At 44.2% G+C, this 107,043-nt stretch carries 86 protein-coding genes, 3 tRNA genes and 2 pseudogenes (1 of these 91 cut by a window edge); 36 read left to right on the forward strand and 55 right to left on the reverse strand.

Annotated elements, in window-relative coordinates:
- Positions 1–2,200: the 3' portion of a DNA mismatch repair protein MutS gene (gene mutS / locus NJD71_RS06610; protein ID WP_319051149.1), read on the forward strand. 899 nt of this gene lie to the left of the window's left edge; only the last 2,200 of its 3,099 coding nucleotides appear in the window; its start codon lies off the left edge, out of view; the stop codon is at positions 2,198–2,200.
- A 97-nt stretch (positions 2,201–2,297) separates the two neighbouring features.
- Positions 2,298–2,621: a ferredoxin FdxA gene (gene fdxA / locus NJD71_RS06615; RefSeq protein WP_290178016.1), complete on the forward strand. Its 324-nt coding sequence runs from the start codon at positions 2,298–2,300 to the stop codon at positions 2,619–2,621.
- A gap of 153 nt (positions 2,622–2,774) precedes the next feature.
- On the opposite strand, the gene NJD71_RS06620 is transcribed toward fdxA, so the two are convergent.
- From NJD71_RS06620 to NJD71_RS06725, 22 genes and pseudogenes are all read right to left on the reverse strand, one after another.
- Complete coding sequence (locus NJD71_RS06620; RefSeq protein WP_319051151.1) at positions 2,775–4,181, reverse strand: sulfatase-like hydrolase/transferase; 1,407 nt, start codon at positions 4,179–4,181, stop codon at positions 2,775–2,777.
- 133 nt (positions 4,182–4,314) lie between these two features.
- A complete protein-coding gene (locus NJD71_RS06625) occupies positions 4,315–4,839 on the reverse strand; it encodes a pilin (RefSeq protein ID WP_319051152.1) in 525 nt (174 codons plus the stop codon).
- A gap of 425 nt (positions 4,840–5,264) precedes the next feature.
- Positions 5,265–5,777, reverse strand: a complete 513-nt coding sequence (locus tag NJD71_RS06630; RefSeq protein ID WP_319051153.1) for a type IV pilin protein — start codon at positions 5,775–5,777, stop codon at positions 5,265–5,267.
- The gene (locus NJD71_RS06635; RefSeq protein ID WP_319051154.1) at positions 5,771–6,316 is read right to left on the reverse strand and encodes a type IV pilin protein; all 546 of its coding nucleotides are present in this window, start codon (positions 6,314–6,316) and stop codon (positions 5,771–5,773) included. The genes NJD71_RS06630 and NJD71_RS06635 overlap by 7 nt, the downstream gene beginning before the upstream one ends.
- Before the next feature lie 3,820 nt (positions 6,317–10,136).
- A pseudogene (locus NJD71_RS13990) lies at positions 10,137–10,373 on the reverse strand (hypothetical protein); the annotation flags it as partial.
- Between the two features lie 95 nt (positions 10,374–10,468).
- A complete protein-coding gene (locus NJD71_RS06645) occupies positions 10,469–11,284 on the reverse strand; it encodes a PilX N-terminal domain-containing pilus assembly protein (RefSeq protein ID WP_319051156.1) in 816 nt (271 codons plus the stop codon).
- Positions 11,284–12,375 (reverse strand): PilW family protein, encoded by a 1,092-nt coding sequence (locus tag NJD71_RS06650; RefSeq protein WP_319051157.1) that lies wholly within the window; start codon positions 12,373–12,375, stop codon positions 11,284–11,286. Before NJD71_RS06650 ends, NJD71_RS06645 begins: the two co-directional genes overlap by 1 nt.
- A 1-nt stretch (position 12,376) precedes the next feature.
- Positions 12,377–12,967 (reverse strand): type IV pilus modification protein PilV, encoded by a 591-nt coding sequence (gene pilV / locus NJD71_RS06655; protein WP_319051158.1) that lies wholly within the window; start codon positions 12,965–12,967, stop codon positions 12,377–12,379.
- Entirely contained in the window at positions 12,967–13,482 is a 516-nt protein-coding gene (locus NJD71_RS06660) for a pilus assembly FimT family protein (protein WP_057758199.1), read from the reverse strand. The genes pilV and NJD71_RS06660 overlap by 1 nt, the downstream gene beginning before the upstream one ends.
- Before the next feature lie 272 nt (positions 13,483–13,754).
- Entirely contained in the window at positions 13,755–14,603 is an 849-nt protein-coding gene (locus NJD71_RS06665) for a ComF family protein (RefSeq protein ID WP_319051159.1), read from the reverse strand.
- Between the two features lie 41 nt (positions 14,604–14,644).
- Positions 14,645–16,096: a phospholipase A gene (locus NJD71_RS06670; protein ID WP_319051160.1), complete on the reverse strand. Its 1,452-nt coding sequence runs from the start codon at positions 16,094–16,096 to the stop codon at positions 14,645–14,647.
- Positions 16,097–16,489: 393 nt separating this feature from the next.
- Positions 16,490–18,634, reverse strand: coding sequence for a cytochrome c biogenesis protein CcdA (locus tag NJD71_RS06675; protein WP_442967658.1), 2,145 nt, complete (start codon positions 18,632–18,634; stop codon positions 16,490–16,492).
- A 47-nt stretch (positions 18,635–18,681) separates the two neighbouring features.
- Positions 18,682–19,248: a protein-disulfide reductase DsbD N-terminal domain-containing protein gene (locus NJD71_RS06680; RefSeq protein WP_319051162.1), complete on the reverse strand. Its 567-nt coding sequence runs from the start codon at positions 19,246–19,248 to the stop codon at positions 18,682–18,684.
- Positions 19,249–19,508: 260 nt separating this feature from the next.
- Positions 19,509–19,946, reverse strand: a complete 438-nt coding sequence (gene gspG / locus NJD71_RS06685; RefSeq protein WP_319051239.1) for a type II secretion system major pseudopilin GspG — start codon at positions 19,944–19,946, stop codon at positions 19,509–19,511.
- A 514-nt stretch (positions 19,947–20,460) separates the two neighbouring features.
- Entirely contained in the window at positions 20,461–21,663 is a 1,203-nt protein-coding gene (gene gspF / locus NJD71_RS06690) for a type II secretion system inner membrane protein GspF (protein ID WP_319051163.1), read from the reverse strand.
- 72 nt (positions 21,664–21,735) lie between these two features.
- Positions 21,736–22,782, reverse strand: coding sequence for a hypothetical protein (locus tag NJD71_RS06695; protein WP_319051164.1), 1,047 nt, complete (start codon positions 22,780–22,782; stop codon positions 21,736–21,738).
- 319 nt (positions 22,783–23,101) lie between these two features.
- Positions 23,102–24,037 (reverse strand): AraC family transcriptional regulator, encoded by a 936-nt coding sequence (locus NJD71_RS06700; RefSeq protein WP_319051165.1) that lies wholly within the window; start codon positions 24,035–24,037, stop codon positions 23,102–23,104.
- Positions 24,038–24,510: 473 nt separating this feature from the next.
- A tRNA-His gene (locus tag NJD71_RS06705) sits at positions 24,511–24,586 on the reverse strand.
- Positions 24,587–24,625: 39 nt separating this feature from the next.
- Positions 24,626–24,702: transfer RNA gene (locus NJD71_RS06710), tRNA-Arg, on the reverse strand.
- 107 nt (positions 24,703–24,809) lie between these two features.
- Positions 24,810–24,886, reverse strand: a tRNA-Pro gene (locus NJD71_RS06715).
- A gap of 287 nt (positions 24,887–25,173) precedes the next feature.
- Complete coding sequence (locus NJD71_RS06720) at positions 25,174–26,724, reverse strand: McrC family protein (protein WP_319051166.1); 1,551 nt, start codon at positions 26,722–26,724, stop codon at positions 25,174–25,176.
- Between the two features lie 15 nt (positions 26,725–26,739).
- A complete protein-coding gene (locus NJD71_RS06725) occupies positions 26,740–28,260 on the reverse strand; it encodes an McrB family protein (RefSeq protein ID WP_319051167.1) in 1,521 nt (506 codons plus the stop codon).
- A 212-nt stretch (positions 28,261–28,472) separates the two neighbouring features.
- Between NJD71_RS06725 and NJD71_RS06730 the strand changes: the two genes are divergently transcribed.
- Positions 28,473–29,144 (forward strand): DUF4442 domain-containing protein, encoded by a 672-nt coding sequence (locus NJD71_RS06730; RefSeq protein ID WP_319051168.1) that lies wholly within the window; start codon positions 28,473–28,475, stop codon positions 29,142–29,144.
- 226 nt (positions 29,145–29,370) lie between these two features.
- On the opposite strand, the gene gspE is transcribed toward NJD71_RS06730, so the two are convergent.
- Entirely contained in the window at positions 29,371–30,924 is a 1,554-nt protein-coding gene (gspE, locus tag NJD71_RS06735; RefSeq protein WP_319051169.1) for a type II secretion system ATPase GspE, read from the reverse strand.
- Between the two features lie 463 nt (positions 30,925–31,387).
- Here gspE and NJD71_RS06740 point away from each other — a divergent pair, with 463 nt between their 5' ends.
- Both NJD71_RS06740 and NJD71_RS06745 read left to right on the forward strand, forming a co-directional pair.
- On the forward strand, positions 31,388–32,170 hold the full coding sequence (locus tag NJD71_RS06740; protein WP_319051240.1) for a thiazole synthase: 783 nt from the start codon (positions 31,388–31,390) through the stop codon (positions 32,168–32,170).
- Positions 32,171–32,286: 116 nt separating this feature from the next.
- The gene (locus NJD71_RS06745; RefSeq protein WP_319051170.1) at positions 32,287–33,726 is read left to right on the forward strand and encodes a WS/DGAT/MGAT family O-acyltransferase; all 1,440 of its coding nucleotides are present in this window, start codon (positions 32,287–32,289) and stop codon (positions 33,724–33,726) included.
- A 98-nt stretch (positions 33,727–33,824) separates the two neighbouring features.
- Here NJD71_RS06745 and NJD71_RS06750 read toward each other — a convergent pair whose 3' ends face one another.
- Together NJD71_RS06750 and dxs are read right to left on the reverse strand one after the other, a co-directional pair.
- Positions 33,825–34,652 (reverse strand): inositol monophosphatase family protein, encoded by an 828-nt coding sequence (locus NJD71_RS06750; protein ID WP_319051171.1) that lies wholly within the window; start codon positions 34,650–34,652, stop codon positions 33,825–33,827.
- A gap of 351 nt (positions 34,653–35,003) precedes the next feature.
- Positions 35,004–37,058 (reverse strand): 1-deoxy-D-xylulose-5-phosphate synthase, encoded by a 2,055-nt coding sequence (dxs, locus tag NJD71_RS06755; RefSeq protein WP_319051172.1) that lies wholly within the window; start codon positions 37,056–37,058, stop codon positions 35,004–35,006.
- Positions 37,059–37,648: 590 nt separating this feature from the next.
- Between dxs and ribA the strand changes: the two genes are divergently transcribed.
- The 3 genes from ribA to NJD71_RS06770 all read left to right on the forward strand — a co-directional run bounded on the left by ribA (position 37,649) and on the right by NJD71_RS06770 (position 40,228).
- Entirely contained in the window at positions 37,649–38,338 is a 690-nt protein-coding gene (gene ribA, locus NJD71_RS06760) for a GTP cyclohydrolase II (protein ID WP_319051173.1), read from the forward strand.
- A gap of 31 nt (positions 38,339–38,369) precedes the next feature.
- Positions 38,370–39,356: an oxygen-dependent coproporphyrinogen oxidase gene (gene hemF / locus NJD71_RS06765; protein ID WP_442967659.1), complete on the forward strand. Its 987-nt coding sequence runs from the start codon at positions 38,370–38,372 to the stop codon at positions 39,354–39,356.
- Positions 39,357–39,754: 398 nt separating this feature from the next.
- Positions 39,755–40,228, forward strand: coding sequence for a c-type cytochrome (locus NJD71_RS06770; protein WP_319051174.1), 474 nt, complete (start codon positions 39,755–39,757; stop codon positions 40,226–40,228).
- A gap of 246 nt (positions 40,229–40,474) precedes the next feature.
- On the opposite strand, the gene NJD71_RS06775 is transcribed toward NJD71_RS06770, so the two are convergent.
- From NJD71_RS06775 to NJD71_RS06790, 4 genes are all read right to left on the reverse strand, one after another.
- Positions 40,475–41,605, reverse strand: a complete 1,131-nt coding sequence (locus NJD71_RS06775; RefSeq protein WP_319051175.1) for a hypothetical protein — start codon at positions 41,603–41,605, stop codon at positions 40,475–40,477.
- A gap of 84 nt (positions 41,606–41,689) precedes the next feature.
- Positions 41,690–42,664 carry a mechanosensitive ion channel family protein gene (locus tag NJD71_RS06780; protein WP_319051176.1) on the reverse strand — a complete coding sequence of 325 codons (975 nt, stop codon included), beginning with the start codon at positions 42,662–42,664 and terminating at the stop codon, positions 41,690–41,692.
- A gap of 93 nt (positions 42,665–42,757) precedes the next feature.
- A complete protein-coding gene (gene gloA / locus NJD71_RS06785) occupies positions 42,758–43,321 on the reverse strand; it encodes a lactoylglutathione lyase (protein WP_319051177.1) in 564 nt (187 codons plus the stop codon).
- A gap of 154 nt (positions 43,322–43,475) precedes the next feature.
- Complete coding sequence (locus tag NJD71_RS06790; protein WP_319051178.1) at positions 43,476–44,114, reverse strand: carbonic anhydrase; 639 nt, start codon at positions 44,112–44,114, stop codon at positions 43,476–43,478.
- Positions 44,115–44,527: 413 nt separating this feature from the next.
- Between NJD71_RS06790 and potA the strand changes: the two genes are divergently transcribed.
- The 5 genes from potA (at position 44,528) to NJD71_RS06815 (ending at position 49,801) form a co-directional block, all read left to right on the forward strand.
- Complete coding sequence (gene potA, locus NJD71_RS06795; protein WP_319051179.1) at positions 44,528–45,769, forward strand: spermidine/putrescine ABC transporter ATP-binding protein PotA; 1,242 nt, start codon at positions 44,528–44,530, stop codon at positions 45,767–45,769.
- Entirely contained in the window at positions 45,769–46,647 is an 879-nt protein-coding gene (potB, locus tag NJD71_RS06800) for a spermidine/putrescine ABC transporter permease PotB (RefSeq protein WP_319051180.1), read from the forward strand. Before potA ends, potB begins: the two co-directional genes overlap by 1 nt.
- Positions 46,647–47,453, forward strand: coding sequence for a spermidine/putrescine ABC transporter permease PotC (potC, locus tag NJD71_RS06805; protein ID WP_319051181.1), 807 nt, complete (start codon positions 46,647–46,649; stop codon positions 47,451–47,453). The genes potB and potC overlap by 1 nt, the downstream gene beginning before the upstream one ends.
- 115 nt (positions 47,454–47,568) lie before the next feature.
- Positions 47,569–48,459 (forward strand): LysR family transcriptional regulator, encoded by an 891-nt coding sequence (locus NJD71_RS06810; protein ID WP_319051182.1) that lies wholly within the window; start codon positions 47,569–47,571, stop codon positions 48,457–48,459.
- Between the two features lie 199 nt (positions 48,460–48,658).
- Complete coding sequence (locus NJD71_RS06815) at positions 48,659–49,801, forward strand: hypothetical protein (protein ID WP_319051183.1); 1,143 nt, start codon at positions 48,659–48,661, stop codon at positions 49,799–49,801.
- 68 nt (positions 49,802–49,869) lie between these two features.
- Here the strand turns inward: NJD71_RS06815 and crcB are convergent, their stop codons facing one another.
- From crcB to NJD71_RS06835, 4 genes are all read right to left on the reverse strand, one after another.
- On the reverse strand, positions 49,870–50,241 hold the full coding sequence (crcB, locus tag NJD71_RS06820; RefSeq protein WP_319051184.1) for a fluoride efflux transporter CrcB: 372 nt from the start codon (positions 50,239–50,241) through the stop codon (positions 49,870–49,872).
- A 44-nt stretch (positions 50,242–50,285) separates the two neighbouring features.
- A complete protein-coding gene (tsaD, locus tag NJD71_RS06825) occupies positions 50,286–51,323 on the reverse strand; it encodes a tRNA (adenosine(37)-N6)-threonylcarbamoyltransferase complex transferase subunit TsaD (protein WP_319051186.1) in 1,038 nt (345 codons plus the stop codon).
- Between the two features lie 236 nt (positions 51,324–51,559).
- A complete protein-coding gene (locus NJD71_RS06830; RefSeq protein ID WP_319051187.1) occupies positions 51,560–52,042 on the reverse strand; it encodes a c-type cytochrome in 483 nt (160 codons plus the stop codon).
- Between the two features lie 20 nt (positions 52,043–52,062).
- Positions 52,063–52,422 carry a hypothetical protein gene (locus tag NJD71_RS06835; protein ID WP_319051188.1) on the reverse strand — a complete coding sequence of 120 codons (360 nt, stop codon included), beginning with the start codon at positions 52,420–52,422 and terminating at the stop codon, positions 52,063–52,065.
- A 392-nt stretch (positions 52,423–52,814) separates the two neighbouring features.
- On the opposite strand from NJD71_RS06835, the gene rpsU reads away from it, so the two are divergent.
- Both rpsU and NJD71_RS06845 read left to right on the forward strand, forming a co-directional pair.
- Positions 52,815–53,030, forward strand: coding sequence for a 30S ribosomal protein S21 (rpsU, locus tag NJD71_RS06840; RefSeq protein WP_010195908.1), 216 nt, complete (start codon positions 52,815–52,817; stop codon positions 53,028–53,030).
- A gap of 222 nt (positions 53,031–53,252) precedes the next feature.
- Positions 53,253–53,702, forward strand: a complete 450-nt coding sequence (locus NJD71_RS06845) for a GatB/YqeY domain-containing protein (protein WP_319051190.1) — start codon at positions 53,253–53,255, stop codon at positions 53,700–53,702.
- An 81-nt stretch (positions 53,703–53,783) separates the two neighbouring features.
- On the opposite strand, the gene NJD71_RS06850 is transcribed toward NJD71_RS06845, so the two are convergent.
- On the reverse strand, positions 53,784–55,313 hold the full coding sequence (locus tag NJD71_RS06850; protein WP_319051191.1) for a M48 family metallopeptidase: 1,530 nt from the start codon (positions 55,311–55,313) through the stop codon (positions 53,784–53,786).
- Between the two features lie 414 nt (positions 55,314–55,727).
- Between NJD71_RS06850 and NJD71_RS06855 the strand changes: the two genes are divergently transcribed.
- From NJD71_RS06855 to thiS, 4 genes are all read left to right on the forward strand, one after another.
- The gene (locus tag NJD71_RS06855) at positions 55,728–56,192 is read left to right on the forward strand and encodes a sulfurtransferase TusA family protein (protein ID WP_319051192.1); all 465 of its coding nucleotides are present in this window, start codon (positions 55,728–55,730) and stop codon (positions 56,190–56,192) included.
- 214 nt (positions 56,193–56,406) lie between these two features.
- A complete protein-coding gene (gene rpoH, locus NJD71_RS06860; RefSeq protein WP_319051242.1) occupies positions 56,407–57,297 on the forward strand; it encodes an RNA polymerase sigma factor RpoH in 891 nt (296 codons plus the stop codon).
- Between the two features lie 24 nt (positions 57,298–57,321).
- On the forward strand, positions 57,322–57,696 hold the full coding sequence (locus NJD71_RS06865; RefSeq protein ID WP_319051193.1) for a DUF423 domain-containing protein: 375 nt from the start codon (positions 57,322–57,324) through the stop codon (positions 57,694–57,696).
- A gap of 136 nt (positions 57,697–57,832) precedes the next feature.
- Positions 57,833–58,033, forward strand: a complete 201-nt coding sequence (gene thiS, locus NJD71_RS06870) for a sulfur carrier protein ThiS (RefSeq protein ID WP_319051194.1) — start codon at positions 57,833–57,835, stop codon at positions 58,031–58,033.
- 295 nt (positions 58,034–58,328) lie between these two features.
- Here thiS and hpf read toward each other — a convergent pair whose 3' ends face one another.
- A complete protein-coding gene (gene hpf, locus NJD71_RS06875; RefSeq protein ID WP_319051195.1) occupies positions 58,329–58,709 on the reverse strand; it encodes a ribosome hibernation-promoting factor, HPF/YfiA family in 381 nt (126 codons plus the stop codon).
- A 514-nt stretch (positions 58,710–59,223) separates the two neighbouring features.
- Between hpf and NJD71_RS06880 the strand changes: the two genes are divergently transcribed.
- Entirely contained in the window at positions 59,224–59,985 is a 762-nt protein-coding gene (locus NJD71_RS06880; RefSeq protein ID WP_319051196.1) for a LemA family protein, read from the forward strand.
- A gap of 71 nt (positions 59,986–60,056) precedes the next feature.
- On the opposite strand, the gene NJD71_RS06885 is transcribed toward NJD71_RS06880, so the two are convergent.
- Positions 60,057–61,670 (reverse strand): RNA polymerase factor sigma-54, encoded by a 1,614-nt coding sequence (locus NJD71_RS06885; protein ID WP_319051197.1) that lies wholly within the window; start codon positions 61,668–61,670, stop codon positions 60,057–60,059.
- 287 nt (positions 61,671–61,957) lie between these two features.
- On the opposite strand from NJD71_RS06885, the gene NJD71_RS06890 reads away from it, so the two are divergent.
- On the forward strand, positions 61,958–62,857 hold the full coding sequence (locus NJD71_RS06890; RefSeq protein ID WP_319051198.1) for a nitrilase-related carbon-nitrogen hydrolase: 900 nt from the start codon (positions 61,958–61,960) through the stop codon (positions 62,855–62,857).
- 29 nt (positions 62,858–62,886) lie between these two features.
- On the opposite strand, the gene NJD71_RS06895 is transcribed toward NJD71_RS06890, so the two are convergent.
- The 4 genes from NJD71_RS06895 to lptM all read right to left on the reverse strand — a co-directional run bounded on the left by NJD71_RS06895 (position 62,887) and on the right by lptM (position 66,904).
- Positions 62,887–63,918, reverse strand: a complete 1,032-nt coding sequence (locus tag NJD71_RS06895) for a tyrosine recombinase XerC (protein WP_319051199.1) — start codon at positions 63,916–63,918, stop codon at positions 62,887–62,889.
- An 83-nt stretch (positions 63,919–64,001) separates the two neighbouring features.
- Positions 64,002–64,889, reverse strand: a complete 888-nt coding sequence (dapF, locus tag NJD71_RS06900; protein WP_319051200.1) for a diaminopimelate epimerase — start codon at positions 64,887–64,889, stop codon at positions 64,002–64,004.
- A gap of 218 nt (positions 64,890–65,107) precedes the next feature.
- Complete coding sequence (lysA, locus tag NJD71_RS06905; protein ID WP_319051243.1) at positions 65,108–66,337, reverse strand: diaminopimelate decarboxylase; 1,230 nt, start codon at positions 66,335–66,337, stop codon at positions 65,108–65,110.
- A gap of 255 nt (positions 66,338–66,592) precedes the next feature.
- The gene (lptM, locus tag NJD71_RS06910; protein ID WP_319051201.1) at positions 66,593–66,904 is read right to left on the reverse strand and encodes an LPS translocon maturation chaperone LptM; all 312 of its coding nucleotides are present in this window, start codon (positions 66,902–66,904) and stop codon (positions 66,593–66,595) included.
- Between the two features lie 731 nt (positions 66,905–67,635).
- Here lptM and NJD71_RS06915 point away from each other — a divergent pair.
- The 11 genes from NJD71_RS06915 (at position 67,636) to tdh (ending at position 79,411) form a co-directional block, all read left to right on the forward strand.
- Complete coding sequence (locus tag NJD71_RS06915) at positions 67,636–68,868, forward strand: acetate/propionate family kinase (RefSeq protein ID WP_319051202.1); 1,233 nt, start codon at positions 67,636–67,638, stop codon at positions 68,866–68,868.
- Between the two features lie 70 nt (positions 68,869–68,938).
- Positions 68,939–71,086, forward strand: a complete 2,148-nt coding sequence (gene pta, locus NJD71_RS06920) for a phosphate acetyltransferase (protein WP_319051203.1) — start codon at positions 68,939–68,941, stop codon at positions 71,084–71,086.
- Between the two features lie 231 nt (positions 71,087–71,317).
- Complete coding sequence (locus NJD71_RS06925; protein ID WP_319051204.1) at positions 71,318–72,256, forward strand: nicotinate-nicotinamide nucleotide adenylyltransferase; 939 nt, start codon at positions 71,318–71,320, stop codon at positions 72,254–72,256.
- Positions 72,257–72,387: 131 nt separating this feature from the next.
- A complete protein-coding gene (gene rsfS, locus NJD71_RS06930; protein ID WP_319051206.1) occupies positions 72,388–72,801 on the forward strand; it encodes a ribosome silencing factor in 414 nt (137 codons plus the stop codon).
- 213 nt (positions 72,802–73,014) lie between these two features.
- Positions 73,015–73,779: an MOSC domain-containing protein gene (locus tag NJD71_RS06935; protein WP_319051207.1), complete on the forward strand. Its 765-nt coding sequence runs from the start codon at positions 73,015–73,017 to the stop codon at positions 73,777–73,779.
- A gap of 142 nt (positions 73,780–73,921) precedes the next feature.
- The gene (locus tag NJD71_RS06940) at positions 73,922–75,277 is read left to right on the forward strand and encodes an APC family permease (RefSeq protein WP_319051208.1); all 1,356 of its coding nucleotides are present in this window, start codon (positions 73,922–73,924) and stop codon (positions 75,275–75,277) included.
- Between the two features lie 43 nt (positions 75,278–75,320).
- Positions 75,321–76,217 carry an N-acetylmuramoyl-L-alanine amidase gene (locus NJD71_RS06945; protein WP_319051209.1) on the forward strand — a complete coding sequence of 299 codons (897 nt, stop codon included), beginning with the start codon at positions 75,321–75,323 and terminating at the stop codon, positions 76,215–76,217.
- 75 nt (positions 76,218–76,292) lie between these two features.
- Positions 76,293–77,039 carry a pyridoxine 5'-phosphate synthase gene (locus tag NJD71_RS06950; RefSeq protein WP_319051210.1) on the forward strand — a complete coding sequence of 249 codons (747 nt, stop codon included), beginning with the start codon at positions 76,293–76,295 and terminating at the stop codon, positions 77,037–77,039.
- 102 nt (positions 77,040–77,141) lie between these two features.
- Positions 77,142–77,351 (forward strand): hypothetical protein, encoded by a 210-nt coding sequence (locus NJD71_RS06955; RefSeq protein ID WP_319051211.1) that lies wholly within the window; start codon positions 77,142–77,144, stop codon positions 77,349–77,351.
- 15 nt (positions 77,352–77,366) lie between these two features.
- On the forward strand, positions 77,367–78,332 hold the full coding sequence (kbl, locus tag NJD71_RS06960) for a glycine C-acetyltransferase (protein ID WP_319051212.1): 966 nt from the start codon (positions 77,367–77,369) through the stop codon (positions 78,330–78,332).
- A 53-nt stretch (positions 78,333–78,385) separates the two neighbouring features.
- Complete coding sequence (gene tdh, locus NJD71_RS06965) at positions 78,386–79,411, forward strand: L-threonine 3-dehydrogenase (RefSeq protein WP_319051213.1); 1,026 nt, start codon at positions 78,386–78,388, stop codon at positions 79,409–79,411.
- Between the two features lie 165 nt (positions 79,412–79,576).
- On the opposite strand, the gene NJD71_RS06970 is transcribed toward tdh, so the two are convergent.
- The 3 genes from NJD71_RS06970 to purL all read right to left on the reverse strand — a co-directional run bounded on the left by NJD71_RS06970 (position 79,577) and on the right by purL (position 85,903).
- The gene (locus tag NJD71_RS06970) at positions 79,577–80,542 is read right to left on the reverse strand and encodes a restriction endonuclease (protein WP_319051214.1); all 966 of its coding nucleotides are present in this window, start codon (positions 80,540–80,542) and stop codon (positions 79,577–79,579) included.
- A gap of 4 nt (positions 80,543–80,546) precedes the next feature.
- A complete protein-coding gene (locus NJD71_RS06975) occupies positions 80,547–81,530 on the reverse strand; it encodes a hypothetical protein (RefSeq protein WP_319051215.1) in 984 nt (327 codons plus the stop codon).
- 362 nt (positions 81,531–81,892) lie between these two features.
- Entirely contained in the window at positions 81,893–85,903 is a 4,011-nt protein-coding gene (gene purL / locus NJD71_RS06980) for a phosphoribosylformylglycinamidine synthase (protein ID WP_319051216.1), read from the reverse strand.
- Between the two features lie 386 nt (positions 85,904–86,289).
- On the opposite strand from purL, the gene NJD71_RS06985 reads away from it, so the two are divergent.
- The gene (locus tag NJD71_RS06985; protein ID WP_319051217.1) at positions 86,290–86,784 is read left to right on the forward strand and encodes a pyridoxamine 5'-phosphate oxidase family protein; all 495 of its coding nucleotides are present in this window, start codon (positions 86,290–86,292) and stop codon (positions 86,782–86,784) included.
- Positions 86,785–87,173: 389 nt separating this feature from the next.
- Positions 87,174–87,668, forward strand: a pseudogene (locus tag NJD71_RS06990) (pyridoxamine 5'-phosphate oxidase family protein).
- A 96-nt stretch (positions 87,669–87,764) separates the two neighbouring features.
- Here the strand turns inward: NJD71_RS06990 and pgsA are convergent.
- From pgsA to NJD71_RS07035, 9 genes are all read right to left on the reverse strand, one after another.
- Positions 87,765–88,445 (reverse strand): CDP-diacylglycerol--glycerol-3-phosphate 3-phosphatidyltransferase, encoded by a 681-nt coding sequence (pgsA, locus tag NJD71_RS06995; RefSeq protein ID WP_319051218.1) that lies wholly within the window; start codon positions 88,443–88,445, stop codon positions 87,765–87,767.
- A 697-nt stretch (positions 88,446–89,142) separates the two neighbouring features.
- The gene (locus NJD71_RS07000; protein WP_319051219.1) at positions 89,143–90,387 is read right to left on the reverse strand and encodes an NAD(P)/FAD-dependent oxidoreductase; all 1,245 of its coding nucleotides are present in this window, start codon (positions 90,385–90,387) and stop codon (positions 89,143–89,145) included.
- Between the two features lie 224 nt (positions 90,388–90,611).
- Positions 90,612–92,573 carry an acetate--CoA ligase gene (gene acs / locus NJD71_RS07005; RefSeq protein ID WP_319051220.1) on the reverse strand — a complete coding sequence of 654 codons (1,962 nt, stop codon included), beginning with the start codon at positions 92,571–92,573 and terminating at the stop codon, positions 90,612–90,614.
- Positions 92,574–92,997: 424 nt separating this feature from the next.
- Positions 92,998–94,230 (reverse strand): ABC transporter substrate-binding protein, encoded by a 1,233-nt coding sequence (locus NJD71_RS07010; RefSeq protein ID WP_319051221.1) that lies wholly within the window; start codon positions 94,228–94,230, stop codon positions 92,998–93,000.
- A gap of 87 nt (positions 94,231–94,317) precedes the next feature.
- On the reverse strand, positions 94,318–96,303 hold the full coding sequence (locus NJD71_RS07015) for an AMP-dependent synthetase/ligase (protein WP_319051222.1): 1,986 nt from the start codon (positions 96,301–96,303) through the stop codon (positions 94,318–94,320).
- Between the two features lie 5 nt (positions 96,304–96,308).
- Positions 96,309–97,151 carry an ABC transporter ATP-binding protein gene (locus NJD71_RS07020; protein WP_319051223.1) on the reverse strand — a complete coding sequence of 281 codons (843 nt, stop codon included), beginning with the start codon at positions 97,149–97,151 and terminating at the stop codon, positions 96,309–96,311.
- Positions 97,151–97,918 carry an ABC transporter ATP-binding protein gene (locus NJD71_RS07025; protein ID WP_319051224.1) on the reverse strand — a complete coding sequence of 256 codons (768 nt, stop codon included), beginning with the start codon at positions 97,916–97,918 and terminating at the stop codon, positions 97,151–97,153. Before NJD71_RS07025 ends, NJD71_RS07020 begins: the two co-directional genes overlap by 1 nt.
- Positions 97,915–99,012 carry a branched-chain amino acid ABC transporter permease gene (locus tag NJD71_RS07030; protein ID WP_319051225.1) on the reverse strand — a complete coding sequence of 366 codons (1,098 nt, stop codon included), beginning with the start codon at positions 99,010–99,012 and terminating at the stop codon, positions 97,915–97,917. Before NJD71_RS07030 ends, NJD71_RS07025 begins: the two co-directional genes overlap by 4 nt.
- 76 nt (positions 99,013–99,088) lie before the next feature.
- Positions 99,089–99,967 carry a branched-chain amino acid ABC transporter permease gene (locus NJD71_RS07035; RefSeq protein ID WP_319051226.1) on the reverse strand — a complete coding sequence of 293 codons (879 nt, stop codon included), beginning with the start codon at positions 99,965–99,967 and terminating at the stop codon, positions 99,089–99,091.
- Between the two features lie 347 nt (positions 99,968–100,314).
- Between NJD71_RS07035 and NJD71_RS07040 the strand changes: the two genes are divergently transcribed.
- Positions 100,315–101,655 carry an NAD(P)/FAD-dependent oxidoreductase gene (locus NJD71_RS07040; RefSeq protein WP_319051227.1) on the forward strand — a complete coding sequence of 447 codons (1,341 nt, stop codon included), beginning with the start codon at positions 100,315–100,317 and terminating at the stop codon, positions 101,653–101,655.
- 121 nt (positions 101,656–101,776) lie between these two features.
- Complete coding sequence (locus tag NJD71_RS07045) at positions 101,777–102,781, forward strand: pirin family protein (RefSeq protein WP_319051228.1); 1,005 nt, start codon at positions 101,777–101,779, stop codon at positions 102,779–102,781.
- 99 nt (positions 102,782–102,880) lie between these two features.
- Here the strand turns inward: NJD71_RS07045 and NJD71_RS07050 are convergent, their stop codons facing one another.
- From NJD71_RS07050 to NJD71_RS07060, 3 genes are all read right to left on the reverse strand, one after another.
- On the reverse strand, positions 102,881–103,984 hold the full coding sequence (locus tag NJD71_RS07050; protein WP_319051229.1) for an alkene reductase: 1,104 nt from the start codon (positions 103,982–103,984) through the stop codon (positions 102,881–102,883).
- A 241-nt stretch (positions 103,985–104,225) separates the two neighbouring features.
- Positions 104,226–105,155 (reverse strand): DMT family transporter, encoded by a 930-nt coding sequence (locus NJD71_RS07055; RefSeq protein ID WP_319051230.1) that lies wholly within the window; start codon positions 105,153–105,155, stop codon positions 104,226–104,228.
- 275 nt (positions 105,156–105,430) lie between these two features.
- Positions 105,431–106,903 carry a DUF4209 domain-containing protein gene (locus NJD71_RS07060; protein ID WP_319051231.1) on the reverse strand — a complete coding sequence of 491 codons (1,473 nt, stop codon included), beginning with the start codon at positions 106,901–106,903 and terminating at the stop codon, positions 105,431–105,433.
- Positions 106,904–107,043 lie beyond the last annotated feature (140 nt).

A 107,043-nucleotide genomic window follows, 5' to 3' on the forward strand; every position in this document is an offset into this window, starting at 1 on the left:
TGACACGCTTTGTCAGCAGTTTGAAGTACAGCGTCTCGATGGTTTGGGTATCGCAGACAATGTACTGGCGCAATCTAGTTGTGCTGCCCTGATTCACTATGCACGGCAGACTCAGCAGCGGCATGTACCACAGATCAATCAGCTTATCGTTGAGCATAGTGATGACTACCTGATTATCGATGCTAATAGTCAGCAAAACCTTGAGCTATTTGCTCCTGTTAGTAGCAGCGGCACGTCTTTGATATCGGTCCTCAACCACTGCCAGACACCAATGGGCAAGCGACTGCTCATGCAGCAGATGAAGCGTCCACTTCGTCAACATTCGCATATTAATATGCGTCTTGATGCAATAGACGCCTTATTAAATACCGATAGCAACTCCGCTCAAACTATCCAAAATTCAAAAAATGGTTCATTGGTAACTAGCCTACGTGACACACTCAATACCATCGGTGATATCGAGCGCATTAGTAGCCGTATCGGGCTAATGAGCGCAAAACCTCGCGATTTGCGCAAGCTTGCCGACAGTATCGCGAGTAGCGCTCACCTTACAACTTTACTCGTGAATGCGGGTATCAGCCATGAAGACGCTGGCCTGTTACCGATGTTGATGCAGCAAATGCCCGCTCAACTCCCTGCTGTTCAGGCTGTCTCTGAAGTGATCGAGCGTGCCATCATCACAGAGCCACCTGCACATATACGTGATGGTGGCATGCTGGCAGCGGGTTATGACGATAAGTTCGATCGTCTGACTCATCTTCATGACAATATCCAAGCCACACTAGATAAAATGGTAGAGCAGGCTCGTCAAGACAATCAATTGCCCAGTCTAAAAGTGGGCTTTAATAAAGTCAGTGGCTTTTACTTTGAACTACCTAAAATGCAAGCGAAGAACGCTCCGGCTCATTTTGTCCGTCGGCAAACCCTCAAGAGTAGCGAGCGTTTTATCACCGATGAACTAAAAGAAGTCGAGACAGAATATCTGAGCGCGCAATCTTTGGCACTAGCTCGTGAAAAACAATTATATCAAGAGCTACTAAATCGATTAAATGAGAGTCTGGCCGATCTACAACAGCTGAGTGCTGCTATCGCTCAAATAGACGTGCTGAGTAACTGGGCACAGCTTGCGACCACTTATCATTGGCAACGCCCAATTATGGGACATTATCCAAAAGGCCAAGGCAAATCCACAACTAAAAACCAAACCCATATTGATATTCGCCAAGGTCGTCACGTTGTGGTCGAAGCTGCATTGAGTCAAAATAACGCCAACCACAAAAATAATCATTCATTAAGCACCAAACACTTCGTCGCCAATGACTGTACGCTAGGTAGCGATAATACTGATAGTGCTGAAAAAGGACATCCTGAAAGACTGCTCCTGATTACTGGTCCTAATATGGGCGGTAAATCTACTTATATGCGTCAAACTGCGCTGATTGTCTTGCTCGCTCATTGCGGGAGCTTTGTGCCCGCTGAGCACGCTCATATTGGTGATATTGACCGTATCTTTACCCGCATTGGTTCAGCTGATGATTTGGCAGGTGGCAAGTCGACATTTATGGTAGAGATGATAGAGACGGCTAATATATTAAATCAAGCAACCAATAAATCGCTCGTATTAATGGACGAAGTCGGACGCGGTACGGCGACCACTGATGGCTTAGCCATTGCTCACGCTTGTGTCAATCGCCTAGTAGAGATTGGCTGCCTGACACTATTTGCCACCCATTATTTTGAACTGACGCAATTGGTACAGACAAGTGACGAGATTCGTAACGTCCACGTCGCCGCCAGTGAAATCGACGGTCAGTTACTTCTCCTTCATCAGATCTGTGAGGGCGCTGCAAGCTCTAGTTTTGGATTACATGTCGCCAAAATGGCAGGGATTCCCACTCAAGTATTAAATGATGCCAAACGTTACTTAATAGACAATCTAAAAGCAGAAAATGAAAAAACTATTGATGATAAAAATGACTTAGCTAAGTCAGTAACGGATAAACAGCCGGAATCTGACAATAACGCTGTTCTAGAACCGCAGACTAGTTACATAGTACAATCACCAAATATAGCGGATAATCTAAAGCAAAATCAGTTATTTAGCATAGAAGACGAACTGAGCGCCATTGATCCTGATAGCCTGACCCCAAAACAAGCGCATGATTTGATCTATCATCTAAAGAAAATCATTGGTCATTAAAGGGAATTGTCAAATCGTAGTAAAGGCGCTAAAATACGCTTTATTTTCGACTATTCTATTTAGCCAAAAGCCAAATCAATAACAGGTAGACATTACTATGACCTTTGTCGTTACAGATAACTGCATTCTTTGCAAATACACCGACTGTGTAGAAGTCTGTCCTGTGGACTGCTTTTATGAAGGTCCAAACTTCCTCGTCATCGATCCTGATGAGTGCATCGACTGTGCATTATGCGAGCCTGAATGTCCGGCCAATGCCATCTTTTCAGAAGATGAAGTTCCGAAAGATCAAGAGATGTTTACTCAGCTAAATGAAGAGCTGGCGCAGAAATGGCCAAACATCACTGAGATGAAAGATCAGTTGCCAGAAGCAGCAAAGTGGGATGGTGTAGAAGGTAAGATTCAGTATCTAGAGAAGTAGATTTTAAAGTTGCATGACCGAAACAAGCTGGGCATATTGCCCAGCTTTTTATTATCTGATGCTTGTCTCTATATTGATAATTTGCAAAAAGTGCTCCAAAAAACACTTATTGACTATTGACATGTTATTAGTGGATTAAAAGCATCTTACACTCTATTTAATTTTATAGTGTATCCAAGGTACAGTCTTGTACTCATACTCCCCAAACCTAGTGTTACCATTTATAATAGGTGGTTGATGATCTCCAATAAGTATAACTTCAACACCTTGCATTTCAGGCTGATTATTCAACTTTGCAAGACCTTCAAAGAACTGTGCTTGTAGCATCATATTTCTACAAGCTTCATCATTATCTATCTCATAATATTTACAATCTAAACGCTGGCTATAAATATCTTTTTTAGCATAAGGTGTATGTGAGGTAAGTGTCATCCAATGAAAAAACGAAGGCTTATCTTCTTTAAAGTAGTTCTTGATAATTGGGAACACTTCATCATCACAAATACCATTAAATGCTTTACATTTCTCAGCATCAAAAAAATTTTCAGCAAATAAATAGTTATTAAACCCTGCTTTTTTATACCAGCTAAATCGATCATATAGCTTACCGTTTGCACCATGAAAGGCCGTCGTCTGATAGCCTTTACTAGCTAATATCTTAGGAAGACAAAGCGGAAAACTAGTATCAGGAACCAGCCTTAATCCATATCCTTCAATATCTTGGGCGCATAACTCTTTTATCTCAGCTTGGATAGTAGCATCAGGAGCTTTATATTGCCCCACATCATAATACTCAAACAAGTTTTGTTGTTGTGACATCGGCTCTATAATCTTATTTTGCAGTTTTTTATTAGAAGATACTCCTAGTGATTCCACAAGAACAAACAATATTTTTTGATTAAAAGGTTGTGCTAGTTTTGAGAGCCCACGCTCGTATTTGGTAGGTGAAAATCTAGCTTCTATTTGATTAGCTTTCACAAAATCCATATCATTAATGGACAAAAACAACTTAGTTTGACTTGCTATCACATAGCTATAATGTGAAGCAGAATTTTTACTGAAGCTATTTTTGTAGCGAATGTCATGGTCAGAAATAAAGAAACTTATGATTAAAACAAATGTACCAATTAGCAGAGTATGAAAGCTATCGGTATACTTAGAAGAACTACTTATTATAAGTGGTAATAATAAAGTATAGATAATTGTCGCTAATATAAATAATATATAATTTGTCGGGCCATTCCATATAAAAGGCGCTAAATATAACGCACCTTCAAGATCCATAAATGGAAACATTTGAAAGACAAACATAGTCACATCGGGGATAATCAATACAGATAAGGAAAGATATCCTAACCACTTACATAGTCTGTTGTTCAATAAGACTAGTACTACAGGTAGTATATAATCTATATTGATCAACGGTCTAGCAGTTTCGGTAATGATACTTATAATTAGTAATACAAGGTTTGGAAGAAACAAAAGTATAAGCGTATATATAAGCTTATCAAGTTTTATAGAGGGAACGCTATACTCTTTATTCCATATGGAGTCTGTCATATAAAAATAGCCCTTGTACTTCATCTCTATTTTACGTTTTATTTTGTCGACAATTTACAAGCAAATACTCTTACTTTAGGATAAAAAAAAGCCAAACATAAAGTTTGGCTTTTTGTCTAATTAAACTATTTAATTAGTTACCGCGACAAGTTGCTGGTAAGAATTTAGCAGCAATAGGGGTCGCACCACCTGGTCCACATTTCCATGTATTAACCGTGTCACCTAAATTATTAGCCGCTGTCATATTAGCACCACCAGCAGTTTGCGGTATTAATGTGAACGTTTTACCTTCTGCATCACCTAAACCTGATCCTGTAGTCGTTGTTACCGTAATCCAGCCATCTGCAGTAGTTGATACTGTTTCGGTATATTTAGTCGATGGATTTGCATCCACTCCATCACCTGCACCCGAAGAAGTTTCCGCAACTGCTGCTTCACCTACTTCACAGCCAAAAGCATTAGCACCTGGTAAAGGTGAACCTGTTTGATAGGCTTCTGTCACTGCTGTACGGCAAGTAGATGCTGCGAGGATAGGCTCAGAAATCTTTGCTCGTGTACTATAGTCTTGATAAGCAGGTAGAGCGATCGCAGCTAGGATACCGATAATAGCGATAACGATCATTAGTTCGATTAAAGTGAAACCTTTTTGAGCGTTCATAGACATGTCCTTTAGGGCAAAGTGATAACAAATTAATTGATACGTTATTTGGTATCATTATCTGCTATCTATCATAAATATAGGGTTTGTTAGATTGAGTAGTTATTGAACTTACAAATCTAACCTTCTTATTATTAATGTTGCAGATAGCATGCCAACTTTTTATGATCGATTAAAATATTTGTTTATGTCTTCAAACTAGTATAACCACTAATGCTTGTCACAAATTAATACTTAGTTTATGACATATCTTAGCTATTAGACATGCTTACTCAGCGCTTTTGATAAGTAACGTAGCGGATAATATAGGAACCATTAAATATTATTACCAGTTTATTGCTTAAAATTGTCAGTTTATATAAATTGCCGGAGATTAACGTAATTACAGCTGACATTTTTTGTCAGGCAGTTTGTATAATGATCGATTACTGCCACTCGTCGTCTACACCACATACAGTACCCCTACATTTTTCTCCAGTACTATCTAGAGTTAGGTTACCATCACTTGCCATACGCTGACCTGTCACTGGTGTGGCTATAATCGTCCAGTCACGGCCTCCTAATGTACCCGTGCTTGTAGTCCAGTCTGCCTCTCCCCATGACCCTGTACCTACTGTCACTGTATATAACGCAGCTCCCGAAACAGGAAAATTTGTACTACCATCAGTAGCAACAGTAGATGAAAATATAGAGGAAAGTGGCACTCTATCATAACGCTTATAGTTGATCTTATTTGACTCGATGCGACTGGCTATTTGATGCATTTCACTCATCATATCCGCACGATTGGTTCGCTCAATGTATCCTTGATAACTCGGGTAAGCAATAGCTGCCAAAACACCGATGATAGCTACGACTATCATCAGCTCTATCAGTGTAAATCCTTTCTGACTAACAGGCTCAACTGATACATTCTCTAATGATGCCGCATTTACCATGTTGTCGCTCCTGTACAATCTGCATCTGTAACATCGAAACTGCTACTACTTGCACAGCGTAACCCTTGACTTGAGAGCAAAAAATTATCCGCCCCTGTCAAATCTACTGGTGTGGCCACCATTATCCAATTGGTAGCGCGCCCACTTCCCTCATGCAGAGTACTGAATGTCGGGGTATCACCTGTAATGTGTCCAAGTGTAATAGTATAACGTGGATTATTATTAGGCTGATTGATTGCTCCCGTACTATTTGCGATAGCATCTGACTGAGGCTTAAAACCCTTGTAAGTCAAAGCTTTGGCACGCCATTGCTCAAGCTCATTTGAAAGAGAGAGCATTTTTCGCTGTACGTCTGCTTCCGCATTGCGAATAACAAAGGCGCGATAGCTTGGTATAGCAACAGCGGCTAATATAGCAACGATAGCGACGGTAACCATCAGCTCTATAAGCGTAAAGCCTGCCTCTCTGGTCGAGTGGCTACTCTTAAACAGCATATCAATGTTCCATCCAGCTAAGTGGATTGATTCGCTGGTCGACATTGACACCCGCATCCGCGTCACAGTTAGGACCTACGCACTGATTAACGTCACTACAGTCATCCCCTGTACAGATAACTTCTGGTTCGCAGTCATCACCTTCACAATAATTTTTTAACGAGGTAAAGGTAGAGGTATCATTGTACTGACTAACGATATTATCAACGATACCCAAACCAGCACTATACGATGAGCGTGATGTCAGTATTTCAGACTTTGTATTGTCAAGGCAAACACCATAAGGCAAACAGGTACGCTCACGTTGTGTTTCTCCGATCACACCCGCACTACAAGTATTGGCTGCTTGACCTTCATCTGGATTAAAAGAAGAAGATATTAATACCCCAGCGATAGCATCTGGTTCATTGAACATTTTAAGCTTGTATTTGCCACCTATTTTTGCATCTTCATCTAGCCAATGTGTTAGAGGCATATACCAGCCTTGAATAGTATTGTTTTGCATACCAGCCCTAATACCATTCGTACCTAGATCTGCATCTGTAAAGGTGAGCTCTTTCAGCTTGTCGTTTCTGGTACTGGTTCCTGCAACCTTGATGACTGGTGTACGTAAGTTCAGCGTTGGCGCGGTTTCTGTACCGTAATAAAACAACTCATTACGACTGACGTCTTTATCTATCACGCTATAGATTGCATTAGGTGTACTTCTTGTTGCAGATACTGGGCTACTACGATCTCCTGTGCCTACTGTCACGATCGCTTGTACGCCTGAGTACTGTCCTGTTTGATTGTCATCGTCTATATAAGCGTGTGTACCATTATGGAAGGTAATCAATGGGCGCTCATAGATGCGAGGAGGTGCATCTCCGTCTGATGCTTGGTCACTAACGTCTAATACTTTTACCACACGGTCTACTTTAAAGTTTGCAGTATCTGCATTGTTGTTGATATCAGCGCGCCAAACCTGCCCACCTAAGTCAGCAAAGTAGATATGATCTATCAAACCGTCATAGTTACGATCCAAAGCTCTGACCTGCGTCACTACACTGTGCTTAAGATCATCAGCTTGTGAGTACTGTAATGAGGGACTAGTAGCCGTAGATGCAGCCGTGATGTTACTATCGCTATTACTTGCCCACCAAAGTAAATTGCCATTGTTGGTAGAAGTTTTTACGGTTTCTTCTTTACTTGTCGCATCTATTTCGACTTCACCCACTTGTACCATATACATGGCATTACCTTGAGCACTCGCCTTATTACTACAAGCAAGATTGGCGGTATTGACCGTAGATAGCTTAAAGTTTGGGTTTTCATAACAGTCATCATAACCACCCGGCAAAAAGCTGACCATGACTTTTTTGCCGCCACTTTTGACATAACCAAGCGTCGGCTTGCCCCACGACTGTCCCATGCGAGCATAGGCTTTCTGGTCAGCTGTTGCTGTTGCCGCAGTCGTAATGGCACTGATACCATTTGCTACACCTCTTACATCTGTAGTAAGTCCTTTTTGGCGATTGGCATAGTTTGATCCCACACTATAGATCATTTTGGGTGATTTAGGGTTTGAGACATCTAGGGCATAATACATTGACCCGCCCATACGTAGTCCACCTAATGCAAAGCTCTGAGACGCTTCGTAACTATTTGTGGTCTGCGCACTTTCACCTTCTCCCTCAGTAGTTGCTTTTACGGTATAGGATGCATAGGTTAGCCAAGGTGCATCCACACCATAAGGATAGCTACCATTTACTGCACTACCCTCGCCACTGATGGCATCAGGCTGCAGCTCTAGTATCTGTTTTGGAATAAAGGTAAAAGTTTCCTCACCAGTACTGTCGTCCAACATGTGTAGTGCACCATCCATAGAACCGTAGAGCACATAATCCTTACGACTGCTCACATCGAACTTACCTGCCCCATCAATATTAACCTTTTGAGTAATCAGCTGCGGTATAGAGTGTAAAACACCACCGATATTCTTTAATGATTTATTTTTTGTTGCATCGAGCGCGACGCCATCTGTGACACCAATGTCTGATACCGGATAACCCATAAAGTTTAGCAAAGCGCGCTTTTTATCATTTTTCTCACTGTCATTGCCAGATAGAGAGGTTAGTGCGTCAAAATTGTTAGGTACATTGGCTACATCGACTGTCAAGTTAACAAGCGCGCTTCCACTATCAACAAATAGATTGCGATCACCAGTAGTAGGCGGAGTCGCGTTTTCAAACACTTTTTGATAGGCACCGCCCACTTGCGGCCTGCTTTGATCGGGTCTGAGTGTATCTATACGTGAACTATCTGTAATAGTGTTCCATAAATCATGGGTGTTTTTGGCAAACTCCCCATCTGTATTGGAAAAAACAGGGTTGTTATCCGCGCCGAAAAGGGTTGCATCTTTTACTTTATATTTTTTGAGGTTGCCATTCCAGAGTCGTGGTGATCTCGGTACTGGCTCTAGTATCGGTAAGTAGGCAAAGCCACGTGACTTTAATCCACTTAAGCTATCTAGCGGTACTGACATCGTCCCTGTCGATATGGGCTGGATGACATTGTCACCTAAAGATTTTGCAAAACTTTTTACACTGTCAGAGATATCCTTGCTCTCTTTGGTATAGTAAAACCCGCCTTCACCGAACTCATAGCCCTTTTCACCCAGTTTGCATAAGTTTTTGGCGTCCCTATCCGACACACCGTCACAGTTATACACTTCTCGTGCTTCCACTGTGCCGTTATCAAGCCTCACATTTTTGGTTACTTTCGGTATTTCAGATAATGTCTGATAAACGCTACCAAAGCCGACGGTCGCCGTCTTTATCGCTGTCTTTTTAGAATTACTGATACTGTTTAATAGTGGGCCATACTCACCAATACACTGCCAACCTGAGGCATTGCCAAACCTAGCGCCTGAGTTTGCTAGATCGGAATTGCATGAGTTCCCCATAGTTAGCGTACTATTTGACAAACTATTGTTCATTAAATTAATTGTTTCGTCAGATGCTACGTTTGGTTCACCATCAGTCAAAAAGTAAATACCGTAGCCGTTGCATTGATTGTCTGACCCATCAATGGGGGAGTTATACGTTGTCGCATTTTTGGTACTATCTTCTGATCGCGAAAAACCACTCTCAGAATTGGCTCCTGAATCTCTTTCTACTTCTCTATAATAGTGATATCTCGTTCCAACGTTACGGACTGAAACTTGTTTAATCTTACTTGGATCAGTTTCGTAGTCTCCCAATAAACTAAAGTTAATCTGGCTACGAGAGCTAGTGTTTCCATCTATATAATCGTAACGGTTAGATTTACAGTCAGAGTATGTATCACCGTTATATGTATACGTGTCTGAGCTCACACTTTCACACTTATATAAGTAGTACTTTCGATTGTTTGCACTGCGATACTCTAAATAACCTACTTCCTCATATACTGTTTCAGTCTCTGTTACCTGAGTATTAGTCCCGAGCATGTAAGCTCCTGCCTCGGCGTAAGCATTGGCGATCGGTGTAAATGTCTCTGGTTGTAGATCAACCAACTTTCCAAGCAGTTCTTTTCTATTTGCAAGCGTTAGAGGCATGGCTGGCGCATCTATTTTACCGCCACCTTCTCGGCTATCCCCAAAAAAGCTACCAAAGCCAATCATATATTTATCAAGGTTCGTCTCAGCACCAAATCCTTCATCACTTTTGGGGTTGGCAAACATAGGAATCAATGCCATCTTTAAACGTGATATGCGATCGAAATACAGCTTATCGTTGCTCACACGATAATACACTCTGTAACTCACAGAAGAGCCATTGATTTCTATACCATTGTTATCATAAATAGGTTGTGTAATATCATACTGATAAGTATTTCCTGTTATACCATAGTCATTATTGATGCTGTCAGACTGCCTTGTATAACTCATACTGATTGAGTTATCCAGCATCATGGTGATGACAACCTTGCCGCCCTCTGGTGCTTGGTATATCTCAAGATCACTGGCATGATTGACGCTACTGGTTGCTGATGCCAGTATGGCAAGCGACAGTAATTTTATAGACCGTTTTTTTGTCATGGTGTAGGACGCATTAATTTTTTTACCGCGTGAGATTTTCATAATAACCACCTGTATGATTTGATTTCGGTCTATAAAACCTACCGCTTTTACTTAATCTATTTTAAAAAAATCATCTGCAATGCGTTAACTGATCTTTAGCTGCCAGAGAGACACTCTACGCCTACAGGCTGATTGATATACTGCTGCTGATGTGTCTGAAAAGGCACACCTAATGCAGCAAGACAGGTATCAACAGTGGATGCTCCTGTACGTGGTTGCTTAAAACAACCCGCAATAGTCGCTGTTCCTGTACTACTTGCATCGCCTAATGTTACATCAGAAAAAGCAGGTATGACTGATGTTGCATAACCTTCAAACTTAGTACAACTGATAGTAGCATTCCCACCTGTTTCTGGTTTTGCAAAATCACCAGAATAAGTGCCTGACACCTCTCTGCCGAATGCCCCTTCTGAGCTTGAGTCATCTGCTCTGACAAATGACAACTGTGTAATCACTCGACCTTCGCTCACATAGTCATTGCTGTCACTAGGGTCACAATATCCATTATTTCGATTTGTCAGTAAATCGCCATTTTCATTACGCTCACTGATCTCGAGAATACTGAATAATCGAGTACTACGTGGTCGCACACATAAACTCACTTCATGACCACCTCGTTCTATATTTGACATATAACCTTTGAGTACATCGATATCCTCTCGACTATTACTTAGAATTCGATCTTCTTTTTCTACTTTCATAAATGCGGCATCGTTTGCTTGGAACAAAAGCTGATTAACTTGGCCTGCTGTTGCCACTCTAAGGTCTGTGGTACTTTGCCGAACGGCTACTGCCCCTACGATCAATATCAATATCAATACCAGTAGTACCACGATGAGTACGGCACCAGACTCCCTATGCATAGTGGTTGCAATTATTTTCTGTCGGTCTGTTCTGATCTGATTGTTCATTACAACCCACCTCTCGCGTTGCGAATCAGTACAGTGCTTTCGTACACATTACGCAGATTTTTTGGTCCAGATACCGTTGCAGCGTTTAAGCTTTGATTACTTTTATCAAGTATGGTAAATCTCAGAGCATTGTTGTCTTGTGCTGTTGCAGTGGGATTGTCTGAGCGTGCCAATATACCGAACTGTATACCAAAAATACGCTGGTTATTGAGTGTGCTAACAGTTGCTGGTATCGGTATATAAGCAATACGTGCACTAGCAGGATCAGTCGCAAAATCCGTACTTGTCGATACACCAAGCATCACTCTAAAATAATCTACATTAGGAATAATGATCGTACCTTCACCTGTTAAGTTATTGGTCGTTGCACTTGTCTCACCTGGGACAGTATAATTTTTTATATCAATCCCTGTACTACTTCCAGCTATCAGCTGATCATAACTATAAATAGCCGATGCGCATGCCAGTCCTGCGTCTCGAACAAAATAGCGCTCAATCACATAAAACCCTTCCGGTATCGCCGTGCCTTCACAATCAAACATACTTGCAGAACCTGCCTGATACTGAATAGTTAGCTGGTCACTATTGTCTATACCATTCAGATTACTTTTGCTTTTTGTTGACTGATTCTGAGTTAGCCATTCTGATGAAATTGCAGCTCCATCTAGTACTAAACCCGATAGGTTGTCTGTTAACCAATTTTTAGGGGCACCACTTACAACAGGTATTCCAGTAGGCGCAGTCAGTACGACGCCCCCTTGCGGTGTTCTATGATTCATAAAATATTCATCGAACGTCGCTGTTGGCTTGGCACCATAATTGGCACGCCTGATATGCTTTTGCATTTGGGCCAAGCCAAAAGTTGCATTGTCTTGAATTTGTGAGCTTGCTTCTTGCCTGCGGCTGTTAACAGAACTGGTATAAAATATCTGGAGCGCAGCAGCTGAGATTAGTAAGCCTAGTACTAGTGCTATCATCAACTCAATCAATGTAAAGCCATTATGACGAACAGGAGATATATTAAATGTATGTAAGTTATCACTTGAACACTGTGTATTAGGCTTGATAGAGCTATGAGTGTTTATTTTCACATTATATCTCCATCATCATACACGTTGATTTGACATGATAGTTGCCACCAGCAGCCTCTACAACATCATTATCATCGACCACTCTTTCAGTTAAACAGTCAGTCTCGTCATCTGCACCAATGGTAGGTGTTGTTTCTCCCCACGCAGAAATAAGGCAATAAGAGAACATGATATTGGTTGCTGCGTCTGTACCTGTGCCACCTGTGTTTGGGCAAGGGTGCATTTGAATCTGAAAATCATAGTTCGCCAGTTCTGTTTTGAATGAATAGCTCTCAGCTTCTGCAGTTTCTGCTGGTGTACAAAGTGTTGTTACTGTTTGACCATTTAGGCCACATTTTTTGCTTGGAGCACTGTTAGCAGTAGCAGCATTTATCTTACTTTCATAAGTTGCTATACCAGAAGGATTGGCTCTTATTTTTTCTGCTATGTTTCGCATCATTACCAATGACTGAGAACGCTCAAATGACTCATTCGTCGAATTAATAGCCTGACCCTGCAAAGCCGTATAGCCTAGCACGGCTACCGTTAGTAACAATAGCGCGACCATCACCTCAATTAGCCCTACACCTTTCTGCGTAAATCTCGCTACCATCAGCAGCCCCCAGTGTTTGTAGTATTGATATTAGCAATTTTATTCACACGTACCTGACCAAGTGTTTCGTTGGTAGAGCCACTATCGCATATGGAATACAATATTTCGTCGTCACCTGCAATTAATTTATTTGGCTGAAAGACAACAGTAGTTACTGTTGCAGGTGTGATACTTACGACACTCTGTTCACTAATATTATGGCTAGAGATATTGGTACTAGATGTATTGGTAATACCGGTGTGCAAGTCAATCTTCTTACTAGTACCGGAAGTCTCGTATCGTACGGTTATATTCTGACGACGAATAATACTTTCAGCTTTGGCTTCTTTTAGAGCACTCTCTATTATAGAAGCCGTTGACTTAACCCGCTGGTTGGCAAGCTGTGTACTGATACTTGGTGCAGCAATACTTACAATGATAGCCAGTACCGCAATCGTCACCATGAGCTCAATTAAGGTAAAACCTGAATGAGCTACCCGTATGTTGGGTTGTCGATTATTCACAGATGCATTCACATCAAATCCCTATTTAGCACTGCTAATGTCTGTCTCTTATCAGTCTTTGTTTTAAAGCAACTAAAATCCGGTATCGGTTTTGCTGATAATTTTATAGTTAATCTAACTAATAACATGCAATTTTTGTTCCACAATATTCTGTTGAGTTTATATACAAAACGACAAAAATCCCTATTCAGTGTGTCAACAACTATATACGTATTTAATAATATATCGTGAAGGTAAAGAATTAGCAATATATTAATGATTTCAAATAGATAGCTTAATTAACACTATTGACTACCATGCGCTAAAGCATATGCTGAAATGTGGTAGTTACTATAGCGTTGAGCATTTATCGTATTTGGATGCTCAGGTCCGATAAATGCTCGCGCTAAAGCCTGTAAGCTTGCACCTGTCGTTGAGACATCATCGAACAGCAATAAGCGTTTTACAGGAGGGCTCTGTGAGAGCGCGAAAGCATTATCTAGGTTGCTTAGACGTTCAGCACGTGTCAGGCCCTGCTGACTCATCGTATCGTCAATACGCTGAACACCGTGCCACAATGGAATATTCCAGTGTTTTGATAGTTGCGCGGATAGAATACTGACAGGATCAAAACCTCGTTTGGCTAGGCGTTGATCGGTGGTCGGCATAGCGACAATCACACTATTATGCCGATGACAGCCATGCGGGCGTGGCAGCTGGCGTATGACATGTAGTAATAAAGGTAGCTTGGTCATGTCTTCGTGATGCTTGAATGCCCAAATTGCTTGGCGTATTGGATAGTCATAATAAGTAGACGCTTGTATAGATAGCGATTTACCAAAAGCGATATCAACGTCAAAAGGTTCTGGGAGCCACGCGATACTATGATGACAGTGAGTACAAAGTAAGCCACTACTCAGGCGAAGTCTGATCTGATGATGGATACGAGTAAGCAAAGCGTCGCTATTCACCAGTGCGAGCTTGGGTTTTGCACTCTCAGATGTTGTGCTTAGCGAGTGACCAGCGTTAGATAGGGCGTGATGCTGTATTAGCTGAGGTGCTAATGTACTACGGTAAATACGGCATAGCTGGCAGCGTATATCTATATACTCTGCCAGCCACAGTCCAGTTTGATACGGTGCTAAGTTGTGCATAGATTATTTATTATCATAATGCATGATAAGGCTCTGCTATATTAGAGCCCTTTCCAATCGTTAAGCACAATACCAAAGCCGATAGAGGTATTTTCATGATTATAATCAACAATAGACTCGCCATACCCTTGGAATAACTGCACCATACCATTGACGTTTTCTGACAATGGATAGATATAATCGATTTGTGCAGCACCTTTATTGGTGCTTGGGTTATAGCGCAAAGTACCGCTGACACTCTGCTGGTCTGGCAAATCATATAAGAATTTGATATCGCCATAACCCATGTAATCTTCGATATCTGGGTTGTCATCATCGCTGCTACTGTCACTATTCACGCGAGCCCAGAGACGCGGTATGACGGATAGCTTACCCCACTCTGCCCCTGCCATCAGATAAGCACGGTTCCATGAACGTGATAATGGATCATCCTGACCATTTGAGTGATGCACAGCACCAGCCCCTAACATACGTAAACGTCCACCGAAGGGAAGGTCCGCTGTCACAGGTTGGGTCAAGAATATCTCTGGTTGATAGTCGGTGGCACGAAACGGTCGTGAGTTGTCTTCGTTATAAACCTGCCAATGCGACTCCTGAGTATAGCCAAACCATAAATCTGCACTGGTATCGAATAAATCTTCTGCCACTTTACTCTTCAGTGATAACTGAAACTTCAGCTCAGTTTCACGTATGTCATTAGAGTCAAAAGGCTCAATGTCTTGAGAAGGTGTGCTTGGGTTTAAGTTGGGATCAAAAGTATAAAACAACGGTAGCAAATACGTCGGTCGGTATGGTCTTACTGTCCAAGTACCGCGCTCGCTATTTTGATCCAGATCATAAGCTAGGCTCAGCGGTGTGTACTTTTCGATATCTGTTTGAGTGACGCCTACGCTATCCAAAACCTGAATCTCTTGCTCACTATCTGCATCTGTATCCATACGCTTAGCAGCAGTCTGTTGAGTGGCGGCTAGACCTGTAGTTGTGCTGTTGCCATTGAAAGTATTGGTTGATTTTTCTTCTACAAAGACAACCTGCGGGTTACCTGAAATGGTCGTTTTAAACGTCTTTGCCAAATCAACGGGCTGTTTGGTCGTGGTATAGCTTGGGGTTTTTCCTTGCTCAGCCACCTTATCAAAACATGCCAAACGGGCAGCACTACTCTGAACTTGCGTACAGTCAGAAAACAGCTTTGCTTGTTGAGCAATAAACTCTTTACTAATCACGTTGCCACTTTGGGCAGTGACGCTCGTGTATGTCTCATTATTGCTAGTATTCTGAACCGTCTCCACGCTGCCGTACTCAAATGCTGCTTCTGGTACTGGCAGCTCATTATAAGTCTGACTATTGTCAGCTGCTTGTACTTGTACCGCTGTACAACTCAAAGCGATAGCAACGGCAACACTCAAATGAGTATGCCTGGTTTGGCTACTGGCGTTACGACTGATTACATTGGTACGTTGTAATTGACGCTGAGTGGTGATGTGGGCAAACATAAATGTCCTTTATCTAACCAGCATTATCGCTAGCAGAGTATGTGAATTAATTGGTATAACCGTTAGCGTCACCGCTAAAAAACAAGAAGAAATCAATAGTACATAAACACCAAAGACAGTCTTGACGGACTGATCTATCCCTGCACTATTATTACTTTATTGTAATGAAAATATAAAGACTATACTAGCGTTATCGGCATATTAAATACGATCAGAAAATCCTAATCTCTATCCAAATAGATATCGGTATAAGATATTACAAGCATGAATTAATGACACTAAAAAGCCGATGTACGGTTATTACGGTACACCGGCTGCTCTTTTATTATTAATCCTGAATAAGAATTCTACTCAAATGATTAAATCTACTTATTGATTAAAAGTTATTCATTATCAGTTATTCAGCGTTGTTAGAGTTTGCTCAAACTCCAAGCGACCGATTTCGCCCACTTGCTGATCAACCAATTGACCATTTTGATAGTAAAGCAACGCTGGTGGACCAAATAATTTATAGCGTGATAAAACAGCTTTGGAATCTTCAGTCGTTTCTGTAATATCGAGCTTGACCAGTTGCCAGTCTTGCATTTGTGCTGGACGATTGTGAAATAAATTTTTATCCATAATACGGCACTCAACGCACCAGTCGGCAGTTAAATCAATGATTACTTTTGGGTTGGAGGCAACAATAGTATCTAGCTCGGCAAGCGTCGTAATCCTCTCATCTTTTGCGCTATTGCTACCTACTGGATAAGTAGCATTCGACGGTGCCATCATTGGCGCGGCGCTCAATGACGCTAATGGATGTAAGCTATCATCATTTCCTAGTGCTGCACCTACGATCAAACAAGTGGCCCAAATACCCACAATAAAACTCAACGCTTGAGTCAGCATGCGACCTTTACCCAGCCAACTCCACGCCCATATCGCTACCACCATAAACCATAATGCCCATACCATCAGCATGATTGGTGATATAAACACACGCTCGATGAGTAGCAGTGCCACAGCGAATAGCAATAAGGCAAACCCTTGTTTGACCCAGTTCATCCACGCGCCTGCCTTTGGTATGATCTTGCCTTGGGTAGCACCTATCAAGATAAGCGGCGCTGACAAACCAAACCCCAGCATAAATAAAGCAGCAAAGCCCAACAACGGACTGCCAATGGTCGAAACGGCGAGTAACGCACCGAACAGTGGCGCAGAGACACAGGGAGATACTACCAATGCTGACAAGAAACCAGCAATCAAACTGCCCCCCGTACTACCCAGCTTACTGTCACCTGCTTGGCTTATATTTTGCATTTTTCTACTTAGCACATGTGGCAAGCGTACGGTGAACGCATCCAACATATATAGCGCTAGTAATACAAAAACCACGGCAAAGCTGATAAGAATAATCGGGTTTTGCAACCACCCAATAATGCCTAGTGACTCCCCAAACACCGCAATAACTGCACCCAAAACACCATAGGCAGTAGCCACACCAATCGCATAACTGGTGGTTAAGATAATGCCACGTTTGACGGTTGGGTTTTGTTCACGGGCTACAATATTGGCGACAATGGGTAGCATTGGCAGTACGCAAGGCGTCAATGCCAAACCCAGACCTGCTAAGAATAGCAACACCAATGCAAGCCAAGGATGAGAGGCCAGCCCAAAAGGATCACCATCGACCAGTGTATTGCCAACGACGTTTTCGCTACTGGTCGCGCTGCCTGAGATGTTCGTATCTGTCCCAGAAATCGTGGTCGTCGACGTACTGCCATCTAAAGAGTCATATTCTAAAGTGCTGTCATCAATGAGATCATAGTCAATAACGTCGTCATCTATCAATGCTTGATCGTCATCAGACTGAGTTGTATTGGCTATACCAGCCTCTATCGATGTCGTCTCATTGTCATTCGTTGATGCTGTCACATCAGTTAGATTACTCGCAGCAGCGCTATCAGTACTAGCGTTACTTGATCTCATTTGCGGCGACGTCGCTGCGATATTAACTGTGGTTTTGATTTTTTCGGGTGGATAGCACAGCCCTGCTTTTGCACAGCCTTGCCAGCCAATGACAATCGCTGCGTCATTTATGCTTGTGCCATTGTTGCTGATCAATGTGGTCGTTGCGACCATATTGATTTGATCAAAGACCAGCACCTTACCAAAGGTCGGATCATCGATTGAGTATGGCTTTTGATTAAAGGTAAAAGGGGCTGCAGTCACGCCAGCTGGTAACGTGAGTTTTATTTGATCTTTATAAACATAATGTTCGGGCGTGATATCAAAATTGATAGACAGGCGCGTACCTGTTTGGGTAGGTGTACTACTGCTAATGACCTGAAAAGCCTCATCCACTGGCAAGAATTTCGATTGTGTATCGCTTTGACTATTGCCAAATAAATCACTCAATCCTGCAGCTTGCGCTGTTATTGGTGCCAAACCAGTTAACAGCGAACTGCTCGCAATAGCAAACGCTAATACGTACGATTTTTTTGGAGACGTTTTAGCAGTTCGTGAGAAAGGTTGTGATGACGCCTTGATGGACATGAATAGCTACCTGTTATGACTGATATGTGAATCGACCTGCGCGATACTTATCTGCGCGTTGCAGCAATATTTATCTTGGTTTTGATTTTTTCTGGTGGATAGCATAATCCAGCTTTTGCACAGCCCTGCCAGCCAATCATAATGGGGACATTTTTTGCTCCTTTACCATTACTGGTCGTCAGCGTTGTGGTTGCAACGATACTTCTTTGCGTGAATACAGGAACCTGACCAAAGGTCGGATCATCAATTGATACGGGTGCCTGATTAAAAATAAATGGGGCTGCAATCACACCTTTAGGAAAGCTTACAGTCAGCTTATCTTTATAGACATAGTGCCCTGGCGTGATATCAAAGATAATAGATAATTGTGTACCCTTAGATGTTGCCTTGGCACTACTGAGGACTTGAAAAGCCTCATCCACCGGCAAAAACTTTGATTGCGATGAGCTACTGCTATTAAATAAATCGCTCAATCCTGCAGCCTGTACACTTATTGATGTCATTGATAACGCGGCTATCAGTGAGGTGCTGGTGACAGTAAGTGCAAGCGCGCAGCATTTGGAAATGCGTCTATTAAGTGCAGTTATTTGGGGTGCTGGCATTTTAATGGGCATAAATCGTTACCTCTGATAATGGTTAGCAGTAAAAGCCTGGCAGTAAAAGCATAAACTCAGCATAAACATGCTGATAAAAATATCAGCGCTCAATACATCACTCATATCAAACGATGAGCACTTTATAAGCTGATAAAAAATATCAACCAATAAGGAATTATTGGTTGATATTTAGAGGGTAGTAAATATGAGCAAGTGACCAAATACGTTCATAAACACTATAGTGCTATGGGTTTTATAAGCGTTTGTACAACTAAATGTTATAGCTGAGCGTAAAGATCAGCATCCTGACCCTCGCCACCTTGCTGCCCATCTGCACCCAATGAAAATAAATCATAAGGGCGACCTTCACTACCTGGGGCTACGTATTGCATCTCGTTTTCCCAACCATCTGTCGGATAGCCACCCTTTATATAACCACCTTCAGGGTAATTCTTCGCATCAGCAGGCGGTGTTGTCAGTGCCTCTAATCCTTGAGCTGTCGTTGGATAGCGTGAATTATCGACTTTGTACATATCTAATGCATTTGAAACAGTAGCCAGCGCGGTTTCAGTCGTTTTGACACGGGCTTTATCGCTTTGTCCGACGACTTTAGGTACGACCAAACCCGCTAAGATAGCCAAGATCACGATGACGACCATGATTTCAATCAGAGTAAACCCTGACTGCCTAGATATATGTGCTGAACTGTACGGCATCGTTGAAGAGAGCCTCTGATGAACACTTACAGTAGCTGAGTCATCTAATATACTGTTACTAATTTTGGCGTTATTATTGTTTTTAGCACTGTTTGTAGTATGGGCACTTTTTGGAATCGTATTCACTTGAAAATTGTCAGTCATAGTCATCGCTTTGGTCATCACAGTTATGTCAGTGGTAACAGTAGCATTCTAGTGGCGCTTACTACTGTCAGATCTTATCGGTAATATCCTACATCATTATCACTATAAACCATGGTTTTATTTTTATCCAGTGCGGTGCTCAGATTGTCATTATGGTCAGTATTGAATAAACAGTGAGGTCTATAACTGTCGCTTCACCTTACTTTCACTATAGCGTGGTGCTCAGATTTACCCTAATAAAACTATAGCCTAGACAATAATATACAACAGTAAGCAAATCTTAAGAAAGCTTGCTCAGAGTTTAGCAAGATGTGCCGTATAGGTAAGATAGAGATATCGGATTCGTGTCAAACATTCAAATGACTGCTCGCTAGCCTGCTAAGTCATTCATATTAACGATAGGCAGCATAACCGCCATAACGATAATCATCACGACCACACCCATCAATACCAGCATCAAAGGCTCAAGCAACGACAGCAAAGTACTGATAAAGTTGGTTGCCTCTGCCTCCTGCATGTTGGCGGCACGGCTTAGCATATTTTCTAGCTCACCTGAATTTTCACCACTTTTGATCATCTGTACCATCATCGGTGGAAAATAAGTAGATTTCTCTAACTGACTAGATAAGCTTGAGCCTTCTGTAACTCTATCGGCAGCAGTGATAATCGTTTTTTGAATGTGTAAGTTGGTCGTGACCGCAGCCCCAATATGCAGCGCCTCAATCAGTGGCACGCCTGAGCGTACTAATATCGCAAGGGTGCTAGCAAATCGCGCGGCATTTAACCCTTTGGACAATCTGGCCAGTATCGGTAATCTAAGTACCATACTATCAATGGTTAATTTCCCCGCCTGCGTTTGGGCAAAACGGTAGAATAAAAACGCAGCCCCTGCCAATACCAGAAGCATTAGCCACCACCACTGAGTAATGATATTCGATAAGGTCAGAACAACTTGGGTAATCAATGGTAGGGCTTGCTCGGACTGCTCAAAAACTTTGACAATTTTGGGCACCACAAAACTCATCAAACCCATAATCACCGCGATCGCCATAACCATCAGTACAATCGGATAGACCATGGCGCCTTGGATTTTCTTTTGGAGGGCAAAACGGTTTTCAGTATAGTCTGCTAACTGGTTCAGAATGAGATCAAGATGACCTGATTTTTCGCCTGCTGCAATTGTGGCAATATACAGTGGCGGAAAGCTAGCGGCTTGTTGTAGTGCTCGTGCTAAGCTCAACCCTTCTAGGACGTGTGAGCGTACAGCGAGCATCAAAGATTTGATATGCGTCTTGGGTGACTGTTTGGCGACCGCAGCCAAGGTCTCTTCGAGTGGAATACCAGCCGCCAGCAAGACAGACAATTGGCGTGTGAGCAGCGCCAGCTCATAGGCAGATGGTTTTTTGTAACGGTTTTTACTTTGGCTTTTTCGGTCATTGACAGCGCTGACTTCGACTGGTGTCCATTGCTTATCACGCAGCTGCTGACGAACTTGCCGCGCAGAGTCCCCTTCTAGCAAGCCCTTTTGGACACTGCCGTGATCATCGAGCGCTTTGAAATGATAAGCGGGCATAGCAGCAGATATCCTAAATGGGTCATAGGTAAATGGTTATAGCATACGATTTAACGAAAAACGTCATACCTATCAAAGCGGCGTTGAGTCATTACTATCAGGCATCAAGCCTTGTAATAATAAAACATCCAAGTGCTGCTGCTGTAACTTTTTATCAAAATCATTGACCTCAGCGATCAGCATACGCTCAATACGTTTGTCACTAGCAAAAACACTCAAACGCGCACAAATAACCGCCAATTGATAAATACGTTTTTTACAATAGCCATCTAAGCCTTGTAGCAGTCTAACCATATGCGGGGTCTCAAGACTAGCATAGTCATAATCGGCGACCACTTGCTGACCAAGCGCCGTTACGCCATAACTGACCGATAAGTGCGCGCAAAAATAACAGCTGAATAGATACCCCACCACATGACCGATATAGTATCCTCGATCATAGGTAAAACTACTTACCCCAAAGTGACCAAGTACGTAGCTGTTGAGACTGCCTTGATCGCGAACGGGCTTGCCATGTTTTAGCTTACCGACCGTGGCAAAACACAATGGGTTACGTCCATCCTGAGTAGTGAGCTGCCAACCTGCTGGCTGCTGCGCAGGCATATGACGCACGATATCTGCGATGATATCATCGACCACATGTAGCTGTTGCCAGAGTCGTTCAAGCATATCCGTATCCATCAGACCACGCTTATCAAGCTGCTGAGCAAGCAAGTATTGCTGATATTCTATAAATTGTGATTTGAGGGTTTGTACCAAATATGTGGGGCGCGTATTGGCAGATGCCATATATAGTAGCCGGGTACGTTCATGCTGGGTATGATAAAGCGCGACTCGCTGTGCTGCGACAGATGTCTCACTGGCAGTAGACTGACTGGTTGAGGTATGCGTATTGGACTGCTCTGTAGCGCCCAACTCGTACGCTTCTTCTTTGGCATCTGATAAAGTAAATAAGGTCAATAGCGCCGCCTTATCAGGAACTTGTCTCACATCCTCTGTCTGCGCTGATTGTGTGCTACTCAAATTATCTTTATCAGTATTATTTTCTTTTTTAGCAGTTGCAGTAGCGCCTTGTTGGCTATTGGCTTCTGTACTTGGCTTTGCGGTCGGTTCAGTCATAACATACCATCAGCAGCAAAAATAAACATCGTCTAGATCCTTTTGTATGACTGGCATTCAGCCATACATCGTGCGCTAAACGCACACTCTAATATCTCGACGACTCATTACCTCATAGTACCTGAACACGCACGCCTTGTCAGCTTTGTATAACCGAAATAGCACGGTCTAACTATCAGATGCTTTATTCCTATATCTGCTCGGTATATAGAAGGTCACGGATAAAACTAAAATAGTTAATCGAAGCAAAAAGCGCTAAAGCAATGTTGGTCACTTTAGCGCTTCTATAGATAGATACTGCCGATATAGCAAAACTGACCTAGGCGAGTTTTTGTTGTTGATACTGCTGTCGGTACGCTTTTGGTGAGACCCCATAGACACGCTTGAATGCCTGACTAAAGGTAGAGTCGGATGCATAGCCCACCATATCACTGATACGGCTGATACTGTTCTGCTGTAATCGTAAATATCGCGCTGCCAAACGCAAACGGTAATCGATCAGATACGTGAGCGGCGGCATGCCGACCGTGTCTTTGAAACGCTGAGCAAAGCTAGATCGTGACATTCCTGCTACTTCTGCAAGCTTATGAATGGTCCAGCTTTGGCTTGGTGCTTCGTGCATCGCGGCTAGCGCCTTGGTCAAAAACGGATCTTTCATTGCTTTGAGCCAGTTTTCGGTGGCTTCAGGCAAGCTCTCAATATAGACACGTAAGCACTCAATCATCATAATACTCGCCCAATGATTGATGACAGCGGTTTTACCCATACGCTCACGCTCAGCCTCCAAGGTTAGCAGCTTAATCTCTACATCAATGACCTCAAAACGACCATCGGCGGCATCGTTGAGCTCGGGTAATATCGGTGGTAGTACAGACAATAGAGGATTGATCATCTCTTTGTCGTATTTGCATTCGATAAGTATCAAAGACGAATTAGGGTCACCATCACCATCGATGTCAAGCGTACGATCTTTACTGTTAATCAATAACTCATCAAGCGGTTCGGCGACATCACCATTATGATTGAGCGCATAGCTCACATGCTTGTGTGCATTGGGGATCATAATCATATCACCAGCGCGGGCTTCTCTTAGACCATTACCAACATCAATACAAAAACCGCCAGACATCACCAAATAAAACAAAATAGTGTCTTTTCTCGTAATAGAGTAAGACCAATTGCCAGCACCGTTCAAACGATAATACTTGGTCTCAAATAAGTGCACGTTTTGTAGCAATACGCTCAATGCGTCCATTAATCAGTTCCTCAATCATACAGGGTCAATAATAAAGCTTAAAGATGTAGATATATTTAAAATACTTTTGAACGCTAACGTAATCAATAGGATATTTTGATTCGCTATTTTATGCCAGTGCCTAACACCTCAGTTGACGACACGATTAGTGTGATGAATAAATCGAAACATAAGCATAATGCCCGATTTGAAACTTCGTGTCCATTCACTCATAAGTATTACTAATTAATAATAAAGCAGACACAGTGAATCTAGGCTTTTGGAAAAAACCTACAACGATATGAATATCAAAAAATAAAGGACGTAAACCAGCAAAGTATGGGTACTTCAAACGGTTCAATATTGTAGGAGTCTACGGAGGAATGAAAAACAAACAGACATAAAAAAACGCCAACAGTGGCGAATGGTATTGCTTATAGGCTTTGGTACAAATATAGGATATCTATACGGGTAGATACGGATAATACAAAAAATGGGGCGACTGATGGGACTCGAACCCACGACAACCGAGATCACAACCCGGGGCTCTACCAACTGAGCTACAACCGCCATAACTATTGCCTGATAAGGCAAGATTTGCAGGCTAAATGGCGCGCCTGGCAGGATTCGAACCTGCGGCCACCTCCTTAGAAGGGAGATGCTCTATCCAGCTGAGCTACAGGCGCTCTTAGAGGACTTTTATATACCACATTCAGTCAAAAATACAGTTTTTACTATATCAGAAACTAAACCATTATACATAAAAAAAAGCCTGTAAGGCTCTTAAAATAGATGGTCGGAGTGATAGGATTCGAACCTACGACCCTCTGGTCCCAAACCAGATGCGCTACCAAACTGCGCCACACTCCGAAATTCTCTATTATCACGATAGTTTGTTGAGTAACTCGTTGTTGGCAATGCCGCTAACTTGTTAATGTTCCTCGCTATCGAGGTGCACATATTAAGGGGTAAAGGCGATTGTGTCAACACCTATTTTCAATTAATTTAAAATAATCTCTAAATTCTTTAAAAAAGCAGATTGTCACAAAAACATCGCGACGACTTCTAATGGACAATCTCTAATCGGTAGCCTTTAAATAGTAATCTTAATCATCCAATCTGCCTATTAGCTATAGCCTGTATTACTATTAGCGTGATTAAGCTCTACTCAAATGTGGTCGCCCATTACCGTTTACTGTCCCTGTCAATACATCAAACGGTATCAACCACAAATGCGCATCACTTGAGCCATCACCATTATCGGTATCAAGAGCTTGATGAATTTGCTGCTTGAGTGCCACTGGCTGCCTCTCATTTCCTAATACGGGATAAACCATCCAAACCTGCCCTGCTTGATAAGCCTGTGCATAGCTGGTCAATTGATAAGCATCGCTCGCGCTAATAGCATTGCTATGAGGTAAGTATTTCCATTTGATATCGATAACATGGCTGTAGTGACCTTTAGTCTTAGTCATTGTAGTCTTAGTCACTGTAGTCCTAGTCACTGCCCTATCATCCTGATCAGTATCACTCTGACCCTGGTAGTGATTATCAGACATTTGATATATCAGTAGGTCAGGTCTTATAGATAGACATGCCCGCCCTTCTGCATCGTTTAGCCAAACACTTTGAGTTTGATACAGGGGACGACAGTGATTACTTAATCGTTGGAACATCGATACGATACGCTGACTTGCCCACTGCTCAAATGCTTGATTCATATCAATCAACAAACACAAGCGCAGTTGGGGTTGATTTGGTTTGGTTGAGTCAACACCATAGCCTGCTGCAGCAGTTGACTGCCGTAATAACCAATAAGCCAAATCTACCAGTTGATGAGCAGCTTGCAGTTTTTGCCTTTGTAGTGGCAGAGTGTCTAGTTGCTTTGTTGCCTGAGTATATATTGACGCTAAGCGCTGCATCTCACGTTGGTCGAGCGTAGGCAAGTGCTGCCACTGCTGCAAGAGCGTCGAATATCCAGATTGTAGAAATAAAGGCATCAAGTAGACTAATGCGCTTTTTATCAATCGATTGGCTAGCATATCATGACTCAGCATACTACTTTCACAGACAAATCGATGCGGCTGTGTGCTATTGCGCCTTAGCTGCTCTTTGATGAGCAATCGCCCTTGTACTGAAGACTGATTTTGGACACGCTCCTGATAATGTTGGGTTGGTTGATAGTGCACTAGACGCTGTAAAAATTGTGCGATCAGCCAATCCGACAATGGTGGTGCTTCTATGGGTAGTCGTACTGATGGATGAGCGAATTGACCGAGATTTTTCATGTTGGGCAGCTTACAACTCTTTGGTCTATCAAGATGAGTCAAGTCGGATAGCATGCCTTGTACCCAGCGACGCGTTTGGGCGATATCATCGTCCTGAATGGATGTATTCAGCTTTGGTAGTAGCTCAAGCGTCATGCCACTAGGCAGTAAAATAATGCCTATATAGTGTCCGACCTTGAGCTGCCACTGTCCTTGCTTACGCTTTATGGTAAATACAGCAAACTCCTGCGCCATCAACCATTGGAAATCAGACACATGCAAAAAATCATGCGCGGTCAGGCGTTGATGCTCGAACACGGTGATGATATTGGTTTTGACGTTTTTTGCTTTAGCGTTCTTACGAGGCGTATAAGCACGAATGATATTTTCATCGTAGCTTTTATTGTAGCCTTTTTGGTGGTATACGCTGTTGTTTATCATAAGTCAGCCACCTTGCTAGTACAGACGCTGATAGATAGAAGGCTGGTTGAATTTACCAGTCTTTGCAATAAGGTCTGCATTGATTATGTAGCTGCTCATGTTCATAGATTGACTAAGAAAGCTGTCTTGCCCGGTGAACATGTGGTTTTGGTTGGCCATGATCTGCTGATGACTCACCGAATCCTGTGATTTATTATTGACCAGCACATGACTGTCATGAATGAACTGCGCGCTTATTGGCTGCTGCTCATCCTGAAAAATATACTGTAATACCGCAACTTGACCACCGGCAGCTTGTGCCAGTTGCGGTATGATCTGTTCGACTAAAATAGTTTGTAATTGAGTCAAACTCTCAACTGATAATAAAAATGCATGCCCGAGATAAGCGTCTACTCCTAGCGTCTGTGTAATACGTGTATTGAGCCCCATTAGTAATTTACTCAAGTCAATCGTGTCAGCCTCTGCGCTATCAGCTGCGTTACGCTTACTACTAATTATAGGTAATAATTCAGGCTGCGGCGGACAATCGATAAAGCGAAAGCGTCGACGTAGTGCCATGTCGAGAGGCGTAAGCGAATGATCTTGAGTATTCATAGTGGCATAGATATCGACGTTATCAGGCACACTAAAAGCACGTCCTGAATATGCGAGATTCACTGTCATCGCATTTGGTTTGCCTGCACGCTTATCTGACTCAATCAAACTGAGCAGCTCGCCAAATACTCGTGAGACATTGGCGCGGTTGATCTCATCGATTAGCATCGCGTAACGCTGCTGAGGATCACGCGCCGCACGCTGACACAACTTTAAAAATGCCCCGTCTTGTACTGCGTAACTCATCTGCGTATGATTAGCGTGGCTATTGTGTACTTGGTTATTATTTACCTGGTTATTGTGTGCTTGGTTAGAGCCCGCCATAACAGGGCGAATCCCTTCCACGAACTCTTCATAACCATAGGCTTGATGGAAGCTCACCATACTAAACCGCTGCTGACCGATGTTTTGATTGTGCTTGGCTTGGTGGTCATGCTGTGCCTGCTGGAACTCTGCTAAGTGCTGTGCCAGCTCATTCAGTAGCGTCATACTCTTAGGCAGTAAATACCATGCGCCGCTGTTGTCTTTATCAAAATAAGCTTGGCTGGCACGATTGTCGAAACTGACTGTTTTAGAGTCTACAGGACTATGTCTGCGCAGCTCTAGCCAAGCGGTACTCTCTAGGTTTTTCTCGCGAGCGTTTTGTGCAGCTTTAGTAATAAAAAATGGATGATCAACGAGCTCTCTGACCTTTACCAAATCCTGCTGCTCCGCGTGTAGGTCCAAAAACACCAAGCACAGCACCTCACGCCAGCTTAAGTCCTGTAACAACTGCCCGAGCAGCTCTTCCCCATTGGTCTCAGGCAGATAATCAGTGTATTGCTTGGCGATTTGGAGCAGTCGATATGTTTTCCCCGTACCTGAGACGCCAGTATAGATAATGTTGGTTGGCTCAGGGGTAGACATATCAGACATAGCGGCATCCAGCATTGAAGCATTCATAAAATAATCATATCGTGTCATTATAACGCGGGTAACAAGCGTGAAGGTATCTACGGGTTAGCTGACTGTCTTGCTGTTTTATAAGCGCAGCAGTTCATGCTAATAATAGTCGAAAGGTAGCGGTTAATGTACCATAGTGTTTATAGTGGTTTTACGCACAGTTGCCGTTATCAAAAAACATCATTCGATTTATCTACATTAAGGAATTTTGTATGTCAGGATTACTAAAAAACCTACCCGCCAAGCTAACTGGTAAGCGACCAGCCAAAGTCTCTGACAACAAAAAACCACCCACCGAAACACCCAGCAGTACGCTAAAACCTATTAACAATCAATTTACCAAACTGCTATCTGTCACCAAATACCTACCTGCTGGTGCACGCTCAAGCATTTTGTCTAAAGCCTTTGGTAAAGTCGTGCCTTACGTAGGGACGACAGGTGTGTACTACGAAACCGTCGAACCAAACCAAGTGGTCGTCAGCCTCAACAATGTCAAAGCGGTACAGAACCATATTGGCTCTATTCACGCAGTAGCCATTACCTTGCTGGCTGAAACAGCAACAGGATTCATTTTGGGTTTAAACCTACCTTCTGATCGTATACTACTGATCAAATCCTACTCGGTTAACTTTTATCGTCCAATCAAAAAAGGTCAAATTGCGGCGGTGGCTAGTCTCTCTGATGAGCAGCGCTTGGAGATTTTAAATACGCCAAAGGGTGAAATGGTTATTCCTTGCGTCATTGATGACCGTGAGTCTGACAGCGACCGCGACCCTATCGTAGTCGAGATGACTTGGGCCTGGATTCCAAAATCTGAGCTAGAAGCACGTCGCCAAGGCTCGGCGGACAAAACAGTAGAAAATGAGACCGTTGATAGTAAATAATGAGTTGGATTGAGGTAACCTGTGATATTTACTTCTTGTAATGCAGGTTACCTATTGGCAATCAATGAGATAAGTGCGCGATGTTCACATCGCACACTTATTTATCTACAGCCTCGCTGGTCGTCTTGTACTCACTACATCAGTCATCACTTCTCTATTTTTGCTTATTACCTATCTTGTTCAATCATTTGTATATCACCGAACTTAGACTAGAACTAGACCAGAATTAGACCAATATTTTGTCATCCGCCAATGCGCTCTCTTTTGTAACTCGCAGCACCTCTTCTAACGTCGTTCGCCCCTCTATCACTTTACGTAGACCATCGGCGCGAATCGATGGCGTTTGTAGGCGCGCATATTCTTCTAGCTCATACTCAGCAGTATTGCTATGGATCATACGGCGCAGCGTATCATCAACTGGCACGACTTCATATATCGCGGTACGACCTCTAAACCCTGATTGATTGCATTTATCACAGCCAACGGGTTTCGGTAAGCGAATGGACGTGTTGACTGCCTTTTCATTATTATCATCTGCATCTGACGCCATGCCAATTTCGGCAAAGAGCTTGGCTTGCTCCGTATCTGCTGCCTGCCAGTCATGACAATGTGGACACAAAGTACGCACCAAACGCTGCGCTACCACACCAATGAGCGAAGACGATAGCAAAAATGGCTCGACACCCATGTCTTGCAAGCGTGTCACTGCACCAATAGCCGTGTTGGTATGTAATGTCGACAAGACCAAATGCCCTGTCAAAGAAGCCTGTACAGCAATCTCCGCCGTCTCTAAGTCACGAATTTCACCTACCATCACGACATCGGGATCTTGGCGCAACATCGCTCGTAGACTCTTAGCAAAGGTCATATCTACTTTATTATTCACTTGCGTTTGTCCGATACCGTCCAACTGGAATTCAATCGGATCTTCGGCGGTCAAGATATTACGAGTTTGGTCATTCAGATCAGTCAATGCAGAATATAGCGTGGTGGTCTTACCCGAACCCGTCGGACCAGTCACCAAAATAATGCCATGTGGACGATGAATCAAACGTTTAAGCTCGGTATAGTCATTATCAGATAGCCCCAAATACGTCATATTTAGGCGACCTGCTTGTTTGTCTAGTAGTCGCATCACCACGCGCTCACCAAAGCTCGATGGCAGTGTCGATACGCGCACATCCACTTCGCGCCCTGCCAATCGCAAGCTGATACGGCCATCTTGCGGTACACGTTTTTCAGCGATATCTAACTTTGCCATGACTTTGATACGCGAGACTAATAATGGCGCCAACTGGCGTTTTGGGGTGATGATTTCTTTGAGCTCACCATCGACACGAAAGCGAACAACCAAGCGCTTCTCGAAGGTTTCTATATGGATATCGGACGCACTTAGACGAATGGCTTCGGACAGTAATGCATTGATCAGGCGGATAATAGGCGCGTCGTCTTGCTGATCCATCAGGTCTTCAGTTTCAGGGACGCTGTCTGCTAGGCTATCAAGGTCTGGATGATCTTCAAGACCAGCGGCGATATGCTGCGACTCTCCTGTATTACCAGCGTAAGCGGCGTTCATACGTTTTTCAAAGTCATCTGCGCTGATACTTTCGTAAGTAGGCACGCTGCGGCTACCTTGCTGCTGCAAAAACCGCACCGCTTCATTGATTGCAGATAATGGTGTGGCTTTTGTCAGTACTAACGTCGGCGGCAACTCAGGGTCAATCGCGAGTATCGCAAAAATCTGATGGCGTTTCGCAAAACTGTACGGTAACTGCATCATAAAGACGACCTAATAAAAATAGTATCAAAAACCAAATCATAGCCGAGCGTTGTAAACACCTTGTACGCCACTGACCAAACCAAAAAGAGTGCAAGTAAGATTGGATGAGTTTGTTATAATAGCATTTTGTTTTAGACGCGTATTATTTTATGCGGTGGGCAGTTTTGGCTATCACCACTCACTTAAAGTTACAGCATATATAGGCATCGATTTTTTATTTTGCTGATGGTGCGCTATTATTGTCTATCTCATTTTTTAATATTGCGAATACGGCTTATGATATTTCGCTATACTCAGTTTCATACCATGTAGGGACGTTGCTCGGCAATGACTTGAAGTACTTGCGCCTATGTCCCTTGTGTTTGAATTATCTTCAACCGATTATATCTACCTCGCCCGCTCGCCATTAGGATTTTTAGTTATGTCAGAGAACGTTAGCACTGCTACTCACCCGACACCACTTTTGCAAGATACTTTTACCGTTGGTAGTCGTACCTTTTCCTCCCGTCTATTGGTCGGTACAGGCAAATATAAAGACATGACTGAGACCGGAGAAGCCATTGCCGCTTCAGCAGCAGAGATCGTGACCGTTGCTATCCGTCGTGTCAACATTGGTCAAAATAGCAATGAGCCTAATTTGCTTGACGTCATCTTACCTGACAAATACACCATTTTACCCAACACTGCTGGTTGCTTCGATGCCGAAACAGCCATTCGTACGTGCAAGCTGGCTCGCGAGCTATTAGGTGGACATAACTTGGTTAAGCTTGAGGTATTGGGCGATGAAAAAACCCTTTATCCCAACATTACCGAGACACTAAAAGCAGCGCAGGTATTAGTCGATGATGGTTTTGAAGTCATGGTTTATAGCTCAGATGATCCTATCGTCGCGCAAGAGCTGGAGAGTATGGGCTGCGTCGCTATTATGCCACTTGGTAGCTTGATTGGTTCTGGACTCGGCTTACTGAATCGTCATACACTCAGTCTCATTATCGAAAATGCCAAAGTCCCTGTATTGGTCGACGCAGGGGTCGGTACAGCGTCTGATGCCGCAATTGCCATGGAGCTTGGCTGTGATGGTGTCCTGATGAACTCCGCCATTGCTAACGCGCAAAACCCAGTAATGATGGCACATGCCATGAAGCACGCTATATGGGCAGGTCGCGCTGCATTTATGGCAGGTCGTATGCCGATGCGTAAGATGGCGACTGCCAGCTCGCCGCAGACAGGGTACTTTTTTCAGTAATCATTTAAACTGAATTACATAAAGACCAATTATAAAATAATAAGACAGAAAGACTACTTGGTCAGCGCTCTGTCAGCTATCATTTTTTATTCATTATCGTCATAAAAGGATTTATTATGCGACTTCTCACAGCAGTCGACCAATTGTTTTTACTTCTTGAGTCGCGTAAACAACCTATGCATGTTGGGGGATTGTTTTTATTTGAACTACCAGAAGGTGCGGATAGCGATTTTGTCTATCAGCTGGTACAACAAATGCAGAACTCTGATGTGCCGCCAAGCTTCCCGTTTAATCAGGTGCTAGAGCATTTGGTGTTTTGGAAAAAAGACAAAGATTTTGATGTGGAGCACCATTTTCACCATGTAGCACTTCCAAGTCCCGGGCGTGTTCGTGAGCTGTTGATGTATGTGTCAAGAGAGCATGGACGACTGCTAGATCGGGCGATGCCTCTGTGGGAATGTCATATTATTGAAGGGATTGAGCCAGAGGTAGAAGGCGGTCCTGAACGGTTTGCTTGGTATTTTAAGATTCATCATTCACTCGTTGATGGTATCGCTGCGATGCGTTTGGTCAAAAAATCCCTGTCGCAGTCTCCTGCTGAGCCTGTCACGCTACCCGTGTGGTCATTGATGGCGCGCCACCGTAACCAAGTCAACGCTATATTGCCTGCCGAAAGATCTATCAAAAAGATCTTAAAAGAGCAGATATCGACCATCAAGCCGGTATTTACAGAGTTGGTAGACAACCTCAAGAACTACGGTGATGAAGGCTATGTCGGTACGTTTGATGCGCCGATGAGTATCTTAAATAAGCGTATATCAGCATCGCGCCGAATCGCGGCGCAGTCCTATGATATACAGCGCTTCAACATGATCGCCGATAGGCTCAAAATCAGTCGAAATGATGTGGTTCTAGCCGTCTGTGGTGGCGCTATACGTCGTTACCTGATATCCATGGATGCGTTGCCAAGCAAGCCTCTCATTGCTTTTGTGCCCATGTCACTACGCACTGACAACAGCATATCGGGCAATCAATTGTCATTTATATTGGCAAACTTGGGCACGCATTTAGACGATCCGATGCGTAGAGTAGAGCTAATCCACCGTAGTATGAATAATGGCAAGCGCCGCTTTCGCCGTATGAATCAAGCGCAAGTCATTAACTACAGTATCGTCTCATACGCTTGGGAAGGCATTAATCTAGCGACTGGACTGTTCCCTAAAAAACAAGCGTTCAACCTAATTATCTCTAACGTTCCTGGCTCTGAGAAACCCCTCTACTGGAACGGTGCACGTTTGCAGTCTTTGTACCCCGCTTCTATCGTATTTAATGGTCAAGCCATGAATATTACCTTAGCCAGTTATTTGGATAGGATTGAGTTTGGCATTACTGCATGTAGCAAAGCCTTGCCGCGTGTACAGGACATGCTGATGCTGATAGAGCAAGAGTTGCAACTGCTTGAGACCACCAGTAAAGAGATGGCGTTTAAAGGCATTACTGTTGAAGACAAAGGCGGCAATAAGGGTAATAATAAAACAAAAAAGCTGGCTCCATAACGGAACCAGCTTTTTGTTGTTTGGATAACAGCTATTTACTCTTCAGATAACCCAGTGCTATTAGCTATCTACTAGATAGCTCTGCATTTCGTCTGCGCTTAGATAGCGTCGCCCCAGATTGGCACGACTGTCTGCATCAATGGCTTAAGCAATTTCACATTACAAGCAAAGATAGAACCTGACGTCATAGAGTTGTGCGCACCAGTATGGTCAACTACAACGCCGCGTGCTTCAGTCACAATCAACTCACCTGCTGCGATATCCCAAGGCTTGATAGACATCTCAAAATAACCGTCAAAACGACCAGCAGCGACATAACATAGATCAAGCGCAGCTGAACCCATACGGCGTACCTGACCACCTGCCTCAGATACCTTCTGTAAGCTCTCAAAATGCTGTTTAGCAAAAGAGACCACTTCGCCATTACGCTTACGCTCAAGCGGATGACCGGTCGTAAAGAAACCACCATCAATGGTTTTGCGTTCGCTCACTTGCATACGGCGATTGTTCAGGCGCGCGCCTTTACCGCGGCTCGCTGAGAACATCTCATCACGAACAGGATCATAGACCACACCATGTTGGGTGACGCCTTTGTGCTGTACAGCGATAGATACACAGAACTGCGGTACACCATGTACAAAGTTTTTGGTGCCATCTAGTGGATCGATAATCCAGCACCAGTCAGCATCTTCACCGCGACCTTCTTGCATACCAAACTCTTCACCCAAAAACGAATGATCAGGGTAGCTGGCTTTTAGCGTCTCGATTGTAAGCTCTTCGCTAAAGCGATCGATACGCGTGACTAGACCATCAAGTCCTTTAGACTCAATATCTAACTCAATCTTGTGGCGGTTTTGATGCGCATATAAAATCTCTTTACCAACTTTTTCAGCAGTACGCGCTGCGATGACGACCATGGGTTCCATAAATAACCTATTTGCTTGATGAATGAATATAAAAAATAAGACCAACTCTGTGCCCACAACATGCCAAACAGCCGCCGCATCACACCACATCTATGCGATTTAAAAACGTGTCTCTTATAAATGAAAATTTATAAACGACAATCGCATTATACTAAAATTGTTCGATAAAAACGAAAAAACCATTACGCTGACGATACCAATGTTTTGATAGTCATAGACACTGCGCAAGTTGTAAAAAAGTTAGCACCTACGGCTAGCAGGTGTTTGCTCTGTTTAGAGAGCTAATATTTGTGTCATTCAATGTATATTTAAAGTATTGAGTGACACAATCATAGAATGAAATAATCCGTGCTATGACAAGAGCTGCTTGAGCTGCCCTATCACACCAGCGACGTCTAGACCACAGTCTGCCAATTGCTCTGCTTGTGAGCCGTGAGCGATAAAGCGATCAGAAATACCTATATTACTAACTGATGGACGCTGACGTTTGAAGGCTGTAGATTCATTGAGCAAATACTCATTTACCGCGCTACCTGCGCCGCCCATAATCATGTGCTCTTCTAGCGTTGCAATATGAGTCACCCCTTGCGCCAATAATCTTTCAATCATTGCCGTATCTAAAGGCTTTACCCAGCGCATATTGATCACATGTACCTGACACGCCAGCGTGGTATCAGTGGCTATGCTCTCAGCTGCTTGTTGTGCTGTTGCCACTATCGTACCGAATGCCAGTAACGCAAGCTTATGAGGCGCATCATCGCTGCCAACGACTGAATCGACAACCGCTTCACCAATTTTATAAATTTGTGCTGGTTGCTCGATAGCAGCGCCAGTACCAGTGCCGCGCGGATAACGCACAGCAGTGCAGCCTTGGTATTCATAGCAGGTATTGAGCAGATGGTAGCACTCGTTCTCATCTTTTGGTGCTGCAATGATGACATTAGGAATACCACGCAAAAACCCAAAATCAAACACGCCAGCGTGCGTAGCACCGTCTTCACCCACTAACCCTGCTCGATCGATGGCAAACATCACATCGAGATTTTGCAAAGCCACATCATGAATCAGCTGATCGTAACCGCGCTGCAAAAACGTCGAGTAAATCGCAACAATAGGTTTAACGCCTTGGGTTGCCATACCCGCGGCTAGCGTGACCGCATGTTGCTCAGCGATAGCCACATCGAAAAAACGCTCTGGGAAATGACGAGCAAAGTCAATCATCCCTGAGCCTTCTTCCATAGCAGGCGTGATTGCCAACAGCTTATCGTCCTCGTCCGCTTTATCACATAAAAACTTGCCAAATACTTGCGAGTACTTCAGCGCAGGTTTTGTATCTGGTTTAATTGGTTCTATAGATTCATTCGAGATTTCATTATGACTCTCGGCGGGTAGCTTACTAATCGCATGATAGCCAACTGGATCTAATTCTGCTGGCGCAAAGCCTTTGCCCTTGGTGGTATATATATGTACCAAGACTGGGCCTTTGATCTGCTTTGCTAATGACAACACTCGCAAGAGTTCAGGAATATCATGCCCATCGAATGGACCAAAATAGGTAAAACCAATGGCTTTAAACAAGTTATCTTCTAACATCGGTACGTCACGCATCTCTTTGTGACGTTTACGGCGATCAAATGCTTGCATATCAGGGCGCTTACACAGCACCGGCTTGCCCGTCTCAGAGATATCGACTTGGTAGCCTGACTCCCACAGCATTGCTAGATGTCGCGAAAACCCACCGATAGAACAAGATATCGACATGTCGTTATCATTTAAGATAACCAGTAGATCAGCGTCTTGTTGTACGGCATCGTTCATCGCTTCAAACGCCATACCGCCTGTCATTGCCCCGTCACCAATGATACAAGCAACCGTTTGTGCTCGGCCTTGATGGCGTAGCGCCAGACTCATGCCCAGACCTGCTGAGATAGAGGTCGATGAATGCCCCACACCAAAAGTATCGTAAACAGACTCAGCGCGCTCAGGAAATGCCGTCAGACCATCTTTAGATCTAATGGTCGCCAACTGATCACGGCGACCAGTCAATACTTTGTGCGCATAGGCTTGATGCCCCACATCCCATACAATCTGATCTTGCGGCATATCTAGCAAATAATGCAACACGATGGTCAGCTCAATCACACCCAAATTAGCGCCAAAATGTCCCCCACTCTGACCGGCTGAATACAGCAAAAAAAGACGCAGCTCATCAGCTAGCGTAATTAGCTGAGCTGATGACAACGTATTCATATCAGAGGGAGAGTCTATCGAATCAAGCAATGGCGTATTAGGGCGTACACGTGGAATCACAGTATAAGTCTGCTGTAAGCTCGATAGCTGGGCAGCAGGATCAGATACTGATGCAGATAGGGACTGAGACTTTGGGGAGTGAGGTGACTGCTGCATAAACCGTACGATACCTACCAATCTGCTGACAAGACGCGCCTGTAGTATAGTTAAGACTACAACCAAGGCACGCCAATAATATCTACATCGTTATTGATGTAATCGACCATATAATTATTCATGCAACTTTTACGTGTATATAGCTGCGCTACGTATACCATCGGCACACTACCCTAGTAGATCATGCCTTAAGACTACGTGTTTGATACTGCGTGGTGCGTTGATACTGTGTGCTTCACCGCTAGAGACTATATTAAGGGCTGTGTTAGAGAGTGTTATTATGCCCTATTAGTTTGCATCAATATCGGATGTTAGTGACGACATAGTAATGTAAGGGTATAGACTTGTCACTGTATCCGTCAAAATAGTATGGCATAATAGCATTTTTTTTTAATTGTCGCTTTAATCATCGTGCGTCGTATGTGAACTTTGTGTGTTTTTATAATAAATACAATAAGCACGCGCTCTTTACGAACAGGGTATACTGATAATAGCTTAGCCAAATTATATAGGTTAGGATATCGTCGCTGTTTTAGTACAGACATCACAAACGCTTTACCGCCACGATTATAGGCTTATGCAGGACAGCAATGTCATATCAATTTATCACTAGTGCCAAATTACCAACTCGTCACGGCGAGTTCGATATTCATATCTTTGAGAACGACGAGGGTCAAGAGCATGTGATGTTGACCGCTGGTCTGTCTGCGGTCGATCAAGAGACCAGCAGCACGACTGCACAGCACTCAAGTAATGCTGACTCAGTCTCTCCAGTTCCGCTAGTGCGTATTCATTCTGAATGCCTGACGGGTGATGCCTTTAGCTCATTGAAGTGTGACTGTGGTCCGCAGCTCAATAGCGCCATGCAAGCGATACAAGAAGCTGGGTGCGGTGCAATTTTGTATCTTCGTCAAGAAGGTCGCGGTATTGGTCTAACCAACAAGATTCGCGCTTATGCCCTGCAAGACCAAGGACACGATACGCTAGATGCCAATCTCATGTTGGGGTTGCCTGCTGATGCGCGTATATATGACATGTGCGGGCCGATGCTGGCACATATCGGCGTTGACGCTGTGAGACTCATCACTAATAACCCAAATAAGGTTGCTTATTTGACTGAGCACGGTATCGATGTCGTTGAACGTGTGCCCATGCTCGTTGGCGTAAACGACATGAATGCTGAATACCTAGCAACTAAGCGCGACAGAATGGGACATCTACTGGATCAAGACCTCAATCTCGACAAAGACTTTAATACAGCCATACACCTGAACAAATAGACAGCTTATGAGTATTTCACACACAGACAACATGACAGACTTGCCCGAGATCGCCTCAGTGGCCACGCCAACCAACAGCGACATCATGCGAGTGCGTGAGTTTTTGGTTGATTTGCAGGCACGTATTTGTGACTCTCTAGAAGCGCAAGAGCGTGATGGTGGCGGCAATGCCACCTTTGTTCCTGATAATTGGGAGCGTGCAGAAGGCGGTGGCGGTCGGTCATGCGTATTAGCCGATGGCGCGGTCATCGAAAAAGCAGGCGTGATGTTCAGCCATATTCATGTCCACAATCTGCCAGCCTCAGCGACGGCACGCCATCCTAATATCGCTGGCCGAAAAGCCCAAGCGATGGGCGTCTCACTGGTTGTCCATCCCAAAAACCCTAACGTGCCGACCAGCCATGCCAATGTACGTCTGTTTGTGGCAGAAGCAGAAGGCGAAGCGCCTATTTGGTGGTTTGGTGGTGGTTTTGATTTGACCCCTTTTTATCCTGTTTTGGCAGACTGCGTGCACTGGCATCAGGTGTGCCATGATTTATGTGCGCCATTTGGTGATAATATTTATGCTGATTTTAAGCAGTGGTGCGATGAGTATTTTCATCTGCGTCATCGCGATGAACAACGCGGTATCGGTGGCCTGTTCTATGATGACGTCAGTACCGAGAGTCGCGGCTGGGATTTTGAGACCTGCTTTAATTTTATGAAAGCAGTTGGTAACGGTTATCTTGACGGCATCATGCCCATCTTTGAGCAGCGTAAAAATACACCTTATACTGATGAACAGCGTGAATTTCAGCTCTATCGTCGTGGTCGTTATGTTGAATACAACCTTGTCTACGATCGTGGGACGTTGTTCGGATTGCAAAGTAACGGACGTATCGAGTCTATACTAGTCAGTATGCCGCCGCTTGCTAGCTGGCACTACCGCCTCGAGCCTGCTGAAGGTACGCCTGAGTTTGAGTTGACTGACTATTATTTAAAGCCCCGTGATTGGCTGGCATTAGAGGTCCATAAATAGTTCGTATTTGTCAGTACCTGATATCATCATTATCAGAAGTTCTGTTTTTGTTAGAGAACTCCCATCGAGTCAGCTGCAATAGCTGACTTTTTTCGTTCAAAAATTTCTATTTATCGTGTACGTTATTGCGTTTTTATAGCAAAAAACAAAAGTATAAAAACAAAAAAACTGAGCACTGAGTCCACACATCTTAAACATCTTCACAATAACCTGAACGCTTACGAGGATATAACAACTATATCATCACCATTTTGCAGATAACGGCTACAATAAGAGAAGTTCTTTGACGGTCACTGTACATAAAAGAATTTTCGGCAGTATTTTTATAATAATATTTTAGGCAAAGTGAGCGTTTACAATGACGTCTGCGATTGGCCAAGTTTAAAGGAGTAAGTCATATGGCACAGGTTCACACCAACAAATCTTTAAAGTCTTTATTCAGCATTACCTTGATGGCAGCTGCATTAGGTTTAACCGCCTGTAGCAGTCCAGCAGATGATTCTGATATCAAAGCACGACAAGACAGTATGAAAAGCTGGGGCGATGCGATGGGCGTCATGGGTGATATGGTCAAAGCGCCTGATACATTCGATGCTGCAGTGTTCAAAGAACAAGCCGCATTCTTAGCAGAAGACGCTTCAAGTCCTTGGAGTCATTTTGAAAACCAAGAATCTATGGGTAACGCGACTGAAGCTGTTTGGTCAAATGCTGATGGCTTCAGTGCTGAAGCAGATAATTTCCAAAAAGTGACTGCTGATCTGAGCGCTGCTGCACAGACAGCTACGAGTGCCAGTGACGTTCAGCCTGCTTTTGGTGAAGTGGGTGCAAGCTGCAAATCGTGCCACACAGAATTTAGAGCAAAGAATGACTAGGGCGTATCCCTAATTCAAACGCTTATCACTAAATGGGCTAAAAATGGCTAAATCTTTGACAAACGGCGTCAAATAGCTGGTCAATATCTCGATATTGTCTGCACTATCTTCCTTGTTTGCCTGCGATTTATTTCATTTTTATCACCATTTTTGAAATAGGGACACGCCCTAACTCTAGCCATTCATAAAAAACAGCCAAACAAAAACCACCCTATCAAAGATAGCGTGGTTTTTTCGTTTTTGAAATTAAGTTTCGTCAGCCGCAAACAGTACATTGCGAACCACAGAGCGCGAGTCTGCTGATCCACCTAGAGAGCCTGATAGTATCCCTACAGCTGCCAAAAAAGACGCTAGACGCATGTGGGCTGCAAAGGTTGCGCCATCCTTGTCAGAGGTCCATGTACTCATCAATGGGTCTGGAAACACAAAGACCACCACACCATACATGAGCACACCAAACATAAAAAAAAGATAGATCAAAGTCAGCATCAGTGCGACATAAGTCGCTCCAGCCGTGACCACTGAGCTCTCTGACGTCTGCCCTCGCCGCGTGGATACTAGCCGAAAGGAAAAAGCGCGGTACAGTACAAACGTGGCTGCCAAAAAACTTGCTACTACAAATATCATTAGCTGATTATAAGAGACCGAGGCTGCAAAGTCCCAAGTCTCGCCGCCGAAGATGAGTACAATAATCACTGATAGCGCGGTTGCGATCATGGTTGGCAGTTTGGTAGCGATACGCAAAGGATTGGCGCGAATAGCCCCGCGAAGAATACGTGGAAGATTACCAAAAACATGCCGCATAATAAAAGCACATCTACTGCCTTCAGAGTAACGGTCATTAGCCTCTCGTGGCAAGTTTTTACTCATTTGCTGATACTGTGTATTTGTGAAGTGCCGCATGGTATCAAGATCGTCTGGCACTTGGACGCGTGCCATATAATTGGTTGGTGTGTCCGCGTAGTTGAGATTGAGCAGCCGTCCAAAACAATGCAACATGAGGCTGGCTAAACGCTCGGTACGTAGCGCTGGCTTAGGAGTGCTATCTTCTCCGTAGGCGATCAAACGGCGCGTTGAAATCACAGCGACATTGGTGATTTGTGAAGGAAGGGCCAAGAGATAGGACATCGACGCCGCTGCAACTTCTACGTCCGTAATGATAAGCAGAAAAGCAAGTTTGCGTTCGGTTTTCTCATTGATACCGATTTGAATGAAATCAAGAGCTAGATAACCGTTTTCGCTCGAGTTAAGACTAGGACTTGCAAAAGAAAAGGATTCGACCTGTACCGCTAGATTCTGCTGGACGATCTGACTAAAGGTAGCCGTTGCTGCCGCCGTCAGATCATTGAAAGCACCGTCGCTCTCTCGCCCAGCCATATCGAGCCTCATAATACCGACAGCGAGATTCTATCGGTCACTGAGGGATGCAGCGGATCAAATGAGAACTCTGTACCAGCCAAGCTACTCGGTCACCGGTTTGTTGGTTTCGTTAGTGTGGTTAGCGTCTTCACCTTGTTGCTCGTTTATTTGCTTAACAATAGACTTTACTGAAGGGTCGCTCAAATCTATCGTGCGGATTGGGAACGGAATATTGATGTCTGCTGCATCAAGAGCGTTTTTGATCTCGACGATCACTTGATGAATCGAGGTGACTTTGTTGGCCTGCGTGCCATCTTCGATGAACCAGCGTACCATCAGATCCATAGACGAGCCACCGAACCCTGTCGCAATCACGCTAGGTGTGGCCTTCTTTGACACGCTACTGACTTTGTCTAGCGCTTGCAGAATCTCAGCTTTTGCGGTTTCGATATCATCCTCATAACCAATACCAACCGCCACTTGTAGACGACGCTGTTTATAAGCGGTGTTGACCGTCAATGCCGAGGTATACAGCTCCGAGTTTGGGATAACCACTTGCCTACCATCATACGTTTTGATGGTCGTTGCACGAATTTTGATATCTTCAACCGTGCCTTCATAGTCCCCTGAGACAATCTGATCGCCGATACGAAATGGCTCTGATATCAGCAGTAAAATACCAGAGAGTAGGTTTTGGAAAATGTCTTTGAAGGCAAAACCAATCGCTACCGAACCGATACCAAGCGCGCCGATGAGCTTAGCAGGTGTGAATCCTGGAATAGCAACGACCATGGCGATCATAAAGCCAATAAATAAAATAAGTGCCCCGCCTATCCGCTGGAACACCTTTACCAAGTTTTGATGACGCACGCGCGCGCCGAGTATTTTATGTACCACTTTTTTAAATACAATAGACAATAGCCAAAAAATACCCAGAACAATAAGCGCCGCCACAAAGTATGGAATGCGCTCGATAAAGCCGCTCGCCAAATCTTGCGTGGTATAGACCACTTGTTGATAGATGGTCACACCATCGGTTAGCGTGTTCGATATGCGGCTCAAATCAGGGGTGGGCATAAAGGGTTACTCCTATTATTGTTTTAGCGCGTGTTTAAAAGGATAAATAGCTGGCTGTAATAACTGGCTGCATTGCCAATTACAATATCTCAATTACGACATCAAATCAGCTTGTACAATTTCGATCCAGTAACCATCGACATCTTTGATAAAGGCAATGTTTTTCATACTGCCATCTTCTGGGCGTTTTTTGAATTCGACATCGTTTTTATCAAACCAAGCAACCGCCTCTTCTAAATTCGGTACGCTAAAACAAATATGACCGAAACCTTGCGGGTCTTGATTACCATCATGATAGCTAAAGTCAGCTTTTGTCTCGGTGCCGTAGTTGTGCGTCAACTCCAAAATACCGCGCTGACGAAACGCAAAGATTTCTAAATCGTCGCCAGTTGGCAAGTTTTCACGCTCGCTCTCGGTCAATTTTGCCAAGAAATACAAATCAAATCCCATATCAGGGAACTTTTTGACCGCAAGCAGTGTCATACCCAGAACGCCCGTGTAAAACGCTAATGATTTGGCGGGATCTTTGACACGTAGCATCGTATGGTTAAAGGTAAATCCTGTCGTTTGCGCGGAGATTGGCTGAACGCCATCAGTACTAACGCTGCTGGCTGGCTGGTTTATGATTGAGTCATTATTGTTAGAGGGAGCAGACATAATTATCCTAATATAATTCAACAAATAGATTTATGGTTGCGCAAGTCTCGGCTGTCATAATTCGCGCATCCCTTTCATCATAATAAAAAATAGCAAAATAAGTGATAGGGTTTTGTAAGAGTATGAACAAAGTATGTTCATATTTAAGCAAATATTAACTGTCTAAGAATTTAACCTTTCCTGTTGCCAAATCATACTCAGCACCAACGACGAGCAGCTTACCACTATTGGTCAAATCCTCTAGTGCACGTGATCCATGCTTTAGCTGACTGACGGACATACGTACGTTGGCACGGATAGAGCGATCGACCAGCTCGTCTGCATCGACAGATTGACCATTGGCAGTTGCCAATTCATGTAAGTTATAGACACTTGGACGAATACGATCAACGATAGACTGTAAGTTAGGCGAGTAATTCTGTTCAGGATTGATCAAAGTCTCAACACAAGCGGTAACCGCACCGCACTGGGAGTGTCCAAGGACAACCACCAACTGCGTACCAAAAGCCTCTGCTGCAAACTCGATTGAGCCTATCTGTGAGGGTGCCACCACATTGCCCGCAACACGTATGACAAACAAGTCTCCCAATCCTTGATCAAAGACAATCTCAACAGGTACTCGTGCATCCGAGCAGCCCAAAATAATGGCCAACGGATTCTGGTCTTTGACCAATTCTGGGCGGCGCTGCATATATTCATCGGTACTGGTGAGGCTATCCACGTAGCGTGCGTTACCTTCTTTTAACAGCTCAAGCGCTTCTTGACCGGTTGTTGGACGTGTATCGTTAGGCATGAGAGATCCTTTATTATCAATAATATGAGAGTTATAAGTGGCTTTGCATATATATTCAAACATAGGTATACGCACAACTACCAGCTTATCACGCGTATGATGTTTGTCAGCCATATTGTGATTGTATAGGAATAACAGCCAAAAAATGATAAAAAACTTTGTTTAAATGTCATTATATAAAGCACATATCACTAGAAATATCGCCGTGTTTATCGCTGTCATAGCGGTAAGGCTCGCATCACTGATAACGAACTTGCACTGATTTGCATCAAGGGTTTGCTATAATGTGCAGGAATCAGGCAACAATCAAACAGTAATCAAATCGTGCTTACGCTCCTGCCAGTTTTTTGATGACAGCGAGCGACCTCGATGGCCACGCCAGCTACTATATCGGATGCTTAGGAACAGATATTATGACCGACCCATCTCAAAACACGCACACCACTTCTGCGTCTCTTCATGATGACAAGACACTACTGAAAATAACGGGTCTCAAAAAAACCTACGATCAAACCGAAGTGCTAAAAGACATCAACCTTGATATTAAGCATGGTGAGTTTCTGACGCTGCTGGGCCCATCAGGATGTGGCAAAACCACATTGCTACGCTTGATTGCTGGTTTTGAGCAACCAAATGCAGGCGCAATACACTTGGATGGCGTACAAATGGCAGGCTTGCCTGCTGATAAGCGCCCGGTCAATACGGTCTTTCAGCAGTACGCATTGTTTCCCCACATGAGCGTCGCGCAAAATGTCGCGTATGGACTGACCTTAAAAAAAGTACCGAAAGATGAAGTTAAAACGCGGGTCAGTGAGATGTTGGCCATGGTGCAGTTGGAGCATTTAGCCAACCGCAAACCACAAGACTTATCTGGTGGACAGCAGCAGCGCGTGGCAATCGCGCGCGCCGTAATCAATCGACCCAAATTGTTATTGCTTGATGAACCATTATCTGCGCTCGATCATAAACTGCGGTTGCAAATGCAGTCTGAGCTAAAGCGCTTACAGCGCGAGCTGGGCATTACCTTTGTGTTTGTGACCCATGATCAAGAAGAAGCGCTGTCGATGTCAGACCGTATCGCGGTGATGAAAGATGGCACGTTCCAACAAATCGGTACGCCTATCGAGATTTATGAAACCCCCGCCAATTTGTTTACCGCCAAGTTCATTGGTGAGACCAATCTATTTAGAGCCGAAGTTAAGGGCGTCTATCCAGACCAGCCAGATCGTGACGGTAACGTGACCAATGGGCGCATTGAAGTCGAAGTCTGTGAAGCACAGGCGCAAGAGGGACCAACCACGCGGCGTAATCTGCGTCGACCCAATTTTGCCAATGATGTGCAAGTGGGCGACATTGTCAATTTATTACTACGCCCTGAAGATCTGCGTATCTATGATCCAAAAGACAATGAGCATAATGGACTAGTAGGCCGCGTCATTGAAAGTAACTATAAGGGCAGTACCTTGGACTCTATTATTGAATTGGCCAATGGTCATATTATTAAGGCCTCTGAATTCTTTGATGAAGACGACCCAAGCTTTGATTATAAATTAAACGAAGGCGTAAAAGTCTCATGGGTCGATGGCTGGGAGTGGGTATTGCCAAATGATACTGACCATGTACATAATTCGACTGCACACAAGGATGGGAGCTGATGGCACGCAATCACCTAAGCAGCAAAAGTCCATTTCGTACGGTCACGCTCTGGCTGATTTGGGGCTGGTTACTTATTTTTGCGCTATTACCAAATATATTGGTGATCGCGGTCAGCTTTTTGACCCGAGACAGTAGTGATTTTATTAGTTTGCCTGTCAGCATCGACAGTTATGTGCGCATGGTTGATCCGTTATATTTTGAGGTATTTGTCCATTCATTATGGATGGCAGGTATCACAACGGTGATCTGCTTGCTACTGGGCTACCCTTTTGCGTGGCTAGTATCTAGGGTGAAAGTACGATGGCAACCGCTACTTATGCTGCTATTGATCCTGCCATTTTGGACCAACTCTTTGGTACGAACCTATGCGCTCAAACTGCTCTTTGCTAATAATGGCTTGATTAATAAGTCGCTGCTGGCAATTGGTGTCATTGATACCCCTATCGATATTTTATATACACAAGGCGCGGTGATTGCAGGCCTCACGTACTTGTTATTCCCCTTTATGGTATTGCCGTTATATGCGGTGTTTACCGATTTGCGCAATGATATGCTGCTGGCCTCACAAGATTTGGGCGCTACGAAAATGCAAACCTTTTGGCACGTGGTGCTGCCTTTAACGACACCGGGCATCATCTCTGGCTTACTGCTCGTGCTCTTGCCGGCGATGGGTATGTTTTATGTGGCAGATATTTTGGGCGGTTCTCGTAACTTACTGGTCGGTAATATCATCAAAAACCAGTTTTTGGACGCCCGCGACTGGCCCTTTGGTGCGGCGGCGAGCGTGCTATTGACGCTTGCGATGGCAGTACTACTGCTGGCTTACCGTGCTAGTAGCCGCCGTATTGGCAAAACTGATTTTAATGAGGTGGCCTAATGTCTTATAGCTCACCAAACAAAACAACTCGTAAGCTAAAAATCGGCAGTATCGCTGCCAAAGGCTATCTCGGACTTATTTATACCTTGTTATATCTACCTATCATTGTCTTGGTAGTGATGTCATTTAATAAGTCAAAAATCGGTTATAACTGGGGCGGTTTTAGCTTGAAGTGGTACGAGTCGCTATTTAACAACCAAGCGATGCTCGATGCGTTTTGGCATTCTATTGTACTAGGACTGGTGGCCGCTACCGTCTCAACCTTGATAGGCACGCTCACCGCACTGGCGCTACACCGTTATAATTTTCGTGGTAAAGGCTTGCTAAATGGGCTGCTATTTGTCCTGATGATGTCGCCTGAGATTGTATTAGCCATCTCATTATTAGCACTGTTTTTGTTGATCGGTCTACAGTTAGGCTTTGTCTCACTATTGTTGGCGCACATTACCTTTTGCCTACCCTTCGTTGTGATTACCGTTTTTGCACGCTTAAGTAGCTTAGATGAGCGCTTGATGGAAGCGGCACGCGATTTGGGCGCTAGCGAATCTACGATGGTACGTACAGTGCTCATTCCCGTTATCCTGCCAGCGGTCATGGCAGGTTGGTTGCTGGCTTTTACCTTATCGCTCGATGATGTGGTGGTATCGACTTTCGTCACGGGGCCAAGCTATGAGATTTTACCGCTACGTATTTATTCTATGGTGCGGGTCGGTCTCAAGCCAGAAGTCAATGCGATAGGGACGTTATTGCTGGTTGCTTCGCTGGTATTGGTCGTCATCTCACAGCTGTTATTACGTAAGCGCTAAATGTTGATTGCTTATTAATTGCTCATTAACTACTCATTACTGATGGACTATGAGTGAAAGTCAGCGCTATATTGACTATAATGAATTTTTCTCACGGTAGCGGTTAGGTCATATCATGCTTGAGTTACGTCATCTTAATACATTAACCGCGCTGCGTGCGCATGGTTCGCTTGCGGCAGCGGCAGACGAGCTACACGTCACTGCCTCTGCTGTGTCACATCAGCTAAAAGAGCTCGAGAACTATTACGATATCAGCTTGGTCAATCGCCGAACTCGTCCGCTTAGCTTTACGCCAGCGGGCAAGGCGGTTCTATCATTAGCAGACAATATCCTGCCGCAAGTGACTCGCACCAAATCCAACCTCAAACGCTTAGCACACGGTCAAGCTGGACGATTGCGACTGGCATCAGAGTGCCACAGTTGTTTTGACTGGCTCATGCCGATACTCAATCACTATCGCCGTGAGTGGTCGGATGTCGAGCTCGACTTTGCCACAGGGTTTGAGCCTGAGCCGCATCATCTGCTGATGGAAGGTGATATTGATCTACTCATTACGACCAGCGATTTGCCGCTCGATGGTATCAGTTATCAGCCATTGTTTGAGTATGAGAGCCGTTTGGTGCTGTCACCAACACATGATTTGGCAGCACAAGATTTTATCGAGCCAGATGACTTGACCAACGAGACGCTTATTGCCTATCCCGTAGAAGCCAAACGTCTCGATATCATTGCCAACTTTATGACGCCAGCGCAAGTCAGCTTTGAGAATGTCCGTACAACAGAGCTGACCGCAATGCTGATCCAGCTGGTCGCGAGCGAGCGCGGTGTGGCAGCACTGCCCGACTGGGTCGTTGCTGAATATGAGAAAAAAGGGTGGGTCGTCTCACGACCCTTAGGTGATGGCGTACATTGTCAGCTATACGCAGCGACACGTACTTCTAGTCAAGATATTGCTTATATGCAGGGATTTGCCAATTTATTGGAAGGGATCGTCAAGCCAGTTTAATATTTCACTGTTTATTACATTTTTTGGTTATAAAATATCGTTCGCTTTCTTACGTTATGATAGGCGTTATGGCAAATAATGGTTCCCTAGTGAGGACTTGAGCATGAGGCTTTGGGACATTGGTATCAATGGTTCAAATTATTAAATAATTGCAGTGTTCTTTCTGGACATTTATATAGAATATAGGATGTTTTCAAAAATGAGTGAAACAGCAGATTTATTCCGTAACGAGCAAGAAAGCTCTCAATTTAACGCATGTGTCGGTAACAACGGCTGGAGAGGAATGTTCTCTCATATTGATGGCTACCAATCAGCTACTTTAGTAATGTTAGAATCCATCTTATCTCAATATATTCCAGATGTAGATTGCAATAGACCTAAGCACGCCTTTCTTTGGAATAATGATACCTCAGTTTATCCTATACTATTTACTGCTAGACATTTTATTGAAATTTATATTAAACAAAAAATAGATACTATTAATTACTTTAAAGTTAAAGAAAATATTGATGAAAAACTAGTGAAAACACATGATATAGAAAGACTTTGGAATATTTTTGTTGATATTGTTGAGAGAACAAAGGATTCAAGACTGGCTGTTTATATAGAAAAAATCGCACCTTATATTCAAGACTTTAACAGCATAGACCCGACTGGAGAAACGTTTAGATACCCATACAGCTCTGAAGGAGCAATGCATTTAGAAGGTATGGGAGTAATCGGGCTTTACAATTTCTATAATAAATTTACTGAATTATCTAAAATTTGTGAATCGTTTACTTATGAAATGGATTCGCTAGTAGACGAGTACAAAGCAAAAACCTTTACTAAAAGTCTAAGTCGGAAAGATATAGAGGCTATAGCGCAAGAGCTGCCTATTTTCGAGGAATGGAGTAACCCTAGTTTCTCCGATATAAAAAAAAACTTGAAGGCTAAGCTATTAATAGGCTCTAGAGAACTATCGGAAGCGATTAATATTATCAAAAATCATATGGAGTTTAAACGTTATATTTATCCAAATATTTATGAACTTCAAATAGATAAAGATAAGTTATCTGAAATTTTATCTGGTGATCTGAACGAAGGTCATATTAATACCCTTACAGATGAAGAAATAGCAAGCTTAAGAACCCTAGTAGAGTTAGGAACAGCTATAATGGGAGGGCGATATTTTTCAGAAGATTATGAGAACCTATTCAATTCGTTTTTACAAGAATCTAGATTATGTGAGTATGAGAAACAGTCTAATTATGAATACAGTATCAGGAACAAGCATCGAATAAAAGATGGATTGAATAGAATTAATTATACCCCACTGGAACCACCAAAACAGACTTCTTAAACAATTAACAGACTAATATGATTGAACCACTTATAACAGACCATTAAACGATTAATATCTACTAATGACTACAAAACCAACTTAAAGAAATAAAAGCCAAGCGCGGTTGCTAATAATGTCAGTCCAACGTGCAAGCCGATGAGCGCTAAGCCTGCCAGCAGTCGCCCGTCATGGATAAAGCCAAATACCTCTGCACTGAAAGTACTAAAGGTAGTCAACCCACCCAAAAACCCAGTAATCACAAACACACGAACGTTATCAGATAGACCACTTCCCATGCGCTCAAACCACACCAGTGCCAGTCCTATCAGCAGTCCACCCAAGATATTAGCGCCGAGCGTGCCAAGTGGTATCCAGTTGTGTAACGCATTAAAGCGCGACAACCACGCACGCAAACAAGCACCAAGTGCTGCTCCCAGACCAATAGCAAGCCACTGCATAGACTGTCCTTAGTTCGTATAAATTTGTTGGACAAAAAGCTCAATTATACGGCTGGTAACTCTGTCATTGGCCAGCGCGGAATACAGCTAACGGCCAAATCATCTGACTGCCCAGCTTGCAAGCGCTCAAACCCTGCATAAGCAATCATCGCGCCATTGTCTGTACACAGCGCGGGCGGTGCATAGTGGACCGTCGCATTGATCTTAGCCAGCTCTGCCTCTAGCATCTCGCGCAGGTGCGTATTGGCACTGACGCCACCTGCAATGACCAAACGGCTCATACCTGCTTGCTTGAGTGCTTTGACGCATTTTTTCACTAAGGTATCGACCATCGCATATTGGAAGCTCGCGGCGATATCCGCGCGAATTTGCGGATCACTATCAGAGCCAGCAGTGTCTTTAATCAGGTTATGTACCGCTGTTTTCATACCGCTAAACGAAAAGTCCAAACCTCGATGTAGCATCGGTCTTGGAAGCGCATAAGCATCAGGATTGCCAGCTTCTGCCAGTTTGGCAACATTAGGCCCACCGGGATAAGGTAAGCCTAGCATCTTAGCGGCTTTATCAAAGCACTCCCCTGCCGCATCATCGATGGACTCGCCTAGTATCTCATACTCGCCGATGCCTTTAGCCGCGATCAGCTGGGTATGGCCACCTGAGACGAGCAAAGAGACAAACGGAAAAGCGGGCGGATTAGCGCCCATCAGCGGCGCCAATAAATGCCCTTCCATATGATGAATACCAATCGCAGGAATATCCAAACCATATGCCAAGCTACGACCAAACAATGCACCCGTCATCAGAGCACCAATAAGACCTGGACCTTTGGTAAAGGCGATCGCATCGATATCGCTTTTATTCATATTGCACTGCTCAAGCAGCTCGTTGAGCAATGGCACAAGTTTACGAATATGATCGCGACTGGCAAGCTCAGGTACAACGCCGCCATAGAGCGCATGCAGCTCAATTTGCGAGTACAGCACTTGCCCGACCAAGCCCTGATTGTCACTATTGATCTGCTCGCTATCAAAGATCGCAAGCCCCGTCTCATCACAAGAGGTCTCTAAACCCAATACCTTCATACTTTTGCCTTTATGCTTTTGTTTTCGGACTATTTTTCGTCGCGTCTTTGTCTTATACCGCTTTGGTTTTATATCACTCTAAAACTGTCAATAGTAAATAAGATAAGTGACACACAGCCAGTCGAACGTCTGAGAGTGATATGAATAAAAATGGGCATAAAAAAACCGCCATTGTCAGTCACAATGACGGTCATTTTAACAAATTTCAATGGCTGATATATGCTATATCTACCGTATCAGCTTACTGACGCGAGCATATAATCAACAGCCGCTTTGACTTGTTCCTCAGTCACACCATCTACCGCTTGAGCCGGCATTTTGTTAAAACCTTTGACCGAGTGCATATATAGCACTTCTTTATCTTTGGTCAAACGAGCCGTCCAAGCTGCTTTATCGCCATATTTTGGCGCATTAAGTAACCCAGCAGTATGACAAACCTTGCAATTTGATTCGTACAGCGCGCTACCAGCATTTGCAGTTAACACTTTCGGCTCAGCAGCAACATCAGTTTCTGCCGTTATCGTCTGTTCTGTAGCGTCAATCTCGCTAGTGGTATCAATGACTGGTGCGTCGGCTGCCACTGTTGCTTCAGTAGCGTCAGACTCTACTGGTGCTGTCGCCGCCTCGTTGTCACTACTACAAGCGCTTAATGCCAATAACATGCTTATACTAATTGCAGACAAGCTCAGCTTATTTATATGCTGCTGTATCTCAATCATGACCTGACCTTTTGATTGGCTTATTCAGCAGGTGTTGCTGCTGCGTCTTCCGTTGCCATCTCAGAACTTTCATCAGTAGGTGCCGCTTCGGTATCAGTGCCATCTGTAGTCGCCACTTCTGCCATATCAGCGTCAGCCATCCCCGCTTCGGCAGTCGCCGTCCCATCAGCGTCTGTCGTAGTTGCATCAGTCGCTGGCATTGGTGCTGTCTCTGGGAACTCCATCTCTTGGGCAGGTGGTCCATTTTTGATTGCAAGCTCAGCAGCTTCATCAACGCGATCGATTGCTAGTACTTCTTCATGCTCTTCACCGCCACTACAAGCGCTCACGCTTGCACCTAACGCTAGAATAAACGCCACGCTCAATACTGTTTTTTTCATGCCAAATCCTCAATAAAATACACATAAAACGGTTTATATGCTGACTACAATATGGAAATTATCATAGCATAAACTCCTACCAAACCGTTATAGACCGTAAGGACTTTTTATTTCCAAAGAGTTTTTGTCTATGAGCACAATAAACTAAAGCAGCGGATCTTATAGACTGACTTATATAAAGAACATATATGAAATTATAAATAGCTTATAAGCAATAAATCGTTAAAATCATTGACTTTGTTGGTATTTTTTATTAAAATACTTGCCCTCACACTTATGCGTGAGAATTGTCCTAGTTTGAGCTGATGCCTGTAATCTTGAGATATTACGGCTAAATACTAATACACAGCCAAACTAATGCCCTTATATCTCATCCTAATCGAGGAGTCTTCATGCCTGCAGTTAAGGTTAAAGAAAACGAACCAGTTGATATCGCTATCCGTCGTTTCAAACGTGCTTGTGAAAAAGCTGGTGTATTATCAGACGTACGTAAGCGTGAGTTTTATGAAAAACCAACGCAAGTACGTAAGCGTAAAAAAGCTGCTGCCGTAAAGCGTTATAAGAAGAAGTTACAACGCGAAACTATTCGTACCACTCGTATGTACTAATCAGTAATCTGATTAGTTAAGTACAAGCGCTACACTAACGCCACTGTTATCAATCGATATCAGTGGCGTTTTTTATGCTACAATTTTTGTTATTACTGCTGACGCCACTTTTTATCAAAGCCCGCTCTCAGCAGGTTTTACCCCAAAAAACCTAATCAGAAAACAACCTAATTAAACCGTATCTAATAAACAGCAGTTAACAAATCAATAAGGATAATAGCAGTGAGCCAACTTAAACAGACTCTATCAGACAGCATCAAAACCTCTATGAAAGCGCGTGAACTTGAGCGCGTTAAAGTACTACGCAACGTACAGTCAGTGGTTAAACAGATCGAGATCGATCGTCAGACAGAGCTCGATGATGCACAAGTACTAGAAGTACTACAAAAGCAGCTAAAACAACGTCAAGAGTCGCTCACTATCTTTACAGAAAATGGCCGTGATGATTTAGCGGCAAAAGAGCAGTTTGAGATTGATCTTATCAATGAGTTTATGCCGCAGCAAATGAGTCATGATGAGATCATGGTGTTGGTCAATACTGAAATCAAAGAACAAGGTGCCACCTCTATGCGCGATATGGGTAGCGTGATGGGCGTATTAAAGAATAAGACCGCTGGTCGTGCTGATCCTGCCCTAATCTCTAAGATGGTTAAAGAGACGTTACAAGGCTAGAGCTTTGCTTGAACTATGAGCGTTGCTAATAAGTATGAAACGTAGGTTCATGCAAACATGATCTGACACAACCAAAACCGCCTAAGGCTCGAAGTCTTTGGCGGTTTTTATTGCTTTGATTTCTGCATTGATATTGGCCAGTAACGGACGCGCGCTATTGGCTTGCGCTGTGGTTTGCAAATTCTCAGTCAACTGCTTGGCTTGCGTCAGTGAGGTGAGCGCACTCTCATAACGTCCATTCCATAACTGATCATAACTGCGATAGCGCAATGCATTGATTGTCGCAATATTTGCCAGTGTTGGTGACGTTGTGGTTTTAGCAAGCTTTTCATTAGCCAGCTGTAGGCTTTGCCACGCATAACGATCGCTTGGTTGCTGCGTTGTAAGTGGTTTTAGCAATGCCTGTGCTTGTGTCGGTTTATTACTGTTGGTGAGCGCTTCTGCCAAATAAAGACGCAGGTCACGGCGCTCAGGATAGAGCCGCTGCTGACTCTCTAAAATATCTACCGCTTGCTGCCATTTGCCTTGCTCACTGAGTAGCTCACTATGGGCAATTGATAGTAAAGGCTCTAGTTTTTGGCGCTGAAGCACAGGGAGTTTATCTATCTCAGCCAATACCTTATTAGCCTCTTGAAAGCGCTGCTGCTCGCCATACCACCTCATCAATGCCAGCTTGGCTCCCAGACTGTTTTTGGCAGCGGTTGTGAGCGTCACCTCAGAGGCATGCTTGCCGGTACTTTGTACACGCCAATAGAGCAGATCAAACAATGCCTGATGGCGCTGCTGCTGACTCAGTGACAACGTAGGATACTGCCCAGCACGGCTCTGCGACTCACTTAAGCGTTCACCACTGAGCGGATGCGAGCGCACAAAGCTGGGCAAGAACCAATTTTCAACCTGATTGAGCTGGCTTTGCTGATTCATCGTGGCAAAAAACCGCGGCATCGCTCGAGGGTCATAGCCCGCTTGGGTCATAATTTGCATCCCTACTCGATCGGCCTCGCGCTCGTTGTTTCGACTAAACGCCATACTGCTATTCATAGATACCGTCTGGCTACCCGCCATGACAGCCGCAGCGGCATCGCCATCGACGGCTGATGCAGCGATCGCAGCCAACATACCCCCTATTTGCATCAGCAACGCTTTTTTGCGCTCGTCTGCGCCGTGCTCATAGTGACGTTGACTGATGTGCGCCACTTCGTGAGCTATGACACTTGCCAGCTCATCCATACTATTAGCAGCCAATATCGTCCCTGTGTTGATACCTATGACCCCACCAGGTGCCGCAAAAGCATTGATACTAGGGTTATCAAGAATTACCAAACCAAGCGGTGCTTGCTGACGTGCTTGGGCGTTCAGTCGCCACGTCATGTCTTTTAACGTTTCTTGTACCCATGGATCGTGCTCCATTTTGACACGACCATTAATATTCTGTAGCGACCATTCACCAAGCATTTTGTTTTGATACTGCTCAGAAAAGCTTAGTCCCTGCCCGCGCAAATTGGGTAGTTCTAATGCTCGTGAGTTTATTGTTTGCCCCGCATACTCTCCAAATGACAGCATTTGGGTGTCATTACTATGAGCACCTGTCGACGTCGCTAGTAAAGCCATTGACAGGCTCAATCTCATGACGTGTCTGGTAGTCAACTTGGTCTTTGAGCGTTTATATTTTTTGTCGAGTCGCGACGATTTGCTATCAATGTAGTGCAAGCGTATGTCCTATCGTATTTTTTATGGCGTCTTTTCGACTATACGAGCTTGTTCCTATCAGGTCAATTCTACTATTCAGTTGACTACCAATAACTTAGCTACCCGTCACTATTGTGCAACATGATTGTGTGATTCTAGAGAACCGAATGAGACGTTGACTATATTCAAATACAACTATACATCAGCGATTTGGTATAATGTGTTGTGACAGTAAGCTCGCATTCATAACTAATATGCTCAAAATAGTCACTTTTGAGAGCGCACTGTCAGCTCATCTATTAATGATAAAATAATGATATTCACAAGGTTTGTTCTATGTCCGCTGATAGCCAATCACTCATCACGCAAGAATCATACGCTATTTGCTTATCAACGGACTTGTCCGATGCCGTACAACGAGAAATGACTCCTCTATTAGATTTATTGCCAGCCAGTCATAGTATCGCAGATCACTCTAAAAGCGATGTGGATAGTGCGCTACCTTTGTTAGATATCAGAGGCTTTGTTGATGGTCGCGGTCTTGCATGCCCGATGCCTTTATTGAAAACTAAAGTCGCACTACGTAATGTGGCAATCGGTGAGTCACTATATATCGTCGCAACGGATCCCAACTCACAAGCTGATATCACAGCGTTTTGCCGACAAAGCCAGCAAGTACAATCATCTGATGACCTGAAACTGATGGTCAATGACGTTACGGATTTGACAGGTGATAGCACATCATTACAGCGTTTCGCTACAATATATCACTTCATCATTACCAAAACTGATAGCAACTAAACGCTGCTGTCCTTTACAATTACAACTATAGAGATTTTTATCTGACTGTTTGCTTAACTATTTAACCAAGGTCAAGAATATGGCTACTACTACTTCTGATGCTGCAAATGCGAATAAAAAAGACGGCTCAGCTCCTATAAAAAACGATGCGCGCGATGCTGCACTAAAGGCAGCTGCACAGCGTCCTCCTTATGATGCCAGTACGTTAGGTGATATGAATACACGTGATTTGGTGCCTGCGATGCCAACTCACTTGTCAGCGCCAGGTGTGAATTTGGGTGCTTATATCAATACTGTGCATCAAATTCCTATCTTGACCCCTGTCCAAGAACAAGAACTCGCCCATCGCTATTATGATGAAGGTGATGTCGAGGCAGCGCGTCTACTGGTGATGTCGCATCTGCGTTTTGTGATTCATATTGCGCGCAGCTATTCAGGTTATGGCTTACCACAAGCTGATTTGATCCAAGAAGGTAACTTGGGACTGATGAAAGCGGTCAAACGTTTTGATCCTAATAAAGGCGTGCGTCTGGTTTCTTTCGCGGTACATTGGATCAAAGCTGAGATTCATGAATTTGTGATCCGCAACTGGCGTATTGTAAAAGTCGCGACGACCAAAGCCCATCGTAAATTGTTCTTTAATTTACGTAGCCTAAAAAAGACCAACAACCAGCTGACACTAGAAGAAGCAGACGCAATCGCTAATGACTTAAATGTCACGCGCAAGCAAGTGCTAGAGATGGAGTCACGTCTTACCTCTTACGATGCTTCATTTGAAGCGCAGTCAAGTGACGATGATGATGGTCGTTACGCACCGCAGCTGTTTTTGGAAGATGGTATCGATCCTGCCGAACAGCTAGAAGAAGAAGACTGGGAAGAAAACAACTCGTCAGCACTAATCGCTGCTATGGGTACATTGGATGACCGCTCACGTGATATCGTTGAACAGCGCTGGCTCTCTGAGCAAAAATCCACGCTCCATGAGCTGGCAGCGGTCTACTCTATCTCAGCTGAGCGTGTGCGTCAGATTGAAAAGAATGCGATGGACAAAATCCGCGATGCTATGACTATCGATAGTGTTATCCTACCAGATGATATTCAATAGTCTTATGATCCTAAGAGTTATGCCATGTTGAACTGGATTGGTATTGCAGCGATTAATATGGCCGTCGCTGTTGCTTTGGGTGCGTTTGGCGCTCACGGCTTAAAAAACATAGCCAGCTCGCAACAGCTTGAATGGTGGCATACGGCCACGCTATATTTGTTTGTACATGCGCTTGGACTATTATTAGTTGGCCTGCTGATACGCTTGAGATATATCACTCAGGCAACGGCTTGGTTGCTACAGGGTGGTGTTATCATCTTTGCTGGTAGCCTATATGCTATGACCCTTGGTGCGCCACTTTGGTTTGGCGCGATCACGCCTATTGGCGGAATACTTATGATAGCTGGCTGGTTATGGCTTGCAGTCTCTGCGTTTCGATCAAATGATGTGGCGCGCTAATCTACGGTTCGTCTTCAGTTCGTCGTCTATACAATAGATTTTGCCGATACTATGAGCAACTATCCAGACAGTCGCTCGTCAATCGCAGAGATAGAGTGACACAAAAGGAATCTTAAATCATTAGGGAGCATTTAATATGAGCACCATTACTGTTAATGGTAGAAGTCTACAAACCACTCATCAGACTGTACAACTGGTCGTCAATGAACTTGGGCTTAGTCAAGGGCGTTACGCCGTCGAAGTTGATGGCGATTTGATACCAAAAAGCGAGCTTGCCCAACTACACATCGTAGAAGGAATGAATATCGAAGTAGTGCAAGCTGTTGGCGGTGGTTAGAAAGTTTTTGTACTATGGTTTACTGTCATCCTTCGACAACTCTAAAACCTTAACACCTTAACACCTTAACACCAGTACTAAAAAAGACCCCAACGTATCAAACGTTTGAGGTCTTTTTTCTTTGTTAAATCATTGGTTGTTGATTTTTCATTAAGTTGCTACTTAACTGGCTCGCTACTTAATGGAACAGCTGTTTATCGTACTTCTTATTTTATTTTCCTAATTTATTATATTTTAGTCTTACGAAGCTGTAGTAGAACTATTCGCTACTCAACTAACCCTACTTATTAGTAGACTAGGCAGCTGGTACTGCTTCAGCTGGACTGATGTCTTGATAACGTCCATCTCGTCCGGCACCCTGAGTCTTTTTGCGCTCTTGACGGGTCTTATACTTGCGTACTTGTCTATCAAGTTTGTCTGCCATCTCGTTAATGGCTTTATACATATCATCTTCTAATGCTTGGACGAACATTTCTTGACCTGAGACGCGCATAATTGCTTCAGCTTTATGGCTCTTTTTACCACCATCACTTGCGCCGCTATTGTCTAGCGATAATATCACCTTAATACTCTGTATCTGATCAAAGTGTCGCTCTACTTTTTCAAGCTTTTCGCGAACTGCTGTGTCCATAGCTTCGGTAACACTGATATGATGACCACTGATAGAAACATTCATATTATTGTCCTTTTAGTTGTAACTTACATTCAACAGATGAGGTCGCATTCCTGCTCTTTTCACCTTGCCTTACCAATTACTATACTAGTGTCTCTAGTAAAATATCGACGTATCCTTTTATCGTCTCCTTTATTAGTTATAAATAAATACTATGCTTCGACACTTAGGTTTCGTTGTTGGTATGACTCTAATTTGTCATGAAAACCGGATAGTAGCAAGTCACTAAATTGTAATTAAGTGTAACAATACCTGTTGTTTCTATCATGTTTCTATATAATCAAAAAATTTTATTTTTAAACTATGGTCAATTAAATAATCTAACGCTACTATTAAAGGTTGCGTACCACTTATCTCGTCTACTACTATCCTAAAACTCTATATTTAAATAATAGCTAAATTTATGATGATAATGACGTCTATCCGACTTGCTCTCATTTTTACTGCTCTAATAATCTCGTTCACCATGACTGGCTGCAGTGATAACCAATCGTCTACTAGTGATGAGAAACCTGCTATGAAAGAAGTCGAGCAAGTAAATGAAAAACTCAATATTGCTTGGGCTGAAATGGTAAGCGAAAATCAAAATAGAATGGCGTTAGTCCCTGAGTTACTAGCTGTTGTCAAAAAGCCTTATGATGAGGAGCAAAGCGCATTTAAACAACTACAAGAGGCACGAGCAGAAGTAGGTAAATTGCAGTTGAGTGTAGAGACATTTAATGACACTCAAGAATTGGTAAAATATCAACAGGCACAAACCAACCTGAGTAGTTCGTTAGCAACTGTTATAGAAATCTCAAATCGATATCCTGCTCTTAGTTCTGATGCTGTGTTTCAAGATTTATTGGCAACTATAGACGCTCAAGAACAGAAGATAGCTTTAGCGCGTACACTCTACGAACAACGAAAAGTCGAATATAGGTCTTTATTTGTACATTATCAACGCTTACAAGATGTAGCAGGTAATATTCCCAAAATCATACGGAACCATACTCATAACGATGAGTCGACCTTCACTCAAGTCACCGCTAAAAAATCAGCTTTAGATCGCTTCGATATTAATTTGGAACCACCTACAAGCTTGGAAAAAGCAGAACCTTATCTAAACGCTCAAACAGAGATGGGTATTGCTTTGTCTAGACTGATGGAGCTCTCACAGCATTATATCGAACTACAATCTAATGCAGAGTTTGTGAGGCTACAATCAACATTGGAAGAAATCGATGATCGAATGATAGCGGCACGCAATATTTACGAGGAAGAAGCCAAAAAGCTATAGGAGTTGATGACTGGACTAGCTTGTAAGACTCAGAAAACCAAACAGGCTTAACTGAGTCTTTGGGGATTTTTTTAATATTTTTGCTTACGCTGAGTAGACGAACCTATATTCATCGCCTCGCGATATTTGGCGACGGTTCTTCTGGCAATATCAATACCGTCGGCTAGCAGCTCATCTTTGAGTCGACTGTCTGATAGTGGTTTTTTGGGGTCCTCGTTGGCGATAAGTTTTTTGATCATAGCACTGATAGCCGTTGATGAAATGTCTCCATCGGTACTACTCACATGTGATGAAAAAAAATGCTTTAACGAAAACAGCCCTTGCGGTGTCAAGATGGTCTTGCTTGTTGTGAGGCGTGAAACGGTAGACTCATGTAGGTCCACCTCTTCTGCAATAACCTTTAAGATAAGAGGCTGCATGGCAGTTGCACCATGCTGCAAGAACTCTTGTTGATAGCGTACGATGCTGGTCGCTACTTTTAGCAGGTTTTGGTTACGCTCCTCGATACTGCGTATAAATAATCGCGCATCGGTCAGGTTTTCACGTAGATATTGATTGTCAGGACTGTCATCACCGCGTTTGACTAGATTGGCATACTCTTGGTTGACTCGTAGCTTGGGTAACGTGTCAGGATTTAGGCGTACGTGCCAGCCATCTTCTAGGGCTTCAGAGTTGGTAGTCGCTTTACGACTTCTTATAGGGGTGACCAGTACATCTGGAATATCATAACTATCAGATTGCTGGGTATAGTCCGGCTGACTAATCTGAAACAGTAATCCTGGTGAAGGGTTTAAAGTACGTAGCAAAGTTATGGCAGGTGTGATTTTTTCAGGTGCAAGTCCTGTCAGTTCAGTAAGTGCTTTGATATTATTACTCACCAAGTGCTCGCCTGCGGTGAGTAGTGCTTTTGCTTCTGTAAGATGTTCGGTGCGCGCATCTAGCTTGGACAGCTGAATGGCTAAGCATTCACTTAAGTGACGCGCCCCAACGCCAATAGGATCGCAAGACTGGATAATATGTAATACCGCCATGACTTCATCGTGCTCAACCCGTTCATCCCATTGATAGAAGTTTGCCATGGTATCGAAGCTTTGTAATAACTCATCGACATCTATCCGAATAAACCCCATGTCATCCATAGAATCCATCAGATACTCTGCAATCAGCGTATCCACTTCTGACAAGCGCTTAAAGTTAAGCTGCCAACGTACGTGATCCTGAATAGTAGAGGAGGTACCGCCTTGATAGCTGTCAAAGTCTTCATCGCTTCTACTGCTGCCTGATCCTGTTTGGGCAGAGGCATAGTTATCTCTATCAAAGCTGCTGTCGCTATCCATCGCACCATCATCGATACTCGGTTGCTGTAACTTGTCTAAGCTATCAGTGGCATCGTCGCTGTTATACTCTGTATTGCTCTCAGACCCTGTCTTTGATGAGTCACTACCTTGATTCCAACTATCGAGTGTTAAGGGCTCGCTTAACTCATCTACCCTATCGTCGTGGCTATTTTCGTACTCTTCGTCATCTTCAATACGTTCAAGCAGCGGATTACTATCCAGCTTGGCCTGAACCTCTTGTGCAAGTTCAAGACTAGAGAGCTGCAACAGTTTAATAGCCTGCTGCATTTGCGGCGTTAGTTTTTGTGAGTTACTCAGCGTGGTCGCCAATCCGAACGACATACTCATGGGCGGCTTATTAAACTCCAGTCTTGGTGATTTTATATTTATTGTGCCAATCGAGGCTGTGTCATAACCTTATTAGGACATGACGATAGCATTTTTTGCCACAATTTTGCTATGATAATTTATATTCTACTCAGATACGTCTGAAATATTTTTTATATAAACTTATCATTTTGGCATCAATAACCATTCAATAATTATGAATGGTCTGTTCAGGAACCTTCAAAATTTATAATAAATAAAAGGCAATGAGCGACCATCAAAACTCAGCAGTTACGGAGAACACCGTTATGAATGACACAATAGACAACCCTCAATTTAGCATAGCTGCTATCCAAATGAACAGTCAGCAAAATATCGAGAGCAATTTAGCAGATATCCAATCTGCCATCATTGATGCCAAATCCCAAGGCGCTGAGCTCGTTGTTATACCTGAGAACTGCTGTAGTATGGGGCAGCAATTTGCGACTGCAGAACGTTTTGACGCGCTTTCAGCGACGATGGCTGATTATGCTCGCACTCATGGTATTTACCTACTTGCAGGCTCATTGCCTTGTCCTTATCGTCCTGATGGTGCTGTAGTCCCTGACGGTAGATTGCGTCAAGTCAGTCAGTTGTTTGCACCGGACGGTACGCGGGTAGCACGCTACGACAAAATCCATCTATTTACTGCAACTGTCGCTGATAAGCAAGGCAGCTATAACGAAGCAGCAACGTTTGAGCCAGGTACTCAGACGATAGTCGCTCCTTTGGAGTCAGGCAGTTCTGTCTATCAGCTGGGCATGATGGTGTGCTTTGATTTGCGCTTTCCTGCATTGGCGCAGCGTTTGCGCCAAGCAGGTGCCGACATACTGAGTGCCCCGTCTGCCTTTACTTATTTGACTGGGCAAGCGCATTGGTCGCTGCTGTTACAGGCACGTGCTCTAGACAGCCAATGTATGGTGATCGGCGCCGCACAAGGTGGTGACCATAGGTACAAAGATGGTAATGCTCGCCAGACATGGGGGCATACCGCCATTACTGCGTTTGATGGACGTGTCATTAACAGCCATGACAGTAGTGAGCTGACTTCCTCTACCGCATCTGAAACAAATAAAGGCTATGCTGTCGTCATGGCCTCGCTCGACAAGCAAGCTCAAGTACAAGGGCAACAAAAGCTACCAATCTTTGATTGTCATCGTTTAGCATAAACAAAACTGCTATATCGCTAGGTTTGCTACTAGGTAGGATTGCTCTCATTCTGAGCATGGGTTGCGCGCGGGTGGGCACGGTCATAGACTTGGGTTAGCTTGGCAAAATCAACATGAGTATAGATCTGAGTGGTACTAATATCACTGTGTCCCAGCATCTCCTGCACGGCGCGCAAGTCGCCACTGCCTGACAGCATGTGTGAAGCAAAACAATGACGTAATAGATGCGGATACATGTTTTGGGCGATGCCTGCACGTGTCGCCGCAACTTTTAAGCGCTGTTGTACAGCACGTGTGGATAGCCGAGTACCGAGCTTTTCGCTGATAAACAAAGCATTATCCATTTGCTCGACCCATAGATTGCGATGTGGTAGATAGCGTCCAATCGCTTCTGCTGCCTTTGCACCTAGCGGCACTAGACGTGTCTTATTGCCTTTACCTGTGACTCGAACGCGCAAATCAGACAAGTCAACATCCACGATATCCAGTGCAACCAACTCGCCGACACGTAGACCACTACTATAGAGCAATTCAAACATCGCTTTATCTCGTAGCCATAAGCGCGCCTGCTCTGGTATATCGGGAACCTCTTGATCAAGCAGCTGGGCTAATAGATCCACATCAGCAATAGATGGTAGTGGTCTAGGGCTACGTTTAAGCTGATAGCCTGTGGCTGGATTGATACGTGCTAAGCCCTCTTCTATCAACCACCCATAAAAATGCCGAATCGCTGACAGCTCTTGCTGCACGCTAGCAAGCGCAAGTTTGTCTTCATCGAGGCGCTGACTGATATGCTGAGCCAATTGACGCTTATCACAGCGTGTCCATGTCAAACGCTTGCCACGTAAGAATAGTGCCAACTGGTTTAAGCCCGCAAAATAGGCCGTGAGCGTATGCGGTGAGTGATTACGTATAGATAGGGTATTGAGCCAGCGGTGCACAGGGACCAGTAGCTCTCGTAATATCGAATCTGACTCTATACTGGCCGCCAGCTCATCTGACAGCCAAGGCATAGAAGGAATAGCCTGCATCGCTTGACTGTCTTTATTGGACATAACCATATCAAAAGCCCCTGTGCCGTTTATATCATTTGCCCGACATTTATATCATTTTCCTGATGATAGGCAGCAGTCTTTAGACGTTATCAGCCTTCGGAATTTGGCTTGATACCTGCTTGCGCCATCAATCCATCTGGACTAAATACCCCCTCATAAACAAAAGCAGTCGGACCCGTCATCATGACGGAGTAGCCGGGTTGCCATTTGATAATCATGCTACCACCATAGAGCTGTGCACGGACTTCTTCACCTTCATCGAGCCAGCCTTCGCGTATACCAACTGCTACTGCTGCACAGGCACCAGTACCGCAAGCTTGAGTCTCACCCACGCCGCGCTCATACACACGCAGACGAATATGACGCTGATTCATCACCTGCATAAAGCCTACATTGACGCGGTCTGGGAAAGCAGGATGAGATTCGATTGCCTTACCTAACGTTTCAACTTCAGCATCGAGTACGTCGTCAACCTTGATGACGGCATGAGGGTTACCCATGTTGGCAACGTATAGCTGCACAGGCGTACCATTTACATCAAGGTGATAGGTGTTTTGAATTTTGGTCGTGGCTCTTGGGCTAAAAGGAATCTCGTTTGGTTCAAACCGAGGTTTACCCATATCCACCTCTACCCAGCCAAACCGATCCGTGGTCAAAGAGATAATACCACTGGCTGTCTCCACACGTAGACGCTGCTTAAAAGATAACTTACGGGCCTGCACAAAACGGGCAAAACAGCGCGCGCCATTGCCGCATTGCTCAACCTCGGTGCCATCAGTATTAAAAATACGATAGCTAAAATCAACATCAGGACGCATCGGTGGCTCGACCACCAGCAATTGATCGAAACCGATACCCAAATGGCGATCTCCCAATAACGCTACCAAATCCTTAGTCAACTCCAGACGCTGGGTCACCAAATCGATAACCATGAAATCATTGCCCAGCCCATGCATTTTAGTAAACTCTATTAGCATATCCTTGATGTCCTATCCTATTTTTATGTATGGCTTATATTAGCACGCTGCCAGATACAATCATAATTATCACCGCGCTCAAATACTAACTTATCGTTATGACTAAAAATTGTTTTGGTTACTTAGGGTTTGCCATAAAAAACCCACCATTATCATCATGGTGGGTTTTCTTTATTACTCAAAAACAGTTTCAGTTTTACAGTTTCAGTTTTGCGGTTTTATTTATCCTGCCATAACATTTCATCAGCATATAACGCTTCGACCGTTTCGCGCTTACGGATCAGTTGATGGCTATCACCTGACACCATGACTTCGCTAGCACGCGGACGCGAATTATAATTGCTGCTCATTGTAAAGCCATAGGCACCCGCACCTGTCACGGCCAAGACATCATTGGTGCTTAATGACAACAAACGGTCTTTTGCCAAGAAATCACCTGTCTCACAAATCGCCCCAACGATATCCCACGGCTGCGTACCTTCCGTATCGATACCGTTGCTTGGGAGTGTGCTTGGGATCACGGCCATCTCAGCTTGATATAAAGCAGGACGAATCAAATCATTCATGGCAGCATCAACGATCGCAAAGTTCTTGTGCTCCGTTGGCTTAAGCACATCAACTTGCGTCAATAGCACGCCAGCATTGGCCACAATACTACGACCTGGCTCAAAAAATACAGTTAACCCAAGCTCGCTAAGTTTTGGCAATAAGGCTTCGGCGAATTCATCGATAGATACTGGTGTCTCATCAATATAACGTACGCCCAGACCGCCGCCTAGATCAATATGACGTAGCGTAATACCACTATCGCGCAAGCTATGTATCAGCTCAATGATTTTGTCTAATGCCGCGACAAACGGCTCCACTTCTGTCAGCTGTGAGCCAATATGGCAGTCGATACCAACGATATCGATATGCGATAGATTTGCCGCTTGCTGATAGACGGCTAGTGCATCTTCATGAGTGATGCCGAACTTATTGTCTTTGAGGCCGGTTGAAATATAGGGGTGTGTTTTGGCATCGACATTTGGGTTAACACGTAATGAGATTGGCGCCTGTTTATCAAGTGACTGTGCGACCTCGTTGATGAGGGTCAACTCACTGATAGACTCGACGTTAAAGCAGCCAATACCTTGGGTCAGTGCATACTCAATATCGCTATACGTTTTGCCAACACCCGAAAACACAACGCGTGATGCGGCGCCACCTGCTGCCAGCACACGCATCAGCTCGCCACGAGAGACGATATCAAACCCAGCACCTGCCTGTGCCAACACACCAAGTACAGCAAGGTTAGAATTTGCTTTTACGGCGTAGCATACCTGATGATCAATACTGGCAAAACTGTCGGTATACGCCTGATAGACGTCGAGTATCGCCTGCTTTGAATAGACATAGCATGGCGTACCATATTGTTTTGCTAGCTCATCGACACTGACCTGCTCCATATATAGCGCATCAGCGCGATAGCTCAGTGCAGGCAAATGAGCACTCAAGGCTTTGGGGTCGATATATAACCCTTGCTCAGTTTGGATAGTGACCGATTCGCCAGTTGCAGAGTCGGTCAAGTCAGCAGGTATTTCAGAATGACTCATATAAACATCTCTAATATAATCAGGGTAACAGGGGTAACATAAATTTTGGGTAGCGAGCACGACCTAATGATTAGGCATCAGCAGTCATTAGACTTTGATAGCCAGACGCTAATAATCATTAGGGTCCGTACTTGGTTCAGGTAGTAATTGCTGCTCATCTAGATAGTCGTTTTTTTGATAGGTATCATCATCGATGCCCGCAAAGGCGGCATCTTGTGGGTTACTTGTACTATTGAGTACAGATGAGCTGCCTTCGACTGTTTGGCTACTGGACTCCGCTAAATACAAGTCGCCTTTTTGTCCGCAGCCTGATACACCTACCATGACGGCGCTGCCGATAATGAAAGTAGCAATGGCACGGCGACTGGTAAGCAGATATGAGGTGTGCTCAGTGTTTGAGGGGCGAGATGTAATAGACATAAAGCGTATAACCTATGAGCGTGCAGTGGTGTAAGTGCGATAAAAAATCATAATGGACAGACAGTCAAATAGGCAGCTAAAAAACTGCCAATGCGATCATTTCAATCATAGCATTATTACACAAAGCTGTACGTATACTGAACATGAATGGCTAATAAATTTGCTGTGTATTGAGCGTTACTTTGAAACTATTGTCAGACATTGCTGACGATACTGATTGGTAATGACCATGCAAAAACATGCTTTATCGCAATTTAGACAATGCTTCTGACAACATTTGATACTTCCTTATTGTTTATGCTGCCAACAATACTTTTCTAAAACAATTGGATACTCATGGCTATCGCACTTAAGTACGACTCATAAATATAGTTATGTCAACGTTATGGTAGCCTACTGTGCAGCACTCTTAAGCCACACCATCATCGAGGTATAGGTACAAAAATATGTTACATTGTAGCGCGACCTTGGCACTATGATGAGTGGCTATGATGATTTGCCGCCTAAGGCTGTTTTATAAAAAATAGAATCATTGGTCTAAACTAATATAAGTATCATGCAAATCGGTAGCATGTTTGTTTAATGTATTTATTATAAAAACGATACGATATCGACCTGACTATTTAGTAGTATTAATGCTGTATTGCCATAAGCGTCTATTTATATCGCGTTATATTACGCTTGCGATGTGATGACGCGCCACCTAATAAACACCAACCTGAGGATAGAGCATGAGCGACAACCTAACCACCACTTTTGATGACAAGAACACTGAAACATCAACCCTGACGAGCCCCACATTGGTTTTGAACTGCGGCTCGTCTTCCATCAAATACGCGTTGATTAGTGATGACAACTCTACTCGTATCACAGGTCTGGCCGAAAACTTAGGGCTTGATACTGCTCGCATCAAACACACTACCCTAGATGGTGACAAGCTCGAGATATCTATTCCTGGCGGTCGACACAAACTGGCACTACAAAAAATCCTTGAGCTGCTAGAGCAATATCATTTTATCGCTGTCGGTCACCGCGTGGTACATGGCGGGCGAGAGTACTCAGAAGCGGTACGCGTTGATACTCATGCGTTAGAAGAAGTTAAGCGACTTAAAGCGTTGGCACCCCTACACAACCCTGCCAATGCCCTGGGAATTGAAGCAGTTCAAGCTATCTATCCTGATATTCCGCAAGTGGTCGTATTCGATACCGCCTTTCATCAGACCATGCCGCCAGTCGCGTTTCGCTATGCATTACCAAAATATCTATACGAAGAGCATAGAATTCGTCGCTACGGCTTTCATGGGACGTCGCACGCTTACGTATCAGAACGCACCAGCCAAATTACTGAGTCTACAGGGCCACATGGCTGGCTAACGGCGCACTTAGGCAATGGGTGTTCCGCCGCTGCTGTATATGACGGCAAGAGCCTCGATACCAGCATGGGACTGACGCCGCTTGAGGGGCTCATGATGGGTACTCGTAGCGGCGACGTCGACCCAAGCCTGCATATGCATCTAAAGCGCCAGCTGGGTATGAGCCTAGAAGAAACAGATAAAATGTTGAACAGCGACAGTGGTTTACTTGGTATCTCAGGTCTGTCCAATGATCTGCGTACTATCGAACAAGCAGCCAGTGAAGGTCATGAAGACGCACAGCTTGCTATCGAGATGTTCTGTTACCGCGCAGGTAAGTATCTCGCCAGTCTCAGCTGTGCGCTACCTGAATTTACCGGTATTGTCTTTACTGGTGGTATCGGTGAAAACTCAGACATTACACGTACCAAAATCTTGGCAGTGATGCGTCATTTCGGTATAAAAATAGACGCTGATAAAAACGCAAAATTGATACGCGGTAAAGAAGGCAGTTTTCATGCCGAGGATAGTAGCGTCGAGCTATGGGTCGTACCAACCGATGAAGAGTATCGTATCGCTCAAGAGACTCGTCAAGCACTAAACCTTGGCTAGATTGGGCAGTATTGAGCAATGATTACTTGGCATTCATTATAAGAATATAAAATAAACCATAGGATTTATTATGCAAACTATTTTACTTGTTCCCATTAGCCGCGGTATTGGCGTGACATCAGCCGCTCTTGGTTTGATTCGTGCTTTTGATTATAACGGCATCAAGGCCGGCTTTATGAAGCCATTCTTGCAAGATGACACGCTTGATAAACAGCATAGTCTAGATAGCTCAAACGCTCTAACCATGCATGCGTTTGGTCTAAAACCGCCCAAATCGATCAGCCGTCAGCACGTTGAGCGTATGCTAGGTGATGACAATTTAGATGACTTGATGGAAGAGGTAATCGCCAATTACCACACCATGGATAGTGGGCATGATGTGGTCATTTGCGAAGGACTTGTGCCTACCACTGAGACGTCTTACGCTTCTCAAATAAACCGTGCGCTTGCTCATGCTTTAGATGCCAAAATCATCTTTGTTGGTACAGCAGATATCAGTAAACCTGCTTATCTAGCGGACAAACTCGACGTCCATGCCCGTGAGTTTGGCGGTGTCATCGATACCCGTACGCTGGGTGTGATATTGATGCGCGTACAAGACGTGCCCAATACTTTTGATAACCAACCAGTTGCCCCTGGTGAAGCAGTTGTTAGTTTAGACCCAACCTTTTTGCAAGAAGTGCAGCGCTTGTCGCCATCGTTCAATACTGAAGCGTTCCGTCTTATCGGTGTGGTGCCGTTTAGCGATTCACTGTCAGTACCGCGTACGTGGGATATCGCGACAGAGCTGGATGCAACGTGGCTGAATGTCGGTGAAGCAAAGACTCGTCGTATCAACCGTATCAGCTTGACCGCACGCTCAGTGGCCCGAGTCAATGAAGTCTTTAAGCGTGGCACACTAATGGTCGTCCCTGGTGATCGTGATGACTTATTATTGGCGGCGGGCTTGGCTTGTATTAATGGAATACCGCTTGCAGGACTGGTGCTGACTGGTGGTATCACGCCAGGCAAAACCGTGGCTGAGCTATGGCAGTCAGCACTCAAAACAGGCATCCCTGTTATGAGTGTCGAGACCGACAGCTATGAGACGGTACAGAGTCTGATGCATATGAGCTCCGAGATTCCAAGCGATGATACCGAGCGTGCAGAAGAAGTCGCTCGTTACGTGGCGGCGCACTTAGATCTAAGCTGGATCAAAGAATACTTCAGCCGTAATCACGAACCGCGCCTCTCGCCATCAGCGTTTCGTCATCAGCTGGTCAAAAAATCACAACAGGCCAAAAAACGCATCGTCCTACCAGAAGGGTCTGAACCACGTACCGTTGAGGCAGCCTGTATCTGCCAAAGCCGCGGTATCGCCAACTGCGTTCTACTTGCCAAGCGTAGCGATGTCGAACAAGTCGCCAAAAACCGTGATTTGACGTTACCAGAAGGGCTAGAAATCATCGATCCTGATAGCGTTGATATGAGCAAATATATCAGCGCAGTAGTAGAACGCCGCAAAGGCAAAACCAATGAAGATGTCGCTGCTGAATATCTAAAAGACACCGTATATCTTGGTACCATGATGCTGCAACTGGATGAAGTTGATGGTTTGGTTTCAGGTGCTATTCATACCACAGCCAACACGGTACGCCCAGCGTTTCAGTTGATCAAGACCGCACCGCAATACTCTTTAGTATCGTCTGTGTTCTTCATGCTGTTGCCTGAGCAAGTGGTGGTCTATGGTGACTGTGCCATTAACCCTGACCCCAACGCTGAAGAGCTGGCAGAGATTGCTATCCAATCAGCACAGTCAGCTGCCGCATTTGGTATCGATCCAAAAGTGGCGATGATCAGCTATTCTACTGGCTCATCAGGCGCTGGCGCGGATGTCGAAAAAGTCGCACGTGCCACCCAAATCGTTCGTGAGCGCGCACCGAACCTAAAAGTCGATGGTCCACTACAGTATGATGCCGCCTCGGTCATGAGCGTGGGTAAACAAAAAGCACCTGACTCGCCTGTTGCCGGTCAAGCCAATGTCTTTATCTTCCCTGATCTCAATACAGGTAACACCACCTACAAGGCCGTACAGCGCAGTGCTAATGTCGTCAGTGTCGGCCCTATGCTCCAAGGGCTCAATAAACCGGTCAATGACTTGTCTCGCGGTGCGCTCGTTGATGATATCGTCTATACCATCGCGCTGACGGCGATCCAAGCACATAGCGACTTGATTTAATTGCTATAGGTCTTGCTAGTTATCCTCTTATATAATGCCGACTATCGCCATGATAGTCGGTTTTTTATTGTCGTTTTACTGGTGATGCGGTGACAGACAGTTGCTATGTGGACAGACAGTGGTGACAGATGCTCACCTGCCCTCTACAATGGTTCTATCACTTACTCACGACTGCCATACTCTGATAGCTCATGTACTATCACTACAATAAGCGCTTAACCCTTTATAACTATGACTAATACCACAAGCAACCAGCAAAACACACTCACCTCACCCCTACCTGCTATCCGCGCGTATCTTGGTGGCTCATTTGATCCGGTACATAATGGACATCTACAAGTGGCTATGTCTGTCTATCAGCATCTACTACCCATTGCCGTACAACAACAGCGCGCCTTGCACGTCTACCTACTACCCAATGCACGCTCACCATTTAAAACGCAAAGCACTGACCCTAACCACCGCTTAGCCATGTTGAATCTTGCGGTGCAGGATACACCAATACAAATCAACGAGCTGGAGCTATGGCAAACGCCACCTGTCTATACTATAGACAGCGTACGCACACTTAGGCAGCAATACCCTAACGACAACTTGATATTTATTATGGGTATGGATAGCGCGCATAGCTTGGACAAATGGAAAGATGGTTTACGACTCACTGACTATGTCAATCTGTGGGTGTTCAATCGTGCAAGCCACGATAATATAAATGATGGGGTTTCTGACAGTGTGTCGCTACTTGCAGATACAACGACTGCTCAAGATATCTCTACTCTAAAGTCGCAACTGCCAGTGTTATTGCAACCCCGTATCACGGACTCACCTATGACACTATTAGCTCCAAGTTCCAAATGCTTGAAAGACAGCACTCACTTAAATAACTCTGATCCAAATAGCTCTGACTTGAAAAACGCCAATCAAGGACGCATTTATATAGATACGCGGCCCATTACTGCCGTATCCAGCACTCAGATACGTGAGCAACTACAAGAACTGGCGCACAAAACAAATAAAATACCTGTCGCTGACAGGCAAATCGCATCTATAGCATCAATAAATGCTATCATTAGCAATACTGAATTCAATCCATTAGCTAAATGGCTAAATCCTGCTGTTTATCACTATATTATCGCCCATCAGCTATATTCTGCTGCTCAATTCCGTTAAAATCGCCTTATCTATGTCATTTTTCCTATCCTGTTTTTATGCATGACTGACAATATGTGATCAGTCGACTCAGACAAATTGACGTTTTACCCCTTTATTTTTAATATTTACGATTCAAGAGATTAAAGTTTATGACCAAAACCATGACTGAAGAACGCCTAGAAGAATGTTTGACCATAGTACAAAGCGCTCTAGATGATATGAAAGCAAAGAACATCACTGTAATGAATGTAGAAGACTTGACCGACGTCACCGAACGTATCGTCATCGCTGATGGTACCTCAAAACGTCATGTCCGTGCGATGGCGGATAGCGTTGGCGCCGAAGCCAAGCAATCAGGCTTTATGCCGCTTGGCCGTGAAGGCGGTATCGACTCTGACTGGACACTGATCGATTTGGGCGCAGTTGTCGTTCATATCATGACCCCGCAAGCGCGTGAGTTCTATGACCTAGAAGGTTTATGGTCATCACCTGACCAGTTGGCTGAGCTGGTTGCTACGCCGCGTGAAAAGAAAACTGCTGGTCGTCGCAACAAGAACAAATAAGGTCATTGATTACAATGATCGCATCATCCTAAAAGCATGAGAGCAAAAAGACCAGAATCATTATTCTGGTCTTTTTTTGTGCTTATATTTGAGCATATATGTCATGATAAATACCCATTAAAATGGCTAATAATGCGATAGCTTGCTATGATAATCTTTTCCTTTTTTGCCCAATTTTTGTTTTGTCTATGACGCTTTTATTAAGGATTGCTAATGTCTGCTGACCACAGCTCAAACCCTAAGATTAACCTACCCTTGCATGTGGCAAACTTAGTATGTGTCCGCGCGGGAAAAGCCATGCCATTCACTCGCGAAGAAATGAGTGCCATTGATAAAGCACCAATTAAAACGCCTGTCGCTGTCAACTTTATGGGATTGACCACCGATGAGCAAGCCGACCGTAAGCATCATGGTGGCCCACTCAAAGCCGTGCATCAATTGCCAACGGCAACTTATGAGAAAATCAATGCAGAGTTTGACCTAAAAGTACGTGTCGGGACACTCGGTGAAAACCTTACCACTGAAGCCGTTAATGGCTTGCCTGAGATGGATGAGTCTAACGTCTGTATTGGTGATGTTTATCAGTATGGCGGGCAGTATAGTGAAGACAATATAAACGGTGAAGATAGCGTGCAACTGCGTATCGTGCAACCGCGCCGCCCGTGCTACAAAATCAACGACCAAATCGGCCAATTTACCAAAGTGCCGAATATCGCGGCATGGGTCAGCAAGCAAGGTATCTCTGGCTGGTATTTTCAAGTGGTGCGTGATGGCATGATTGACGCTGACTTGCCAGTGTATCTCGTAGAACGTCCTTATCCGTTTGCCACGCTAGAGACACTTTGGCAACTGGCAAACTCCAAAGAGAAGTTTGACGCTGAGGTCATTGAGCCATGGCTGGCGATTGACTGTTTAGAGGAGAGTTGGAAAAAGGTTCTGGCTAAAAAAACCCAACAGGATCGCAAAAGCATCACCTAACGAAAACCTTTAGTATGACTTTCCTATTTATAAGAGATGGCCAGTACCCTGCGTAATGGCGTCACAAGGTTTTTCATGCCCCAGCCAAATTCTACAATAAGAACGACTCTCTCCTTTATTTTGCATCTCAAAGGAGACAGCCATGAGTGAACCAACAGAAAGCATCAGTTATCTACAGGCGATAGCCATCAGTGTGGGCGCCATTATCGGTTGGGGTGCTTATGTGATGCCAGGCGATTTATTTTTGCCCCAGTCGCAGCTACTAGGCTCTTCTGTTGCCATTATTATCGGTACTTTGGCAATCTATATGGTAGCGCGTGCTTACATCAATTTGCTGACCCAAACACCAGAAAACGAGTCAGGCGGTATCTATTGGATTGAAAAGTATATCAATAGAAAGCACGCCTATATTTATGGTTGGGGCGTCACAATAGGTTATATCTCCATTATCGCGCTCAATATATCAGCTGTCGCTTTACTGTTGCGATATCTGTTGCCTAGCGGCTTACAATTAGGTTACCTGTATACGATTGCTGGTTGGGAAGTCTACGCCAGTGAAGTATTCTTGTGCAGCGCAGCTATTATTTTGTTCAGCTATATCAATTTAAAGGGCGTACGAGTCGGCGCAAAAATCCAGCTATACATCGCTTTATTTATGATTTTGTCAGTGACGGCATTGTTTTTTGCCTCGCTCTGGATGACGCCTGCTACTCAAGCATTTTTGCCCATTGATATGTCTAGCAGCTCTATTACTAGTTTGGCATGGCTACCTATATTAGCCGTAATGCCATGGGCGTATGTCGGTTTTGAGACCACACCGCAAATCTCAAAAGCCATCAGTGACTCAAAAACCAAGACCAAAAGTATCATCCTAATTTCACTCATCGCAGGCGTGTTGTTTTATTTTTTGATCAACTACTTTACTGCGCTAAACATGAGCTTTGACTACCAAGCTATCAAAGACAGCAATTGGGCGACAGGTGAAGGCATAGACAATCGCATCGGTAGCATCGGCATCTGGCTGCTATCGATAGCGATGATTGGTTCGATAATGAGCGGTATCAATGGCTTTATATTGTCATCTGTTAAGCTTTTAGAGTCTATGAGCGACACTGCGCTATTGCCTAGCGTTTTTACGGATAAAAACAATCACTTTAGTAAGCAAAAAACCGTGATATTGATATGTTTCGTATGTCTGCTTTCTCCCTGGCTCGGTAGAAACTACCTACTCGATATCGTGACCATGGCATCTTTGGGTATTACAGTGGGCTTTGCTTATGTCACGACCGCTGATCTCATCAATGAGCGAAAAAAGAAACAAGCAGGTCTACTGAACTATCTTTCTGTAGTGATTAGTGTGGTCTTTATATCGCTACTACTGCTACCATTTTCACCAGCAGCGCTGTCATTCAATGCTTATGTCTTGCTCGGACTTTTTGTTGTCCTAGGCATAATAGGGTATCGAAAAATAATGCCTGTGCAAACCATAGCACCGTAGCGCATAATATCAGCACATAACCTTCCGCTATATAGAGCAATTTATGGCAAAAAGTATGACCTCTTTAGCATTGGCATCAGTATTAGTATCATGCTTCACGCTGCCTTTGATTGGCTGCGTGACGGCGACTGCACCAGTCGCAACAACCAACAGCTACAGCGTCGACAGCGATACTTATCAAGCGACAGGCAAAAGCCAGCGTGTAAAGACCATCGTCCTGCACTATACGGTCTCAGATAATGAGCGCTCGATAAAGACATTGACGACGGGCAAGGTCAGCGCGCACTATCTAATCCTAGACAGTGATGATGATAAAATTTATAACCTCGTACCCGAATCTGAGCGCGCGTGGCATGCAGGCGACGGTGGCTTTTCAGGACGTACCATCCTCAACGATACCTCTATCGGTATCGAGATTGTCAATGCAGGGATAAAGCCTGAATATCGAGACGCGCTAAAAAATGGCGATATGGATTACCATCCTTATGAGCATTATGTGACGTTTGATGAGTTGCAGATTAAGAAAGTCGCGGAGCTAGTACAAGATATCACCGCTAGATATGATATATCACCAAAGAATATCATCGGTCACTCGGATATGGCACCCTCGCGCAAGATCGACCCCGGAGCAAGATTCCCGTGGGAGCGACTGTATTTCGATTACGGTATCGGCGCTTGGTATGATGAAGCGGACAAGCAAGACATTATGAATCGGCGTACCTTGGTCGCGCCAAGCGTGCAAGAGATCAAGCAAGCCTTTCGCAAGTATGGTTATCAAATCAACGATACTGATACGTGGGACAAACCCAGCCGTGATGTGATCTATGCGTTTCAACTGCACTTTAGACCGCAGCAGCCAACCGGTAATATGGATACAGAGACCTATGCGATACTACAGGCGCTCAATATGAAGTATGCTGGTCGGGATGACTTCTATTAAGATTAGGTATTAGCCATTAACAACTATCTATCTATTTATTTATCTACGCATAACAACAATGAAAAAGGAAATATGATGAGCACCCTATTTAGTGTCAATTTGAATAAACTCGCCTTAATCAGAAACTCTCGCGGCACGGATTATCCCAATCTGCTGCACTTTGTGAAGAAACTCATAGATCTGGGTGTCAAAGGCTTTACCGTGCATCCGCGACCTGATGAGCGTCATATCAGATACCAAGATGTCTATGATATCAGTGCATTCTTAAAAGACTATCCAGAGATTGAGTTCAATATCGAAGGTAATCCAAACGAGCAGTTTTTAAAGATTATTCGTGAGGTAAAACCGCATCAATGTACGCTCGTGCCAGACAGTGACGATCAGCTGACCTCGGATCATGGCTTTGACATCATCACACATCATGAGTTTTTATCAACATTGAGCAAAGAGCTGCAAGCCTTTGGTACGCGCTGTGCGGTGTTCATTGACCCTGATATCGAGCAAATCAAAGCGGTCATCGACAGTGATGTACAGACGATCGAGATGTATACCGAAGAATGGGCGCGCGCCTACAGTAATGGTAAGAGCGATGACAATATTGATTTCGATGAGGTGAAGCAACGCTTTAGCGACTGTATCAACCTAGCCAATCAAAACGGTATCCGCGTCAATGCGGGTCATGATTTGAATTTGGATAATTTAGCTGATCTACTCGCGCTTAGTGATATCGCTGAAGTATCGATTGGTCATGCCTTTACGATTGAGTCGCTAGAGCAAGGCATGGATAATGTGGTGCGTCAGTATTTAGACATCTGTGCTTAACCCGTATTGATAAGCAAATCGTTTGGTTCTGTCAGCAGTCCCAATGTTTGTACGTTAAACAGATCCTAAGCAGACACTAATAATATAAAAAAAGGAATTTTTATGTATCAAGCCTTTCAACAACATCTACAACAAGAAATCGGCGATATCCGCGCAGCAGGCCTGTATAAATCCGAGCGCGTTATTACCTCTCCGCAAGATGCGCTCATCACCATCGCCGACGGCCGTGAGATGCTTAACTTCTGTGCCAATAATTATCTTGGATTGTCTGACCATCCTGAAATTAAAAAGGCGGCTACTGTGGCCATTTAAGACTCAGGTTATGGCATGTCATCGGTACGTTTTATTTGTGGTACGCAAGATTTACATAAGCAATTAGAGGCGGCGATTTCTAAGTTTTTTAATACCGAAGATACGATTCTTTATGCAGCCTGTTTCGACGCCAATGGCGGTGTCTTTGAACCACTGCTGACCGCAGATGATGCCATTATTTCTGATTCGTTAAACCATGCCTCAATCATCGATGGTGTGCGTCTGTGTAAAGCTGCGCGTTATCGCTACGCCAATGCGGATATGCAAGACTTAGAGACTCAGCTGCAAGCAGCACAAGCACAGCGTTTTCGCTTAATTGTCACCGATGCTGTGTTTTCAATGGATGGTAATGTGGCGCCGATGGATGAGATTTATGCGCTCGCACAAAAATACGATGCCATGGTCATGATCGACGAGTGTCATTCAGCAGGCGTCGTCGGTCGCACGGGTGGCGGCGTGACTGAATTGTTTGATTTACGCGGTGATATCGAGCTGATCACAGGTACTTTAGGCAAGGCATTTGGCGGGGCGATTGGCGGCTTTACGACGGGTAAAAAAGAGATGATTGAGATGCTGCGTCAACGCTCACGCCCGTATCTGTTTTCAAACTCCATTCCGCCCATGATAGCTGCCGCTGGGTTAAAAGCGTTTGAGATGCTAGCAGAAGACAATACCCTACAAGACAAACTGCATGAAAATACCGCTTATTTTGTCAAGAAAATGCAAGATGCAGGCTTCGATATCAAGCCCACCGAATCGGCAATCTGTGCAGTGATGCTGTATGACGCTACTGTCTCGCAACAAATGGCAGAGGCGCTACTTGAAGAAGGTATTTATGTGATTGGTTTCTTCTACCCTGTCGTCCCCAAAGACGAGGCTCGCATTCGCGTCCAGCTCTCCGCCGCCCATACTCGCGAGCAGCTCGACCAGTGTATCGCCGCCTTTATCAAAGTCGCCAAGCAAATGGAAGTGATTGCTTAGGTGTTTGATAATTCATAGGTAGGCACTACTTATAGCCAAAATAAGAGAAAATTATGAAAGCACTGGTTAAAACGCATGCCGAAAAAGGCATCTGGATGCAAGACGTGCCAGAACCGACGGTCGGCATCAATGATGTCAAAATAAAAATTAAAAAAACCGCTATCTGTGGGACAGATTTGCACATTTACAAGTGGGATGAGTGGTCACAAAACACCATCAAGACGCCAATGATTATCGGACATGAATACGTTGGTGTCATTAGTGAAATGGGCGATGGTGTCAAGCATTTTGCAGTGGGCGACCGCGTTACAGGCGAAGGTCATATCGCTTGCGGGCATTGCCGTAATTGCCGCCGAGGTAAGCTCCATGTGTGCGAAAACACGATAGGCGTGGGCGTGAATCGCGATGGCGCGATGGCCGAATATTTGGTGATACCTGCCGATAATGTCATCAAACTCGATGAGCGTATCAGCGATGAGATGGCCGCCATTATGGACCCGTTTGGTAATGCCACGCATACTGCCCTATCCTTTCCTGTCCTTGGTGAGGATGTGCTAATCACGGGTGCGGGACTGATTGGTTCTATGGCAACAGCGATTTGCCGATTTGCCGGAGCGCGTAATATTGTGGTCAGTGATATCAGCGATTATCGCTTAGAGCTTGCCAAAAAGATGGGCGCGACGATGACCATCAACCCAGCCAAAGGTGAAACTATCGAAGGCGCTATCGATACGTTAAAAATGCACGGATTTGATATTGGGCTTGAGATGTCAGGCTCGCCTCAGGCTTTTGATTCAATGATTAGTAATATGTATAACGGCTCTAAAATCTCTCTTTTGGGCATTTTGCCTAACACCACTACGGTGGATTGGAGCAAGATTATTTTTAAGGCGCTAACCCTAAAAGGTATTTATGGGCGTGAGATGTGGGAGACGTGGTATCAGATGGAGCAAATGCTGATTAGCGGTATTGATCTGTCGCCTATCATTACCCATCGCATGCACATTGATGACTTCCAAGAAGGCTTTGATATCATGGAAAGTGGGCAATGCGGTAAGGTGATTTTAAGCTGGGATTGATTTTGTTGATTATTGGTTAAATTTTAAATGTTCACGACTCAAAAAACGGCGCTGATTTTAGTGCCGTTTTTTTTGGATATTAAAAAGCGATAAGATTCATGAGTTGATTGCTGAGGCTAAGAGAAACTGTGAATATTAATTTGGAACGTGAGTGAGTAAATCAAATTACAACACATTATCAGATAAGTCACTCACACTAAAACCGACATCATAAAGTGATATTTCATGGTCAGCACTACCTATACATTCTATTTCAGGAATTTGAGTTTTTTGACGTAAACCCAAATCGATACGACCTGAAAAAACTTTGTTACTTTCTATATTCAATATTTTGGTTATGTCAATTTGTATCTTAACTCTTGATCCTGCGGAAATTATTTCCGAATTATGAGCATCTGATCTTTCAACTCTAGCTAAATTTTGATAATTATGAGAGCTTTGCGAAAATATCATTAGCGATGGAAGCTCTACAATCTCTTTCATATAATGAGTTGTCGCTTTTATCTTAACTTTTTCGATATTCCTGTCGAGTAAATCCATAAATCCAGCATAACCTTCTACTTGTAAATCATATGGAAAACTCTTTATTTCCCCATTTTCATTTATTGCGTATTTCAGTTTATTAAAAATAGTATTAATAAAGTTATTTTTAACTCTGAACGCATTCACAATTTCTTGAAGATTGGCATTTGGTAATTCATTAAATACTAAATGTATATCTAAGGGGTGAAAACCGTAATATCCAACTTCAACTTTTGAGGATCGACCCCATGTATGAGCTATTTCAGGCGAGTGCTCTGTTAAGGTATGGAGAAAAATACCATGTTTTTCAGCTTTTTTAGTTGCTCCTTCGGTAAAACCTGAGCTAGATACTGCTATCATCGCGAACGCATCTAGACTCAACTTTCTACCTATTAGCTCTTCAATCCATTTTACGTCTTGGGGTGCGCTATGATGCCTGCACTCAATATGGCTTTTTAAACCATCATGATTAATCGCAATATCGATTTGTCTCATCTGCTTTGGGTTATCAGGGTCAGAAATCTTATCATTCCATACTACTTCGTCACCTGACTTAACCATAATTGAGATTATGCGACCAACTATCTGTTCGAACTCTTTTGGAGTCATTAATCTACCCCCTACCTTCAGATAGTCTATATATATTATGATCTAACTCATCTATGTCATAGCCTAATCCTTCTATTTGAGAAATTACTTCTCCAACAGCATCAAAATGCTCATGATTAATATTTTTAACTTCAATAAAGAGCTTCCCTGAATTAAAACTTACTTTTTCTATAATAAAACTAAATTCCGCTAAAACCTCTTGTAAGTTTATAACTAACTCGTCTTTATTTCTAATTCCATCAAGATAAAACTCTAAAATATTAGGCTCTTCATAATTATGAAAATCTAGCTGGTGTGCTGTTGCATTCCTAACGAACTGCGTTTTACTATTGCGGTTTGTAGACTTAGAATTCATAGAGCTAGAAAGGCGATTAACTGATAATTGAAGGCTTTTAAGCTCTTCTAACACATATCTATCAACAGAAACTGTTTCTTCAGTAATTAATGGAGCTTTAAACGCACCATAGTTTTTTAAGAAGGTAGAATAATTTTCAGGGTCACTTTCATATGCTTTGTAAGTCTTTTTTATTCTATCTTTTAAATTTTCTTTAAAAATTTCAATGTCATGATATCTTAAGTCTTTTGGATAACTTAGATGTTCAATTACAGAGGTATCAAAAGAATAAGGTGTTACTTCATCTTTTATAATGATTGTTGGTTTATCGAAAGCTAGACGCAATCCTAGCTCAAACATGACGTTTGGATTTCTACCGCTTATATCGCAAACTATCATTGGGTTATCGTATAAGTTCTGAACAATACGTTTGTGAATAACGCCTATATCATCCGCATCACTCACTAATCTAGCTTCAAAATTAGCTTCTTTAATAGCAGATTCTATTATCCTTTTGACATCTTTCCAATGAGATTCAGGATAGCCTTCCATACTTGCAATAGGCATTACAATGCCACATTTTTTCGGTAAATTATCATCTGATTTTTCGTGTGGCTTGCTTTCGACTTTATTCGGTTCAGATTGATTGTCCATTCTAATCTCCAAAGAAAACAATGAGTTCGTAGGGTGCGCCCAGCGCACCAATAACACTAAAATTAAAGTTTAGACTAATTTATCATAAAATGGTCATTCAGAAGCGCGTTTTAGCCCTGATTGCAGCGTATATACTTGGTTGGTCACTGGGCTGCGCAGGCGTGGCTAGAAGTGGTCGCTCGAATGTTGGAACGCCTCTAGTCTTAGCCACCGCCCCAGTGGACGACCAAGATAGTAGCGAAAAGCAGGATCAGCTCTCCTACTTTAAAAACCCAAACCCCAAACACAAAAAAGGTGAGCATTACGCTCACCTTTTCATTCTAAAAAACAGTTATCTACAATATTATCTAAACCAACTTAGCCTATCTAAACCAAGCACGAGCGTTACGGAACATACGCATCCACGCGCCGTCCTCATCCCATTCTTCTGGTTTCCAGCTGTGGTTATACGCTTTTAGGTTACGCTCAGGATGCGGCATCATGATAGTGACGCGACCATCGGTGCTACACAGACCCGTGACTCCGCCGAGCGAACCGTTTGGATTGAGCGGATACGTCTCAGTTGGATGACCTTGGCTATCGACATAACGCATCGCCAGCTGACCGTGGTTTGCCATACCGTCGATCTCGGTATTGTTCAGCGTCGCATAGCCTTCACCATGCGCCACAGCGATTGGCAAGATGCTGTCTTGCATCCCTTTGAACAGGATAGACTTGGTACGCTCAACTTTTACGTTGACGGTACGCGCTTCAAAACGAGCGGATTTATTTGCGACGAAACGTGGGAAGTTTTCTGCACCTGGGATGAGGTCTTTTAACTGCGCCATCATCTGACAACCGTTACAGACACCCAAGCTAAAGGTATCAGGACGGGCAAAGAAGCGGACAAACTGCATGCGTAGCTCGTCATGGAACAAAATAGAGTTCGCCCAGCCTGAGCCTGCGCCGAGTACGTCACCATAACTAAAGCCACCACAAGCGACCAGACCATCGAAGTCACGTAGATTGATACGGCCACTGAGTAGATCGCTCATGTGTACATCGACTGCTTCAAAGCCCGCTTGGGTAAAGCCTGCTGCCATCTCTGTCTGACCATTGACGCCTTGCTCGCGGAGAATTGCGACTCTTGGCTTCTCTTTGCGGCTAGCCAAGTACGGTTCTTCAACTTTTTGATTGAGATCAAAGTTTGGCGCAGCGATCAGGCCTTTATGGCTCGCGTCGCTAATCAAGTCATACTCTTGCTGTACGCACGCTGGATTATCACGGCGACGCGCGATCTGATAGCTGACCTGCGTCCATGCTTGCTGCAATTCAGTACGGCTAAAGCGTAGCGTGTCATCACCCATAAGCGTTGGCGTTTGAATTAGTAAGCTATCTTCTTCCGAGCTTTGACCAACGAGGCTGAGCATATCGCTAACGTTAAACTCTTCTGCCAACTGCATGAGAGCGGCGACGTTTTCTGGTAGTACTTGAATGACTGCACCCAGCTCTTCACTGAACAGCTGACCGAGTAAGTTGTCGTCATCTAATGACAGCTTGATACCTTGACGGCTGGTGAACTGCATTTCAGCGATAGTCGCTAGTAGACCACCATCACCGATATCGTGATAGGCACTGATGATGCCTTGCGCGTTGCCTGCTTGGACAAAGTTAAAGAAGTCGATTAAGTCGCTTGGCTGTGCTAGATCTGGGCAATCGTTACCCAATTGGCTCAGCGTTTGCGCAAGGATTGAACCGCCTAGACGCAATTTGCCTTTTGACAAGTCAATACGGTAGAACGCGCTATCGCCATTAATTAGCTCAGGGGTTAGCATTTTTGCCACATCAACCACAGGGGCAAAGGCAGTAATCACCAAACTCATTGGCGACACGACTGATTTATCCGTATCACCTTCTTCACTGCTGTCAGTCCAGTTCGCACGCATCGATAGCGAGTCTTTACCGACTGGGATAGCAATACCCAGTGCTGGGCATAGCTCTTCACCGACGGCATGTACCGCGTCAAATAATGCAGCATCCTCGGCGTCATCACCGCATGCTGCCATCCAGTTCGCTGACATGGTGATATCAGACAGCTGAGCAATACGCGCACCAGCGATGTTAGTAATTGCTTCACCCACTGCTAAACGCGCAGAAGCTTTTGGACTGATAAGCGCCACTGGTGTACGCTCACCGATACTCATGGCCTCGCCGCTCATCACCTGACCATCAAGCGCGACCAAGCCTGACGCTGTTACCGCACAATCTGCCACGGGCACTTGATAGCGACCCACATACTGATCACGCACGACCATACCCGTGATAGAACGATCACCGATGCTGATCAAGAATGATTTACTAGCGACGGTTGGATGACGCAATACGTCTTTGATAGACTCAGCTAAATTAACATCGCCAAGCGCTAATGCTGGCAACGTGCCATCAGTACGCTCAAAGCTACGCTTCATCTTTGGCGTGCCACCGAGCAATACTTGCATCGGCATATCGACAGGCTGCTCATCTAGCAGCGAATCGTTAACCACCAATTGACGCACATCCGTAGCTGTACCCAAGATGGCATACGGGCAGCGCTCACGCGCGCAGATCGCATCAAACTGGGCTTCGCTATCTGGGCGAATCGCGAGGACATAACGCTCTTGAGCTTCGTTTGACCAGATGGCCATTGGCGACATGCCCGCTTCTAACGATGGAACGTTACGCAGGTTCAGTACCGCTCCCATCTCGTGGTCATTGACCAGCTCTGGCATTGCATTAGAGATGCCGCCCGCGCCCACATCATGCAATGACACGATAGGGTTACCGTCTTTGCCATTATTGCTCGCATCGACATCATTACCGGCTAGTGCCCAGCAGCGATCCATCACTTCTTGGCAACGACGCTCCATCTCAGCGTTGTCACGCTGGACTGAAGCAAAATCCAAACCTTCATCAAGGTCACCGCTATCGACCGACGATGCTGCACCGCCGCCCAAACCGATTTGCATCGCAGGACCACCAAGGACGATGAGTAAGTCACCTTGTTGAATGGTGTTTTTTTCAATGAGGTTGCGTTTGATATTGCCGTAACCACCTGCCAGCATGATTGGCTTATGATAGCCACGCATCTCGCTACCGTCTTTTGCCGCTGACGTATCTAGCTGAAAGCTACGGAAATAACCACACAGATTAGGACGACCAAACTCATTCGAGAAGTTGGCACTACCTAATGGCGCTTCGGTCATAATCTCAAGGCTGGTTGCCATACGATCTGGCGTGCCATAGTCTTGCGTGCTCAGTTGACCTGACTGTTCCCATTTCTCAGCCAGCTCAGGGATATGCAAATGTGATACGTGAAAACCTGTTAGACCACCTTTTGGCTTACCGCCGCGACCTGTTGCGCCTTCATCACGAATCTCACCACCAGCACCTGTCGCTGCACCAGAGTACGGTGCAATCGCTGTTGGGTGGTTGTGCGTCTCAACTTTCATCAGGATATCGATTTCTTCTTGATGGAAATCATAAGGATGAGCAGAATTTACATCCATAGCGTCGGTCGGGATAGGATAAAAACGCATACCATTAGCGCCTGCCATGACCGCAGCGTTGTCTTTATAGGCAGATAAGATGCCTTGTGGATTAGACTGGTAGGTGTTCTTGATCATTTGGAACAGTGATTTGGGTTGTACCTCACCATCGACGGTCCACTGGGCATTGAAAATCTTATGACGGCAATGCTCTGAGTTTGCCTGTGCAAACATCATTAGCTCAACGTCAGTTGGATTGCGTTTTAGTTCATTGACGTACGCATTCATCAGGTAATCGATATCTTCACTTGATAAGGCAAAGCCAAACTCGGTATTGGCTGACTCTAGCGCTGCCTGACCTTGTCCAATGACGTCGATATGATTCAATGATGCTGGCGCTTGATCATCAAACAATTTGCTGACATCGCTCAAGTCATAAACCAGGCTCTGGGTCATACGATCAAACAATAACTGCTCGGCATCTACTGGTAGTTTTTCGCCTGCTTCACCGTCTATTTTTTTATCGAGGGTCAACGTATAAACAACGACACGCTCAACGCGGTTGATCTCGATTTCACAGTTATTAAAGATATCGGTTGCTTTACTTGCCCATGGTGAGATGGTGCCGAAACGTGGCCCAACGATGACTTGATGTTGGTTTTCTTGCGGCGCAGCTAGCGTTGTTGATGAGTCAACCGCAAGTAGATCTAGCGCTTTTTTATGCTCATCACCCGATAGCTCTCGTGATAGCACATAGACTTGCTGAGTACTTATTTGACTGACATTTAGCTCGGTTTTTTGCTGGAACTGACTGATGAGTTGCTGCGTCTGAAAATCGGTAAGAAACGGTTGTCCGGCGATGGTCATCATAAAGGCATAATCCGTAAGATCAAGGCATCTCTGCCATGCTAAGTAAATGGTCTGGGTATTATAACAAGAAGACCTATAATAAGCAGGTCTAAACCAAGATAAATTGCTGATAAGTTGTGCGCTACTGCTATCGAATAATTGCAGAATAATAAGCTTGTGCCATGATGTATTCACTACCCTTCTAATGCTGTACTGGACAAACAAAAGTGAAAAATACACAGCGTCACACTTTTTACCTAACCCTCATACTCCTTACAAACACTCACATCGCATTACTGGGCACCTATATAAATGTATGGGTACAACTCGGTATTCTAAATCCAGATAAAAACTAAAACGTGTAATCAAAACGTTTCACTATAATTTTAAAGTAAAAGGGATATCCTATGAGCAAGCAAGACCAAATTGATAAAATCCAAAACGTCATTAAAGATGTAAAGTTTGCAATGCTGAGCACTGTTAATAGCAAAGGCGATGTACACGCTTGGCCAATGACAACCAGCGAAGCGAGCATCGGTGGCAAAGAGATTTGGTTCATCGGTGACAAAACATCAGACATAGTAAAAGACATCCAGAATAACGAAAAAGTCGGTCTATCTTATGCTTCTCAAGATGAGAAAGACTATGTCTCTGTAAGTGCCAATGCAGAACTGCCAACGGACAAAAATAAGTTAGAAGAGCTTTGGTCACCAGTCTACAATGCGTTTTTTGAACATGGTAAAGAAGATCCAAATGTACAGCTAATCAAAGTCGTACCACATGGTGTTGAGTGCTGGTTAGGCGGTAGTTCTACTATTAATATGTTCAAGATGGCAGCAGCAGCATTACAAGATGGCAAAACAGCTGAAGACATCGGCGAACAGTTCGAAGTATCGCTATAAGTTACAGTTTATAAGTATTAGATAAGACGATTATTTGATAATCGGATATTTAATAATCTAAAACGTCAGTAAGCATCTGCTTATTGGCGTTTTTTAGTAGGTACTGTAGCAGTAGCCAGATCGATTGCTGCACGGTGATCAGCCCTTACAAACCATCACAGAGTATTACAGATCGACTGTATCGTCGCATTGAACAATATCGTTATATTAACTGTGGTTGCGCTGATAATAGTTGTTACGATCATTGGTTTGATTACAGGCATCAACTGGTGCTGATCAACTAACAATGATAGTGCCTATCTGGTAATACAAAGATTATTTTTTATCAGATAACTTTTATCTCGCACCCTCATTTTATTATAAAAATTAAATAGTAAAGGATAACTATTATGAATAAGCAAGAACAGCTAGACACCCTCCAAGCTATGGTAAAAGACATCAAATACACGATGATGACTACTCGCACCAGCGAAAACCACCTGCATTCCTGCCCGATGAACACTACCGAAACAGGTTTTGGTGCCAAAGAGATTTGGTTCATCGCTCATAATCCGTCTGAAACCGTTGATAACATCAACAACGATGCACAAGTCAATCTGGCTTACGTCAGTCAAGATAATAAAAAATACCTGTCTATCACGGGTAAAGCTGAGCTGGTAGATGATAAAGATAAGTTAGATGAGCTGTAGTCAGTAACTTATAATGCTTACTTTGAGAAAGGTAAAGAGGACCCAACAGTACAGCTGATCAAAGTCATCCCTCACGGCGCTGAATACTGGGCGAACGGTAATGCTATCGCTAGTGCTGTGAAGATGACAGCTGCAGCGGTGACAGATACTGCTATTGAGAAAAGCTTGGGTGAGAACTTCTCAATAGAACTATAGTATGCTACACATCAAAAATGTGAACACAAAAAAACGCCAGTGGCAGTAGCGACTGGCGTTTTTTATTAGTGACGGCTCTCAATACTAGCTACTTTACTAGCCGCTTTGTTTTAAATAAGGCCATGCCGCTTTTAGATAAATCATCATTGACCATAATGTCAATATCACAGCGGCTACCATCAAGACATAACCAATCGTCTCAAGCGACTCCCAATTTAACAAAAGCACTGTAATGGCGACCATCTGAAAGGTCGTCTTTAGCTTGCCGACGTAAGACACCGCAACACTGGTGCTTTTGCCGAGCTCTGCCATCCATTCACGTAGCGCAGATACCGCGATCTCACGCGAGATAATGACGATAGCGGCGATGGCCATGATGATATTAGGATGCCACTGTACAAGCACAATCAATGCGACCGCTACCATGAGCTTGTCAGCCACAGGGTCCAAAAAACGCCCAAATGCTGACATGACATTTAGTTTACGAGCAAAGTAGCCATCGAGCCAATCGGTAATCGCCGCGATAATAAAGACACTAGTCAAAAGCAAATGGCGCAGCAAACTATCGCTAAACTCGCTCATCCCTACTCGAGCAATAACGTTGTCTGAGATTGCTGGCATACCGATACCCATAGCAGGCGGCCAGTAGGCAATCGCAACAAACAGCGGAATCATCAAGATACGAGCAATCGTAAGATTGTTGGGCAAGTTAAAAATACTCTTAGTATTTTGCGAACTTGACGGCTCCTGCGTGTGCAAATGCGTGCTCTCAGTCATGGCAAACCCAGTTCAATATAGACATAATAATGGCAGATAGCTTAGCATTTTTCGGACAAGACGTCATGCCATCTCTTCAGCGATTGAGTGATCAAAACTATCTAGATCAGATATTTGCGATACTAGTTACCTAACCTATTGAAAGTATTGAACGTTAAAAGCATTGAACGCTTTGATCACTAACTCTTAACCCCAACCGTAGAGACCTTCTCATTTATTTAATCACTTACCGTTTAGAAACCCTTTGAACGACAATGGCTTAATTACTGACCACTTAAATCGTGTGCGGCTGTTTTAGCAGTCAGATGTCATCTTCAGACATATGGTTGAGGTTTTTACAACGTAATATACTGTAACCAAAACCGCCCAACCATAATCAATTAGGTTATTATAGCAACTGCTATAAAACACTTGTACACTCAAAAATAAGTCTATCTTGCCTTTTTATATGGGTCATTATGACTGTGATAAATGACAATATGGAGAACTAATAACTACAATAAATCACGACCACGGAATATGTAGCTTACCTACCTACACGGTCCGTTTTCCTCAGCCCGCAGTATCTCCTCTGTGGGCCTTTTTTTGTCTCTGAACTTCTCGCTTGCACTGTCTTTATCTAACTCAGATTGAATGAGTGACTGATCTGGTTACTGCTTGGTTTGATATGTCTATAATTCAAAAAAATTAATATTGATTACGCTTGTTGCGCTTGCCCAATGGTCTGAGCGGTTTGTAGTGCTGCTTGGTAGCAGCTCTCGATGTTCCCTTTTGTACACCAGTCACCGCTGACTATCCATTGTTTGGACTCATCTACTAGGATGCCTAATGCTTTCGTATCCGTATCTACTATAGTTGCTGCATAGCGCCAGCGATGACAATCTGTCTGGCTAGGGGCGCTATTCTCATCCCAGTCCAATGCCTGCTTGGCTGCCTGTAATAATTGCTCTTTGACCGCCTCGATATCATCATCGACATGTATCTGCGACCAGTCATTGCGTGCATGAATCGTGATACTTGGTAGCAGTCCATCATGTCCAGGCTTATGATGTTCGATAAATATTCTATCGAGTACAGTGCTATTTACATAAGCAACATCCCATTGTGGTGCCATCTGGTTGTTTAGTGTTTCAGGCAACGGCTGGGAGTCATCCCAACCGAGCATCAGCGTGTAGCACGCCTGCATCTTTGGTTCAGTAATGTTATCTTGCTGACTAAACCCGCTCCCTGCCATAAGCTCTACTGCCTGACCATTCGGTGCAGTACAGATCACCCAATCAAACCAGCCAAGACTAGCCCCAGTCTCATCAAAGAGCTCAGTTTGCTTTTCGTTTTGATGCTTTTCGTTTTGATGCTGAGTCGGGCTTTGGGTAAACTGAACAAGTGGTGCCACACGAGTTTTGAATACTATGTCTGTGTGTTTGAGCGCAGCCGCTAATTCACGTCCCCAGCTGGTCATCTTTGGTGTGCTGATATAGCGTGCATGGACGGTATCCCATTGTTCTTTGCTTTTGATATCAGGCGATTGAGCGTTGTTGTGCTGTGATTCAGATGCTGGCGTTAGCTCAGCCACTTTGGCACACCATGGCTGTAACAGCCGCGTATCTAACCAAGGAGCGACAAACGCTTGGAAGCTCTTGGTCTTTGCTGTAAAGAACTGCGCACCAAATGCCCACTGCCAGTTTTTGCCTGTATCACTGTCAGTACGATAACGCGTTGCTAGGCGTCCCACACTACGTGACTTTTCAAAGATAGTGATATGAGGTGTGATTGCTTGATTATCGTTCTGGCTTGATGCGCGTTCTAGTAGTGTCGCGGTGAGCAGCCCTGTCAGACCACCGCCAATGATCGCTATTTTTGATGATAGGGTATCCGTTGAGATCGAAGCATATTCCGTCATAATGGCCGTAAACCTTATAGAGTCTTTATGAGTCGCCATCATAGCCACTCTGTGAATCACATTGTCGTATGCATATGTGTAGTCATGATATTGTCGCTTAGACGTATTGAACCTTCAAAACACCTCAATATCAATATCGTCTACGTAAAAAAGCCACGCTATTTGCGATAGCATGGCTTTTTTGGATTTTTTTTAAGATGTATAAGCGAGCACTACAGGTTAGTTTTGCACGTCTTTCTCTGGCAAAAACTAACCCATCAACGACTCTACTCTCCGCGACCAGCTTTGACCTGTTCGACCAGATCATTGATCACTGAGCTGTCTGCCAGCGTAGATAAGTCACCCAGTCCAACATACTGCCCTTCTGCCAGTTTACGCAAGATACGGCGCATGATCTTTCCTGAGCGGGTTTTTGGTAGTGCCTCAACCATATAGATGGCATCTAAAGTCGCAATAGGCCCGATCTCAGCACGTACATGACGTTTGAGCTCCGCTTTTAGATCATCTGTTGCTTCTTCACCTGATTTTAAAATAATGAAGGCACAGATACCTGTTCCGCGTATCTCATGCGGCATACCGACAATTGCGGCTTCGGCAGTAGCCGGATGAGCAACCAACGCGCTCTCAATCTCTGCTGTACCCAAGCGATGCCCAGCAACGTTGAGGACGTCATCGACACGGCCCGTAATCCAATAATGCCCATCTTCATCACGCTGGGCACCATCACCTGTAAAGTAATGACCCGGATAATCACTAAAGTATGTCTTTAAGAAGCGCGGATGGTCATTGTAGATCGTACGCATCTGTCCTGGCCAACCACTGCTGATAACCAAATTGCCTTCTGCCGCGCCTTCCATTATTGCGCCGTCAGCATTGACGACTTGTGGCTTAACACCATATAGCGGCGTCATTGCAGCACCTGGCTTTAAATCAACTGTGCCTGGTATTGGCGCCATTAGGATACCGCCTGTCTCGGTCTGCCACCATGTATCGACAATTGGACATTTACTATCACCAACGACATTATAGTACCAGTCCCATGCTTCTGGATTGATCGGCTCACCGACCGAACCTAGCAAGCGCAGACTTGAACGATCTGACTCACGTACAAAGGCATCACCCTCTTTCATCATCGCTCGAATCGCCGTTGGGGCGGTGTATAAAATAGTCACGTCGTGCTTGTCGATGATGTGTCCGATACGTGCCCATGTTGGATACTCTGGCACCCCTTCAAAAATGACTGTCGTGGTGCCATTGGCGAGCGGTGCATACGTGGAGTACGTGTGACCTGTAATCCAGCCGACATCTGCGGTACACCAATACACGTCATCTTCTTTGATATCAAAGACATCACGGAAGGTAGATAGCGCATAAGTAATATAACCCCCTGTCGTATGCACCACACCTTTGGGCTTACCCGTTGAGCCAGAGGTATACAATAAGAATAAGGGATCTTCGGCATTCATCACTTCAGGTTCACAGATCTCTGACTGCCCATCAACGAGATTGTGATACCAGACGTCGCGGCGACCACTCATTGGGATAGAGTTACCTGTACGGTGGACGACGATGACTTTTTCGACACTGTCAGTCCCATCCATTTCTAACGCCTGATCGACATTGGCTTTGAGCGGAGTATGTTTGCCACCGCGTAAGCCTTCATCGGCGGTGATAACGACTTTTGATCGGCTATCTATCAAACGGTTACCTAGACTCTCGGCAGAAAAACCACCAAACACCACTGAATGTACCGCACCAATACGTGCACATGCCAGCATCGAAACCATGGCTTCTGGTATCATTGGCATATATAACGTGACACGATCACCTTTCCCAACGCCAAGCTTGCGCAGCGAGTTACCCAAACGACAGACCGCCTCATGTAATTCTTTGAAAGAAATAATCTTGTGTAATGAAGGGTGATCCCCTTCCCAAATAATGGCAGGCTTATAGGGATTGTCTTCTAGATGGCGATCTAGGCAGTTTACTGAGATATTCAGCTCACCATCTTCGAACCATTTGATATTAAAATCGTCTAGATCATAATTGACGTTGCTGATTTTTGTTGGTTTCTTTATCCAATCAATCAGCTCAGCACGCTGTGCCCAAAAAGCATCACTGGCTTCGGTTGATTCGATGGATTGTGCATAGTCTTTGGTGTACTGCTCAGGTGTGGTATTTGCTGCAGCCATGAACTCGGCTGTGATAGGGAATGATTTCTGGGTCATAGTTTTGTCCTTTTAATTGTTATGACCTACACAGATAATCGTCTATAACGACCGTCTATACAGGTGATAAGAGCCATCTTCCATAATGTGTGACACTCAGCGATAGTTTGACAAATAAGCGTGACGGTTGCAAGGCTTCAACCGCCAATCATAACAATTTCGCTGTACAACTGTGTACTTGCAGACCAATAGTCTCGTCTTTGTAAATGCTTACCTTGTTCCCTCCTCTTGTTCCTTTAATTGCTTTTAATGGCTTATAAGTGATTATCTATTTTGGTATTGAGCTGGTATTGAGCAAAACCTTTGGACTTATAAGCCTATAAAAACCATTAAGATAAAGGGTAAAATAGAAAGCTGTAAATGACACAAGCCATACATAAGTATGGCTTGCTGTTATCGATATTTAACTATCTATAGTACGTACTTATTTAAGCTGAGTGACGGTTTTCCATGCGCCACTGTTCACTTGTGATAAGTAAACATCATTAATCGCAACATGGCTCTCAGGGGTGATGGCGACCGTAGACCCTGTCACGCCATCAACAAAACTGACAGTCTCTAGACCGGCATTGAATGTATCGGCATTCAAATCAGGACCTGCAGCTTTTAGTCCGTCAACGGTGATTCTTGCAGCAACATGACCAATAATCGCGCCTGCTGATACGTCTTCACCAGTGGCTTTTTTGAACTTATCAACGAACGCTTTAGTCTCAGGCTCATTGGCTCTTAATGCCAAATCATTATAGTAAGAGACCGCATACAGACCTTCACTTGCACCGCCTGGCGCTGCAGCAACTGCCGGATGGAATCCTGTTGCAGGTGCGATAAACTTCACATCGCTCCAGCCCATGGCGTTTGCCGTACCGACAGCCGTGATAGCGCCTCGGATAGTGAGAGATAACGCAATCAAATCACAATTGGATTCTTTTAGTTTGGCAATCGCCCCTGAGAAGTCTGTCTCATCTGGGCGATGTGAGCTAGAAGCAACCAAAGTAACATTAGGATTATTATCACTGATGTCCTTTGCCGCTGCATTGGTCTCCTCTCCATAATCTGATGGAATATACATGACGCATAGGTTTTTCACATCGTTTTCAGCGATCAGATACTCCATCCCAAGTTTCATTGAATCGTAATAAGTACTGCCAATCGTATAACGACGATTTAGCGCGCCCTCTTCTTGCATAGGGGTTGCAAACGTGATCGGCATGACACTAGGGACATTGGCACGATCCATAATAGGGAAGCTGGCTAAGTTATGCGGTGTGCCTAACGACATCAACATCGCAAAGACTTTATCGCGGCTCACTAATTTGTTGGCGGCCTGTACTGCCTTTGGCACTTGATAAGAATGGTCTTCGACAATGTAGCGAATCTTTCGACCGTTGACACCGCCCGCAGCATTTACTTCGTCAAAATACATATTGGCCGCAGTGACCGCAGGATTACCAAAACCTGCAAACGGACCAGATAAATCATTTGCACCGCCCAAGACAATTTCGGTATCGGTGACGCCTTGTACTGGTATATCACTCGTAGACGCTGTCGCTTCGGCATCAGTGCTAGTTGCTGATGTGGTTTCTGGATTATTACACCCAACCAAACCTATCGTCCCAACTGTCAATGCCAGTAGCGTCGTTTTGAATGTCCATCTCATTGCCTATCTCCTTGCGACTGAGTCGCTGTCAGTTTGATGTTACGGTAAATTTGATAGCACTGATCTATACCAACTGTCCGTGTGTAATCAGTACATAGACTCGATTAACGCATGATGTTTTTTCTCAACCAGATTCCTTTTTAATTTCATAGTCGCTGTCAGCTCATCATCTTCAGGACTGAGTAACACGTCTATTAGTCGGAACTTTTTTATGGTTTCGACTTGTGCTAGAGTCGCATTGGCAGACTGAACCACATCATCTATCAAGGCGATCACTTCAGGCGCGTGACACAATGAGCGAAAATCAGAGAACATCACTTGATTGTCTTGGGCATATTTTTCTACGTTTTCTTGATCTATCATGATAAGACAAGTGAGGTACTTACGCTTATCGCCAATGACGACCGCATCTGAGATATAAGGTGAAAATTTGAGCTTGCTTTCTATGGCAGCTGGGGTAACGTTCTTACCACCTGCTGTGATGATGATGTCTTTGATACGGCCTGTGATAAATATATAGCCATCTCTTATCTCGCCCACATCACCTGTATGTAGCCAGCCGTCACGTAGGTCGTCAGCGGTTTTTTCGGGCTTGTTCCAGTACCCTGCAAACACATTGCCGCCTTTTAGTAATATCTCGCCATTATCAGCGATGCGAACTTGAGAGTGTGGTAAGGGTTTACCGACGCTACCGACCATTTGGGCGTCTTGAGTATTCATGGATATCACGCCTGTACTTTCAGTCATGCCGTAGCCTTCATAGATAGGCACACCTATCGCATGAAACCAGCGAATAATATCCAATGATATTGGGGCAGCCCCAGTAGTAGCACGGCGAACATTGGTCATTCCAATAAGATCGCGAATCTTACGCAATACCAGCTTGTCCCAAAACTCGTAACGAAGCCGTTGACCAGCCGTAGGCGTCTTCCCTGCCATAATCGTGTCAGCATGGTCATGACCTGCTTTTATGGCTTGATCAAATGCCCAGCCATTAAACGCACTGGCATCGCTACGCATATTACTGATAGAGGCATACATTTTTTCCCATAGCCTTGGGACAGCCGTAAAGGTATTGGGCGATACTTCTTTCATGTTTTCAAATACGGTCTCAGTACTCTCCGCAAAGTTGACGATACAGCCTCTATGAATAGGGACATCTACCGACACCACACGCTCTAGTACATGGCATAAAGGTAGGAAACATAACTGCTCATCAGTAGGTAAAACCTCGATGACTTCGGTGGTTGTTTTTAGCCCAAACATGACATTGGCATGCGTTAAAATAGCGCCTTTTGGATCACCAGTCGTGCCTGACGTGTAGATCAGTGTGCGTATATCATTCGCGGTGCTTTGGTCAATATAGTTGCCAAAACGCTCTAGCGCATTGTCAACACTTTGACCAAGCGCGTATAGCTCATCCAAAAAGATAACCTGCTCATCTTCTAGGCTACGTAGACCTTTACGCTCAAAGACGATGACTTTTTTGAGCATCGGTGTACGTTCACGTACCTCTAAAAACTTATGGAGCTGCTCATCGTTTTCAACGATCAAAAATTTAGACTGACTGTCATTGAGTATATAGGCGAGCTGATCTGGACTGTCTGTGGTGTAGACGCCATTGGGTATACCGCCTACAGCGCAGATACCCATATCGCAATAGAGCCACTCTTTATTGTCTTCACTCAAGATAGAAACCGTGTCCCCTTTGGTCAGACCCAGCTCAATAAGTGCCATGCCGATATCACAGCCGCGATGATAATAATCCAGCCAGCTATAACTTTGCCAAATACCAAAAGCTTTTTCGCGATGGGCGATTTTTTCTCCCCGGCTCAGGCACATCTGTCGCCAGAGCTTACTTAAGGTATCGCAGCCTTCTAGGACCTGCAGCTCATGGTCATAAGGCGCATTACGTATCTTGCGGCTGTTATTGTGGTTGTTACTATGGCTGTTATTGTGAGTAGAAGACTCCATATGAGCCGATGCTTGCGCTACAGAGACGCTCTCAGTGACTGCTGTATCAGCAGTAGCGGGATAGGTCACATCAATCGAATTATCAGTAGAATTAGTCATGAGTATTATCGCCAAGTCTTTTTGCGTTTCCACCGAGTGGCTTCCGCTGTATTGTCTTTGGTTTGTCCAAGGTAGAACTCTTTAATATCATCAGAGTGCATCAGCTTGTCTGCTGAGCCTGCCATGACGATACGTCCCGTTTCTAACACATACCCATAATCCGCAGCAGCGAGCGCGACTCTTGCGTTTTGTTCAACCAGTAAGATTGTCACGCCCTGCTCTTTGTTCAATCTGCGAATGATGGCAAATATCTCTTGTACCAGAAGTGGTGACAGACCAAGCGATGGCTCATCGAGTAGCATCAGTGAAGGACGTGACATCAGTCCGCGACCGATCGCCAGCATCTGCTGCTGACCTCCAGACATCGTACCAGCAGCCTGCGAACGGCGGTCTTTGAGTATGGGGAAATACTCGTATATCATCTCAACATCACGCTCAATCTCAGACTTATCACGGCGAGTATAAGCGCCCATTGCTAGGTTTTCGGCAACATTCAAGAAAGGGAAAACCTCTCGGCCTTCTGGCACATGTGATAGACCTTTCTTTACTAACCGATCAGGTTCAGTGCCATCGATACGCTCACCGTGGAACCATACCGCGCCTTTACGTGGATTGATAACCCCAGAGATGGTCTTCATAAGCGTGGTTTTACCCGCACCATTAGCGCCTAAAATTGTGACTACTTTACCTTCTGGTACCTCAAGGCTTACGCCCCTTAATGCCATGACAGGGCCATAGGCAGATTCTAGGTTACGTACCTCTAGCATGTTGTTCTTTACTTCAGAATCTACTAAATTCATCTCAGTTGCTGGCGCTGCAGATGACAGTGATTTTTTAATTGGTTTCATCACACGCTCTCCTGCCCAAGATAGGCCTCGATGACTTGTGGATTGGCTTGAACCTCAGCTGCCGTGCCCTGCGCCAAAAACTTACCTTCAGCGACGGCCAAGACACGATCTGATACTCGGTTGACTAGGCTCATGTCATGCTCGACCATCAATATCGTCAAACCCAAGTCTTTTTGCATATCCTCAATCCACCACGCCATCTCGGACGTCTCCTCTACACTGAGACCGGATGCGGGCTCATCGAGCAAAATAAGCTTGGGATTGGCCGCAAGCGCGCGAGCAATTTCGACGACTTTTCTAATACCATAAGGCAAGCCTGCAATCAGCTGATCTCGATAAGGCGCAAGCTCCAAGAAGTCTATAATTTTCTCAACGTGCATACGATGCTCGCGCTCACTGCGGCGCACCTTTGGTGAAAACAGCAAGTCCTGTATCCATGAGGTGCTACGCTGAGAGTGGCGACCGATGAGTAGATTCTGTAGCACACTAGAGTGATCAAACAGCTCGATATTCTGAAACGTGCGTGCAATGCCTAGTTTGGCAATATCATGAGCAGGCAGTTCGGTGATGTCCGTACCATCAAAAGTAATACGACCACTAAGCGGCTCATACAAGCGACTGATTAAGTTAAAAATAGTCGACTTGCCCGCGCCGTTAGGTCCTACGATCGTAAATACTTCACCTTCGTTCACCTCAAAACTAATGTTATCAACGGCTTTTACACCGCCAAACGCGATAGATAACGACTCTACTTGTAATAGGCTCATCGCATACGCTCCGTTTTTAGATAAGTTTTGGAACGGCGGAACAAACCTTTTCGATACAGCGGAAACATATTGAACCAAGTGCGTATCTTAATCCACATACCGTATATACCGCGCGGCTCATAAATGATCATAATGACGATAACCAAAGCAAATAATGCGGTATCAATACCAGGAATGTTGGTGATACTAGCACCTGTACTTTGACCGATGACGTCACCTAAGATTGCAATAACTTGCGGTAATAAGACGACAACCACTGCACCAAAAAATGCACCGTGTATAGACCCTAAACCACCGATGACAATCTGCAGCAGTATGGTGATAGAGATAACAACAGTAAAACTCTCATAGTTAACCGCTTGCACGAAATGCCCGTACATCGCGCCGCCGACCGCTGTAATCGCACAAGATAAGCTAAAAGCTAACGTTTTGGCTTGTGGCACATTGACGCCAAGCGCACGGGCAGAGACCTCACTGTCTCTAATAGCCAAAAACGAGCGTCCAGTATTACTTCTGAGTAGATTGATATAACCAAAGGTAATCAGTACCACTAGTGCCAAGCATAAGTAATAAAAGGCTTTTGGTGTGATGTAGCGATCGATGGTATAGCCAAAGAGATTGATGGGAGACGCGAAGGTACCAGAGATACCACCGGTAATCGGCTCAGCTACGATAGCAATATCTTCGATGATAATACTAAGCGCCAAGGTAGCAATGGCTAAGTAAATACCACTGGTTCTCAAGATCGGCCGAGCAATCATCGCGCCAATGACACCTGTAATAACTGCACAGGCGATCAAAGCTGGAAAAAAGTTCCAACCTCGACTCATCAGTGCCAGATGACTAAAAGCGCCTATCGCCATAAAAGCGGCATGACCCAAACTGACTTGACCAGTATGACCCGTCAAAAGCATGAGACCTAGTCCTGATATGGACCAAATTAATATGGCACTGAGCTCACTAATATAATAGTTGCTGAGCAACCAAGGTGCCATTAGGAGTAGTAAGAGAAGCACGCCGTATTTTATAAGCTGGCGTTTATCGTCGAAGACATTGATGTCTTGATCGTAGCTGTGTTTAAACTGGGCTTTCATTGACAGTACTCTTCCTTGAAATTGTTTAGAGAAAGCTTTGTCATCCTTGAATCAAAGCGTCTATGAATCAAAGCTTCTATACTTTTTTCTGTTTGACCTGCGAAAAAATACCGCCTGGACGTACGATCAGCACAATCAACATCACCACATAAGGCGCAATCTGACTGAGACCTAAAGGTAGATAACGACTGGCGAATGGTTCTATTACGCCAACTAACAGCCCGCCAACGAGAGCACCTGGGAGAGAGCCTAGACCGCCGATTACCGCAGCAGCAAATGCTTTGATACCGAATAATAGCCCGATGGAGGGTTCGATCGCGCCTTTGGCTGCAAACAATATGCCCGCAAGCGCAGCGACAACACCGGACAGCGCCCACACAATACCGTTGACTCGTTTGACGGGGATGCCCATATAGTAAGCCGCCATTTGGTTTTGGCTACTCGCTTGCATCGCGATACCGAGCCGCGTATGGGCAAAAAAGAAGTACAGAATAGAAGTGAGTGCGATGGTAGATACGATAATTATCAGATCAACATAAGCAATACTCAGTGACCCTAACGCCAGCATCTGACCTGAGAACGGTGTCTGTAATGAGACTGGGCTATGCCCCCAAATGACCCCCGCGACAAAGCGTATCAAAAAGCCCAGCGAGATAGTGAGAATAACCATGGCGAATTGCGGCTGACCAAAGATTCCGCGCAATACGAATCGATCAAGCAGATAACCAAATACCCCCATAATGATGGAGGCAAGCGTAATACCCAGTAGAAAAGGAAGGTTTGCTTCATCAGCATTGATGAAAGCGATGCCTAAAAAAGCGCCGAGCATGAGCATATCGCCCTGAGCAAAGTTTACGGCCTCAGAGGCTTTGTAAATCAGTACAAAACCCAGCGCTAACAGCCCATATATACAGCCATTAGCAATCCCGCTAATGAGCAGTTGTAGGATATCCATAAAGTCCCTTTTGTCTTAACATTGTCATCCATGACAATGTTTAAATAAGCCGGTCAGTCGGCTGGGTTTTAACTCAACTACTTTTGGAGAACATCATGTCCTTCCAATAAAAATGCCTACATTCTCAACAAATAATAAACGCAATAGCAGTACTAACGAACAATATTTGTGCTTTTACATTATACCAACTACTGTTTGTTGTCTATAAAAAAATAAGGTCATTCAATGATTTATAGCAAATAGGCTGAAGTGATATGCATCAATCACTTAAAACACTTCTATTATTGCCATGATATAATTTGGATACTTTATATCGTTTATCTAAATCTATTTTATAAGTCATCATCATGAGTCAAATGCAAAAACAAGCCAGGTCAGCCAAGTCACATAACCAGTCAATAGATAATCCGTCAGTATCTAAAAAGTCTAATGACAAACATTATGACGTCATCATCGTTGGTGCTGGCGCTTCAGGATTGTATTGTGCACTGACAGCTGGTCGCCGTGGTCGCCGCGTGTTAGTCATAGATCACGCCAATAAAGCGGGCAAAAAAATCTTGATGTCAGGTGGTGGTCGCTGCAACTTTACCAACTATTTCGTTGAGCCTGAGCACTTCATCGGTACCAACCCGCATTTTTGTAAATCAGCGCTGAGTCGTTATCCAAGTTGGGAGTTTATCGGTATGGTAGAGGCGCATCAGATTCCTTATCATGAGCGTGAGCATGGTCAGCTGTTCTGTGATGACTCTGCCCAAGATATTCTGACCATGCTCTTGGACGAATGCACGGCGGTCGGCGTCCAAGTCAAGCTCAATACTCAGATTGACCACGTGCAAAAGACCGACCATGATAAAGGTAAACGTTTTACACTCACCACCAGCAAAAAACTGGGCAAAAAAGACACGCCAACTGAAGGTCAGCCTGTGCAGACGCGCTATAGCTGTGAGTCCCTAGTTGTGGCGACTGGCGGTCTGTCTATCCCAACGATGGGTGCAACTGGTCTCGGTTATGAATTAGCGCAGCAATTCGGTCATACACTGATAGCGACCGATGCTAGTCTGGTACCATTTACTTTTACAGACAAGACTGGCGAGCTGATCCGTGCATTGGCAGGTATCAGCCTACCTGTCATTGCTAGTAATGAGCGTATCTCCTTTAAATTGCCTGTACTGTTCACCCATCGCGGACTCTCTGGCCCGGCGATGCTACAGCTGTCGAACTATTGGCAGACTGGAGAGACCATCAGTATCAATCTATTACCTGATGTGGATGTCACTGATATTTTGCTTGCCCGCAAGCAGTCACATCCACGCCAGCTGATCCGTACTGTACTGGCAGAGAACACAGATAACGCCCTACCCAAAAAACTACTGGCAGCACTACAGACTCATCTGTGGGATGACATCAAAAATACGGAGCTTGCCAATATTAAAGATGAGCGGCTAGCTGATCTTGGCACTACTCTTAACGGTTGGCAACTCAAACCCTCTGGTACCGAGGGCTATCGTACCGCTGAGGTTACACGTGGCGGAGTAAAGACGGATGAAGTCTCTTCAAAGACCATGCAAAGCAACTTGCAAGAGGGCTTGTACTTCATCGGTGAAGTGCTCGATGTGACAGGCTGGCTTGGTGGCTATAACTTCCAATGGGCATGGGCCAGTGGGTCTGTCAGTGGCGAAGTCGTTTAGCGCTACTTAGCATCAGCACCAGCACCATGAAATCCAACACAACATAAGTTCATTTTATTGCATCATTCATATATAATATTCACTTATCGTTATTTATGTTAATGGAATTGCGAGGTAATCAATGCGTCCAATTAAGCAGATTCATGGTGATAAAGCACCACATTGGGTCGGTGACGGATTTTTTGTAAAGACATTAATCAATCACCTTGATGACCATCCAGACTTTAACTACAGTCACACCGATCCGTTTTTATTGTTTGACTATGGTGAGCCCACGACCTTTTCACCCAATCCTGACTACCAGACACAGCCTCATGGTGTCGGTCAACACCCCCATAAGGGCTTTGAAACCGTCACCATCGCTTACTCAGGTGAGATCAGTCATGCTGACTCGACAGGAGGGCGCGGCGATATTTTAGAAGGTGGTGTACAGTGGATGACTGCTGGTCGCGGTATCCTGCATGAAGAGTTTCATTCTGAAACCTTTGGGCAGCGCGGTGGTGTGTTTAGTATGGTGCAGCTATGGGTAAACTTACCAAGTGCCGATAAATTAACCGATCCCAAGTATCAATCTATCAAGCGTGCTGATATGCCTATCATCGAGCTGATGGATGATAGTGGCGCTGGCTCTCAAGATACTGTTGCTAAAGGTGCTGACAAGCAAACTGCCATAGGACAAGTCGCTATTATCGCAGGTGACTGGCATGGTCTCACTGGTGCGGCAACGACCTTTACCCCTATTAACTTATGGGATATCGAGCTGCACACAATGGGCACAACGACCATACATATACCAAATACACACAACACGTTGCTACTCGTGCAAGAAGGTACTCTGTTGGTTAATAGCGTATCTGTCAGTGCAGGCAGATTGATTCAGTTTGCAGCGCCAGTCCCTCTAGATGACCAGCCTGTACCACTATCTGACGCTACTACCGATGTTACCGATACCATCGAGCTGACCTGCCTTGCGACCACTGATGAGAGCGCCCCTATCAAGTTACTCCTGCTGAGTGGGCAGCCAATCGGTGAGCCAGTTGCAGGTTATGGTCCCTTTGTCATGAATACACAAGAAGAATTAAGGCAGACCTTTCGCGATTATCAAACCGGTAATTTTGGTAAGTAAATAAAATTAACCCAAAAAAAGCCCTCTGACTATCGTAGTCAGAGGGCTTTTTTGATACGTCATGCAGCTACTGAGTCAAAAATATTGACCCAATGGCTATTATGCTTGGTCTAAATAAGGATAATCAGTGTAGCCAACCGTGCTGCCACCATAGAAAGACTCTGGATGCTGCTCATTGAGCGGTGCGCCTTTTTGGATACGCTCAGCGAGATCAGGGTTGGCAATATAGTCACGACCGAATGCTACCGCATCGATATAACCTGCCTTGATATTTTTTTCTGCTTTATCGGCATCGTAGCCACCCGCCGCGATGATGGTCTGATCGAACGCATCACGGACACGCTGACGGAACTCATCGCTATACGGTGTACCACCTGCCCAATCTGGCTCTGACAGATGCAAATACATTAGACCACACTTATTGATTTGTTCAATCAGCCAAATGTTATCGTCTTCTTCGTAGCCTCCCTCAACATTGTTGAATGTGCCCAGTGGTGAGATACGAATACCAATATGATCTGCATCCCAAGCATCCACACATGCATCGATAACATCTAAGGTTAGACGCGCGCGGTTTTCGCGGCTGCCACCGTACTCATCATCACGCTGATTGGTATGCTCGGCCCAGAACTGATGTAGCAAGTAACCATGGGCCCCATGAACCTCTACCCCATCAAAGCCAGCTTCTTGAGCGTTTTTGGTTGCTTGAGCAAAATCAGCAATGACTTGCTTGATTTCGTCTAGCGTGGCTGGACGTGGCGGCGTGGCATCCGCGCGAATGGCTTGGTTGTCACTATCACGCAATGAGGTACGGATACCTACATCGACATCTGAGGCTGAAATTGGCGCACGGCGCTCAGGTTGTACGCTTTCGTGTGAGACAAGTCCTGTGTGCCATAGCTGGACGACAATCTTGCCACCTTTGGCATGGACATTGTCAACGATGGCTTTCCATGCAGTGACTTGATCTTGAGTATGTAGCCCTGGTGCGCCTGCATAGCCTTTTGCTTGAAACGATACTTGCGTCGCTTCAGTGATGACAAGGCCCGCCCCTGCACGCTGCGAGTAGTACTCTGCTGCCCATGTGATAGGGACATCGCCTGGCTCAACAGCACGCAGACGTGTCAGTGGGGCCATCATAATGCGGTTTTTTAGCGTTTGTGTGCCCATTTTTACAGGCTCAAATAAAATATCGTGTGCCATAATCTGTCCTATTGGTTATTGTCGCTATTTATGATCTTTAGTTATAGCAACCATCAATCATACTAATTATTATCGCATGCTGTTTAGAAAAACTTATAATATCATTAGTAAATCTACGTTCAGCGCCTACATTTATAGGGGATAGATTTCATTATTCCAAGCAATATTTACAAACAGATACAGTAATATTCACCCATACAAATCTTCGTATTTATTTACTACGAAGACTGTTTACTAAGCCTTAAATACTGTTCGTCTGCGTCTTGTCTTTTGGCTTTAGCATTTTCTTAATTGACAGCTCTAGTGACAAATACGTGCCGATCAATATCACAATCGAACCAATGATGGCTTGTATATTTAGCGCCTCGCCAAGCAATAGATAGCCCAAAATAATCGCAAAAATTGGAATGACTAACGTGATACTCGTGGCACGCGTTGGCCCAATATTTTTGATCAACTGATTCATAAAAATAAGGGCAATGGCGGTTGAAAACACACCAATACAAATCACCGAAACCCATGCCTTTATGCTGATCGCTTTGCCATAAGGAAACTCTGTAAAAGCCACCGGCAGCATGATAAGGCTACCGATGATGAGTGAGCCTGCCGTGATCGCAACAGGGGAGACATTAAACAGATAATTTTTGGTGATGTTTGCGCCAAGCGCGTAACCCACACAAGCGAATAGCGCGTAGCCCATCGGTAATAGCCCTTCAATCAAGCCTTTACCCTGCTCCCCGCCACCAAATAAGTTTTCGCTCATCAATATAATCACCCCAACTACCCCAATCACCAATCCAAGCGCTTGTTTTTTGGACAGTCTGTCTTTAAAAAATACGCGAGCGATAAAGCCACTCATCATCGGTACGGAAGCGTTTAGTACGGCGAGTACGCCTGCATTCACTGACTGCGCAGAAAAAGAGAACAATACAAATGGCAATGCGGCGGAGAATAAACCAACCAGCGACAGCATTTTCCAGTGCTGTTTGATACCGTCTCTGTTTTTCTTTTTTAGCAGTACAAAGACGAGCATGACCAATCCTGCAAAAATCACCCGCAAACTGGCAAATGCCAACGAACCAAACTCAGGCACGCCAACCCGATAAAACACAAAGGAGAGCGACCACATAAAAGAGAGCGTCACAAAGATGATGAGGTCACGATTGGTCATCGGATAATCCTATTAAGCGTGTAGACTGCATTTGCCAACTCGTGTCGGTCATAAGTGTCTGATATATGGTAAAAATTATCATGCTGCCAAAAACTCATGATGATAACTTTTGAATGGTTTGATGGATATGATATTTTCTGCATTTATGGAGGGGTATTGTTCAACATAAAGTCGATAGCCTTATCCCTGCGCTTTAATAAATTGGTTAAATTGGTCAGATCGAAAACGCTCTTGAGAGGCGCTTTTATCTAACTAAGTCTTATAGCGATAACTTATTAGGCGTCTGTCACACTTACCTGTGCTAAGCAAAGAATTACATGCATAATTCTATCTGCCACTGAATGACTAAACGTATTTGATGGACTTATTCCGTGACATATATTATTTCTGATATTCCAACCTCTCTGTTCAGTGAGTAATATCCTGAAATAAAATGTTAAATCCATACCAAAACACTCTTCGACTTTCTCGTCTCTAAGCAAATCATCAAAGGTTCTTAGCTGTAGTCCACCTTGCCTATTCCTTCTTAAAGTTGCCCCTCCTGCTAATTCAACTAACGACCGAATAGCAGCTTCTGTTTGAGGCACTAATATATGTATTGCTGAGATATAATCTTGGTTCAAATATGCTTGTAAACCAGCATTAATAATATCTTCTTTTGTGTCTTCAAATATGGGCGACTCAAATACAAAGTCGGTTAGATCCTGTACCTTTATGTTATAAACGTCTAAAGCCTTTTTTAATGAATGGCTAAGAAAAAAAGCGTTAGTATTCAAATTGCTGGAAAGTTGGTGAATTATACGTCCTTCTAAGTCGTCTTCAACACTCCCAATAGTTGCGATAGGTCTTCCTTTATGATCTTGAAGCGTCTTACTAAATAAGTTTGTCAAAGGATAGTTTTTTGCTGACTCTAAAACCTGTTGCTCTACTTGATCTTTCTTTGGAATAAATTGTGCTCCAATTCTTATAAGCGTATTTTCTAGACCTCCCTCTGTCATTGAGTCAAGATAAGAATCTAGCTGCTCTTTTGGTATTTCTACGCTATGGGAGAACGTCTGCATACTATCTACAACTCTTGGACCTACCTCCGTTATTTTTTTCGTTGCCCGCTCTGCATCATCTTTCATATTGAAACTGATATATATATCATGCACATGCTGCAACCATGAAGAAGCCTGCATAGGTGCCAAGCTATTACATACATCCTCAAAATTTTTACCAACTATTCCAATTACTCGATTCACCTCTTCTTTTTTTCCTTTACTACGGTAATAGCTCGCTAAACGGATGCCCGCTGATTCACAGCCCCATGGAGATTGATCTTTAGAAATTCGTAGCAATCGAGACTCAAGGTCATCCACCAATTTTTGCTGTTGTACTTCAGCTAGGTACTTACTCTTATTTAAGACAAAAAGATCAAAGCAGAAACCCCAAAGTCCTGCTTTATTATCTTCTGCTATACGATCTTCTAGATTGATAGCACTCTCAATGCACCTATTTATTAAGCTAATGTTATTTATGCCAGACGCGACCTTATATGCTCTAATAATTTTTCCAATAGCTTCACTTGGATGTTTACAAAGATCTTTGTCTGTTATTTCAAGAAGCGCGTTCACATATTCAACAGCAATAGTATAGTCAGGATTTTTATCGACAGTAGCTTTAGATAGATCCCATATGAGACCACAGTAACGCGCTTTTAACATAGGGTTAGGAGTAGTTTCTGATCTACTTATCCAGTACTCCATGATCTCTTCAGTATGTAGTGGTCAAATATTTTTAGACAGTACTTAAGAGGTTTTTGTTGAAATAAAGTCTCTCTTTCTCGCTCGGTGTTAAATACTCATTAAAGCTGTGTGGTCTTACACTTTGATAATAGCCCCAAATA

It is taken from the genome of Psychrobacter sp. PP-21 (genome assembly GCF_033790785.1).
In the GTDB taxonomy this organism is placed as follows: Bacteria; Pseudomonadota; Gammaproteobacteria; order Pseudomonadales; family Moraxellaceae; genus Psychrobacter.

Bases quoted from the DNA above. Each gene is read 5' to 3' on its own strand.
- fdxA (WP_290178016.1), top strand. From the start codon at position 2,298: ATGACCTTTGTCGTTACAGATAACTGCATTCTTTGCAAATACACCGAC.
- NJD71_RS06620 (WP_319051151.1), bottom strand. From the start codon at position 4,181: ATGACAGACTCCATATGGAATAAAGAGTATAGCGTTCCCTCTATAAAA.
- NJD71_RS06625 (WP_319051152.1), bottom strand. From the start codon at position 4,839: ATGAACGCTCAAAAAGGTTTCACTTTAATCGAACTAATGATCGTTATC.
- NJD71_RS06630 (WP_319051153.1), bottom strand. From the start codon at position 5,777: ATGGTAAATGCGGCATCATTAGAGAATGTATCAGTTGAGCCTGTTAGT.
- NJD71_RS06635 (WP_319051154.1), bottom strand. From the start codon at position 6,316: ATGTCGACCAGCGAATCAATCCACTTAGCTGGATGGAACATTGATATG.
- NJD71_RS06645 (WP_319051156.1), bottom strand. From the start codon at position 11,284: ATGAACAATCAGATCAGAACAGACCGACAGAAAATAATTGCAACCACT.
- pilV (WP_319051158.1), bottom strand. From the start codon at position 12,967: ATGGTAGCGAGATTTACGCAGAAAGGTGTAGGGCTAATTGAGGTGATG.
- NJD71_RS06665 (WP_319051159.1), bottom strand. From the start codon at position 14,603: ATGCACAACTTAGCACCGTATCAAACTGGACTGTGGCTGGCAGAGTAT.
- NJD71_RS06670 (WP_319051160.1), bottom strand. From the start codon at position 16,096: ATGTTTGCCCACATCACCACTCAGCGTCAATTACAACGTACCAATGTA.
- NJD71_RS06675 (WP_442967658.1), bottom strand. From the start codon at position 18,634: ATGTCCATCAAGGCGTCATCACAACCTTTCTCACGAACTGCTAAAACG.
- NJD71_RS06680 (WP_319051162.1), bottom strand. From the start codon at position 19,248: ATGCCCATTAAAATGCCAGCACCCCAAATAACTGCACTTAATAGACGC.
- gspG (WP_319051239.1), bottom strand. From the start codon at position 19,946: ATGCCGTACAGTTCAGCACATATATCTAGGCAGTCAGGGTTTACTCTG.
- gspF (WP_319051163.1), bottom strand. From the start codon at position 21,663: ATGCCCGCTTATCATTTCAAAGCGCTCGATGATCACGGCAGTGTCCAA.
- NJD71_RS06695 (WP_319051164.1), bottom strand. From the start codon at position 22,782: ATGACTGAACCGACCGCAAAGCCAAGTACAGAAGCCAATAGCCAACAA.
- NJD71_RS06700 (WP_319051165.1), bottom strand. From the start codon at position 24,037: ATGGACGCATTGAGCGTATTGCTACAAAACGTGCACTTATTTGAGACC.
- NJD71_RS06720 (WP_319051166.1), bottom strand. From the start codon at position 26,724: ATGATAAACAACAGCGTATACCACCAAAAAGGCTACAATAAAAGCTAC.
- NJD71_RS06725 (WP_319051167.1), bottom strand. From the start codon at position 28,260: ATGAATGCTTCAATGCTGGATGCCGCTATGTCTGATATGTCTACCCCT.
- NJD71_RS06730 (WP_319051168.1), top strand. From the start codon at position 28,473: ATGTCAGGATTACTAAAAAACCTACCCGCCAAGCTAACTGGTAAGCGA.
- gspE (WP_319051169.1), bottom strand. From the start codon at position 30,924: ATGATGCAGTTACCGTACAGTTTTGCGAAACGCCATCAGATTTTTGCG.
- NJD71_RS06745 (WP_319051170.1), top strand. From the start codon at position 32,287: ATGCGACTTCTCACAGCAGTCGACCAATTGTTTTTACTTCTTGAGTCG.
- NJD71_RS06750 (WP_319051171.1), bottom strand. From the start codon at position 34,652: ATGGAACCCATGGTCGTCATCGCAGCGCGTACTGCTGAAAAAGTTGGT.
- dxs (WP_319051172.1), bottom strand. From the start codon at position 37,058: ATGCAGCAGTCACCTCACTCCCCAAAGTCTCAGTCCCTATCTGCATCA.
- ribA (WP_319051173.1), top strand. From the start codon at position 37,649: ATGTCATATCAATTTATCACTAGTGCCAAATTACCAACTCGTCACGGC.
- hemF (WP_442967659.1), top strand. From the start codon at position 38,370: ATGACAGACTTGCCCGAGATCGCCTCAGTGGCCACGCCAACCAACAGC.
- NJD71_RS06770 (WP_319051174.1), top strand. From the start codon at position 39,755: ATGGCACAGGTTCACACCAACAAATCTTTAAAGTCTTTATTCAGCATT.
- NJD71_RS06775 (WP_319051175.1), bottom strand. From the start codon at position 41,605: ATGGCTGGGCGAGAGAGCGACGGTGCTTTCAATGATCTGACGGCGGCA.
- NJD71_RS06780 (WP_319051176.1), bottom strand. From the start codon at position 42,664: ATGCCCACCCCTGATTTGAGCCGCATATCGAACACGCTAACCGATGGT.
- gloA (WP_319051177.1), bottom strand. From the start codon at position 43,321: ATGTCTGCTCCCTCTAACAATAATGACTCAATCATAAACCAGCCAGCC.
- NJD71_RS06790 (WP_319051178.1), bottom strand. From the start codon at position 44,114: ATGCCTAACGATACACGTCCAACAACCGGTCAAGAAGCGCTTGAGCTG.
- potA (WP_319051179.1), top strand. From the start codon at position 44,528: ATGACCGACCCATCTCAAAACACGCACACCACTTCTGCGTCTCTTCAT.
- potB (WP_319051180.1), top strand. From the start codon at position 45,769: ATGGCACGCAATCACCTAAGCAGCAAAAGTCCATTTCGTACGGTCACG.
- potC (WP_319051181.1), top strand. From the start codon at position 46,647: ATGTCTTATAGCTCACCAAACAAAACAACTCGTAAGCTAAAAATCGGC.
- NJD71_RS06810 (WP_319051182.1), top strand. From the start codon at position 47,569: ATGCTTGAGTTACGTCATCTTAATACATTAACCGCGCTGCGTGCGCAT.
- NJD71_RS06815 (WP_319051183.1), top strand. From the start codon at position 48,659: ATGAGTGAAACAGCAGATTTATTCCGTAACGAGCAAGAAAGCTCTCAA.
- crcB (WP_319051184.1), bottom strand. From the start codon at position 50,241: ATGCAGTGGCTTGCTATTGGTCTGGGAGCAGCACTTGGTGCTTGTTTG.
- tsaD (WP_319051186.1), bottom strand. From the start codon at position 51,323: ATGAAGGTATTGGGTTTAGAGACCTCTTGTGATGAGACGGGGCTTGCG.
- NJD71_RS06830 (WP_319051187.1), bottom strand. From the start codon at position 52,042: ATGATTGAGATACAGCAGCATATAAATAAGCTGAGCTTGTCTGCAATT.
- NJD71_RS06835 (WP_319051188.1), bottom strand. From the start codon at position 52,422: ATGAAAAAAACAGTATTGAGCGTGGCGTTTATTCTAGCGTTAGGTGCA.
- rpsU (WP_010195908.1), top strand. From the start codon at position 52,815: ATGCCTGCAGTTAAGGTTAAAGAAAACGAACCAGTTGATATCGCTATC.
- NJD71_RS06850 (WP_319051191.1), bottom strand. From the start codon at position 55,313: ATGGCTTTACTAGCGACGTCGACAGGTGCTCATAGTAATGACACCCAA.
- NJD71_RS06855 (WP_319051192.1), top strand. From the start codon at position 55,728: ATGTCCGCTGATAGCCAATCACTCATCACGCAAGAATCATACGCTATT.
- rpoH (WP_319051242.1), top strand. From the start codon at position 56,407: ATGAATACACGTGATTTGGTGCCTGCGATGCCAACTCACTTGTCAGCG.
- NJD71_RS06865 (WP_319051193.1), top strand. From the start codon at position 57,322: ATGTTGAACTGGATTGGTATTGCAGCGATTAATATGGCCGTCGCTGTT.
- thiS (WP_319051194.1), top strand. From the start codon at position 57,833: ATGAGCACCATTACTGTTAATGGTAGAAGTCTACAAACCACTCATCAG.
- hpf (WP_319051195.1), bottom strand. From the start codon at position 58,709: ATGAATGTTTCTATCAGTGGTCATCATATCAGTGTTACCGAAGCTATG.
- NJD71_RS06880 (WP_319051196.1), top strand. From the start codon at position 59,224: ATGAAAGAAGTCGAGCAAGTAAATGAAAAACTCAATATTGCTTGGGCT.
- NJD71_RS06885 (WP_319051197.1), bottom strand. From the start codon at position 61,670: ATGAGTATGTCGTTCGGATTGGCGACCACGCTGAGTAACTCACAAAAA.
- NJD71_RS06890 (WP_319051198.1), top strand. From the start codon at position 61,958: ATGAATGACACAATAGACAACCCTCAATTTAGCATAGCTGCTATCCAA.
- NJD71_RS06895 (WP_319051199.1), bottom strand. From the start codon at position 63,918: ATGGTTATGTCCAATAAAGACAGTCAAGCGATGCAGGCTATTCCTTCT.
- dapF (WP_319051200.1), bottom strand. From the start codon at position 64,889: ATGCTAATAGAGTTTACTAAAATGCATGGGCTGGGCAATGATTTCATG.
- lysA (WP_319051243.1), bottom strand. From the start codon at position 66,337: ATGGAGCAGGTCAGTGTCGATGAGCTAGCAAAACAATATGGTACGCCA.
- lptM (WP_319051201.1), bottom strand. From the start codon at position 66,904: ATGTCTATTACATCTCGCCCCTCAAACACTGAGCACACCTCATATCTG.
- NJD71_RS06915 (WP_319051202.1), top strand. From the start codon at position 67,636: ATGAGCGACAACCTAACCACCACTTTTGATGACAAGAACACTGAAACA.
- pta (WP_319051203.1), top strand. From the start codon at position 68,939: ATGCAAACTATTTTACTTGTTCCCATTAGCCGCGGTATTGGCGTGACA.
- NJD71_RS06925 (WP_319051204.1), top strand. From the start codon at position 71,318: ATGACTAATACCACAAGCAACCAGCAAAACACACTCACCTCACCCCTA.
- rsfS (WP_319051206.1), top strand. From the start codon at position 72,388: ATGACCAAAACCATGACTGAAGAACGCCTAGAAGAATGTTTGACCATA.
- NJD71_RS06935 (WP_319051207.1), top strand. From the start codon at position 73,015: ATGTCTGCTGACCACAGCTCAAACCCTAAGATTAACCTACCCTTGCAT.
- NJD71_RS06940 (WP_319051208.1), top strand. From the start codon at position 73,922: ATGAGTGAACCAACAGAAAGCATCAGTTATCTACAGGCGATAGCCATC.
- NJD71_RS06945 (WP_319051209.1), top strand. From the start codon at position 75,321: ATGGCAAAAAGTATGACCTCTTTAGCATTGGCATCAGTATTAGTATCA.
- NJD71_RS06950 (WP_319051210.1), top strand. From the start codon at position 76,293: ATGAGCACCCTATTTAGTGTCAATTTGAATAAACTCGCCTTAATCAGA.
- NJD71_RS06955 (WP_319051211.1), top strand. From the start codon at position 77,142: ATGTATCAAGCCTTTCAACAACATCTACAACAAGAAATCGGCGATATC.
- kbl (WP_319051212.1), top strand. From the start codon at position 77,367: ATGTCATCGGTACGTTTTATTTGTGGTACGCAAGATTTACATAAGCAA.
- tdh (WP_319051213.1), top strand. From the start codon at position 78,386: ATGAAAGCACTGGTTAAAACGCATGCCGAAAAAGGCATCTGGATGCAA.
- NJD71_RS06970 (WP_319051214.1), bottom strand. From the start codon at position 80,542: ATGACTCCAAAAGAGTTCGAACAGATAGTTGGTCGCATAATCTCAATT.
- NJD71_RS06975 (WP_319051215.1), bottom strand. From the start codon at position 81,530: ATGGACAATCAATCTGAACCGAATAAAGTCGAAAGCAAGCCACACGAA.
- purL (WP_319051216.1), bottom strand. From the start codon at position 85,903: ATGATGACCATCGCCGGACAACCGTTTCTTACCGATTTTCAGACGCAG.
- NJD71_RS06985 (WP_319051217.1), top strand. From the start codon at position 86,290: ATGAGCAAGCAAGACCAAATTGATAAAATCCAAAACGTCATTAAAGAT.
- pgsA (WP_319051218.1), bottom strand. From the start codon at position 88,445: ATGACTGAGAGCACGCATTTGCACACGCAGGAGCCGTCAAGTTCGCAA.
- NJD71_RS07000 (WP_319051219.1), bottom strand. From the start codon at position 90,387: ATGATGGCGACTCATAAAGACTCTATAAGGTTTACGGCCATTATGACG.
- acs (WP_319051220.1), bottom strand. From the start codon at position 92,573: ATGACCCAGAAATCATTCCCTATCACAGCCGAGTTCATGGCTGCAGCA.
- NJD71_RS07010 (WP_319051221.1), bottom strand. From the start codon at position 94,230: ATGAGATGGACATTCAAAACGACGCTACTGGCATTGACAGTTGGGACG.
- NJD71_RS07015 (WP_319051222.1), bottom strand. From the start codon at position 96,303: ATGACTAATTCTACTGATAATTCGATTGATGTGACCTATCCCGCTACT.
- NJD71_RS07020 (WP_319051223.1), bottom strand. From the start codon at position 97,151: ATGAAACCAATTAAAAAATCACTGTCATCTGCAGCGCCAGCAACTGAG.
- NJD71_RS07025 (WP_319051224.1), bottom strand. From the start codon at position 97,918: ATGAGCCTATTACAAGTAGAGTCGTTATCTATCGCGTTTGGCGGTGTA.
- NJD71_RS07030 (WP_319051225.1), bottom strand. From the start codon at position 99,012: ATGAAAGCCCAGTTTAAACACAGCTACGATCAAGACATCAATGTCTTC.
- NJD71_RS07035 (WP_319051226.1), bottom strand. From the start codon at position 99,967: ATGGATATCCTACAACTGCTCATTAGCGGGATTGCTAATGGCTGTATA.
- NJD71_RS07040 (WP_319051227.1), top strand. From the start codon at position 100,315: ATGAGTCAAATGCAAAAACAAGCCAGGTCAGCCAAGTCACATAACCAG.
- NJD71_RS07045 (WP_319051228.1), top strand. From the start codon at position 101,777: ATGCGTCCAATTAAGCAGATTCATGGTGATAAAGCACCACATTGGGTC.
- NJD71_RS07050 (WP_319051229.1), bottom strand. From the start codon at position 103,984: ATGGCACACGATATTTTATTTGAGCCTGTAAAAATGGGCACACAAACG.
- NJD71_RS07055 (WP_319051230.1), bottom strand. From the start codon at position 105,155: ATGACCAATCGTGACCTCATCATCTTTGTGACGCTCTCTTTTATGTGG.
- NJD71_RS07060 (WP_319051231.1), bottom strand. From the start codon at position 106,903: ATGGAGTACTGGATAAGTAGATCAGAAACTACTCCTAACCCTATGTTA.